We start from the raw sequence: 113859 nt of genomic DNA, 5'->3' as shown, positions 1-113859 counted from the left end.
GCGCTGCACGCGGTTCTTGTAGTGGATGATCATCGCGCCGTCGTTGCTGATGCCCAGTTCGCGCATGGCGGCGGGATCTTTTTCCGGATCGACGAAACGAAGCGTGAGGTCGCGTTTGGCGCGCTGGTAGCGCTCCATGAAGGCGCCGATATTTGCGCGCAGCTCACCAGAAGGGCTGGCATAGCTCACCACTTCCACAGGCCCCGGCAGGCGGTCGAGCACGGCCTGGCTTTCCGCCGCGATCGAGGCGCGGCCGCCGGTGCTCCAGTCGGCGCGCACCGCATACCGCGAAGTAAAGAAGCCGACGCAGGCAGCCGCCACCAGCAGGGCCAACGCAAAGATCCAGCTTTCAAGGCGGCGCATCAGCGGCGCCCCCGCTCGTCGGCCAGGCGCCGGCTGGCCAATGCCAGCGACACTACGATTACGATCCCGAACCAAGCGATGTCGTTCGTCCCCACCACGCCACGCGCCATGATCTGTAGATGAGTGCTCATAGCCAGCCAGTCGAGGAATCCACCCTCAACGCCGGCAGCGCGCGCACCTGAGTTCACCGTCCACAGCGCCAGCGCTATGATCAGTGCGGCCACGGCCGCCAGGGCGGCCTGCGAGGTAAAGGCCGAGCAGGCGATACCGATGGCAGCGAGCGTCGCCATCATCAGCGCGCAGCCCAGGGTGGCGGCGGCAAGCTTGCCCAGGTCCAGGTCCAGGTGCACCGAGCCTGCCAATGCCAGCGGCATCGCCAGCGCCAGCAACAGCCACAGCGCCAGCCAGCACAGAGCGGCCAGGTACTTGCCCAGTACGATATGCGAGGGCGGCTGGCCGGTGGAAAGCAGCAGGGGAAGCGTGCCCTGGCGGCGGTCACTGGCAATGAGCGTCATCGTCATCAACGGCACCACCACGAAGGACAACTGCAGCAACTCCGCCAGCAGCGGCACGGCGACGAGGTCCGTAAAGCCCGGACCATCGGCCATCGCCGCCAGCTTCACCTGCATCTTCATGAAGGTGTCCAGCAGGAACAGATACCGCCATGCCAGCCAGCCGAGGGTGAGGGCGGCCAGCAGCCAGGCCAGGGGGCGCACGCGCAGGCGACGCAGTTCAAGGTGGGCGACCGCGGCGATGCTCATGCAGCCTCCGCGCTGGTGGCGATGGTGAAGAACGTCTTGTCCAGGGCCTGGCGGTCGGCATCGCTGGTCAGTGGCCCGTCATGGCGCAGGCGACCCTGGTGCAAGATGGCCGCGCGCGTGCATACGGCCGTGACCTCGGCCAGCACGTGCGTGGAAAGGATGACCGCGCAACCGGCTGCGGCGCGCTCGGCGATGATGCTGCGAAGCTCGGCGGTCTGTACCGGATCCAGGGCATTGGCCGGTTCGTCCAGCACCAGCAGGGCCGGATCGTGCAGCAGCGCGCAGGCCAGGCCCAGGCGCTGGCGCTGGCCCTGGGACAGCACGCCCGCCACGCGTCGGGCCATCGGACCCAGGGCGAGCCGCTCGATCACGGCCTCGACCGGGGCCTTGCCGCGTAACCCACGCAAGCTGGCGGAGGCCTGCAGGTGTTCCCGGACCGTCAGTTCTGGCCACAGCGGGGCAGTTTCCGGCAGCCAACCCACCAGCTGCCGACCGATTTCAGGACGGTCGATGAAGTCCTGCCCATCCAGTTCGATGGTCCCGGCATCCGGGCGCAGGGCACCGGCCACCATGGCCAGGGTGGTCGATTTGCCGGCGCCGTTGACCCCGAGCAGGCCCAGCACCTCGCCCCGCGCCAAAGACAGGTTCAGGTCGTCCACGGCCACCCGACCCGCCCGGCGCCGCGCCACGCCTGCCATCCGCAGTAACACCCGGGTGGTCGTCATGCCGCGTCGTTCAGTTTGGCGGGGTCGGCATATAACCTGCATGCCTTGGATTTAGCGAGGAAAGGGCGCACGTTGGGATCAGTCATGGGCTGATTGTCACGTCGCCTCCGGATTCGTACAACCGGCGGCACTAAACTGTGTGCCTGTCGGTCAAACCGTGCTGGCGGGTATGGAAGCCTGTCCACTACACTCCTTCCTCACCTGACTTCGCGTGGTTTTCATCCATGTTCCAGTCGTTGCTCGACTTTCTCTCCAACGGACTGACCCAAGCGGGTTGGGTCACCAAGCTTGTCTACCTGCTGGTGGTCACGCAGCTGACGATCTTCACCGTCACGCTGTTCTACCACCGCAGCGCGACCCATCGCGGCGTGGATTTCCACCCCGTGCTGGTGCACTTCTTCCGTTTCTGGGGCTGGCTCACCACCGGTATGGTGGTTAAAGAGTGGGTGGCCATCCACCGCAAGCACCACGCCAAGGTCGAGACCGAGGAAGATCCGCATTCCCCGCAGATCTTCGGCATCAAGAAAGTCTTCTGGGATGGCGTGTCGCTTTACCGCGACGCCAGCGAAAACAAGCAAGACATGGAGAAGTACGGCAAGGGCACGCCGGACGACTGGCTCGAGCGCCGGTTCTACGGTGGCCATCCGTACTGGGGCCCCACCCTTATGCTCTTCATCGACCTGGCCCTGTTCGGCGCCATCGGTGTCGCCATGTGGGCCGTGCAGATGATCTGGATCCCGTTCTGGGCCGCCGGTTTCGTCAATGGCATCGGCCACTGGTGGGGCTACCGCAATTTCGAGAGCTCCGACACGGCCACGAATATCTCGCCTTGGGGCTTCTGGATCGGCGGTGAGGAACTGCACAACAACCACCACGCTTTCCCGAGCTCGGCGAAGTTTGCCCTGCGCAAGTGGGAGTTCGACATCGGCTGGGCGGCGATCTGCGCTTTCCGTGCCGTGGGCATGGCCAAGGTGCTGCGCGTGGCTCCCACGCTGAACCTGCGTCCGAACGTCAGCCTGCCCGATTCCGAGACACTCAAGGGCCTGCTCACCCATCGCTTCCACGCGATGACGGACTACTACCGCAATGTGATCCTGGCCACCCTGCGCGATGAAGTCGTGCACGCCGGCGACACCGTCAAGTCCGTGCCGCGCCGCCTGCGTCGTGCCATGGCCGATGGCGGCAAGTGGCTGGACACCGAAGGCCGCGAGCGCATGCAGGCTGTGATGGCCCGCCGCCCGACCCTGGCCACGGTATGCGATTTCCGCACCCGCCTGAACAACGTCATGGAAGAACGCGGTGCCGAAAACGCCCTGAAGAACCTCCAGGCATGGATCCACGAGGCCGAGCAGAGCGGCATTCGCTCCCTGCAGGAATTTGCCCAGCGGTTGAAGGGCTATTCGGCAGCTGGCGCCGCGTAAGCCGTCTAAAAAGAAAGCGAAAAAAGGCCGCGCATCGCGCGGCCTTTTTTTATCGGCGAGCGCATTGCCAGCGAGGTGCTCCCCCTCAAGGCCGCATGACCTCCGACATCATTGTTTCGCGGTTGGGGTACAGGCAATGTGGACGTCTCTTTCCTGGAGACTCTCCCATGACGACAGCAGCACTGCGCAAGTTGCACGAAGGTCCTTCCATCCTGTTGCTTCCCAACGCCTGGGATGCGGGGAGCGCCAGGTTGGTGGAGAGCCTGGGCGCCAAGGCGGTGGCGACCACCAGTGCCGGGCTTTGCTGGTCCAGGGGCTATGCCGATGCGGCGGCGTTGCCGCCCGAGCAGATCATCGGCGCGGCGCGGGATATCCGGCGGGTGGTGTCGGTGCCGCTGACCGTGGATATGGAGGCGGGGTATTCCGACGATCCGCAAGCCGTGGCGGAACTTGCTCTGCAGCTGGTGGAGGCCGGGGTCAACGGCGTGAATATCGAGGACGGCTCCGACGCCCCAGAGCTCCTTTGCCGCAAGCTCACGGCCATTCGTGCGGCACTGGCAAGCGCGGGCGCCGACCTCTTCCTCAATGTGCGCACCGACGTCTATTTGCGTGGACTTGCCGCCCCAGGCGATGCCGTGGCGGAGGTGGTGCGACGTGCGGCGCTATACCGCGAGGCAGGCTGCGATGGCCTGTTCACGCCAGGCGCGTCCGATGCGGGCCATATCCGCGACATCGCTTCCTCCATCGATGGTTTGCCGTTGAACATCATGCTGGTGCCTAACTTGCCGGATTTACCTACTTTGCAGCGCCTGGGCGTACGGCGACTGAGTGCAGGTTCGGCCATCGCCCAGGCGGGCTGGGGCCATGTGGGTCAGCTCGCCGCACGTTTCCTGGCAGGCGATATCGCTCAGGTGGCGGATGCGCCGGCGGCTGAATATGGCGCGATGAACAAGCTGTTTGCCGGTGCCGCCAGGTAGTTCGGATGACTTAAGGTTCCGGACGGGGCCTGGCACGGAAGTGATGCTTTCGGCACATGCAAGGCGCGGGGGTTCCGGGCGAGAGTGGAAGTTCTGACCCAACGCGGATCGCGCATGCGCACCTACCTCGCCGCAGCCCTCGGGCTGGCCTTGTCCGGACTGTCCCTCGCCCAGGCACCCGCAGCACAGCCATGGATTGCCCGCAGCAACGCCGATGCACAGCTGCTGCTGGTAGAAACAGCTACCTTCAGCCCGGAAACCGCTTCCAGCGTGGGCCTGGACGGATACGACGCCAAGGTTGCCGACCTTGGCAAGGACATCGATGTCCGCCAGCGCGCCGCGCTGGTGGATGTGGGCAAGAAGCTCGATGCGCGGCTGGCACAGGAGAAAGATCCCAACGTCCTGCAGGATCTGAAAATCCTCAAGAGCCAGGTAGACCACCAGATCGAAGGCATCGACCTCAACGGCAAGTACCTGTTGCCGTATACCGATGTCGGCCAGCTGATCTTCAACGGTGAGTTCGCCCTGCTGAAGGACGAAACCGATCCGGCGCGCCGCAACTTCGCATTGGCGCGCCTGCAGTGCTACGTCGGTATGGCGCCTGGCTGCACACCGATCGTCGACGAAGCCAAGGCGCGCTTCACCGAGCGTCTTGGCAACAAAGACCTGATCGGCCCGTTCAAGGGCGAGGTGGAACAGAACCTGGGTAACACCTCGCGTTATGTCGACGGCGTGCACAAGCTCTTCGCCAAGTACAAGATTGCCGGCGCCGATACTGCGCTTGCAAAGCTCGACGCGCAGATGACGCAATACGATGCGTTCACGCGCAGCACCGTGTTGCCTCATGCCCGTGCCGAGGCACGCCTGCCCGAACCGCTATACGCGTTTGGCCTGAAGCTGGTGGGCCTGGACATCGACCCGCGCGAATTGATCCGGCAGGCGCAACTTGAATTCATGGAAACGCGCTACGCCTTGCAGGCGCTGGCGCCCGAAGTGGCCAAGGCTGAAAATCTCCCCGCGGGGGATTACCAGTCGGTGCTCAAGGCGCTGAAGAAGAAGCAGCTGGCCAAGGATGCGGTGGAACCCACCTATCACGCGGTGCTTGAAAAGATCGAGGATGCCATCCGGCGCGAGCGCATCGTGGACCTGCCCAAGCGCAAGATGGCCATGCGCCTGGCATCGGAGGCGGAGAGCGCCGCCGTGCCCGCGCCGCACATGGATCCGCCGCCGTTCGTGGGCAACAAGGGCGAGCGCGGTACTTTCGTGCTTACCATGGGCAACCCGCCTGCCAACGGCAAGGCCAGCGATGCCTATGACGACTTCACCTTCGAGGCGGCGGCGTGGACGCTCACCGCCCACGAAGGCCGCCCGGGCCATGAGCTGCAGTTCGCGGCGATGGTGGAGCGGGGCGTGTCGCTCACCCGCAGCCTGTTCGCCTTCAATAGCGTAAACGTGGAAGGCTGGGCGCTCTACGCGGAAGCGGAGATGGTTCCTTATGAGCCGCCGGCAGGCCAGTTCATCGCGCTGCAATTCCGCATGTTGCGTGCGGCGCGCGCCTTCCTTGATCCGATGTTGAACCTGGGGCTCATCGACCGCGAGCGTGCGCATGAGATCCTGGTGAACGACGTGGGCATGTCCGAGGCGATGGCGCGCCAGGAACTGGACCGCTACACCTTCAACAGCCCCGGCCAGGCCACGGCGTACTTCTATGGGTACATGCGCCTGTTGCAGCTGCGCGCACAGACGGAAGTTGCCCTCGGCAAGAAATTCGACCGGCTGGCATTCAACAACTTCCTGGTGGACCAGGGCCTGTTGCCGCCGGATCAACTGGCCGAGGCGGTGCGTACGAAGTTCATCCCGGCACAGCTGAAGAAATAAACGGGTGGGGGCGGCTGGGCTGCCCCTACTTCGACGCTTCCGGACGGATCTGTGCGCTATGCGCGTCGGTATCGATGGCGCCCACCGTGACCGTGCCCATCAGGCCATCGAAATCTTTCTCGGCCTGGTCGTGCAGGCGCTTGACCACGGTCGTGGCCTGTTCCGGGAAAGGTCCGAAGCCGCTGATATAGGCGAAGCCGCCGCTTTGGGCGGCATCCTGCATCGGCTGGATCTCATGGTTGTAGCGCTGCACCGCGCGGGTGCCGGCGACCTTGTCGCTGTAGTCCTTCTTTAGCTTCAGGTAGATCTTCGAGGCCTGCTGCTTTTCCGCCGGGGTGCTGCGCACGACGGCATTGGCATAGGCGGTGACGTAGTCAGGGTTCTTGCGTTCAGCGGCCAGGGCCAGCCATGCCAGGCCCAGCGGGCGATTGGCCTGAATGTCGCCAACGTCACCGTTGAAGAAGGCAATGCCCAGCAGGTATTGCGCATTCTTGTTGGCCCAATAGGCGGCGTCGCGCAGCGATTCCCTGTAGCTGGACCAGTGTTCCCGCTGCAGGTGGTATAGCGCGCGACAACCGTAGTAGTCGGCTGGCAGGATGCGCTCCAGGCCATCGATGCAGTTGATGATCTTCTCACCGCCGGTGAAGTCCATGGCCTGCTGGTGCAGGTCCGGCGAGGTACTGGCCGAGGCGGGCCCCGCGTTGCCGGGTGGCTGGGTTGGTGCCGTGCCGGCCTGGAAGGCCTGGGTCATCGGGCTGGCGCACAGCGCGGCGATGGTCGCGACGACGCGCAGGGGCAGGGCAAGGGCGGGACGGTCCATGGGCATTCTTCCTGGCAGGAATACGTGGGGAAACTTACCCCATCCCTGACGCTTAACGCACCCGACGGTTTTCCGCCTACCTGATAAGAGAATGCCCGGGCAAAAAAAACCCGCCTTGCGGCGGGTTTTGGTATTACTTGATCTTGCCTTCCTTGTAATTCACATGCTTGCGTACGACCGGGTCGTACTTGAGCATTTCCATCTTTTCCGGGGTGTTCTTCTTGTTCTTGTCGGTCGTGTAGAAGTGACCGGTACCTGCAGAGGAAATCAGGCGAATTTTGTCACGCTTGCCAGCCATGTCTGGTTCTCCTTAGATTTTTTCGCCGCGGGTACGCAGGTCGGCGATCACGGCTTCGATGCCATTCTTGTCGATCGTGCGCAGGGCGTGGTTGCTGACGCGAAGCTTGATCCAACGCTTCTCGCTTTCGACCCAGAAGCGGCGCTCGTGCAGGTTGGGCAACCAGCGGCGACGGGTCCTGTTGTTTGCGTGCGAGACGTTGTTGCCGGTCTGCACACCCTTTCCGGTGACTTGGCATCTACGGGCCATGATGACCTCCGTAATTTGGTTAGACCGCCCCTTGGCCAGGACGGCATCGGCCCAGCCACGGTCCGATCGGGACCGTTACGCGCCTTTGGCTGGAGGTGGAACCCCTGTTTGCCATGGGCCCCGCGGCGTGCGGCGGGCTTCCCCGACGGATCGGGGTGGCACAGGTAAGCCGCGCATTGTCGCAGAAGCCTACATGGGCGCGCAAGTCGCGGGTGCGGATGCCAAGGATGTATGAAACAATTGGCCTCTTTGGCGCCCGCAGTGCGCCTTCAAACCGCATCTTAAGACCGCATTTACCGAGGGAATCCACATGTCCGACACCAACGTCAACGGCCAGGCGGCCGGCCCGCAGCTGGTCCTGCAGAAGATCTACGTGAAGGACGCCTCCTTCGAGGCACCCAACGCCCCGCAGGTATTCCAGGAAATCGGTGAAGGCGTCGACCAGCCCCAGGTCCAGCTGAACCTGGGCCACAAGGCCACCGACCTTGGCGAGGACATCTTCGAAGTGGTCCTTTCGCTCACCCTCACCTGCAGCCTGGGCGAGCGCACCGCGTACCTGGCCGAAGTACACCAGGCCGGCATCTTCGGCGTGGCCGGCTTCGCCGACAACGACCGCGACGGCATCCTGGGCAGCTACTGCCCGAACCTGCTGTTCCCGTATGCTCGCCAGATGGTCTCCTCGATGGTCCAGGAGGGCGGCTTCCCGCCGTTCCTGCTGCAGCCGATCAATTTCGACGCCCTATACGCCGAGCAGCAGCGCCGGCTGGTCAGTGGCGAGACGCAGACCCTCAATAGCTGATAACCGGCATGTCCCCTCCTGCCACGGTCGCCGTCCTCGGCGCCGGCTCCTGGGGCACGGCGCTGGCGGCGTTGCTGGCGCGTAACGGCGCGGACACGCGGTTGTGGGGCCGCGGCGCGGAAGCGCTGGCGGCCATGGCCACCAGCCGGCGCAACGCCCGTTACCTGCCGGAAGTCGAGCTCCCGGAAGAACTCCGCTACGAAAGCAACCTGGCCGCCGCCCTCGAGGGCGCGGACATCGTGCTTATCGTCGTGCCCAGCCACGCCTTCGCCGCCATGCTGGCCGAGATCGGCCCGTTGCTGGGGCCCAAGACCGCCGTGGCCTGGGCCACCAAGGGTTTCGAGCCCGGCACCGGACGCTTCCTGCATGAGCTGGTCGACGACGAATGGCCTGGTCGCCCGGCGGCGGTGATCACCGGTCCCTCGTTTGCCCGGGAAGTGGCGATGGGCCTGCCCAGCGCCGTCACCGTGCATTCGGATAACGAGCCATTCGCCACGCGCATGGCCACTTTGCTGCACGCGCCGAATCTTCGCGCCTACACCGGCAACGACATGCTGGGTGCGGAGCTGGGCGGTGCGATGAAGAACGTGCTGGCCGTAGCCACCGGCGTTGCCGATGGCATGGAGCTGGGCCTCAATGCCCGCGCGGGCCTCATCACCCGCGGCATGAACGAGATGCTGCGCCTGGGCGTGGCCCTAGGTGCGCGTGCGGAAACCCTGATGGGTCTGTCGGGCCTTGGCGATCTGGTCCTTACCTGTACGGGTGATCTTTCCCGCAATCGCCGACTGGGCCTGGCGCTCGGTCGTGGCGTGCCGATCGACGAAGCCATCCGGCAGATTGGCCAGGTCGTGGAAAGCGTGGTGACCGCCGATGAAGTGGCCCGGTTGGCGGAGTTCCACCAGCTGGATCTTCCCATTGCCAGCGGCGTACGCGCGGTCCTGCATGGCGAGGTCACCCCGGTGGAAGGCTTGCGCGCGTTGATGGCCCGTGAACGCAAGCCGGAGTACCCGCACGGCCTGTTTGGACAGGGCTGACCGCCCAGCATCGCGCAGCCCCGCTGAATCGTTCCGATACCCGGCCGGGGCATGCCCCAAAGGTCGTGGCAGTACTTTCATCCGCCCCTGCTAAGCTGGTTCTTTTGCGAATCGCGACCGGCGGCCGATGCAACAACCCAGCGGCAAACGAAGCCAGGGCCTGACCCACGCCAGTGGGCATGGCGAAGCCTTGCCCGTCGCCTGGAAGCGCATGCTCGATCCGGTACCCGCACCCGCCGCCGAACACGTGGTGCTGGGCTTCTTCCTGGAAATGGTCAACGACGAGAACGAGGCGGCCGGCCGGCTTGAGGCCGCTCCCGTGTTGCTTACCGTTCTTGCCCAGGGTCGTTACGCGCGCCCGACGCCGCTCGATGGCAAGCATCTGCCCACCGCGGCGCTCACCGTGGCTGAAATCCGCCTCGCCGCCACGGTGTTGGGCCTGGGCCAAACTGTGCGCAAGGGCCGCACGTATGCACGCTTGTCCGCCCACCTGGGCGACGCCCTGCTCGCTGAGATGCTCGACACGGCGCCATGTTTCTTTGGCGGCACGGCGGGCCTTCACCTTTCGCGCGGCAAGGCCCGCCCGCTGGGCTGGCGCTGGCTACTGGAGAAAGACGGCCGCCAGCGCCTGCTGCCGGTGCTTCCCACCAGCCAGCGTCTGCTGCGCATCGAGCACCTGTGGTACCTCGATGCCGAGCATGCCGAGATGGGCATCTTAGAAGGCGGCCTGGAAGAAACCGCGTGGCTCGACCTGCCGCCGCTGTCGCCGGAACATTCGCAGGCGATGCGCCACGCACTGGCCGAAGGCGGCCGTGAATCGCGCGTGCCGGCACCCCAGGTGTTCGACGGTGTGCGCCGCGCCTCCTTGCCGCCGCAGCCTGTAGTGGTCCTGCATGCGCTGACACGCCATGCGCGCCTTGCTGTCGGCACACCACCGTTGGCTTACGCACGCCTGGCCTTCGATTACGCCGGCGAGCGTCTGCCCGGTCGTGGCGGTGAGCCGTTGGTGCGTCGCGTTCGCTCCGGATCGCTGGTAGAAATCACCCGCCGCCGCGCGGAGGAGCTGGCCAGCATGGAGCACCTGGAAGCAGCGGGCCTGAACCCCGCCGTGGACACCGAGGGCCTGCCCTGGGACATGGCCGACACCCTGCCCGACGACGCGTGGCTGTTCCCCGGCAAGGGATATGCCGGCGCCCTGGAAGTGAACACGCCGGCGCGCTGGCTGGCCTTGCGTGCAAGGCTGGAAGCGGACGGCTTCCACATCGAATACGCGCCCAGCTTCCCATTCGAGGTGCTTGAAGGCCCCGTGCGCTGGTATGGCAAGGCGGCCGAAGACGACGCCGACCACGCCTTCGACCTGGAGATCGGCATCGAGGTGGAAGGCAAGCGGGTGAACCTGCTGCCGGCGGTGGCGCAGGCCTTGGCCGAACATCAGTTCTCACTGAGCCCCGGTGCCAGCGAGGCGGACGACGCTGTGTGGTATGCGCCCGTCGACGATCGTCGACGCGTGCCGGTGCGATTGAAGGACCTGCGCGGTCTGCTGGCACCGCTGGCCGAATACCTCGAACGCCCGAAGCAGTCGTTGCATTTGCCGCGTGTGCAGGCCGGACGCCTGGAAGAACTGGCGCTGGCGCTGCCTGCCGGCGGGTCGTTCGAGGCCCCTGAGCGCCTGCGTGGATTCACCCAACGCCTGCGCGATGCCGGCGAACGCGCCAGTGATGCCGTGCCCGAAGCCTTGCAGGCAGAGTTGCGCCCCTACCAGCGCGAAGGCCTGCGCTGGTTGAACGCGCTGGCCGAAGCGGAAGTGGGCGGCGTGCTGGCTGATGACATGGGCCTGGGTAAAACCCTGCAGCTGATCGCCCATCTGCTTAGCCTGAAGGAAAGCGGCTCGCTTACGTCGCCGGCCCTGATCGTGGTGCCGACCAGCCTGATCCCGAACTGGATCGCCGAGACCGCGCGTTTCGCACCTTCCTTGAGCTTGCTGGCATTGCACGGTCCGCAGCGCGCCGAAGGTTTCGCGCAGCTGGGCACCTTCGACATCGTCCTTACCAGTTATGCGCTGCTGCCGCGCGATGTGGCCGCGCTGAAGAAGCAGCCGTTCGCGTTGGTCGTGCTGGATGAAGCGCAGCAGGTGAAGAACCCGCGCACCCAGGCGCGTCGCGCGCTGCTGTCGCTGCAGGCGCCGCGCTGCCTGTGCCTCACCGGCACGCCGCTGGAAAACCACCTGGGCGAACTGTGGTCGCAGATCGACCTGGCCGTGCCGGGCCTGCTTGGCGACGAAGGTGCCTTCCGCCGCCACTACCGCGGACCGATCGAGAAACAGCACGACCTGGAAGTGCAGGAGCGCCTGAACCGTCGCATCGCGCCGTTCATCCTGCGCCGCACGAAGGCGCAGGTGGCGTCCGAGCTTCCGGCCAAGACCGAGATCACCCGTCGCGTGGTGTTCGAAGGCCGCCAGCGCGAGCTTTACGAAAGCCTGCGTCTTTCCCTGTCGGAAGAATTGCGTGACGTCATCGCCCAGCGCGGCATCGCCCACAGCGGCATCGTGGTACTCGATGCGCTGCTGAAGCTGCGCCAGGTATGTTGCGACCCGCGCCTGGTGAAACTGGAAGCGGCGCGCGGCGTGCGCGAATCGGCAAAGTTCGAACTGCTGATGGACATGTTGCCGAACCTGCTGGCCGAAGGCCGGCGCGTGCTGCTGTTCAGCCAGTTCACCGAAATGCTGAAGCTGATCGCCCACGAACTCGATCGCCGCCGCATCTCCTATGTCACCCTCACCGGTGAAACGCGCGACCGCGCCGAACCCGTGCAGCGTTTCCAGGCCGGCGAAGTGCCGCTGTTCCTGCTGTCGCTCAAAGCCGGCGGCGTGGGCTTGAACCTCACCGCCGCCGACACCGTGATCCACTACGACCCGTGGTGGAATCCCGCCGCCGAAGCCCAGGCCTCCGACCGCGCCCATCGCATCGGCCAGGACAAGCCCGTGTTCGTCTTCCGCCTGATCACCGCCAACACGGTGGAAGAGCGTATCGAGGAACTGAAGGCGCGCAAGGCGGAACTGGCGCATGCGGTGCTGGAGGGTGGCGGCAGCCGCGAGAAGCTCAGCTTCGACCAGAGTGATCTGGATGCGTTGTTGGCGCCTGCGGGGTAGCTGGCAACCATCACCAGGGTCATCCGCTAGACGGACTGTGCCTGGCCACGACGCGCGACCACTAGGCGATAGCTAGGGGTCAGAGTCAATGGATGACTCACTCGACGTGCTCTTTGCGGAAACTTCCGTTCGTTTTCCTGCGCACATTTGCGACCGTTCCGATAGAGATGCCGCGGCGACTTTGGCAACATCGGCGGGCCGCCTTGAGCGGCCAGGGTTCAAACCCCTGCATCGATGGAGTCGCACGCGCACGATGGTGCGCGTCGGCTTCTTATCGTCCATCTTTGCGGTGGGCGTGTCGGAAGGGTTCGTCCCTGGCCGTTCATCGATGCGGAGTTTGAACCGACACGCCCGCCACCTTTATCTGAAGGTGGCCTCGCCGGAGACCGCATGGACGCGTCATCAGATGCAGACTTTCAGATCTTTTTTCGCTCTTACGAAGAACTTGTCGAACTGATCGGTCGATGCGTCGGCGCGTGCATCGCGCCCGAATGCCATGCGGGTATGGAACTCATGCTCGAGCGCCTGGAGTTTCGTGATCGCCTGGGTTTCATCCTCGACTTCCTGAGCGCCACGATGGGCAAGCGTCATCCGCTGACGCAAGAGTTCAAGCAGTGGCGCCGCGACCTCACCGACGTAAACCAGCGGTGGCATTCCACCGTTCGCCTAGAACGCCGCATTGGCCTGGTCCGGAAGGACACGATCCGGCTCGAGATCCACAAGGAATTTGCTGCCGGGTGGGTGAAGCAACTACGGTCGATATCGCTGCGCGAGCCGTCGCTTGAGATGTTCCATAACATCCAGAAACAGAAGCGGGCCGCCCGGGTGGCGAATGGAACGGAAAGCGCGATTGCCCCGTTGCCCGACGTGCCTGATGACCATGCTTGTCCGAGCGCCGACGTGCAAGCGGAGTTCGCGGCCTTGAGTGCGCTACTCATTCGCTAGGGCGAAGCAGACTAGCGCCGTAGTGGCGCCAAGGCATCCCGGCGCAAGCAACCTGTGATCCTACATAAGTTCATCCATGGATGACTGCGCACGCGAGTGCGGCGGCGTAGTTTGGTTTCTGCTCGCATGGAATTTCGCGCGAGCCACACCTCGACTATTCATCAAGGAAGGAAGCCAATCATGTACAGCAAAATATTGCGAGCCGCGGTCGCCTTCGCGGCGCTGGTGGGCGCTGCTACAGTCCATGCCACGACAGACGTCACGGGCGATCTTGAACGTATTGCCCGGGACGCTTTCATCCAGAGCGACACAGCCTTTCCCTCATCGCTCGGTGCTCCCGCCGATGGCGACCTCCTCGTCGAAGTGCTGAAGCAGGATGCAACCTCGCAGTACGTGATGGGCAGCGTCACGAGAAAACTGCCACTGGACATCCACGGCACGCCGCCCACTGCGTTCTTCTTTGCCCAGCGTGCGGCGGACGGATGGAAGCTTGGCATGTCGGGCCAGGAAGCATTCCTCGAAGCATTGGACGCCATGCCTGACACATTGGTAAGTGTCGACGAGCGTCGGATCTGGGCCAATCAACACCTGGCGTCCACGACTGCACCACTTGCCACCGCCACCGGCATCGGCCTGCCGTGGCCTGTGAACCAGGGCTGGCAGATGACCGCCGGTATACACGGCCATGTCCCCAATCAGCGGCCGTTCAATTCCGTCGACCTATGGTCATTCAATGGCCGGGTACTCGCCCCGAAGGCGGGTATTTACTACACCACATGCAACCTCGGGGGCAGTGCGCTGGCGCACGTCGTCCACGACAACGGTTACACCACAACCTATTACCACATGGAAAACATGCCCAGCATCGCCGACGGCACGCGCATCGATGCGGGAACCTTTCTTGGATATGTCGGCAATGCGTTGCCTTGTGGTGGCTCAAGTTCGGGCGCTCACGTACATATGTCTTTGGAGTATGGCAATCGTGCAACGGCCTTGGACGGCAAGGTCCTCGGCGGCTGGACCTTTCATGAAGGCTGGTTCCCGTATCAGGGTTATCTAAGCCGCGGCAATCAGAGGATCCAGCCAGGTTCCCGTACGCTTGTAACCAACTACGGGGAAGACGATCCAGGGATGTAGATTCATCCTGACCAGAGCCGGCCCGCTCCATGCAGTCGGGCCGGCTCGATATTCGACAGTCAATCCGCCTTCCCGCATTCCGGACAAAACATCCTCTCGAACAGATGCGACCGTCCCATGTGTTTCAGTTGGACGAACTGTAGGCATTGCCACCGACATCCGCGCCTGGCGAGTCATCAGGATGGATCGTTAGGCACCAGGTAGCTCAAGGCTATGATCGGTCGGTTCCGGCGTGACGCCCAGCAACTTGAGGTGCGAGGAGCCTTCGAAGCGATGCCAGCAGTTCTGTGGCACCACCACAAGCTCTCCAGAGTTCAGGCTGACCCGATGTTCTTCACCGTCTACAAGGAGTACGACGGTTGTGCTCCCTTCGAGGGACATCACGATCTCATCCCCTCCCGGATGACGCTCCCACTCGCTGTCGCCGGAATAGTAACCAACAGAGATTGCTCCATTTCGGTACGGTGCAACCTCCGCGAACGCCAGATCCGTCCCTCCGTTGAATGCCATCTCTGGAGTTCGATCGGATAGGTACGTAACCCCCTTAAGAATGTCGGCTAACGACTTCTTCTCGATCACAGCGACTGTTCCTTATGATCAGGCGACGGCGGGGGCGGGACTTTCCGTGCGAGGCGGCGCTACCACCCAGACGACGACGGCCGAAACCAGGGCAAGAGCGGTGAACATCCACAATCGACCCGTTGAAAGATCCCCGGGTGCAGGGGCAATCGCCGCCACGCTGTAGGCGATGTTCGACGCGGTATGGAAGAGCATGTTGGACAAGATATTTCGGCCGCCGCGGTGATAGGCCCAGGAGAACAGAAAGCGCATGGCCACCGTGGCAATGAAGAAAATGTAGAACGGCGTATACCCTTGTATGGCGCCCTTGGTCATGATGAAGAACAGTGGCAGATGCCACAGTGCCCAGACGGCCCCGAGGATCGCGGTTGAAGTCTTGAGGGGTAGAAACGCGTCGAACTTATCTGACAGCAGTGTCCAGCCATACTCCTCTGCCAGCGTCCCGCCCAGCACGAACAGGAATAGATAGCTGAGCGGGAATTCCGCCAGGGTCATGGTGAAGTGCGGTGCCTGGCCCGTCAGTCGCGCATGCGTCAACTCGACAACGATCGCCACTATCGGCATCAGGAAGAAGGAAACCAGGAAGACACTCCACCCCATTCGCGGATCGAAGCCGCGACGGTAAAAGCCCGTCATTCCCCGGAAGCCACCCTCGCTGAAGGTCGTCACGCCCGCGCCTATGAACGGGCCGAACGAGCCGATGAACATCATCGGCACAAGCAGATTTGGAAGCGAAATGAGCTTCTTACTGATCAGCCAGGCGACCAGCCAGAATGCCCAGGCGAACCCAAAGGCAACGACCAGGTAGAGCGTGATGGATCGCGAGTTCCGCATCATTCTGGTGCCCCCCCCCAAATGAATAGCGGTCGAGGCTGAAGCGAATGTCGACCCATTGCAACATCTTTGGGATGAGCGGGCGCGAAGTGCTGATGAGCGGTCGACATCGATCATCCATGCATTGCGCAATCGCACGAAATGACATGCCGCGCAATATCTTGCGTTGCGTGGGCTTGTAGAGCTACATGACCGGCCAACTCGATGTTCGATACCGGATCGTTAAGTCACGCCGCCTTCCCGCACTCCGGACAGAACTTGCTCCCCGCCGGAAGCGGCGTCGAACATCCCGCGCAGTTCTTCGCGGTGTTCAGTGCATGCCCGCAGTTCGGACAGAACTTTGCCCCGTGCGTTTCCGTCTCGCATTCGGGACACACCAACTGTCTGTCGGTGGCGACGTCCACTTTGGCGGCGCGTCCAACGCCTACTTCGCGTGCGTTTTCACGCGCCTGGGCAAGCAGTCCGTCATGCCGCGCGGCGCTCACCTCCGCGGCAAGATCCGGGGCACAGCGATTGCAGAGCCCCGACTCGGTGCTGAAGCACTTGTCGCAGGCATAGTCGTGGCATTTCGCGCAACGGTGGAAATGGGTCTTGGCGCGTTCGATCGCCTGGCGGAAGGCTTCGTCGCGGGCGTTACCCCAACCAGCGCGCGCGTAACCGTCGGCCGCTTCGTCCAGCACATTGCCGGCGCTGCCAAGGAGGGAGCTGGCCACGCCGCCCATGCGCTGCAGCCATCCGGCGGCCTGGGCGCTGCGGTAGGGTTCGAAGGGGGAACGCCAGGTATCGCGGCAGCATTCGCAATAGAACTCGAACTGGAAGCCGGCACCGGTGCCGTATTGCTGGCTTACGTCCGTGTAGTTATTCGAAAAGCTCAATTCTTCAGCCATGTATCCCCAACCCTTGCCAATACTTCAGGCTTGGGAGGTTACCTGCAACGTTTGGCAATTTCCTGAATCGACGAATATGTAAAGGACGCTTGACACACCGAGTTTCCAGGCGGATGATCCGTGTCAAGCACACTTTACATGAGGAGGATTGCCATGCGTACCCCGCTTCGCCACTTGCTCGCCCTGTCCCTTGCCACCCTGGCCGTGCCAGCTACCGCCGCCGCGATGTTTGGCGCCGCCATCCCGGCTTACGCCGACCCGCTTGCAGCCGCCACCCCGGCCCCGGGCCAGCTTGGCCCCGAATACGCCGCCAAGCCCAAAGCCACCTTCGAGGTCGGCACGCTCCATGTGCAGGTCTACGGCGACCACGGCCGCCCAGTGATCCTGGTGCCCGGCCTGGCCGGCGGCGCCTGGGTGTGGAAGGACACCATCGATGAGCTGCGCAAGGATCATCAGGTCTACGCCGTCACCCTGGCCGGCTTCGACGGCACCCCGGCCCCCGCCGGCGACGAAAGCTACTTCGACCGCGCCGACGCCTCTTTGGCACAACTGATCGAATCGAAGAAGCTCCAGAAGCCGGTGATCATCGGCCATAGCCTGGGCGGCACGTTGGCCCTGCGCTTCGCAGGCGAACACAGCGACCTGGTCGCCGGCGCCGTGGCGGTGGACGGCCTGCCCGTGTTCCCGGGGCTTGATGCCATGCCTGCCGAGCAGCGCCAGGCCATCTCCGCCAACCTGGCGCAAAAGATGGGCTCGGCCTCCGATGAAGACTTCAAGGCCCAGCAGCTGGGCTACATGCAGAAGATCGGCGTGATCGATCCGGCACTGGCGACGCGTTACGCGCCCTTCAACGCACGCAGCGACAAACACACTGTTGCGCGCTACATGGCCGAAGATGCCTCGGGCGACTGGCGCCCGCAGCTGGCCAAAGCCACCGTGCCCGTGCTTGAAATCGTTCCCTACAACACGCCTGATGCGCAGATGGGCCCGATGAAGGCCACGCAGGAGCAGAAGGTCGCTTACTACAAGGGCCTGCTGGGAACGGTGCCGAAAGCCAACGTGGTCGCTATCGCTCCCTCGCGGCATTACGTCATGCTTGACCAGCCCGCCCAGTTCAAGAAAACGCTGGCAGATTTCCTCCACAGTCTGTAAATACCGGGCGGCAACCACCGGGGATGTATCACATGCGCCAGATCGACAAACGCTACCTACGCGAGTTCCTGCCAGCCATGGCCGCCTACGTGATCGTGATGCTGATGATCTGGCCGAAGGTCGACAGCGTGGACATCCCGGTGCTGAAAGTGGCGGCGGCACTGGCGCCGATGTTGCCCCTGGCGTTTGCAGCCTGGGCCTTCATCCGGCGCGTGGTGGCATCGGACGAACTGGAAAGGCAGATGCACCTGATGGCGCTGTCGATCGCGGTGTGTGTGGTGGGCATGGCCTGCATGGCGCTCGGTTTCCTGGCCAGCGCGAAGATCCTGTCCGTTCCGGGCGGGCTCTTCACCTGGGTGTTGCCGGCGCTGATCGGCGTGTATGGCGTGGCGATGTGGCTCACCTCGCGCCGCTATGGCAATCCAGGATTTCCGTGATCAACCACGTTCGCGAACTTCGTACCGAGCGCGGCTGGTCGCAAGCTGACCTCGCTGACCGACTGGACGTCTCGCGACAGACGGTGAACGCAATCGAGACCGGCAAGTACGATCCCAGCCTGCCGCTGGCCTTCAAGATCGCGCGCCTCTTCGCGCTGTCGATCGAAACCATTTTCGAACCGGGGGAATAAAGCCCGCATGAAAAGTCGCGCACGTATATCGCTCATCGTCGTGGTGGTGATCGCGATCCTGGCAAGCCAGCACTTCCGCCATAAGGACGCCTCGCCGCTTCACGAGGAACCCGCCAGCGCCAGCACGGCGGCGCTGGTGGCCCCGGTGAAACCCGCGCCTGAACGCACCTGGCAGGTGGGCTCGCTCACCTTGAAGCCTTGCTCGCTCGGCCAGCCCAACAGCGGTATGTCTACCGCCGCCTGGTGCGCCCCGCTGGACGTACCTGAAGACCGCGCCAACCCCAACGGGCGGCACATCAAGCTCAATCTGGCCTTGTTGCGCTCCAGCGCGCAGGCTCCCAAGAGCGATCCGGTGGTGATGCTGGCCGGTGGCCCCGGCCAGGCGGCCACCGAGAGCTATCCCGCCGTGGCCGCGGCCTTCGCGCCGCTGCTGGCGCATCGAAACGTGCTGTTGATCGACCAGCGTGGCACGGGGCATTCGCACCCGCTGCAATGCGGCGGGGAAGAAAAGGGCGCCGGCGGCATCGACGACAGCAGCTCCAGCTACGATGAAAAGGCCTTGCGCAAGGAAACCCAGGCTTGCCTGGACGAAGTCAGCAAGGGCGCCGATCCCCGCTTCTACACCACGACCGATGCCATTGCAGACCTCGAAGACGCCCGCAAGGCGCTGGGTTCCCCTCAATTCAACTTGATAGGAATTTCCTACGGCACGCGCGTGGCACAGCGTTATGCCGCCGAGCATCCGGAGGGCGTGCGCAGCCTCGTGCTCGATGGCGTGGCGCCCAATTCACTGGTGCTTGGCGAGGAGTTCGCGGTGAACCTGGACGCCGCGCTGAAAGCCCAGTTCGCCCGCTGCACCGCCGACAAGGCCTGCCACGACCGCTTCGGCGATACCTACCAGACGCTCTACCAACTGCGTGACGCATTGCGCGCCAATCCGCACCAGGTGAGCTTCCGCGATCCGCAAACCTATGAATCGGTCAAGCGCAACCTCAACGAATTCGCACTCGCCACGGTGGTGCGCATGTTTGCCTATGGCCCGGAAACCGCGGCGCTGCTGCCGCTGTCGATCGACGCCGCCGCGCACGGCGACGTGGGCCCGCTGCTGGGGCAGGCCAAGCTTCTCACCGGCGACCTTGGCGACACCATGGACGGCGGCATGCAGTATTCGGTGATCTGCTCCGAAGACGCGGACCTGCTGACCTCGCGACCGCAGGATGCCGACACCATCCTGGGCGACAAGATGATCGAGGCCTTCAAGACGGCCTGCTCGATCTGGCCGCATGGCACGCGCCCGGCGGGTTTCCACGATCCGCTCAAGAGCGACAAGCCCGCGCTGCTGCTGTCGGGCCAGTACGACCCGGTCACGCCGCCGCGCTACGGCGACGAAGTGCTCAAGGGCCTGTCCAACGCGCGTCACCTGGTGCTCAAGGGCCAGGGCCACAACGTAATCGGCCGCGGCTGCATGCCGCGCGTAGTGGACGACTTCATCGACAAGCTCTCGCCCAAAACGCTGGACACCGCCTGCCTTGAGCGGGTGGGGCCGATTCCCGTCTTCGTCGGATTCAACGGAGCCACGCCATGATCGAGGTCAAGTCCCTGCACAAGGCGTTCGGCACGGTGAAGGCCGTGGACGGCGTCAGCTTCACCGCCCGCGACGGGCAGATCACGGGCCTGTTGGGTCCCAATGGCGCGGGTAAGACCACCACCCTGCGCATGCTCTACACGCTGATGAATCCCGACCAGGGCCAGGTGCTGGTGGATGGCGTGGACGCCGCCCGTGATCCTCTGTCCGTGCGCCGCTCCCTTGGCGTATTGCCCGACGCCCGTGGCCTCTACAAACGCCTGACCGCGCGGGAGAACATCGACTACTTCGCCCGCCTGCATGGCGTGCCCGAGGCCGATCTTGACCGCCGCCGCGATGCCCTGGTCAAAGCGCTTGAGATGGAAGACATCGCCGACCGGCGTACCGAAGGGTTCTCGCAAGGCCAGCGGGTGAAGACGGCGATCGCGCGCGCACTGATCCACGATCCGCGCAACGTGATCCTGGACGAACCTACCAACGGCCTGGACGTGATGGCCACGCGCGCCATGCGCCGCTTCATGTTCCAGCTGCGCGACGAAGGACGTTGCGTGCTGTTCTCAAGCCACATCATGCAGGAGGTGGGTGCGTTGTGTGACCGTATCGTGGTGATCGCCAAGGGCCGCGTGGTGGCCGATGAAACGCCCGACGCCCTGCGCAAGCAAACCGGCCAGGCCAACCTCGAGGACGCCTTCGTCAGCATCATCGGTACCGACGAGGGCCTTGCCGCATGAGTCCCTGGATCACGGTATTCCTCAAAGAGGTACGCGAGAACCTGCGCGACCGCCGCACCATCACCAGCGCATTGATCACCGGCCCCCTGCTGGGCCCGGTGATGTTCATCATGCTGATGAACATCGTGGTGAACCGGGAACTGGAAAAGGCCGACAAGCCGATCGCCGTGCCGGTGGTAGGCGCGCAGTACGCACCGAACTTCGTGGCGGCGATGAAGGGCATCGGCATCGACGCCAAGGCGCCGGTGAGCGATCCGGAAGGTGCCGTGGTGGCCCAGGAGGCCGACTTGGTATTGCGCATCTCGCCTGACTACGCCAAATCGTGGAGCAAGGGCGAGGGCGTGCAGGTGGAAGTGATCTACGACTCCTCCCAGCGCGATGCCAATACGGCGGTGCAGCGGGTGAGGCAGGCCATCGAGCTCTACGCCAAGCGCGAGGGCGCCATGCGGCTGATTGCCCGCGGCCTGTCGCCGACCACGGCGTGGCCTGTGCAGGTGGCCGACCGCGACCAGGCGACGTCGCAATCCCGCGCGGCGCTGATGTTCTCGTTCCTGCCTTACTTCTTCGTGCTGACGGTGTTCCTGGGCGGCATGTACCTGGCCATCGACCTCACCGCGGGCGAGCGCGAACGCCAGTCGCTGGAGCCCCTCTTCGCCAACCCCGTGCCCAGGTCGCAAATTCTTGCGGGAAAGCTGCTGGCGATCTGCGCGTTTTCCATGGTCAGCCTGTTGCTCACCCTGGCCGCGTTCTCCACGGCGGGCCTGTTCATCCCCTTCGATCGCATCGGCATGGTGCTGGACCTGGGGTTCCACTTCGCAGGCACCGTCTTGTTGCTGATGTTGCCGCTGGTGGTACTGCTGGCGGCCCTGCAGTCGATGGTGGCCGCGTTCGCCAAAAGCTATCGCGAAGCGCAGACCTATCTGTCCATCCTGATGATCATCCCCGTACTGCCCAGCGCCATGCTGTCGGTGCTGCCGATCAAGGCCGTCACCTGGATGTATGCGGTGCCGCTGTTGGGGCAGAACCTTGGCATCATCAAGGTGTTGCGTGGGCAGATGGTGACCGGGCAGGAGCTGGGCCTGGTGCTCGCCAGCGGCTTCGCGGCGGCTGCAGTGGCCATCGGCTTGACGGCCTGGCTGTACCGTTCCGAAAGGCTGGCGATCTCCGGATGACCAGGCGCTTGACACCCTCCTGGCGCAGCGCAACAATGCGCGCGCCCACGGCGCCGCAAGCGCTCACCGGGCCTGTGTTCAACACACCAAGAGCTATGGACGACACCCCTAGTCGCTACGTCGGCAACCGCGTGCCTCGGATGCCGGCGTCGAACAACTTGAACGCCCTCGGCGACCGCTCCCGGTCGGCCGGCGCTTTCCGCGTCTAGGAAGGTCCGGCCCACTCCTGGCGGGTGCCTTGGGCACCTGCATAGAAAGAGGAGATGGGCCATGAAGCTCACCATCGATCTGTCCGGCGCCCGTATGTTCGGCCGCCGCCTCGCTTTCGCCCTGGCGCGCCGCCGCGCCACGGCCCGCCGTGTCCAGCAGCCCCGCACGATCACCGTGCCGCGTCCCCGTGGCGACACGCTCGCCTCGCCGCGATCTACCCACGCCTGATGAACCCCGTTTCTAGCCAGCGCGCCGGCCATGCAGGGCACGGCGCGCGCCGATTCATCGAAACGTCGCTTTTCGACCGGAAAATGTCGTCCCTATGACGACACCATCCCGGTGCGAAGCTAAAGCGGTGCACCAGGATGCGTAACCCATGAATGTGAAGACCACGACGGCTGCCGCGCCCGCCGGCCGCAGCGCCGCCACGCAGGAAGCCTTCCGTCCCAACGCCGAGCTGCTGCAGGCCCTCGATACCAGCTTGAAGGGCCTGGGCGAGGAAGACATCGCCGAGCGCCTGGATCGCGACGGTGCCAACCGTGTTTCCCACGAAAAGCCGCCGCACTGGGCGTTGCAGCTGCTGCGCGCGTTCAACAACCCGTTCATCATCGTGCTGCTGGTGCTGGCCTTCGTCCAGCTGTTCACCGAAGACGATCTCACCGGGCCGATCATCATCGGTGTGATGGTGAGCATCAGCGTGCTATTGAGCTTCACCCAGGAATTCCGCTCGTCGCAGGCGTCGGAAAAGTTGAAGGCGATGGTGCGCAATACCGCCACGGCCACCCGTCGGGCGGAAGACGGCCATTCCGAGCGCATCGAAGTGCCGGTGGAAGAACTGGTGGCCGGCGACATCGTGCATCTGGGCGCCGGCGACATGGTGCCTGCGGACCTGCGCCTGCTCACCGCGAAGGATCTCTTCATCAGCCAGGCGATCCTCACCGGTGAGTCGCTGCCGGTGGAGAAGATCGCCGCCGCCGGCGAAGGCGACACCGGCAATCCACTGGATCTGCCCACCGTCTGCTTCATGGGCACCAACGTGGTCAGCGGCACGGCCACGGCGGTGGTGGTGGCTACCGGCGAGCGCACGTACCTAGGTTCGCTGGCGCGCAGCCTGTCCGGCCAGCGCGTGCAGACCAGCTTCGATCGCGGCGTGAAGAGCGTCAGCTGGCTGCTGCTGCGCTTCATGGCGGTGATGGTGCCCGTCGTTTTCGTGATCAACGGACTGGACAAGCACGACTGGCTCAACGCCGCGATGTTCGCCCTGTCGGTGGCGGTGGGCCTTACCCCCGAAATGCTGCCCTTGATCGTCACCGCGAACCTGGGCAAGGGCGCGCTGGCCATGAGCCGCCGCAAGGTGGTGGTCAAGCGCCTAAATGCGATCCAGAACTTCGGCGCGATGGATGTGCTGTGCACCGACAAGACGGGCACGCTCACCCTGGACAAGATCGTGCTGGAGCGCCACCTGGACCTGGACGGCGAGGAATCGGACGAGGCGCTGGAATTCGGCTATCTCAACAGCCGCTTCCAGACGGGGCTGAAAAACCTGATGGACAAGGCGGTGCTTTCGCACCGTGACCTGGAGCCCATCGCCGAGCGCTACCACATCGTCGATGAGATCCCGTTCGACTTCCAGCGCCGGCGCATGTCGGTGGTGGTGTCGGGCAACGATGGCCAGCACCTCTTGGTCTGCAAGGGCGCGGTGGAGGAAATGCTTTCCATCTGCAGTCACGCGAGCATCGGCGGCGAGGTGACCGAGCTTACCGATGAGCGCCGCCGCGAGATCCGCGCGATGACGCGCGAGCTCAATGAAGACGGCCTGCGCGTGCTGGTGGTGGCGGTCGCCCACCACACTGCACACAACCGCCCCTACAGCGTGGCCGACGAAACCGGCCTCACCGCCGTGGGCTGCCTGGCTTTCCTGGATCCGCCGAAGGATTCGGCCGCCACCGCGATCAAGGCGCTCAACCATCACGGCGTGGCGGTCAAGGTGATCACCGGCGACAACGAGGCGGTGACGCGGAAAATCTGCGCGGAAGTGGGCCTGGACGTGGAGCATTCCGCGCTCGGCCGCGACATCGAGGCGCTGGACGACGCAGCGCTCGATGCCATGGTGGCCCGCACCACGGTGTTCGCCAAGATGTCCCCGCTGCAGAAGGCGCGCGTGGTGAAGTCGCTGCAGCGCCAGGGCCACACGGTGGGGTTCCTGGGCGACGGCATCAACGACGCGCCTGCGCTGCGCGAGGCGGACGTGGGCATCTCGGTGGATACCGCGACCGATATCGCCAAGGAGTCGGCCGACATCATTCTTCTTGAGAAGAATTTGATGGTGCTCGAAGAAGGCGTGATCGAAGGCAGGATCACCTTCGGCAACATCATGAAGTACATCAAGATGACGGCCAGCTCGAACTTCGGCAACGTGTTCAGCGTGCTGGTGGCCAGTGCGTTCCTGCCGTTCCTGCCGATGCTGCCCTTGCAGATCCTGGTGCAGAACCTGCTGTACGACCTGTCGCAGCTGGCCATCCCCTTCGACCGCATGGACGAGGAATACCTGCGCAAGCCGCGCAAGTGGGATGCCGGCGACATCGGCCGCTTCATGGTGTGGATCGGCCCGGTCAGCTCCATCTTCGACATCACCACGTTCTGGCTGATGTGGCACGTGTTCGGCGCCAATGGCCCGGAGCACCAGTCGCTGTTCCAGTCGGGCTGGTTCATCGAGGGCCTGCTGTCGCAGACCCTGGTGGTGCACATGATCCGCACGCGGCGCATTCCGTTCGTGCAGAGCATTGCCGCGGCGCCCGTGCTGGCGCTCACGGCTGCGATCATGGTGGTGGGCATGTACCTGCCGTTCTCGCTGTTGGGCGCGAAGATCGGGCTGGTGCCGCTGCCGGGCGTGTACTTCGGTTACCTGGCAGTGACGCTGCTGTGCTACTGCGTACTCACCCAACTGATGAAGGTGCTCTACATCCGCCGCTTCGGGCGCTGGCTGTAACGGTCAGATCGAGCGTGTCGCCTCCACGGGCGGCACGCGCGAGGCGCGCATGGCCGGTGCCAGCACGGCAAGCTGGCCCAGCACCAGCAGCACCGCCGCGCCCACGACCACATAACCCACGGCCAGGCGTGCCGTTTCGAAGGTGACCATCATCCAGCCGTTGAGAATGGCCGCCAGCACCACGCCGGCAACGATGCCGCCGATGGTGATCAAGGCGTTCTCGGTAAGGAAATAGGTAAGGATGTCGCGGCGGGTGGCGCCCAGCGCGCGGCGCACGCCGATCTGCTTGCGCCGCTGGCCTACCCAGAAGCTGGTGAGGCCGACGATGCCGGCCGCGGTCACGCCCAGCAGCACCAGGCAGATGCCACCCATCATCCAGGCCAGGCCACGGTCGCTGCTGTAGGCGCGTTCGCGCAGGTCCGTGAAGGTGGAGACGCCATCGGGCTCGGCGATGATCCGGCGGCGGCTGATTTCTTTCAGCGCTGCCGGTGCACTCTTGAGCAAAGTGTGCAATTCGCCCGGGCGTGCGCGGATCACGAACATGGCGCCCGACCAGGCCAGGTGCATAGGCACCATCACCACTTCGTTCCAGCTGCCGCTCTCATCGACCGATGTACCAGGCGATTGCAGGCGATCGATGACGCCGATGATGGTGCTCGGCTTCGCATCGACATTGCCCAGGTAAATGATCTTCCCGGTGGCCGGCTGGCCCGGAAATAACCGTTCGGCCAGGGCCCGGGTGATCATCACCGTGGGAGCGTCGGGGCTGCCGTTCTCATCGATTGAACCGATCTCGTCAGGGCGGAAATTCCTTCCCTCGGACAGGCGCACGCCAAGGGTGTTCAGGGCATGATCGTCGGCGAACATCACCGCCACACTGCCTAGGTAATCCGTGCCCGGCTTGATCCGCACGCCGCTCTGCCAGGCATCGCCCGACACGGGCATGGCATTGGTGGCGTAGGCATCGGCGACACCGGGCAGGCTGCGCAATGCGGCCAGATCCGCCGCCTGCCGCGCGGGAAATTCCGCGGGATCGCCCACCCAGCGGTTGAGCACATACATCAGTTCACTCTCCGCAACACCCGTGGGCCGCGAGATGCGCTCGATGCGCGAGGAGATGATGAAGAGCGCGTTGCATACCACCGCGAGGGTGAGCGCGATCTGCAGGCCGATAAGGATCGCGCCGGCCTTGTGCCGGCGCAGGGCGTGGATGATGGGTCGGATCTGCAGCATGGTCTTGGGATGTCCTTCAGGTCGACTTCAACTGCCATGCCGGTTGCACCTGGGCAGCGCGCCAGGTGGGATAGAACGCGGCGATCACGGTGCTCAGCAAGGCGACGGCCACCGTCAGCGCCAAAAGCGACAGGTCAAGATGGGCGAGCTTCGCGATCGCAGGCTCGAAGACCAGGCCGATGCCCAGCATGCCCACCCCGGTAAGCACCACACCCAGTACGCCACCGGCCAGGCCGACCGTTGCCGCTTCCATCAGGAATTGCAGGTAGATCTCGCGGCGCGATGCGCCAAGCGCCCGTCGCACGCCGATCTCCGGGGCGCGCCGCATGAACTTGGCCAGCAGGATGCCGATGGTGTTGACCAGGCAGATCACCAGGAAAGCCAGCGCGATCACCACGCTCATGCGTGCCTCCGGCGGCACCACGTGCCGGTACGCCAGCCACTGCATGACGTTGCGCAAGCGCACATTGGGTGCCCAGCCGAAACGGCCGGCGCTTTGTTGTCCCGCGGCGTAATCGCGGAGGAAATTCCGGTATCGGGAAACCGCCGCAGCATCGGGAAGCTCGGCCCAGAAGCTTACGAACACGCATTCGGACCGCACGAAGTTCTGGAAGCCCGGTTCCGATGGCCGGTTGCACACGTTGCCACCGGCGGGTTGGCGGCTGTCTTCGATGGCGCGGTTGAAGGGCATGTACAGATCACCCATGTCGCCGAAGCCGGAGCGGTTGTCCAGGTCGAAGAAGCGCGGCCGGGCCTGGAAGCGTTCGACCACGCCCACCACCCGGAAGCGCTTGCCGTCCAGGTCGATTTCGCGACCCACGCTGTTGGCACCGCCGAAGACGCGGTCGTTGACGTCGCGGCCGATCACCACCACGCGCGAGCGCGCTTCGTCGTCTTGCGCGCTCCAGGTACCGCCATAGACGAAGCGCATGTCGAACATGGCGAAGATGTCGGTGAAGACGGCATAGCCGCGCACCAGTTGCGCCAGCTGCGCCGGATCCTCGCTCTCGATGGAGACGGCAATGGGATAGAGCGCGCTCTGGCGCGGCGCCTGGTGGGCCTGTTGCAGGGCCATCGCGTCGCGCCAGGTGTTCCACTTGACCGGTTCACCCTCGTCGTTGCCGTGTGGCCCATAGTTGTCCACGTGCGCAATGAACAGCTGGGAGGATTTTCCCGGGATCGGATCGGCTGACGTTGCCCGGAACACGGCATAGGTGGTCATGGAGGCGGCCACGCCCACGCCGATCACCACCACCATTAGCAGGGTGAGGACGGGATTGCGCCGAAGGCTCATGACCCCGAGCTGGAAGTAGTAGGCAAGCATGGAACGTCCCGGTTTCCGCGAGGCCTCGCTCCATGAAGTCAGCAAGCGGCGTGCCACGTTTAAGGCACTGATGCGCCGGGAATTCCACGGCGATACGGCGTGTCCGCGGACACACCGTACGGACAGGCGGACGAGCGGGTCGGCAGCTATCCGATGGTGGCGGCCTGGCGGGGCGCAAGCATCGATTCGCCAATGCCGGCATCGGACAGGTTCGATGGCAGTGCGCGCCGGAGCACCAGGTGCGCGCAGGCCTCGCCCATCGCGGCCGATGTCTGGATGCCGTAGCCGCCCTGGGCCGCCAGCCAGAAGAAACCTTCCGCATGCGGGTCGAAGCCGCCCACCAGGTCGCCATCGGCCACGAACGAGCGCAGGCCCGCCCAACTGCGGCGGGGTCGATGGATGGTCATCGTAGTGGCTTGCTCGATGCGGTCGATGCCCACGGCGATGTCGAAATCTTCCGGTTGCACGTCATGCGGGTGCACGGGGTCGGTGTTGGCGGGCGAGCCCAGCAGCAGGCCGGCGTCGGGCTTGAAATAGAAGTCTTCGGCAGCGCCGGTGACGAACGGCCATGTCGCCGTGTCGACGCCCGGTGGCGGATCGAACAGGAAGGCCGTGCGGCGTTTGGGTTGAAGCCCGATGGGCGACACACCGGCCAGGCGCGCCACCTCGTCGGCCCAGGCACCCGCGGCGTTCACCAGGACAGGCGCGCGATAGACGGTATCGTTATCCCCCGTCACCAGCCAGTGGCCCCGGCTGCGCTCGAGATGGGTCGTGCACACGCCCATGCGAAGGCTGCCACCGCGCGACTTCATCCCTTGCAGGAAACCCTGGTGCAGTTCGTTCACGTCGATGTCGGCCGCACCCGGTTCGAACATGCCGACCACGGCGGCTTCCGGCCGCAGCACCGGTACCCTGGCGCGCGCGGCATCGCCGTCGATGAGCTCCACGCGGGTAAGTGGACGGTTCTCTTCATATTGGGCCAGCACGTCGTCGGACTGCTCCCGCGTTCCGATCACCAACGCACCGCGCGGGGTGAGGATCGGATGCGCGGCGAAGCCCGCCGGAGGGTGGTCCAGGAACGGCCGCGTGGCGCGGGTGAGTGCGCGCACCTGCGCCGACCCATAGGTTTCGCAGAACAGAGCCGCCGACCGGCCGGTTGAGTGCATGCCGGCATAGGCTTCGCGTTCGAGCACCAGCACGCGCGCATATGGCGCCAGGAACCAGGCCACCGAGGCTCCGGCCATGCCCGCACCCAGGACGATCACATCGGCGTCGATCGTGGTGCTCACGGTGCGGGAAGGCTCCATGCCATGCGCAGGCGTGTGTATTCTGCTTCCGGAAGCAACACGATCACCGGGTTGTCTTCGGGTTTGAGCCACGAGAGCAAACGGTCCATGGTGCCGTCGGCCATGGCCGTGCAGCCCACGGTGGGTGAGCTGGGGGTTTTCCATAGGTGGGCAAAGATGCAGCTGCCGGCGCCGATGCGGCCATCGGGATTGTGCTCGATGACGAAGCCCAGCCGGTAGGCGTGGTCACCGTTATTGTGGATGTCACGCCGCATGGCCTCGGTGGCTCCGGCCACGGCTTTCTCGCCAACCTGCCGTGCATCCACGATGCGGTTGTACAGCGGCGAGCCACTGACATCCACGCAATAGTCGGTAGCGCTTAGCGCCCTGTACGGCATCGCGGTGGCCGCCGTGCCTGCATAGCCGAATGCTTGGCCGATGCGGAACACGCCCGTCGGGCTGCGGCCATCGCCTTCGTGCTTGGTCGGTCCGCCGGGCTGCTGCTCGTTCAGGCCCACGCCCCAGGCCGCGCCCTTGCCGATCACCACCGCTGCCGCCGTGCCTATTTCACGCCAGTGGCCATCGTGTTGTTCGTACGTGCGTAGCTGGCCCTGCGTGCTGTCCCAGCCCGGCACCGTGACCACCACCATCTGCCGTGCATTGGCCCAGGGCAGGCGAGTGGCGGCGATCGCGGGCGCCAGTGTGGCAAGCAGGCCCGTAGCAAGAAACGCCGCTCGCTGGATCATCGATCGTGGCATGTGCGAAGGCCTCTTCCGGATCATGGTTCGAGCATCTGGCCGATGCGCTCAAGGTTGGCCACCAGCTGCGCATGGCGATCGTCGTCTTCCTCGCAAAGACGCATGAACAGGCCATCCAGGAGGTGTTGCAGCGACGACTGGTACACCAGCGACTGCACGTGCGGCTGCTCGTCGTGGGCCGACACGACCAGTGCGATGTCAGCTATCGTGCGCAGAGGGTTCAGGGTATGCCGGGTGACAGTCACCACCTGGCCACGCCGCTCATGGAAGAACCGGGCGATCTTGTACAGCGCCGGGTGCCGTCCGTGCTCGGAGAACACCAACAGCACATCGCCGGGTTTGGCGGCCGATACGTTGGACGCCATGCGCGAGGCGTCGAAACTGTGCACGGCCAGGATGCCCAGCAGCGAAAGCTTCAGGGCGAAACCCCGGGCGTAAAGGTCGTCCTCGCCCAGTCCGATGATGAAGACGCGTCCGTTGGCGCCCGCCCGGGCGAGCGCGGCCACGGTGGCATCCAGCGACTCGGGAGCGTTGATCAGGCGGGTGGCTTCTTCCGCTTCGGTCTTCCGCCGCCACAGCGTCGCCACAGCGCTGGATCCCTCGCTGGCAGGTATCGGCGCGGAGGGTGCCCCGCCATCGCCGTTCTCGCTGCGGGCAATGGTTTCCCCTACCGAGAATTTAAGGTCGGGGTAGCCGCGGAAGCCGAGCTTCTGGGTGAACTTCACCACGCTCGACTGGCTGATCCCCAGGGCGTTGGCCAGTTGCTGCGAGGAATAGTCGCGCAGCAACTGCGCGTTCTCCAGGATGAAGTCGGCAATACGCCGCTCCACCGCCGACATGCGGTCTCGTTCGGAACGGATCTTGACCAGGGGCGACATGGGGCGGCCTTCAGAGACACGGTTCCAATCCGCGGATTTCGCGGATGCCAAGGCCGGGTGCGTCGGTCACGGAAATTTCCGACTCGTTGAAGATCACCCCGCCGTCCACGGGGTTGTACTGGCAAAGCGACGGCCCGTCGAGATCCACCTTGGTGATCACGTTGGCATGGGCCACCGCCACGTGCACGGCCGCCGCCACGCTGATGCTGGTTTCGAGCATGCAGCCGATCATGCACTCCACGCCGAACATGCCGGCGATGTCGGCGATGCGGATGGCGTTGGAGATGCCACCGGTCTTCATCAGCTTGATATTGATGATGTCGGCTGCGCGCATGCGGATCAGCTCGATCACTTCCATCGGGCCGAACACGCTTTCATCGGCCATGATCGGCGTGTGCACGCGCTCGGTGACATAGCGCATGCCGGCAAGGTCGCGTGCCTTCACCGGTTGCTCCACCAGTTCCAGGCGGACGCCGGCGTCTTCGAGTGTGTTCAGGGCAAATACCGCTTCCTTGGCCGTCCAGCCCTGGTTGGCGTCAAGGCGCAGCAGGGCGCGGTTCTCGACCGCCGCGTAGATGGCGCGCACGCGCTCGATGTCCACGCCGATATCCTTGCCCACCTTGATCTTCAGCGACTCGAAGCCCCGGTCCACCGCGGCGATGGAGTCGGCCACCATCTTGTCGATGTAGTCCACGCTGATGGTGATGTCGGTGGTGATCGCCGGGTCGCCGCCGCCCAGTAGTTTGTACAGCGGCGCGCCGTAAAGCTGGCCCCAGAGGTCGTAGATGGCGATCTCCACCGCCGCCTTGGCGCTGGAGTTCTTTTCCATCGCACCCTGGATCAGCTGGGTGAGGTGGTTGAGGTCGGCCACGTCCTGGCCCATCAGGCGCGGCGCGATGTAATGGCGGATGGCGTCGATGATCGAACCATGGGTGTCACCGGTGATGACGGCCGTTGCCGGAGCCTCGCCGTAACCAACGTGGCCGGTATCGGTGTTCACCATGATCACGATGTCTTCGATGCTCTTGACCGTGCGCAGCGCCGTCTTGAACGGTGTCTTCAATGGCACACGAAGCATGCCGAACTGGATGTCGGTGATTTTCATGGGGACGTCTTCGTCTCGTTATTCTTGGAAGAGGGATTTTCGATCATGGCCGGATGCGCACGATGCTGGTCATGTGGTCGACGAAGGATTCCTTCGCATTGGCCATCATCGGCAACAGCGGCGTAACCGATACCGCGTTGAGCTTCACCCGCCGCATGCTGCCATCGGCTTGCACGTAGCTCATGCCCGATACGTCGTGGATCACGTACGGCTGGCCGTCGACCTTGCCGATCACCATCATCACGTGGCCGGGGATGTAGATCAGGTCGCCCACGTCCATGGCAAGCACCGCCTTCACCCGCGCGTCGTGCTTGTCTGCCGGGCCGAATACGGTGTGCTGAAGGCCGGGGCTGATGCTCTGGTCGCGCGTGTTGCGTGGCATCTGCACGCCCATGCTGCGGTATACGTCTGAAACAAAGCCGCTGCAGTCCCGGCCGTCAAAGGCATGTCCCCAGCCGTAGCGCTCACCGAGGAACTTGAAGGCCTGGCGAATGATGTTGGCGCGGGTAAGCAGCAGGTAATCGGCGCTGCTTTCCTGGTTCCGTTGCAACAGGGCAGGGGCGAAGGCAAGCGATCCGTCATCTTTGCGCACGGGCAAGCTGAGTACCCATGAGGTGTACGGTCCCTGGCCGTTTACCGCCTGGTCCGCAGGCAGCCTGGTATCCAGGGGAACGCGAGTTCCCATATCCAGTTGCAGCTCCGATACGGCCGGTGCTTCCGGCGTGAACACCGTGCGTGGCTTGGCACCGGTAATGATGCGATACGGTGTGGCATCGACATGGGTGAGGACGTCGTCGCGGGGACCTTCGGCGATGTCCTGCGCCCACGCCCAGGCCGCATACCGCGGGCTTACCACGAACAGCCAGTGGCCATCACCGCTGGTGTGGGTGATCACCACCGGATCGCCCGGGAAAAGCGCGCTCTCCTGGAAGCGGTCGATATCGGTGTCGTCGGCATGGCTGAATACGCGCATGTCCGTGGGCACGCCGCGTAGCGCGGTGCGGCGCACGGCCATGCCGAAACGCGTGGGCGCCTGGGCAGGAATGCTATCGAGCGCCCGGTTGGCGAATACGGCGTCGATGGAGGCCTTGGGCACTTCCTGGCCGTGGATGTCGTAGAGCGGACGGTCCGGCTGTTTGGCGAGCTTGACGATCCAGCCTTTGACCTGGTCGCCTGTCAGGTTCCCGCCAAGCGCACGGATGTCGTGCATCGACGGATCCTGCGCCAGCACCTTCTTGTTCAGTGCATCGATGGCCCCGGCATCCATCACCACGCGATCGGCATCAGCCAGGTGCGCGAGCCAGAAGTCAGGCGAAAGCTTGGTGTCGTCCATGCCCAGCACGCCCGATGGCGGTACGCTGAAAGGCGCCTGGGCATGAAGCGGTCCCGTGCCCAGGGCTAATGCCAGGACGCCGGCAATGAGGCAGGTTTTCAGCATTCGCATGAGCTTAAAGACTCCTCAAAAAGCCAGCCTGGACAACACCGACGCCACCAGCAGACCAAAGCCGGTACCGAGGATATAGCCCAGCAGCGCCAGCAGGACGCCCACCGGCACAAGCGACCGCGAGTAGGTGGCGGCCAACACCGGCGTGGCGGCCACGCCGCCGATGTGGGCCAGTGAGGCGATGCCGCACAGGTACAGGTCGAAGTGGAACATCCGGGCAAGCAGCGACAGCAACACCGCATGGATGGCAATGATCGACACCCCGCACAACAGATACACCGGTGCCGCCGCAATCCCGTCAAAGCTGCTTTGCGAAGCGAGCACGGCCACCACGCTGATCAATAGCGCGCTGGACAGCGTGCCGGCGCCGGGAAGCCGGGCCAACGGCGTATGTGCCGCTACCAGGCCCGCCACCGTGGCGATCAGGATGGTCCAGGTGGTGGACGACACCATGCTCGACAAAGGCAGGCGATCGCCAAGCCAGGCGGACGCTGCAGCCACCAGCAAGGCGCCGCCCAGCCACATCAATATGTCCGACCAGTGCGCTGGACCTCGTACGACCGTTTCGGCCACCGCCATGTCGGCGCTGGACGTGGCGCGCGTCCAGCGATTGAAGGCCGGCGCCAACCGCGCAACGGAAAACAGCACCACGACCCACATCGAGTAGCAAAGCGCATCGGTAAGCAAGGTGGTGGCAAGCGAGGTATCGGACATGCCTACGGCCTGCTTCACCGCGATCATGTTGGCCGTGCCGCCCATCCAGCTGCCGCTTAACGAGGCCAGCGGCTTCCACGCGTCGCCCGGCAGCCAGTGGCGGAACACCAGGAAGGTGGCGACGAAGGCGGCGAACAGGCACAGGGAGGTGGAGAAAAACACCGCCAACACGCGGGGACCCAGCGCGATGATGGCGCGCAGGTCGCAGTTGATCATCAACAGGAAGAGCAGCGCCGGCACCAGGCGCGACACCAGCATGCCTTGGGCTGCATGTATTTCGGCACTGGCCGACCAGAGCCCGGCCACGGAAAGTGCGGTGACCATGAGGTAGGTCAGCACGATCGGCGGCAGCACCTCGAAGATTTTCCAGCCGCTGCGCCGTTCCACGGCAGGCCAGAGGCCCGCGGCCAGCAGCATCACGGCAAGGTACGGCCACACCGACTGGATCATGAGTCCCCTTTCGGCCCGGCGCTACGCGGCGGACGGTGGTAGTTAGGAATATCTATTCCTATACAGTATGGCCGAAGCATAAATTATTGACCGCGGTTTGCAAGCATGTTACACAGCCTTTTCGGGAGGCGGCGCGCGGCGTCGGCTTGAAGAGGGATTCCATCGGTGAACATGACCAGGCCTGGGTGGTTTCACGCGGCGCGGGTTCGCAGCTTCCTGCGGGCCGGCGGCCTGTTCCTGCTGCTGGGTATAGCCGGAACCGCAGCCGCTGCGCAGGAAAACGCCGACGTCACCCGCGCCATCGCGCTGATCGACGCCGGGCATTTCCACCAGGCGCAGGCGCTGATCGACGGTGATCTGGCCAAGGGTCCACTGGATGCACCCACGCGCGACGCCCTGACATTCCAACGCGAGCGCATGCGGCGCATCCTGATCGATTTCACCCTTGATGCCGATGCGGTGAAGCAACGTGTCCGCAAGCAGATCCCGGACCTTACCGACGCCGAGTTCGCCCGGTTCGATGCCGCCCGCCTGTTCGAGAAACAGGTGATCGACGGCAACACGCTGTACTTCAAACGCTCGCCCGGCAACCTGTTTCGCTTGAGCCCGGAAGCCGTGGCCAGGCGAAAGGTACAGACGCCTATCGTCGACGGTCCCAACGAAGTACTCAACGACTACCACCGCAAGGTGCGTGCCGCAGCGCTCGCAAGCCATGCGACCAGCGTCCTTCCGCACCGTGTACGGGTAACGCACACGATCACGGTGGACGCCGATGCCGTGCCCGCCGGCCAAACAGTGCGCGCGTGGGTGCCGTTCCCGCGCGCCATTCCCGGCCAGCAGGAAAACGTCCAGCTGGTAGACAGCACGCCCGCCAGCGCGAAGCTCGCTCCCGAATCGGCCTTGCAGCGCACCGCGTATCTTGAAAAGCCGGCGCAAGCGGGCAAGCCCACGGTCTTTGCCGTGACCTACGAGGTCACGCTCTACGCGCGCTACAACAGCATCGATGCGGCCAGGGTGAAGCGCGAACACATCACGCCGGAACTTGCTCCTTTCATTGCCGAACGCGCGCCGCATATCGTGTTCACCCCGGACATGCGCGCGTTTTCCCGCCGCGTGGTGGGCGATGAGAAGAACCCCTACCGCATCGCGCAGAAGCTCTTTGCCGCCGTGGACAAGATCCCCTGGGCCGGCGCCCGCGAGTATTCCACCATCAGCAACATCAGCGATTACACCTTGCATGCCGGTCATGGCGACTGCGGGGAGCAGACCCTGCTGCTGATGACTTTGCTGCGCCTGAACGGCATCCCGACGCGCTGGCAGTCGGGCTGGATGTTCTCCGACGGTAGCTACAACAACATCCACGACTGGGCGCAGGTGTACTTCGCGCCTTATGGCTGGGTGCCGATGGACGTCACCTTCGGTCGCCTGATTCCGGGTGCCAATGCCAAACCCGGCGACGATGCACTGGAATGGTTCTACCTCGGTGGCCTGGATGCTTATCGCATCGCCTTCAACGACGACTACAGCCAGCCATTTGTTCCACCCAAGCAGCATTTCCGCTCCGAGACCGTGGACCTGCAACGCGGCGAAGTGGAGTGGTCGGGCGGCAATGTGTACTTCGACCAGTGGGACTACGACTTCAAGTGGCAGGAAGTGACGACCGCGCCGGGAGACGCGGATCGCAAGACCGCGAAGGATTGAATACTTAGACAACTTTGCCTGGGGAGTGGGGACGATGTGGGAGATGAAGCAAGGCAGGCAAGTCCTGCGCCGTGGCGTATTGTGTGTCGCCGTGGGCCTGTGCCTGGCCGCCTGGCAACCGGTACACGCGGCCAACACCGACGGTTCGGTGGTCGGCCGTACCCGTCCCGGTGCGGTGGTCACCGTTCGCGATCCAAGCACTGGCCTGACGCGCTCGGTCACGGCCGACAGCAACGGTAATTATCGGTTTTCCTATCTGCCAGTGGGCCACTACCAGTTGGAAAGCAGCAAGGATGGCCAGCCCGTGGGCTCGCCCGTCGGTGTGACGGTAAGCCTGGGCAATGCGACAACGGTCAATGTGGGTGAGAAGAACGAAGCGGTGGATCTTGCCGGTGTGCAGGTGACCGCGCCGAACGTGGTGTCGGCGATCGACGTGACCTCCACCGAATCGGCCACCAACATCAGCCGCGAGCAACTGGCACGGTTGCCGGTGGACCAGAACGTGCAGGCCGTGGCGCTGCTGGCGCCGGGCGTGAACAAGGGCAACGCCGGCTTCGGCGGCATTTCCTTCGGCGGCTCGTCGGTGGCGGAGAACTCCTTCTACGTCAACGGATTGAACGTCACCGATTTCTACAACCGCAACGGGTTCTCCGAGGCACCGTTTGCCTTCTACCAGGAATTCCAGGTCAAGACCGGCGGTTACTCGGTGGAGTTCGGCCGCACCACTGGCGGCGTGGTGAACGCGGTGACCCGGTCGGGCAGCAATGAGTTCAAGGCCGGCACCGAGATGACCTTCGAGCCAAGCGCTTGGCAGGCGCAGGCCAACAATCACTACGATTCGACCGGGCGATACATCACATCCAGCGAAGATCACTACTCGCGCACCAAGATGAACGTGTTCGCGTCCGGTCCGATCATCAAGGACAAGCTGTTCTTCTTCGCCATGTACGAAGCGCGCGGCTATACCCCGCAGAACACCAACGACCGCGGCACCCTGCTGACCACCAACGACACCGACAGCGGGTTCTGGGGCACCAAGATCGACTGGCACATCAACGACAAGAACCTGCTGGAGTTCATGGCGTTCTCCGACAAGGACAAGAACGTCGGCTCGGTCTACAACTACGATTTCGACGCCGATACCACCAGTCCCAAGAATGACGAGGTGTACAGCGACACCGGCGGCCGCAACTGGGCGCTTACCTACACCAGCTACCTGCTCAACAACCTGTCGATGAAGCTGATGTATGGCAAGAACGAGCGCGAGGCCTTCACCCGCGCTCAAAGCGACTTCGATTGCAACCCGGTACGCGCCGTATCAGCGATTCCCGACCCCGGTGTTCCGTTGGGTTGTAGCCCAAGCACCGCTGTGCAAAAGCGCAACGACGAGCGCAAGCAGACCCGGGCGGACTTTGAATGGACGCTCGGCGAGCACCTTGTGCGCTTCGGTTACGACCATGAAGTAGATACCTCGGACTTCCTGCAGCACTATCCCGGTCCCGGGCAGCTGTACTACAACATCTACACCACCACGCCAGGCTCCACCATCGAGAACGACGGCGTGGTGCCCCCGGGCTACTTCGCCTATGTCCGTGCGCGCCGCAACGAGCTCAGCGGCAACTTCGAAACCACCAACTCCGCCTATTACGTGGAGGACAACTGGTCGATTACGCCCAACTTCCTGCTCAATGTGGGCCTGCGTCGCGATGCCTTCGACAACAAGGATGCCGCGGGCCGCAGCTACATCAAGATGGACAACATGGTGGCGCCGCGGCTGGGTTTCTCGTGGGACCTGAAGGGCGATGGCACCACCAAGGTGTTCGGTAACCTCGGCCGCTACTACCTGCCTGTGGCCAACGTGATCAACATCAAGCAGGCCGGCGGCCTGCTGGACCAGCGTACCTACTACGGCTTCGACGGCTACCAGATCCTCGAGCGGAACGGCTCGCCCTATGCGGTACCGATTCTCGGTCCGCAGATTGGCGGCGTGGACGACTCGCAGGGCGACGGCACGGTGGGCGATCTGCGGTCCGAAGTGGACAAGAACATGGATTCGGTCTACCAGGACGAGGCAATCCTGGGCTTCCAGCAGGCCATCAGCGACAAGTGGTCGTGGGGCGTCAGCGGCACCTACCGCAAGCTGCACAACGCCATCGACGACATGGAGATCAGCGCCACGCGCCAGTGCGGCGGCGATGGGTACATCGGTTACGTGATGGCCAACCCTGGCAGCAAGGTCACGGTGTACGGCGATACCAACTGCGACGGCGTGCCCGACGGCTACCTGACGGTGGACACGTCCAAGGAAGGCTGGGCGATGTACGACGCGGAAGGCAACTACCTGGGCCAGCGCGGCTGGAAGAAGCCCAAGCGCAGCTTCGGCTCGCTGGAATTCCAGATCGACCGTGCCTGGGACGACAAGTGGGCCTTCAATGCTTCATATGTGCTGTCGTGGAGCCGAGGCAATGCCGAGGGGCCGGTCGATTCCGATACCAACTTCGACGACACCGGCCGTACCGAGAATTTCGACGACCCGTACGTGAATCTCAACAGCGGATACCTGCCCAACGATCATCGCCATCAGTTCAAGTTCCGCGGCACCTACGCCATTAGCCCGAACTGGCAACTGGGCGCGGACCTCGTGGTGCTTTCGGGCAGTCCCATCACCGGCTATGGCGTGGGTAACCCGTATGACGCGCAGGTGTACCACAGCTATTTCATCTGCGTGTCCGACTGCGACGATCCGCATTCGGAGAATCGCGTGTACCAGCTTTCGCCGCGCGGCAAGGACCGCACGCCCTGGACGTACGACCTTGGCGCCAGCCTGACCTACATCCTGCCGGTGACCGAGAAGAATTACCTGCGGGTGAAGTTCGCCGTGTACAACCTGTTCAACCAGCAGCGCACCCTGGGCGTGGACCAGGATCTGCAAACGTCGGTCGGCGGACTGAACTCCACCTTTCTCCAGCCCCAGCGCTTCCAGTCCCCGCGATTCGGTCAGTTGACCTTGTCGCTGGACTTCTGAGGAAGCGCCTTCCCCCCGCGACCCGCGGCTTGCGGGTCGCTTTTTTTTGCCCTTGCGGCGACGATGGACGCCGGACCGGAAAAGGTGGCCAGTTTCGATGAAGACCCTTCGCAATGTCCTATGGCTCTTCGCCGTCGCTGCAGGCGCGGCCACGGCGCAGACCACCGAGCCGCTGACCATCGACACCCACGTGGATATCCCCTTCGGGTATATGCGCGAATCCCGCTTCGACGTGGGTAAGGACACCCAGCTGAAGGTCGACCTGGGAAAGATGGAGCGCGGCGGCCTGGATGGCGCCTTCTTCGTGATCTATGTAGGGCAGGGACCGCTGACCACCGCCGGCTACGCCAAGGCCGTGGCGCAGGCGGCGAAGAAATACGATGCCATCGACCTGATGCTCAAACGCTATCCCGATCGCATCCGCATGGCACGCACGCCCGAAGAAGTACGCGCCAACCATGCCGCGGGCAAGCTCTCGGCGATGATCGGCATCGAGAACAGTTATTCGCTAGGCCATGACATCAAGCGCCTGGATGCCGCCTTCGCCCGGGGTGCGCGCTATCTGGGTCTGGTGCATGTGGGCAACAACGACCTGTGCGGCAGTTCGCTGCCCGACACCAAACTCGGCGACAAGGCCGACGACAACCTGGGCATCACCGACTTCGGCCGCCAGGTGGTGCGCCGGGCCAACCAGCTGGGGATGATGGTGGACATCTCGCACGCCTCCGACGCCTGCGTGCGCGACGTGCTGGCGCTGTCCACGGCGCCGATCATCGGCTCGCATTCCTCCTCGCGCGCCATCACCAACCACCCGCGCAATCTTCCAGACGACCTGCTCAAGGCCATCGCCGACAAGGGTGGTGTGGTTCAGGCCGTGGCCTACAAGGAATTCCTGAAGATCGATCCGGCCCGCGAGGCGGCCGAGAAGAAGATGCAGGCGGCAGTGGCCAAGGGTGCCGGCGACAAGGAATACGACAGCGAGAAGCACGACTACCTGCCCGCCTATGCCCAGGGCATGCGGCAGATCCAGAAGGACCACCCGCTGGCGACGCTCGATGATTACCTGGACCACATCCAGCACATGGTGAAAGTGGCCGGCGTCGACCACGTGGGCATCGCCTCGGACTTCGATGGCGGCGGCGAGATCACCGGCTGGATGGATGCATCCCAGACGCACAACGTCACCGCCGGGCTGCGCGCGCGCGGCTTCAGCGAGGCCGACATCGGGAAGATCTGGGGTGGCAACCTCCTCCGCGTCTGGGCCCAGGTGCAGCAGGTATCGCATCCCTACGACCGCTTGTTCGACGAGGCGGTGGCGCGTTTCCACATACCCGGGTTGGCGGTGGGCGTGATCGACCACGGCCAGGTGGTGTTTCGCCGTGCCGCGGGTGAGCGCGTGGTGGGCTCCGGGCAGGCGGTGGATACCGGCACGCTGTTCAAGATCGCCTCGAATTCCAAGGCCATGACCACCGCGATGCTGGCGCGGCTGGTGGCGGCGGGAAAGCTGCACTGGGACGATCCGGTGACGAAGTACCTGCCGCAGTTCAGGATGTACGACCCCTGGGTGACGCGCGAGATCCAGGTGCGCGACCTGCTGATCCACGACAGCGGCATGCGCGCAGGCGCAGGTGATCTCATGTTGTGGCCGGAGCCGAACGACTTCACCCGCAAGGACATCCTGGCGGGCCTCGCCTACCTGAAACCGGCCTACAGCTTTCGTTCGCGCTACGCCTACGACAACCTGCTGTACGTCGTTGCCGGCGAAGTGGCATCCGCTGCCGGCGGCGCACCTTACGAAACTCTGCTGCGGCGCGAGGTGTTCAAGCCCATGGGGATGGATCGTTGCCAGGTCGGCGCCTTCAGTCGCGATGGCGTAGGCAATGTGGCCCAGCCGCATATCCGCAAGGACGACGCCAACGTACTTATCCATGCCGATGGGCCTGAAGTGCCTGCGATCACGTCGGCCGCGGCGGGCGGCGTACGCTGCAGCCTGGACGACATGCTGCGCTGGGCCGATAACTGGCTTGATCCCACGCCAGCTGATTTGAAATGGCTCGATGCCGACCAGCGCCGACCCTTGTGGTCGGCGCAGATGCCGATGCCGATATCCGGGCACAAGCGTGCCTGGGACGACACCCATCTTTATGCCTACGGTTACGGCTGGCGCCTGGCCGATGTGGATGGTCGGTGGAGCGTGTCGCATACAGGCACGCTGGCGGGCATGTACTCCACGCTAAGCCTGCTGCCCGACGAGAAATCGGGATTCGTGATCCTGATGAACGGTGGCGGCGAGGATGCGCGCGATGCGCTGGCCGAGGCGCTGATGAAGCAGTTCACCGCCCCGGGAGAGCAGCGCACGGTCGGCTACTTTGCTGATCAGATGAAGCAGGCGGCCGCTGCGCCGGAAAAGGCCTCGCGTGCGCCGGATACGTCGTCCCGAAAACCTGTGTCGGTGGGTGATGCCTCAGCCTACATCGGCGTGTGGCAGGACCCATGGTTTGGCCAGGTTTCGATCTGTCCACTCGCCGACGGCAAGGTCGGCTTCGTCTCGGCACGGTCGCCCATGATGGAGGGTCATCTCGAACGCGTGGGCAAGCGCGACCTGGTGCAATGGCATCACCCGGAGGCTGATGTCGAGCCCTGGCTCGATGTCGGCAGTGATGGTGTGATGCACTTGACCAAGGTGGATCCCGATGGCGATTTCAGTAACGATTTCGAAGACCTGGCGTTCAAGCGTGTTGGTGATTGCGCGCGGCGTTGATGTTCCCGTGGCTTATACGGCCATGAGGGCCACGGCGGCGCGAAGGGTGTGCAGGCGAGTCATGCCTTTGCTGGTGTGCATGATCGTTGTCGCGCCCGCATGGGCGGCACCACCCCCGGCGCTTTCGCCGGCCATGACTGCCGCTGAAGCGGGCCTGGTGGATGTCCGCAGTCTCGTTCCGGACATGAGCGAAGCGATTCACTATGCAGGCTCCGACAACTTCACCGGAGTCGTGGTGGACGGCTACCGTGCACCGAAGTGTTTCCTGTTGCGGCCGGCGGCCGAGGCACTGGCACGCGTAGAGCATGCTTTGCGAAAGCAGGACATGCGCTTGCGGATCTTCGATTGCTACCGACCGGCGCGAGCCGTGGCCGCCTTTGTCCGCTGGGCCTCCAATCCTGATCAGTCCACGCGCGCGGTGCATTACCCGAAGGTGGCGAAGTCTGCCCTGCTGGGTGAGTACATCGCCCCGGTGTCCGGTCATAGCCGTGGTGCAACGGTGGATCTCACCCTGATGCAATGCCATGGTGGCAAGGACTGCGCGCCGTTGGACATGGGCACCGAGTTCGACTTCTTCGACCCGCTGGCGCATACCGATGCGTCGGGTGCCACGCCTGCCCAGCACGCCAACCGCCAGCGGTTGCTCAAGGCGATGGCGGCAGCAGGCTTCGAGAACTACGCGCCTGAGTGGTGGCATTACACGTTGAAGGACGACCGTACCCCGAACCTGATCTACGACGCGCCAGTGGAGTAAGCCATGCGCATGTCAGCCTGGTTAGTGTGTCTTGCCGCCGCGCTTGCGTGCGGCTGTACGAGCACGCCATCGCGCCAGATGGCGGCCGTAGATGCGTTGATGCAACGCTACCAGGGCAAGGTTCCGGGCGCCTCGCTGCTGGTGATCAAGGATGGCAAGGCGCTGGTGAATCGGGGCTATGGCCTGGCGGAGCTGGAAAGCGGCAGGCCGGCCGCGCCCGACACCAATTACCGCCTGGCTTCGGTGACCAAGCAATTCACCGCGGCCAGCATTTTGTTGCTGGTGCAGGACGGCAAGTTAAGCCTGGATGATCCCATCCATCGATGGCTGCCTTCGCTGCCGCCGACAGACGACGGCATCACCATCCGGCACCTGCTGACACACACCGGAGGGCTGATCGACTACGAGGACATCATGTCGCCCGATACCCAGGTGCCTCTGCGCGATGCCGACGTACTGAAGCTGCTGGAAGGTGAGCGCCGTACCTATTTCCCGCCAGGGACGAGCTATCGCTACAGCAACGGCGGCTATTCGTTGCTTTCGCTGGTGGTGGAGAAAGCCTCGGGCATGAGTTTCCAGGCTTTCCTGAAGCAGCGAATTTTCCTTCCCTTGGGAATGACCAATACGTTGGCCTATGTCCAAGGCGGACCGCCGGTGCCAAACCGTGCTTTCGGCTACAGCTTGATCGACGGCCATTGGACGCGCACCGACCAAAGCATGACTAGTGCGGTGCTTGGGGACGGCGGCATCTATTCCTCTATCGACGACATGGCCAAGTGGGACGCCGCGTTCTACGAGAATCGGCTACTGAGCGAAGAATCACGCCGGTTGGCCTTCCACCCATGGACGAAGACAGACGACCCGTCCATCGAGTATGGCTTTGGGTGGCGGATCACCGGCGAGACCGAATGGCATTCGGGAGAAACCATCGGTTTCCGCAACGTGATCGTGCGTTATCCGAAACGGCATTTCACGGTAGTCCTTCTGACCAACCGCAATGATCCGGAACCCTATCGCACGGCATTGGATATCGCCGACGTATTTCTAGGCGAAGGCAAGCGATAAGCGTCGATCCACGACCACTTTGATTGCTGCCGATATCCGGTACGGCAGGCACGATGCGAATGACAAGATGGCGGCTTCCCACCACGGAGCTCCACGATGCTTCTACCCGTATTTTCCGCGATGGTTCTGGCGGTCGCGACACCTGTTGGATCGCCAACCACGTCTCAAATCGCGCCTGTTTATGTCGATGCGACCGAGTACCGGGGCGGCGAGGGCTGGGATGCCTTCTACGATCTTGAGCGTCGCCTGGCCAGGGACTTCGACGACGTCTGTGGCGACACCTTTTGCGAAGGCGAGTACAGCAACATCCAGCACTTGCGCTACCGGTGTTCGGTGCGTGTGGCCGATGGGGTAATGGGCGAATGCATCTGGACCTTCGCCGGCAGCAACCAGGAGGTGGACCAGGCCTCGGGCAAGGTGGTGGTTGACGGTCGCATTTGGCAGTGCAAGTCGCCGATCGTGCCCGGTACCACGCTCGGGGAGTTCTACCAGGCGCTGGCTGGCCGCGATGCGATCGACGCGCCCTTGCCGCGTGGCGGAAGGTCGATATACGACGGGCTTACCGACTGTTTATAGGATCGACATAAGGGGATGCCGACCCTGCCGGTCGGCACCCTGCCATAGGTACGGGATGGCAAGTGAAGGCCTCTGGTGCATCCTGCCGCCACTTACCCTGATGGAATCGCCAGCATGCGCCGCGCCGTCATCTTCCTGTTGCTGGCCGTACCCTTCGCCTCGGCCTGGTCGGCGACCAGCCCAGAAGCGGAACTCAAGCGCCTTTCCCAGCAGTTCTCCGATGCCTCGGCCAGTGGCGATGCCGCCACCCTCGGCCGGCTGCTGGATGACCGCGTGGTCTTCATGAATGAGAGCGGTGAGCTTTCCAGCCGTGCCGACATCCTGGCCGGCACGCAGCCCCCGCCGGCCGGCCGGCACAACGAACTGCTGCAGACCGACTGGAATTTCGTGCTGCAGGGTGACACCGCGGTCACCAGCTTCACCGACAACGGTACGTTCACCATCGGCGACATCGTGACGCACGCAAGCTTCAAGTCGATCGAGACCTGGCAGCACAAGAAGGACGGCTGGAAGATGATCTCAAGCCAGACACTTGCCGTGCAGGACGATCCGGCCGCGGTCACCTTGCCCGCGGCCGATCTGGACCAGTACGTCGGCACTTACAAAGCTGGCACGGCGGTCACGGTGAAGATTACCCGTACGCCGCGCGGGCTTGAGAGCTCCACCAACGGTGGAGCGGCGAAGGAGCTGGACGCCGAGGTGCGCGACGTATTGTTCACCCCGGGCCAGCCACGCATGCGGCGGATCATCCAGCGCGATGCCGCCGGTCATGTCACCGGCTTCATCGCCCGCCGCGAAGGACATGACCTGGTCTACAAGAAGCAGGTGTCCTGAGCTCTACTGCTCCACCAGTTCCACGCGCCGGTTCTTCGCCTTGCCTGCGTCGGAGTGGTTGCTGGCTACCGGGGCATAGGACGCCAGTCCCTTGGCCGACAGGCGGTTCGCGGCGATGCCATAGGTGGTTGTCAGTGCCTTGACCACAGACTCGGCACGCTGCTGGCTGAGGGTAAGGTTGCGCGCCAATGCACCGGTATCGTCGGTGTGGCCGACGATGTACACCTTGAGGTTTGGCTGCTTGTGCAGCAGGTCGCTCATCTGCTTGAGCGTGGGGTCGGACGCCGCGGTCAACTTGGCGCTGTCGGTGTCGAAGGTGAGGCCGTAGAGGGCGATCTTGCCTTCGGCGGCGAGGCCTTTGGACATGGCGTCGGCGTCTACGGTGACCTGGCCCGTTGCCATCGCTCCACTCTCGACGATGGTCACCAGCACGCCGACACCGGCGTTGGTGCCTGCAACCATCAGCCCGACGTCAACCTGGCCTCCATTGCGCTTCAATGTCGCACCGAAGTAGCGCACATCTCCGTGCGTCGACTGCAGCAGGTCGAGCATGTCGCCCCGGTGTTCGGCATCGGCGTCCAATATGGCGCTTGAGTAGTCGCGCGAGAAATCGTAGCCACCGCAGTCCCGCGTTGCCGGCGAGCATTCAAAAAACGGACGGAATCCGGCGCCCTCGAGTGCCTGCGTGTAGTTCGCCATGATTTCCACGGGCGTCTTGCCGGTGGGCGATTCATACGCGATGCGCGTGACTTTGCCTTTGACGACTCGCCTCAAGCCTGCCGCGTCATCCTTGAAGGCTGCGGAAGGCAACGAAACTTCATCGAAGGCTTGCGTGGCATAGCCCACGATCTTCGAACCAGTAAACCGGGTAACCAGGGGATGGTCGCTGCTACCAGAGATGTCCGCGGCAGTAGCGGATGACATATAAAAAAGCAAGGAAATGGCGCACAGAGCAAAGGATTTGCCAAATATGTTCATGGTTTCACTTTTGTGAAATTGCGTTTATAGGGTGTTTAGTTTCAGATGAAATCTGACTAGGCCGCCTAGCCAATGTTGTGAATCGGCCATCCTGAACGTTTTTTCTTACTTGTTCAATACAGTTGATTTGATTGACAAATTTTGCCGCCTTAACGGCAAATTGCACACAATCTACACATATATCTGAATTTAAGCTGAATATTCCTGTTCAGTGAAATAAATCTGATACGTGATGCGACAAAATTTGTCGTAAGGTGACGCTGCTGGTCACGTTTCGTGTTCTATCCGATGAGGGGCGTCGACGACAGCAGCTAACTAGCTGATAACACGCCGTTTTTTGCGATTGGCAAAATGGAGCGGGCTAGGGGGCAAGTTCTCACACTCGTAGCAGTGTCCGACTTAGCAAAAGGGGTACAAACGCATGAAAACGACGATTCTTCGTAATGGCATCCGTGTCCGTCAGCGCGGCCAGGGCATGACCGAGTACATCATCATCACCGCGCTGATCGCCATCGCGGCCATCGCGGCCGTGGCTTACTTCGGCGGCACCGTTCGCGCCCAGGTGGGCGGCATGGCCCAGGAGCTTTCGGGCAAGAACGCTCAGTCGGCCATCGGTGATGCGGGTAAACAGTCCGCGGCCGCATCCAAGGAAGGCCAGGCCGACAAGGGTCTGAACAAGTACAACAACACGGTCGCGCACTAATCCTAGGACCGATGGTGTCCGGTTCCGGGCATCTCACTACGGCGGATCCACGTGGCCTTCTTCAAGAGGGCCGCGTGGAAACGTCGACCTTGGATTTGTAGAACCGCCGGACACCTGCCTGCCATGCAGGGCAGCAAGAAGGGGGCTAGATGATTACTCGACAAGGATCAAGACGGCAGGGTAGCGCCCGGCCGCCCAAGGTAACGTTTGCCCCTTCCCGGGCGCGTGGCCAGGCGCTCATCCTTTCGGTCATTTGCTTGTTGGTGTTCTGCGTCGGCCTGATTGTCCTGTTCAACACGGGGCAGGTCGTCAACAAGAAGCTTCAGCTCACCAACACCGCCGACGCTGCTGCGTACAGCGCTGCCGTGCAGGAAGCCCGCGCACTCAACCTCATCGCCTACCTCAATCGGGCCCAGGTGGCCAATGAGGTATCCGTGGCGCAGATGGTGAGCATGCACTCGTGGGTCAATTTCATGATCAACGGCACTGACAACATCAAGAGTGTCGTCGAGAAAATCGGGCTGATCGCGGACTTCACGATTGTCCTGGCTGAAGCCGGCGCCGCGCTGGAAGAGTTCGCGACGGCCCTGCAGGAAATAAAAACCGTGATGATCGAAGGGCGCGACTTGATGCAGACGGCATTCAGCGTCGCGACCGTGGCGCTGAGCGCCGCGAACGAAGCCTATTCAGGCGCATCTTTCCTGATTGCAGAATCACAGGTCGGCGACATCCCCAATGTCGTCACCAGCGTGGTGAAGGCCAATACAGCGCCCGTACCCGGGGGCACCGACAAGGAAGCATCCGTCAGTACGCTTGGCATGGGCGTCCTGGTAAGCCAGGCGGAGCTGGCCACGCGGCAATACATCAAGACCTACAGCGTTCCCAGCGGTAACGCCGTACACAACGCCGATGCCGATCGTCTGTTGAACGTGGTGATGGAAGCGCGCGACGGCTTCTCCAAGGATCGCAATACCGACTCGGCAAATCATGCCTTCGACATCAAGGTCAATATTCCCCTCGTGATCAACCTTTTCATGGGCAAGCGCGGCGGCACGGACCTTATCAACTACAACCACTGGGTGGGAATGGACTCGCTGTCCTTCAAGTTCTCCCTTGGTCCGTGCACATTCTTCGGCGCGTGCACAAAGGTCGACTTGCCGATGGCCTACGGCGGCGCCGCGGCCACGAAAAGCCCGGGCGCCAACTTCCGGAGCCTGGCCAACCCAGGTGTCAACAACGGCCAGGGCTGGACGTCGCCTTACGATCTGGACAACCACGTTCACATCGCCCGCTACAACGGCGCCATGGACAACAACAAGGCCGGCCAGAAAGCGCTGAGCAATCCGGCGCAGCCGAGCAACAGCAACGCGATCATCAGCGGCTACCTGGGGCTGCATTCGTACGAGGACATCGCCAAGAACAAGGCGACGGTGCCTTACGGAACAACCGGCGACGTCGGGCCGATCTTCAGCGTGGTCGTGGAGCAGAAGATGGCCGACGTACGCACCAGCAGCAACGTCGCGGGCATTGGTGGTCCGCCCGACTTCCAGGTGCCCGACAGTGCGCCGAATAATGCGATGACGGCCCTGGCATCTGGCCAAACTTATTTCGATCGACCGCGCACGTTGTTCCCGCGCGACGACAAGGAGCAGGAAATGGGCAACCTGTTTAGCCCCTATTGGCAGGCACGGTTGGTCGACACGCCCGAGGCGCTGAAAGCTTCGCTGTTCGGCGCAGGCGCCGTGGGTCTTTGAAGGAGGCAGTAGTAGTGCGAGCAGTATCGATCAAGCATGCACGGACGGTTGCAGCGGCGTTGGCGCTGGTGTCACTTGGCGCCTGTTCAAGCGGCGAGCCGGCGAGCGCCGCAGGCACAGACAGCAGCGCACCAGCGAAGGCTGGCGATTTCCCCAGCATGCACGTGGTGCAGACCGTGGTGATGCTTGCCGACGGGCAACCGCAAGAGCAGGTCGAATACCAGAAGGCTCTCGCGGTCTGCCAGAAGAGCGGCCTTCCCACGCGCGCCCTCGGCGCCGACGAAGTAACCAAGGTGGGGCAACGGCGCGTCGAGACATGGCTCTCGGGCGGTCAGGAAGCCCGCCATACCGAACAATGGCAGCAGACATTGACATCCCCATGCCAGTTCAAGCTGGTCCACGAGGACAAGCTCGACATCAGTCATGCCGACGGCAGTTCGTGGACGCTGGACATGGCCGAGCACAAGGGGCAGAAGCAGAACAATGGCGCGCCGACCGCGCCCACGCCCCTGGATTCCAGCGACGGCAAGCTCGACGACGCCGCGCGACAGGGCGGTTTCACCACGCCGGGCAAGGATGCGGTGGGTGGTCAATCCTGCCAGATCTGGCAGTCGTCCTCCGGTGACCAGGCCTGTGTATGGGACGGCGGTCGTCAGTGGGGGTTTTCGGCTGATGGCCGCGCACTGGCGGGTAGCGACGGCCGTCCCGGCAGTGACGATGTGGTCGTGCTCTGGACGAAACCTGCCAAGGGCACCGGCTGGCAACTGAAGACCGACGAGATGAGCGTGGGCGCGAGCACTGGCGATGCCCCGTTCAAAGTCCCGGCCAATGTGGCGGTGGATACCACGCAATAAATAACGGGATGCAGGGAGGGGGCTATGCAGACAAGCCGTTCGAACATGGCGCTGGGCGCGTTTCGCCGCGGTACGCGCACGTCCCAGCGTGGGCAGAGCCTCGCCGAGGTCGCCATCGCATGCATCGTGCTGGTGCCGATGTTCCTGATGATCGGGCTTCTTGGCCAGTACATGCATCTGCATGTGCAGACCCAACAGGCTGCCCGGACGGCTGCCTGGGACGCGGCCGTGCATCCGAACCTGGTGAAGAATGCCTTGCCAGCCACGGCGGGCGAGCAGAATCGCTTCCTGGCCTGGCAATACGGGACGACCGACGTTGCATTGAAGACCAATCCAGCCGCGACCACCAAGGTGGGCGACACGATGTTCACCACGTTCGCCGGACGCGACCTGGTGCTTGCCCGCAACGTCACGCTGACCAAGTACACCAACACGGAATCTCCCGCGGTGATGTCCAAGGCGCTGGACAAGATCGGCGCGATCACCAGCAAGATCGGGCTGGGAAGTTTTCCGCCCGACCGCGAAGGATTGATCTCGGCCGAAGTCCACGCCAAGCCCGAGCACATCACCGACACCAGTGGACAGGCGCTTCCGTTCCTCGATCCGCTCGATCACCTGGACTTGGACTTCTATGGTCGAACCGTGCTCCTGGCCGACGCATGGGATGCGAACGGACCGGGTGAGGCAGCCGATGGCTCGCCGCAGAACGATACGGCGCGAAAGGTGCGTGCTGCCATCCGACCGCTCACGCCTGCCAATTACCTGGGCGACAAGGCCGACGCGCTCGTCGATAAAGTCCGCGTGTTGCTTCAGCTGCCAGTGATCTCCGAGCTCGCCGGGTTCTTCATGGCGGGTATTCCGCCCGAGATCGGCAAGGCCGCCCCGGATGTCATTCCGTCAGACAAGTTGAAGCGCTATGGCAGCAAGTAGGCGCGCACCACGCATTCCGGTGGCTGCCGTCCTGGCGCTGGCGGTGAGCCCGGCCATGGCGGCATCGTGGCCTACGGCGAAGCTGCCCGAGGATACCGACAGTGCCACCGTCACCAAGCACATGATCTACAACGGCGTGGAGATGCGTACGCAGATCTTCCGTTCGCGCCAGACCACCGACCAGATGCTGACGTACTTCCGTAAGCAGTGGGGGCCAAAAGTGGTGGCCAACGACTTCGAAGGATGGAAGATCCTCGGGCATCGGGACGGTGATTACTACGTCACCGTGCAGGTTCGTCCGGAGGGCGAGGGCAGCCGGGGCGATATCGGCATGACCTTGATTCCGGAAAAGCGCCAGAAGATCGAACTCGGGCATGGAGTGCCGCGCCCGGACAACACGGTGGTGTTCAACGACATCGAGTACCCGGACGACGACACCGCCGCCCGAACCTTGGCCATGGTGAACAGGCTCTCGCCACAACAGAACTCCGCCTACTACATCTCGAAGATGCGGTCCGACGGGTGGACCAATGCCGGCGACAACACATGCGCCGCGGGTGTCGCTGGTTGCCTGCTGAACTACGAGCGCGGCAAGCAACGGATGACGGTCGCCATTACCCGGGGCGACAACCACAGCAACATCGTTGTCAACCTGACCGGTTCGTGAGCGGAATCCACCATGCCCAAGCCTACTTTCACTGGATTCACGCGCCGCCGCCAGAGGGGCACCGCCGCCACGGAGTACATCGTGGTGTCGTTGTTCCTGGTGCTGGTGTTGTTGACCGGCCCTAATGTGATCAAGCAGCTGATGGACGCGTTCAAGAGCGCCTATGCAGCATTCCTGTACACCCTTTCCGCGACGCTTTTCTGAAGGTAAGCCCTACATGCTGAAGGTCAATAGAAACCTCCTGTTCGTGGTGATCGCCCTCGTCCTTGGCGTGTTGGCGAGCATGCTTGCCGTTCGCTATGTCAACAGCGAGGTCGCCGCGCGCACGCCGATCGACAACACCAAGACCGTTCCGCTCGTGGTGCCGACCCATGCCGTTGAGAAGGGCGCCGTGCTTACTGCCGACGACGTCTCCGAACGCGACGTTCCCGATGGGTTTGTCCCGGCTGATGCGATCACGCCTGCCAACTACCAGCAGTACCTGGGCCAACCGCTGCGGGCACCGCTCGCCGAGGGCGTGCCGATCCCCGGCAGCGCCGTGGACCTGGTCACCGACCACTTCTCCAACATCATCAACAAGGGTGACGTCGCCTACACCATCCAGGTCGATGACAACAGCTCGATCTCGGGGTTGATCGTCCCTGGCGACCACGTCGATTTGCAGCTTCTTATTACCAGCGAAGAGAAATCCCGGATCGTGCCGTTGCTCGGCAGCGTGCTTGTGCTGGCTACCGGAAAGCATGCCAAGGGCGTGCAAACGGAAGGCAAGACCGACGTGAACTACTCGAACCTGACCCTGGAGCTGGCGCCGGGCGATGCGCAGCGCGTGGCTGTGGCAAGCAAGGCCGGCGATCTACGCGTGATGCTGCGTACCGCCGGCAACGTGGATCCCTTCGGGCTGAGCGTACTGAGCCAGGACGACCTGTTGCGCATGAACAAACCTGCGCGCAAAGGCGTATCGGGCGTGGAATTTATCATTGGGGGAAAGGGTTGATACATGGCATTTGACAGCCTAGCGCGGCAGGCACGCCGCGCCATCTTCATCACCGGTTGCGTACTCGCGCCGGCGATCATCGCGCCGGAACAAGCGCATGCCGCCTCACCGGTGCTACCGGAGCAGGTAGGCATGTATGCGGGGCAGGCGTCGGTCTATTCGGTTCCCGGGGCACTGAAGCGGATCGCCGTGGGTAACGGCAATCTCATTGAAGTGAAGGTCATCGGCAAGAACGAGTTGGTCATCATCGCCAACAAGCCTGGCGATACCAACGTGCAGCTATGGTTCGCCAATGGTCAGCAGCGCATGGTCAGCCTGCATATTGGTGAAGGTAACGGCGAGCAGATGGCCGACGTGGTCAAGCGCATGCTGGGCGACATCCAGGGCGTGGAGGTAACGCCAGTGGGCAGCAATGTAGTTGTCACGGGGAGCAATATTGGCTCGGGGGAAAGCAGCCGGATCGATGCGATCAAGAAGATCTACCCCCAGGTGATGAACTTCACCAGCACCAGTGCGGTGGAGATGCAGCCGATGGTGATGATGCAGGTGCGCATCATGGAATTCGACAAGAAGGCCATGAACCAGATCGGCATCCAGTGGGATACGTCGATCCAGGGTCCAGTGGGCGGCCTGCTGCATGACTTCGTCACCAATCCCTACTTTCGGGTGATTCCGCCCGATCCGGGACTTACCAATCTGGCCAACTATCCAACCCGCGTGCCGGGAACACAAAGTTACCTGGGGCTTGCCACGACCATTGGTTCGAGGATCAACCTTGCCATGCAGACGGGCAGTGCGTGGGAACTGGCTACCCCGCAGCTAAGTGCACGCAGCGGTGGCTCGGCCGACTTCCTGGTCGGTGGCCAGGTGCCGCTTCCGGTATCGAGTGGGTTTGGCGAAACCACGGTCGAGTACAAGGACTACGGCATCAAGCTGCATCTGGAGCCGGTTGTCAGTGCGGACGGTGACATCTCGGCCAAGATCGAGACTGAACTTAGCAAGATCGATCCCACCGTCGTGGTCGCCGGGTATCCCGGCTTCATCACCCGTCGCTCCAATGCCGAGGTGAACGTCCACGAGGGCGACACGATCGTCATCTCGGGCCTGGTCGATGCCAATGCCACCAAGGAGATGGACAAGATGCCCGGCCTGGGACAGATCCCGGTCCTTGGCGAGCTCTTCCGCTCAAGGAGTTTCCAGGCCAACCGCACGGATCTGGTGGTTTTCATCACGCCCTACGTGATCGGCGCAAAGACCAAGGAAAACCTCGACCTGATCGAGCACAGCAAGCAGATGGAATCGGACTTCCGAAAAAATGTCGGCAAAGACATCGTCGACTAAAGGTGCCCCATGTTTGACGTATTGATCGAGACACCCAACCGCGACAGCCGCCAGGTGCGGTGCTTGAACGACTCGTGCGGCATTGGTCGCAGCGAGGGCAACCTGGTCATCCTGCAGGGATGGAATATTGCAGGCGACCACGCCGCATTCCGCCTGCGCAACGGCGGGGTATTCATCGAACTGATGGGCGGAAAGGGCCAGGTTGCGGTCAACGGGCAGCGGGTGCGTGATGCGCACGGACCGCTTCATCGTGACGACGTGGTGACCATCGGAGCCTACCGCCTGCGTGTCCTCACCGACGAAGCGGACCCGACCTCGAAGATAGCGCCGCCCAAGCAGGCGGCCGCCAATTCCGATGCGGTTCCTCCCGCGGCGGCGGCAACGCAGTTGGTACCGGTTACCCCGACCGATCCGGGCATGCTGGAGTACCGTTTGCAGGTGCACGCCGCCCTGGTGCGCCAGATGGACCTGCGACGCGTCGACGTACACGGCATGTCCGATGTGGAGCTGCGGGCCAAGACATCGGAGTTGATCGACGAGATCATCGATCGCGAATTCCATGACCTACCGCGTACGATCAATCCGCGCCGCCTGGCCAAGGAGGTGCTCGACGAGGCCATTGGACTGGGTCCCCTGGAGGACCTGCTCGACGACGATAGCGTCACGGAAATCATGGTCAACCGGGCTGACCAGATCTTCATTGAGCGCGCGGGGCGGATTCAGGAATCACCAGTTGTATTCAGTAGCGACAAGGCCGTGCTCTCGGCCATCGAGCGCATCGTGTCGCCTCTTGGCCGGCGCATTGACGAAAGCTCGCCCATGGTGGACGCGCGCCTGAAGGATGGCTCGCGCGTCAATGCCGTGATTGGGCCGGTGGCCTTGCGTGGCCCGAGCATCAGCATTCGTAAGTTCGCCAAGCGAAAACTGATGGGCCAGGATCTGCTCAACTTCGGTTCGCTCAACGAGGAGATGCTCGAGTTCCTCATCATGGCGGTGCGCGAACGCCGTAACATCATCGTCACCGGTGGTACCGGTTCAGGTAAAACGACGCTTCTCAATGTGCTCTCCAATTTCATTCCCGATACCGAGCGCATCGTCACCATCGAGGACGCAGCGGAGCTGAAGCTCAACCAGCCGAACCTGGTGGGCATGGAGGCGAGGCCTGCCAACCTGGAAGGAAAGGGCCTGATCACCATTCGCGACCTTGTTCGCAACGCGCTGCGTATGCGTCCGGACCGGGTGATCGTGGGCGAGTGCCGCGGTGGCGAAGCGCTGGACATGCTCCAGGCGATGAATACCGGCCATGAGGGATCGATGACCACGGCCCATGCCAATTCGCCTCGCGATGCACTTTCGCGTCTTGAGGTGATGGTGCTGATGTCGAGCATGGACCTGCCGATGACGGTGGTGCGGGAACAGATCGCCTCGGCGCTTGACCTCATCATCCACCAGCGTCGTTTTCCTTGCGGCTCGCGCAAGATCACCTACATAAGCGAGATTACCGGCATCGAGAGCGGGACGATCCAGAGCCAGGACATCTTTACCTTCCGCGCCCGCGACCAGAATGGTCCGGAGGGGCGGGTGCGAGGTGAGTTCTCGCCGACAGGCGCCGTGCCTGAGTTCTACGAGGAGCTGGCCGAGCGTGGCGTACCCGTCGATCTTGGAATATTCCGCAAGCAAGGAGATTGAACAGGTGGATCCCCGCGTTATCGCCGTCATCGTATTCGCCAGCATCAGTTTGCTGGCCTATGTCGCTATCAGTAATTCTGGTGTTTTCTACGGACGTTACCGCGATACGTTTACCACGACGGCCACGTTCAACCTCTCGGACATGTTCATGTTCATGGACGCGCGCAAGCTGTTCATGGCAAACGTCGTCGCGCTGGTCATCCTACCGCTGTTCGTCTGGCTGGCCACCGGTAACCCGATCCTTGGCGTGGGCGTCCTTCTGCTGCTGGTATTCCTTCCCCGCAAGGCGTACGCGTGGATGCGCCAGCGACGCATCGACAAGATCCAGGCGCAGCTTCCCGACGGGCTGATGATGATCGCCAGCAGCATGCGCGCAGGCCTTGGTTTTGCTCCTGCACTGGAAAGCCTTGCCCGCGATCTTGACCCTCCCCTGTCGCAGGAATTTTCCCTGGTCCTTCGTGAGCAGCGCATGGGCATCAAGCCGGACGAGGCGCTGGAGAACTTCAACCAGCGCGTGCCGATCCCCGATGTAACACTGTTCGTTTCGGCTGTCGGCATCTCGCGCGATGTGGGCGGCAATCTGGCCGAGAGCATGGCATCGCTATCGGACACGCTCCGCCGGCGCCTGATCATGGAAGGAAAAGTCAAGGCGCTGACTGCGCAAGGCCGCCTGCAGGGCATCGTGATGGCCTTGCTGCCTGTCTCCATGGTGACGTTTCTCACCCTTGCCTATCCGGAGACGATGCAGCCCATGTTCCACACGGTCATTGGTTGGGGCGTGGTTGCCATTGCCGGTGTCATGGAATTCCTCGGCTACAAGATGTGCCAGAAAATCATGAGTATCGACGTATGAGTTTTTTGCTCATTGCCACCGTCGCCTGCGCGGCCATCGCTGCCTCCCTGGGTTTCTGGAGCATCTTCTCGTTCATGCGGGAGCAGCCGCAGCAGGATCGCAACTTCCAGGATCCACTGCCGTTCGGCCTTCGCGTGATATGGCCGCTGGTGAACCTTGCGACCAATCTCGTCGGACCACGCCTGTCGCCGAACCGGCTTGAACCGGCGCACAAGCAGCTGCAGGTGGCCGGGCAGGACTTCGTGCTTACGCCCGAACAACTCTATGGATTGCGGATAACCGCAGTGGTACTGGTGGCTGCATTTGCGTGGGTGCTGCTTGCCTTGCTCGACAAGCACGGCTTCACGCTTTACGCGTTCTGCATGCTGTTCGGTGGCGCGATCGGTTGGTTCTACCCCGACCTGTGGCTTGGCGAACGACGGAAGAAACGCCAACGCACGGTGATCAAGGACCTGCCGACCTTCCTGGACTTCATCGTGATGTCCGTCGAGGCGGGCCTGAACATTACCGGCGGTATCGAGCAGGCCACGACCAAAGGGCCGGACGGTCCGCTGTCGCAGGAATTTTCTCGATTGCTGCGCGACCTGCGTTCGGGCCTTCCGCGCGCTGAAGCGCTAAGGCGCATGTCCGATCGCATGGATATGGCGCAGATATCGAGCTTTACCGGCGCGCTGATCCAGGCCGATCGCATCGGCGCGAGCCTCGGCGGCACCTTGCGTGCCCAGGCGGGACAGCGTCGCGAAGAACGTTTCCTGCGTGCCGAGAAACTTGCGCTCGAGGCGCCGGTAAAAATGATGCTGCCACTGGTGATGTTCTTTTTCCCGCTGATCTTCCTGGTGTTGGCGTACTTCATCTTCCTGCGCATGAAACAGGAGGGCATCCTGTGAAGCTCGGTGCCATTTTCCGCGGCGACGAATGCCTTGTGCCTCGTGCCTGGCGGGCCGCCACGCCATGGACCCGCTTGCGCGGCCTGCTTGGACGGCCACGTCTTGCGGCCAGCGGTGCGGAAGCGTTGTTGTTGGAGCCTTGCCCTTCGGTGCATACCTTCGGCATGCGTTATGCGCTTGACCTGGTATTTCTCGATGCGCAGGACAGGGTGGTCGGTACGGCGGCGGAGGTAAGGCCATGGCGAACACGCGCGGCGCGCGGCGCGCGAAAGACATTGGAACTGGATGCGGGCAGCCTGGCTGTCCTGCGCGTGCAAGAAGGGGAGACGCTCTTATGGCGCGAACGATGAAGATGAAGCTGGCATGGCTGTGCTGCATGGCCCTTGCCGGATGTAGCTCCGCTCCCGCGCGTCACGCGGCGAAACTCGACTCGATCCTGCAAACGCAGCAGCAAGCCGACCAGGCCTACACTTCCGGCGACATGGCAGGTTCCATTGCCCTGTACCAGAAGCTGACCGAGGCTGTTCCCCAAGAGGCAGATTACTGGTACCGGTTGGGTAACGCCTACGCGCGACTGCAGCAGCCCGACCAGGCGGTCGATGCCTACCAGCAGGCGATCAAGCGCAACGGCGCGCATGCACGTGCATGGCATAACCTCGCTATCGTGCGCATGCGCCAGGCGCAGGCAGCACTCATTGTCAGCGTCAGCAGTGCCGCCAAGGACGACCCGATCCGCGCCCAGAGTGACCAGTTGCTCAAGGCATTGGAAAAGGCGGGCCCCGCTACTGCGGACGCCGACCGTCCTGGCAGTACAGCATCACCGGCGAGCGATGCGACCCAGGGTAGCATCGCGGTGACCGTACCCCTGCCCGATACCCGAAGCCGAGGGCCGGATCGGCTGACCGCAGCGGTCGATGCAAGACTTCCCCCTTTGGTTGGACGCTCGCCGATCGTGGTAAAGCAGCCGGAGGAACCGGTGACACCCGTGGAGGTTCCCGTGAACGCGACTGATTCGGTTCCTGTGGACGTACTTGACGGTAACGGCCACAAACTGGAAACACCGGCCGCGACGACGACGGCGGCTTCTCGTGTCACCACCACGCCGGCCAAGTCGCCATGAACCGGGGATGGAAGCGGCAGGGTGGTCAGTCGCTTACCGAATTCCTGGTAGCGATGTTCGGCTTCGGTTTCCTGTTGCTGGGGCTGCTGCAGGCCATCCTGTTTTACCGAGCGAAAGTATTGGTCGACTACGCCGCCCAGGAGGCTGCCAGGGCGGGGGCCACCAGTGGTGTTGACCACACGAAGATGGTCCACGGTTTTGCCCGTGGATTGGCGCCGCTCTACGCCACGGGCAACCCGGGTACCGCCGGGGCAGCTTTGGCGCTGGGCTCGGCCGAGCTTGCCCTGACGACCGGATCTGGCTCGATCACAGTCATAAGCCCCACGCGCGCGGCTTACAACGACTTCGCCGAACAGCAGTTCGACGGCAAGAAGGCACTGCCCAACGATAGCCTCTATTTCCGCCCTGATACGGTTGGCAGGTCCAGTGGGCTGAACGTGCAGGATGCCAATTTGCTGAAGATACAGGTGACGTATCGCTACCGCCTGATCGTGCCCGTCATCGACAAGCTGATTGGCACACAGGATGTCAGCGGTTCGATACTTGCCGGACACACCGTCTATTACCTTCCCATCGTTGGCGAGGCGATGGTGCGCATGCAATCGCCGATCTACAACTCAGGAAACCTGCCTTGAGGTTACGATGGCTGGCCTTGATATCGTTGGTCGTGCCGGTTATCGCGTCGGCCGACGAAGGCCCCGACGTCACGATGAAAGGTGTGCTCAGCGGCGATGGCGTCCGGTTCGGTCCAGCCACGGGCAGTGCCACGACCATTGCGCAGACCGTGCAGGTGAAGGGCGATCGCATCCGCATCGACTTTGCCGCCAACGGCCGCGAGGGTGCGGTCTTTCGGCAGGGCGAAAAGGCATGGCTTGTTAGCCTGGAGCAGCACGTGGCTTTTGCTTTGCCATTGTCCCCGGCTGGACGCATGTGGATGGTCAACCCACAAGAGCCTTGCCATGCGACGGGCTTTCCTTGTGCGGCGACTGGGCAGCTGAAGAGAATCGCGGGAGTACAGGCAAGGGAATTGCGCTTTCACGATGCCGGAGCGCAAGGCCCCGATGGAACCGACCGTGGTTCATTGTGGATCGACGCGGACTCCGGAGCCGTGCTGTCTTTCGATGCGCAGGATGTATCCCACCGGCAGCACGCATGGTTGGCGTCTTCGGTGTCGTACTCGCCATTGCCAGATACGACGTTCGTTATTCCCCAGGGCGTGCACGCGGTGCCGGGACGTAAACCCGACAAGCACTGATAAAAGAGAGTGCCTAGCTTATGACCGTCCGGACGAGGCCGGCGTGCGAGCGCGCGGTCGCGATGCGGAACAGGAACGATGCGGCAAGCGTGGCCAACACGCCAGTGACAATGGCCGGTATCGAGAACGCCACGACGTAGCACCAGCTGGCGAGCATGAGCGCAGCGCCCACTTTGGCAGCGCGGGTCTTCTCCGCGACCGTCGCCCCATAAACCACCCCAGCCATGCACCCCGAGCATTTCATCGCCCCCGGATGCAACGACGACCCACAACGATGGCAATGGTGTCCGCTCATGGGTCGCTCCTGTGGTGGTCTCGCCATGCTTATCGGCAGGTTCCCGGGGAACTGAAGCCTACCCCGATGGCGGGCGGTCAAGTACGGGCAGGATGCTCCACGGTTCCTAACCGTAACTATTTAATCTCCATAGCGTTTTCATCTCTTCTTGGCCCTTGACCTGCACTGCCGCCAGCAGCATCGTGTGCCCCGCCGCGGCCCCTGCCGCGGCATTGATGCACGGCAAGGAGCCAGAACGCATGCAGAAGAAAGTCCAGGTCATCGCACGCGATGCCATCGAGCCCCTGCACCGGGTGGATGTCGGAGGTACGGTGCACGAATTGGGGACGGTCAAATCCTTCGCCCGGGTGCCGGCGCTGGCGGAGTTCATTCCGTCGCATACGGGGGTGGCGATGAGTTGGGTGCACCTGGCCGGCGGCCAGGAATTGGGTGCGCACCGCCACGAGGAACGCGGGATGGTGCTGGTCTGCGAGGGTACGGGCGAGGTATTCGGCGACATCGAGCGGCCGCTGGCCGCGGGCGACGCTGTGTTGGTGACGCCCGGGTGCCTGCATGGCTTTCGTGGCATTGGCGACGGGTTCTGGGGCATCTCGATGCAGTTCAACGGCTCGACGTCTTACGACGGGCCCGAGGAGCCGCGGATCACTTTCGAATCGTCGCCGTCGCGGCCGATAGAACGCCTGCTGGCGCGTAACGACGCGCGGATCGCGGCTTTCTCGCGCAGCGAACTGGTGAAGCTGGTGGATGAGTCCGATGGGCTGGATGCCGCGGTGCGCGAGCGTCTGCTGCATGGCCTTCAGACGTGGTCGGATTTCTTCCAGCGCCTCATGCACCTGCGCGCAGCACTCACCGTCGACCACGACCAGCAGCGCGTGGCGGTAGAGCACCTGGCCGAGGAACTGGGCCATAACGACAACCTGCGAGAGCAACGCGGCGGCACGCACGTTGCCTGCACTGATTCGATCCTGCAGGCGGCGATGCACTGGTTCAAGCACGCGATGATGGTGGGGTCGGACCATGAACGCACCCTGTTGATGCATCTGGTGCTGGAGGCGAGCGGGGAGGTCTTCTTCAAACAGGCATCAACTGTCTTCGAAGACATGCCTTACTTCCATGAACATGCCCAAGACGATGGAGATCATGCCGCCTACGGCGTGGACCTGCTGCGTCGCGCGCCGGCGTCAACGATGCCCGCACTGGAGCAGACGCTAGAAGAAGGCTGGGACATGATGACCGTGCTGTGCGATCGCATGGCGCAACTGGCCAGGGCCTAGCCGCGGCGGAGTCGGAGTCGGGGTTCTATTCCGTCCCCGACTCCGTACAGTGGCGACGGCGGCGCAGATACCAGAACAGCAACAGCAGCGCCACGACCAACGCAATCCATAACCCCGTCTGGCCGCGCTTGATCCACATCGCCAGCCACTGGTGGTTATTGGCACCGAAGTAGCCCAGGTACACCCAGATCGGCACGCTGATCAGCGCGGCGCAGCCATCGAGCAGGAAAAAGCGCCAGAACGACACGCGATGGGTGGCGCCGGCGCTGATGTATACCGCCGTACGCATGCCCGGCAGGAAGCGCGCGAAGAACATCATGCGGTTACCGTAGCGGGCGAATTTTTCCTGCACCTTGGCATAGCGCTCGGGTGTCAGCAGGCGCGCGACGAAGCGCACCTTCAACACGCGCGTGCCGTACTTGCGTCCCAGCAGGAACATGGTGGAGTCGCCCAGCAACACGCCCACCATCGACACCACGAACATGGTGTGCACATTGCCGTAGCCCAATCCGGTGATCACGCCGCCGGCGACCAGGGTGATGTCTTCGGGCAGGGGAATTCCCGCGCCGCAAAGCAGCAGTGCGATGAAGACGGCCAAGTATCCGTTCTGGCCGAAAATGTCGATGAGGCGCTCGAGCAGGTCCATCAGGGCCCACGGTTCCTGTGCGGCCTTGGATGATCCCATGGAAGGGGGGCAGGCGTCATTCGTCCGTGAACGATTGGGGCGGGCGTATCGTAAACAGTTCTCGAAGCTCGGCTTTTTCCGAGTTATCCAGGCCCATCGAGCGCGATTTCTCCTGCAGGAGCGTTTTACGTTGCACCACGGCCTGGTGCTTCATCCGTTCCAGGGCGTGCAGGAATTCCACCTTCTGCATCTCCGGCTCGCCAACCACGTCCGCCCGGGCCAGCTTGTCGAGCGCTGCGTGTTCCTCGCGGCTGGCGAACTGTTCCACCAGCGTGGCGGGGTTGATGCCCGGCCGGCTTCGCGCGATATCGATCAACTCGGCCAGCAGGCCCACGCCGGGTTTGTCCAGCGCCAGGAAACCATAAGGCCGCTCGACGAGGTCGGCCAGGCCCGGTTGCGCAATCAACAGGGTGATGGCGGTGCGCACCAGGCTGCGCTGCACCGGTGCGTTGCGCTGGTGCGGCTGGCGGGAGTGGGCTTCGGGCTGGAAGGTTGCCTTCGCTCCCGTACGTCGCTCCAGCTCCGCACCCATGAGGTCGCGGAAGGCGCCATCGGGCAGCTTGGCGATCAACGGCCGGGCGCGTTCGGCCAGGCGGGCTCGCCCGTCAAGGCTACCCAGTTCCACGTCGCGGCCAAGTTCGGCAAAGAAATATTCCGAAAGCGGCGTGGCCTTGTGCATGCGCTTTTCGAAGCCTTCCTTGCCTTCCTTGCGCACCAGGGTATCGGGGTCTTCGCCGTCGGGAAGGAACAGGAAGAACGCCTGGCGTCCGTCGCGCATGCGCGGCAGCACCGATTCAAGCGCACGCCATGCCGCCTGCTTGCCGGCGCGGTCACCGTCGAAACAGAACACCACGTCGGGCGTGGCGCGGAACAACACTTCGGCATGGTCGGGCGTGGTTGCCGTGCCCAGCGTGGCCACGGCAATCGGCAGCCCCGCCTGGTGCAGGGCGATGACGTCCATATAGCCCTCGACCACCACGATGCGCTCAAGGGTTTTGTTGGCCTGCTTTACCTGCCACAGCGCGAAGAGCTCTTTTCCCTTATGGAAGAGGGGAGTTTCCGGTGAGTTGAGGTATTTCGGGCCCTGGTCGCCGGTGAGCACGCGTCCGCCGAAAGCGATCACGCGGCCGCGGCGATCGAGGATCGGGAACATCACCCGTTCGCGGAAACGGTCATAGCGGTTGCCGCGCTCGTTCGCGGCCACCATGCCCGCTTCATTCAGAAGCTTAAGGCGCGTCTCGGAATTGCCCAGCGCCTTGATCACGCCATCGAACCCGGCCGGTGCCCAGCCGATGCGGAAGGCCTTGATGGTCTGGGCATCCAGGCCGCGGCGCTTGACGTATTCCTTCGCCTCGGCGCTCTTGGGCAGTTGGTCTTCGTAGTATTGCGCCGCGCCATCGAGCAGGGCGTAGAGGTCGGTCTTGTCCTCGCGCGGGGCGGCGTCGCGGCCGCCTTCGTAAGGCACCTTCAGGCCCACCGACTGGGCGAGTTCTTCCACCGCGTCGACGAATTCCAGGCGCTCGTATTCCATAAGGAATTTGATCGCGCTGCCGTGCACGCCGCAGCCGAAGCAGTGGTAGAACTGCTTCTGCGGGCTCACGTAGAACGAGGGCGAGCGCTCGTTGTGGAAGGGGCAGCAGGCGGTCCATTCGCGCCCGGCCTTTTTAAGCGGCACGCGCCGCTCGATCGTGTCGACGATGTCGACACGGGCAAGCAGTTCGTCGATGAAGGAATCGGGGATACGACCGCGCATGGGGCATTGTAGCGGCCAGCGCGGCCCGGGGCTGGCCCGTCTAGAACGCCATGTGGAAGATGCCGACCACGGCCAGGATGGCGATGATGAAGAAGATCAGGAAGATCGCGAACAGGACCTTGGCGATGGTCCCTGCGGCACCGGAGATACCGGTAAAACCGAGGGCGCCGGTGATCAGCGACACGATGCCGAAGATGATGGCCCACTTGAGCATGGCAGGACTCCGCTAACTTTAAGTGGCGGTGATCTTGCGTGCCCGATCGTGCGGGAGGCGTGAAACGTGGCAGCTTACGCCAGGGCAGCCTTCACCTTCTGGGACACCACCGCCATGTCGGCGGTGCCGGCGGCCTTGTCCTTGACCCAGCCCACCACCTTGCCCATGTCCTTCATGCCGGTGGCGCCGGTTTCGGCCACGGCCTGGCGCACCAGGGCCTCGATGCCAGCCTCGTCGAGCTTGGCCGGAAGGTAGGCTTCGATGATGCCCATTTCGTAGCGCTCGATCTTGGCCAGATCCTCGCGGGCGGCGGCTTCGAACTGGGTCACTGAATCGCGCCGCTGCTTCATCATTTTTTCAAGCGTAGCCAGCACCTGGGTGTCGTCCAGCTCGATGCGCTCGTCCACTTCGCGCTGCTTCACGGCGGCCAGCATCAGGCGGATCACGCCGAGCTTGTCCTTCTCGCCGCCACGCATGGCGTTCTTCATGTCTTCGGTCAGTTGCTGCTTCAGGCTCACGGGAATTCCTTATTTGACTTCGAACACGAAAACCGGCGCCTCCCAGGGGGTGGCGCCGGTCCGTAACATGCGTAAGCGAGGTGGCGGCTGCGGGTTGGACGCGCCTGCCGGTTGCCTGCCCCTATGCCAGTGAAGGCGGGCAGGCAGGACACTCAGTACATGCGGGTCTTGCGGGAAACGTCACGCGACAGGCGGCGCAGGTGGCGCTTGACCGCAGCAGCACGCTTGCGCTTGCGTTCCTGGGTGGGCTTTTCGTAGAACTCGCGCTTGCGGGTCTCGGCCAGCACACCAGCCTTTTCACAGGTACGCTTGAAACGACGCAGGGCAAGCTCGAACGGCTCGTTCTCGCGGACTTTAACGGACGGCATGGAAACTCCACTTGGGTAAACTGGCCCGGCTGATCGGGCGAGCCGTGAATTATAGCGTGAGCATTCTGCAGATTTCAAAGCCTGTACTGGGTATCGAGACCTCCTGCGACGAAACAGGCGTCGCCCTGCTGCGCTGGGACCGGGAAAACCCGGGCCGGGGCCTGCTTTCCCATGAGCTTTTCAGCCAGGTCCGGCTACATGCCGAATATGGCGGGGTGGTGCCGGAGCTGGCCAGCCGGGACCATGTCAGGAAGCTTTTACCCTTGGTGCGCAAGGCCTTGGCCGATGCAGGGCTGGGTTTGTCCGACCTTGGCGGGGTGGCCTATACGGCCGGCCCCGGCCTGGTGGGTGCCCTTTTGGTGGGCGGGGCGGCGGCGCGGGCCATGGCCTGGGCGCTGGGGATCCCGGCCATCGGCGTTCACCATATGGAAGGTCATCTACTGGCCCCTTTGCTGGAAGACGACCCGCCCGAGCCGCCGTTCGTGGCCCTGCTGGTATCGGGCGGGCACTCCATGCTGGTCGAGGTCCAGGGCATCGGGAGCTACCGGATCCTGGGCGACACCCTGGACGACGCGGCCGGCGAGGCCTTCGACAAGACGGCCAAGATGATGGGCCTGCCGTATCCCGGCGGGCCGGCCTTGGCAAAACTGGCCGAACAGGGCCGGTCCGGCGTGTACAAGTTCACCCGGCCGATGACCGATCGCCCCGGCTTCGACTTCAGTTTCTCCGGGCTCAAGACCCAAGTGCTGATGGCCTGGAAGGCATCGGACGGTAGCGACCAGGCCCGGGCCGACATCGCCCGCGGCTTCGAGGAAGCCATCGTGGATACGCTCGCCATCAAGTGCCGCCGCGCGCTGGCCGCCACCGGGGCAGGGCGCCTGGTGATCGCCGGCGGTGTCGGCGCCAATCGCCGCCTTCGCGCCCAGTTGGCCGAAGCGGGCGCCGCCGATGGTTTCAGGGTGTACTTCCCCCGACTGGAATTCTGCACCGACAACGGCGCGATGATCGCGTTGGCCGGTGCCATCCGCCTGGCGGCCGGGCAGCACGACGATACCCTGGTGGTGCAGCCGCGCTGGAGCCTGGAAACCCTTACCGCGGCCTGATCGCGCCGTGATTGGCTAGAATCGTCCGATGGATATCGTATTTATCGAAGACCTCCGCATCGATGCCGTCATCGGCATCTATGACTGGGAGCGCAAGATCCGCCAGCCGCTCGCGTTCGACGTCGAGATGGCGTTCGACAACCGCAAGCCCGCGGCCACCGACGACATTGCCGACACGCTCGATTACAAGGCCGTCTCCAAGCGCCTGCAGTCGTTCGTGGGTGAATCATCGTTTGGCCTGGTGGAAACCCTGGCCGAGCGCTGCGCGGAAATCATCATGCAGGAATTTGGCGTGGCCTGGGTGCGCCTGAAGTGCGCCAAGCCCGGTGCCGTGCGTGGAGCGAAGTCGGTGGGCGTGGTGATCGAGCGCGGCAAGCGGCCGGCGTAGCGCGCATGGCTACGGCATGGCTAAGCCTCGGCTCCAACGTGGAACCGGAGCATCACCTGCGGGCGGCGTTGTCTGAACTGCGCTCGATGTTCGGCGACATCGTGGTGTCGCCGGCTTACAGCAGCAAGGCGGTGGGCTTCGACGGGCCGGCCTTCATCAACCTGGCCGTGGGCCTGACCACCAACCTTGCCCCGATCGCACTGAACGACGCATTGCACGCCATCGAGGATCGCCATGGCCGCCGTCGCGACGTGCCGCGCTTCTCCAGCCGCACGCTGGACATCGACATCGTGCTTTACGACGACCTCGTGCTCGACGGGCCCGGGCACCTGAAGATTCCCCGCGATGAACTTCGCCACGCCTTCGTGTTGCGACCGCTGGCCGACATCGCCGGTGAAGTGGTGCATCCGTTGACGGGGCTGACATTGTCCCAAATGCAGGCGCGAGCCGCCGATGATGGCGAGCTCGAGCCTGTCAGGTTGTAACGAGGCAAAACTTTCCGCGCTCTCTATGTGGACTTATCGGCCTTGGCCGCGATCTGCTGGCGGTATTCCGGCGTGGTCACGCCGCCGACACCCCAGTTCTCAAGCTCGACCTCTTCGATGATGACGTAAGTGGTGTGCGGTGCTTTGCCCATCACTTCGAACAGAAGGTCGCTAACGCCTTTGATCAGCGCCTTCTTCTGCTCCGGAGTCGTTGCCGTCTCGCCCGGCAATGTACCCTCGCGCGTCACCTTGATGTTTACGTATGGCATGGTTTCCTCCCAAAAACGGACGATAACAATACCGCGGCGGGCCACTTGTCCCGCCGCGAATGCACGCATCAGCGACCCGCGTGCTGGCCACCGTCGACATGAAGCGTCTCGCCGGTCACGAAGCCGGCGCGTTCCAGGTAAAGCACGGCATCGACGATCTCCTGTGCTTCGCCCATCCGACCGAGTGGATGCAGTTTTTCCAGGAAGTCATGGGTTTCCGCCGGATGCATGGGCGTCTTGATGATGCCAGGTGCTACCGCATTCACGCGTATGCCTTTCTGCGCGTATTCGATAGCCAGTGCACGCGTTATCGCATCCAGGCCGCCCTTGGTGAGTCCCGCCAGGCCCGCCGACACGCCAGAGATGGGTTGCTTCACCAGGGCAGTGGTGATCTGGACGATATGTCCGTTGTTTACACGAAGCATCTGGTCCAGCACCCTCTGCGTGATGTGGAAGAAGCCGCCAAGGTTCACATCGATCACACGATGGAAGTCTTCCACGGTGTATTCGGTAAATGGCTTGCCGATGAAGATGCCCGCGTTGTTGACGAGTGTATCCACGCGCCCGAAGCGATCGATGGCCGTCTGCACGACCTGGCTTGCAACTTCCGGCTCGGCAATGTTTCCCGGTACCGCGATCACGCCCTGGTCGGATCCCTGGGTGATGGATCGCGAATTGGCGATCACGACATAGCCTGCATCCCGATAGCCCTTGACGATGCCGGCGCCGATGCCTTGCGAGGCACCGGTGACAATGGCGACTTTCTGTTCGTTGCTCATGATGATTTTTTCCGTTGTAGGTAGTGGGGTAAAGGTTTCGCGACTGGGTGCTTAACCTGGAACAGGAATAACCAGGGCTTTGCCCTTCTCGAAAGGCACCAGGCGATCAGGCACGCGAAGCTGGGCGAACACATCGACCAGTTGCTCCTGGCTTTCGCTGAAGTGGCCCCAGCCTTCGTTGTGCGCGGCAACGATGGTCGCCTTCGGGAACGCATGCGCCGCTTCCAGCGCGCCTTCGCTACCCATGGTCATGTGGTAGCGCCCGCGCGGTTCGGCAGCACCGGCGAAAAGCAGCACGGCTTTTGGCGAGAAGCGCTGGGCAACCTCGGCCGTACCCTCGTACCAGACCGTGTCGCCGGTGACGTAGAGGAGGTCGCCGGGTCTGTCGACGCCCAGGGCAAACCCCACCACCTCGCCGGAGATCGGCTCGATGCCGATGGGCCCGTGCCGTGCCGGGGTGGCGGTCACCAGCAAGGTTTCACCGTTCGCACCTCGCAGCGTGCAGCTCTCCCATGGTGCAAGGCCGATGGCACTCCCGCCCAAACGAGACGCACCCGACGGCGTCGTGTAAGTCCTGCCCACGCTCGGCAGCATCGCCCGCCCGGCGCTATCAAGGTTGTCGATGTGCTGGTCATGGCTAAGCAGCACCGCATCCAGCTCGCCGATTTCTGCCAACGAAAGCGCCGGGCCCGATGTCTTTTCGAAACGGAGGGAATTGACCTGGTAGCGACCGGGAGGGTCGAACGTCGGGTCGGTCAGCAGGCGCATCGAGCCAAACTCGATCAGTACCGTCGGCCCCCCGACGAGGGTGAGTTTCAAGGGAGTAGAGGACATGGCGGCCAACCTTGGTTCCTGGTGTTGGGAGTAAGGCTAGGCCGGGTCCGCCCTGTTGAAAATCCGCTATCCTCGATCAATGGCTGATAAAAAACGCACAGAGGTGGACTGGCAGGACGTCCGCATCTTCCTGGCGCTGGGCCGCCACGGCAGCCTGTCGGCCGCGGCGCGCGCGCTCTCGGTCAACCACGCGACGATTTCGCGGCGGATCCAGTCGCTGGAAGCGAGCGTTGGCGAGAAACTGGTCGAGCGCCGGCCGGAAGGCTATGTGTTGACGCCGGCCGGAACCTTCGCGCTGGGGGTTGCCGGCGATATGGAAACAGCTGTCCAGACGCTTGGCCGCGGAGGCACGGACGATTCCCCCAAGGGCCTGGTCCGCATCAATGCGCCTCCGGGCCTAGCCCAGGGATTTTTGATCGGACGGCTGGCCGTGCTGCCCACCCTGTACCCGGGTCTGGATATCGATCTGGCCACCGACCTTCGGCCGATAAGCCTTGAACGCCATCAGGCGGATATCGCCGTCCGCCTCGGACGCCCCGACGACGGCGACTTCATTGCCAAGCCCGTGGGCAGCATGGCGTATGGCTTCTACGGCACGCCGTCGGTTTGCCAATGCGTCGAAGACGGCGAGGCGTTTGCCTTCATCAGCTTCGACGAGGAAAGCTCAACCGTGCCCGAGGCCCGTTGGCTGGCCCAGCACTACCCGCGGGCACGTGTTTCATTCCGGGCTGGCAACCAGGTGGCACAGGCAACGGCGGCCCGGTCTGGCGCGGGCCTGGCGCTGCTGCCGCATTACATCGGACGAACCACCCCGGACCTCCGGCCCTGCCATCTGCCAGCCGTGCCGCCGCCGCGCGAGATCTGGCTGCTCATGCGCCGGCAGGATCGAAAGGACCTGCCCATCAGGACGGTCATTGAGCACCTGACCCGGATCTTCGCCGACGAGCAGGCGTTGTTTGAATGACCCCCTCCACTGTTCCACGTGGCTTGCCTCTGCTACAAAATGCCCACTGCCAACCGGGGAAGGACATCGCGCCATGGGGAAGTTCGCACGCAGTTGGACCTTGATGAAGGCGAGCGCATCGGTATTGCGCTCGGACAAGGAATTGATGGTTTTCCCGTTGTTCTCGGCGATGGCCTCGCTGGTGGTGATCGCAAGTTTCGCGCTGCCGATCATCTTCGGCGCCATGCATGGCGAGCATTTCGACCGTCAGCGCCTGGAGCCCATCCAATACGTGCTGATGGGTGCGTTCTACCTCGTGCAGTACACCATCATCATCTTCTTCAACACCGCGCTGATCGGTGCGGCGATGATTCGCCTGGATGGCGGCAATCCCACAGTGGGCGATGGCTTTCGCATTGCCTGGTCGCGTATTGGCACGATCCTGGGCTACGCATTGATCGCCGCAACGGTCGGCGTATTCCTCCGGGCATTGCAGCAGCGCCTGGGCTTCATCGGCCGCATCATTGCCGGCTTCCTTGGCTTAGGCTGGACGGTGGCGACCTTCCTGGTGGTGCCGGTGCTGGCGCATGAAGGGCTGGGACCGTTCCAGTCGCTCAAGCGCAGCGTGCAGTTGCTGCGCAAGACCTGGGGCGAGAACCTGATCGGCAACGCCGGCCTTGGCGTGGTGTTCGGCCTGGGTACGTTCCTGGTCATGCTCTGCGGCGCGGGCCTGATCGTCGGCGCCGCTTTCACCGGTTCCGTTACGGTGATCATCGCCGCGATCGTGGTGCTGGTGATCGCCATGGTGCTGCTGGGCCTGGTGCAGGCAGCGCTGCATGGCATCTACTCGGCGGCGCTATATCGTTATTCCAATGGCGAGGAGCCGGGCACCGGTTTCGATCGCCAGATGCTGGAAAACGCCTTCCGTACTAAGTGACGGATCAGCGTACGTCGCCGTCCAGGTAAAACCACCGCCCATCCTCATGCACGAAGCGACTGAGCTCGTGCTGGCGGTGGGCGGGGCCGCCGCCGTGGCGCGAGCGCGCGACGAATTCCACCGTGGCTTGGTTGCCGTCGCCTGCGGCCTTCTTGATATCCAGGCCCAGCCAGCGAACGCCCGAATCCAGGTCAATCGTCGACGGTCGCGTGGACGCATGCCACGTCGCCAGCAGGTAGTCGGGCAATCCAAGGACGAACGCGCTGTAGCGCGATCGCATCAGCGATTCGGCGTCGGGTGCAAAAAGCCCACCGTGATAGCGGCCGCAGCAGGCGGAGTAGTCGGCTCTTCCGCAGGGGCAAGGGCTCATGGGGCGGTCCGGCGCCAGATGATGCATCGGTTATTGGCCGGCATGGCGCGGTCGTCGACCAGGTGAAATCCCGCCTCGGCGGCCAGTGCATCCACTGCTTCGAAATCACGGATCGCCATGTGGGCGCCGCGTGCTTGCAGCCAGTCGTTGAACGTAGCGTTGCTTGGGCTGGTGAATTGGCCGTCGTAGTTGAACGGTCCGTAGACCACGAGCGTGGCTCCAGGTGCGGTGATGCTTGGCAGGCTGGTGAAGAACGCGCGCACCTCTTCGAACGACATGATGTGCAGCGTGTTGGCGGTGAATACCCCGTCGTAGGCGGTGGTTGGCCACGCGCCATTGACGTCGAAGGCCAACGCGGGCGGTGTATTGGGAAGGCCCGCGTCGTCGAGCCACGCACTTATTCCATCGAGGTTTTCCTCGCGGTCCGACGTTTGCCAGGAAAGGTGGGGGAGGGCCCGCGCAAAAAACACCGCGTGCTGTCCCGTGCCGCTGCCTACTTCAAGCACCGATTTCGTGTGCGTAAATGCCTCGCCAAGCACATCCAGGATCGCATCGCGGTTGCGCGCGACCGACGGCGCATCGGGTTTTTCCATCGTCATGCGGCGCGCTCGATTGCACGCGCAAACGGGGGCAGTGCGCGAAGCATCTGTTCACCGTAACGCTTGGTGACCACCCGGCGGTCCAGCAGCACGATCCGGCCGGTATCGGTTTCGGTGCGGATCAGTCGGCCGCAGTACTGGATCAAGAGCCGCGTGGCATCGGGCACGCTCACTTCGATGAACGGGTTGCGTCCTCGCGACTCCAGCCATTCGGCGTAGGTCGCGCCGACGGGGTCCGTGGGCACGGCAAAGGGAAGCTGCGTTACCACTACGGTTTCGCAGAGCTTGCCCGGAAGATCCAGTCCCTCGCCGAACGAGGCCAGGCCAAACAAGGTACTGCCCTTGCCCGCTTCGATGTCCTCGCGGTGCTCGGTGATCAGCTGCGCCTTGGACAACGAACCCTGCGCACGCACCTTGCGCACGTACTCGATGGGCAGCACTTGCAACACGCGGTCGAGCTTGGCGCGCGAGGTGAACAGCACCAGGTTGCCGGCGTCCCAGTTGAGGTTCGCGCCCAGCCAGGCGGCCACTTCGCGCGCATGGCCTTCGCGGTCATCGGGCATGGCCTTGAAGGCGGGTACTTCCAGCGTGGCCTGGTTGGCCAAGTCGAAAGGCGAGGGCAGGCTTAGCGTGATCGCACCATCGGGCAGGCCAACCGCATCGGCGAAACCGCGGAACTGGCCGCCCACGCTGAGCGTCGCCGAGGTCATCACTACTGCCGCCGCGTTGTCCCACAGCACGTTGCGCAGCAGGCCACCCGCCGATACGGCCGAGGCGTGGCAGACGATCTGCTGGTCGGCGGTCAAGGTTACCCAGCGTGCCAGTGGCGGTGCGTTTTCGCGATCTTCGCTGGACCATGCATACCAGGTGCGCACTTGCCTATCCAGGCGCTCCAACGCCACGCCAAGCTCGCGGGAAATCGCTTCCTGGGTAGGGCCGCCGGCTTCCATCTCCACGACCGCACGGCGCACGCTGCGCACCCATTTGTGCACGTCGCCGGTGACCATGCGCAGCGCGGTGGCATGCACCACCCAGTTCTCCGGCAGCCGGCCGAGGGATGCGCGGTACATCGGCTCTGCTTCGCCGGGCGAAGGCATCCAGGTCATGCGGATCTCGCGCTCGATGTCTTCCAGTGAGGCGCTGAGCTCGGCGATCTTTTCCTCACCCGCTTCGAGAGTGAGATTGCCGATGCTTTCCTTGTCGGTGAGCGAATAGGCCGCATGGATCTGGTTCTGCATGCGGCCGAGCCGGCGCATGGCGACCGACAGGTGTACATCGGCCGCGCCGCGATCGATGGCCTTGGCCGGCACGTGGTGCGCTTCGTCGAAGATGTAGAGCGTTTCTTCCGGCTTGGGCAGGATCACGCCGCCGAAGGTGTCTTCATCGCGCGGCATGGTGAGGTCGGCCAGTACCAGGTCCTGGTTGGCCACCACGATCTCCGCCTCTCCCACGGCGCGGCGCGCCAGGAAAAAGGGGCAAACGGAAAAGGCGCCGCATTTGCGGCCGGTGCAGCCGCCAGCGCTGGTGGTAAGCATGCCGCGCACGAGGTCCGACACGGCTTCCGGGCTTGAGTCCATGTCGCCGTTCCACTCGCCGCTGCTGAAGGCTTCGGTGAGCTTGCCCACGGCCTGGGTATCGCGCGGTTGCGGTGGTTTGGCCCACAGGGCGAGCTCGGCGTCGAAGTCCAGACCGCCTTGCGCGGTTTCAGTGGCGGCCATGCGCAGGTTGCGCACGCACAGGTAGCGCTGGCGGCCCTTGGCCAGGGCGACCTTGGCTTCCACGCCGCAGAGCTTCAGGAACTGGGGAATATCGCGCTGGACCAACTGCTCCTGCAACGCCACGGTGGCCGTGGCGATCAGAAGCTTCTTCTTCGTCGCCCGCGCCACTTCCAGCCCGGCGATCAGGTAGGCCATCGATTTGCCGGTACCGGTGGGCGCCTCGATCACCGCGGCGCCCGCGGGCTCGGCCAACGCCTTGGCCACTTCGGCAATCATCTTCAGCTGCGCCGGCCGCCCTCGGAAGCCGGGCAAGCCTTCCTTGAGGCGCCCGTAGTCGGCGCGGATGGTGGCTTTGGTGTCGTCAAGGAGCATGGGCCGGCCATTGTCCCACACAGCTGGCGCAAGGCCACGCGCAAACGGGTTGAGCCCCTGGTATGACCATCAGCGCCGTCGAATAGCTCGACGGCGCTGGCGGGATGTTGCTTAGCGGTTGCCCAGGTAGTCGTTCTTGCCCAGTTCTGCGCCAGCTTCGCGCAGGATCGCGTAGGTGGTGGAGATGTGGAAGAACATGTTGGGCAGGGCGAAACCGAAGAGATAGTCCTGGCCGGTGAAGTTCAGTTCGCCGCTGCGCATCTTCAGCACGATCGCGCGGTCTTCGCTGCCGTCGATCTGGCTGGCCTGGAACGACTTGACGTAGTCGATCACCTTGTCGATGCGGGCCTGGAGTTCGTCGAAGGTCACTTCCACGTCGGGCACCGCGATCGGCTCGACGCCGGCCAGCCGTGCCACGCAGCCCTTGGCAGCGTCGGTTGCGATCTGCACCTGCTTGACCAGCGGCAGCATGTCGGCGATCAGCCGCGTCTGCAGCATCACTTCATCAGGAACGTTCTTGGCCTTGGCGTGGGCCTGGCCTTTCTGCAGCACGTGCTTGAGGTTGGACAGGCCGCGCACGAATACCGGCACGGAGGCCTGGGACATGGAAAGGGACATGGGGTTGCCTTTGCTCAGGTGGGAAAAGTGCGCGAACGATAGCGCATTGGCCCGGTCCAAACGACACGCAAAAAAAGGCCCCGAAGGCCAGGGGGGGACCTTCGGGGCTGGGGTGGCTGCGAAACCCAGGGGAGAGGTTCGCAGCCGTAGGTTCACTCAGGGAGGAGAGATCACCTTCGGAACACCGTTGCGTGTGTTCCGGAAGATTAGATGCGGGCAGGGCCAGAAAGTTCGCTGGTTTGGCGAAAAAATAGTCAGTTAATTTTCAGGGTTTGGAAACCTGGCGAAAAACAGGCAGTTAGTGCGCCTCGTGCCAGTTGGCGCCCACACCGACGTCCACGATCAGCGGTACGGCGAGCTCCGCCGCCCCGGACATGCGCTCGATCACCCCCTCGCGAACTGCTTCCACGGCGTCTTCGCGCACTTCGAAGACCAATTCATCGTGAACCTGCATCAGCATGTGCACGTCGTCGCGTGTCTCAATCCAGGCTGCGACGGCGATCATCGCCCGCTTGATGATGTCGGCGGCCGTGCCCTGCATCGGGGCGTTCACCGCCGCGCGCTCGGCGCCGGCCCGGCGTGCCTGGTTCCGCGAGGCCAGCTCTTCCAGGTAGAGCCGGCGGCCGAACAGGGTTTCCACGTAGCCGTCGCGATGCGCCTGGCTGCGGGTGGCTTCCATGAAGTCCCGCACGCCCGGGTACCGGGTGAAGTAGCGGGCCATGTAATCGGAGGCCTCGCCGCGGTCGATGTTCAGCTGGCGCGCCAAGCCGAAGGCGCTCATGCCATACATCAGGCCGAAGTTGATCGCCTTGGCTGCACTGCGCTGGTTGGCGGTGATCTCTTCAGGCGGGATGCCGAACACCTCGGCGGCGGTGGCCCGGTGCACGTCGCCGCCGTTGCCCAATGCCCGCAGCAGGCCTTCATCGCCAGACAGATGCGCCATGATGCGCAACTCGATCTGCGAATAGTCCGCCGCCATGATCTTCCAGCCCGGCGGCGCGATGAATGCCTGGCGAATGCGGCGGCCTTCTTCGGTGCGGATGGGGATGTTCTGCAGGTTCGGATCCGCCGATGACAAGCGCCCGGTGGCGGCCACGGCCTGGTGGTAGCTGGTGTGCACGCGGCCAGTGCGTTCGTTGACGGTGCCAGCGAGCTTGTCGGTATAGGTGGAGCGCAGTTTCGCCAGGCCGCGGTATTCCAGCAGCACGCGTGGGAGCTCGTGGGCGTCGGCGATCGCTTCGAGCGCTTCTTCGTTCGTCGATGGCTGGCCGGTGGGTGTCTTCACCCGCACCGGTAGGCCCAGTTCGTCGAACAACACGGCCTGCAGCTGCTTGGGCGAATCCATGTTGAACTCGTGGCCGGCGCTGGCGTAGGCCTGCTTCTGCAGTTCCACCATGCGCTTGCCCAGTTGCTGGCTCTGGCGGCGCAGTTCGTCGATGTCGATCAACACCCCGCGCTGTTCCATCTTCGCAAGGATCGGCACCAGGGGTATTTCGATCTCTTCGTAGACCTTCAGCAGGCGCGGCTCGGCCTGAAGCTGCGGATACAGCGCCTGGTGCAGGCGCAGGGTGACGTCGGCATCCTCCGCGGCGTAGCGCGTGGCCGTGTCGAGGTCGACCTGGCCGAAGGGAATCGACTTGGCGCCCTTGCCTGCGACTTCTTCATATTTGATGGTCGTATAGCCCAGATACCGCGTGGCCAGCGAATCCATGTCGTGGCGGGTGGCGGTGGCGTTGAACACGTAGCTTTCGAGCATCGAATCGAAGGCCACGCCGCGCACGTCGACGCCGTGCGTGGAGAGCACGTTGATGTCGTACTTGGCGTGCTGCCCAAGCTTGGCGATGGAGGCGTCTTCGAAGATCGGCTTGAGTGCGCCCAGGACTTCATCACGCGACAGCTGCGTCGGTGCACCGGGATAGTCGTGGGCCACGGGAACGTAGGCTGCCCTGCCCGCTTCCACGGCAAACGACACGCCGACGATCTGCGCGCGCATCGGATCGATGCTGGTGGTCTCGGTATCGAAGGCCAGCACGCTTGCCTCGCGCAGGCGAGGCAGCCATGCGTCGAGGGCTTCGCGGGTGGTGATGAGTTCATATTCCCCGGGGGCGGAGAATGCCTCGATCAACGCGGCTGGGGCCGCTGCCGCGGCCGGTGCTGCAGCTGGTGCGGCTCCGCCGGCTTCCAGTTCCTTCAGGGCGGCCTTGAAGTCGTAGCGACGGTAGAGCTCCAGCAGGGATTCGTTGTCGCTCTGGCGCTGGTGCAGGTCGGTCGGGCCCACTTCCAGCGGCGTGTTGATGCGAATGGTGACCAGATCCTTCGACAGCGGCAGCCTAGGCAGCGCCGTGCGCAGGTTCTCGCCGATCTTGCCGCTGACCTTGTCGGCCGAGGCGATCAGGGCCTCGAGCGTGCCGTATTCGGCGAGCCATTTGGCGGCTGTCTTCGGACCGCATTTCTCCACACCGGGAACATTGTCGACGCTGTCACCGGTGAGGGTGAGGAAATCGACGATCTGGTCGGGCCGCACGCCGAACTTGGCGAATACGCCATCCACGTCCAAGGTGGTGTTGGTCATGGTGTTGACCAGGGTGATGCGATCGTCCACCAGCTGGGCGAAATCCTTGTCGCCGGTGGATATCACCACGTCGATGCCCTGTTCGCGCGCCTGCACGGCCAACGTGCCGATCACGTCGTCGGCTTCGACCCCGGTCACGCGCAGGATCGGAAACCCCAGCGCGCCGACGATGCGCAGCATCGGTTCGACCTGGGACCGCAGGTCGTCCGGCATCGAGGGCCGATTGGCCTTGTACTGCGGGTACATCTCCTCGCGGAAAGTCGGGCCGGGTGCGTCGGCCACGAAGGCGAGGTACTCCGGAGCGGATTTCAGTGTGGAGCGCAGCATGTTCACCACGCCGAACAGCGCGCCGGTGGGCTCGCCCTGGGCGTTGGTCAGCGGCGGCAGCGCGTGGAAGGCGCGGTAAAGGTACGAGGACCCGTCGATCAGGATGAGCTTGGCCATCTTGGGATTCTCTCATGGCTTGAGTGTGCTTTCCGGGCCCGTTCACGCCGCAAGGGGTAAGGGCGCTGTTATGCTCGGCGTCTGCACGGAGACTTCGTCATGAAACCGAACATCCCGCTCCTCGCCGGCCTGGCCCTGATCGCCGCGGGCAGCCTCCACGCCCAGGACCTCAACCTCAAGCCTGCCCCGCCTCCGCCGGGCATTCACGACAAGGGCGCCACGCCGGTGGCCAATCCGCCGCCGGAAAAAAACCGCCCGGCCATCGACCTTCCGGCCATGCACGACAGCGGCACCGATGCCAACGGCAACCCGCCGCCGCAGGTTACCGTTCGTACCGAAGGCGAAGACACCGTCGAGGAATACCGCGAGGGCGGCCGCATCACCATGATCCGCATCACGCCCAAGCATGGGCCGCCGCGCGAGATCATGGCCGATGAAAGCGGCAAGCTCGAGCGTGATCCCAAGCTCGGCCCGGTGGCACCGGTGTACTACAAGGTGTACGAGTGGGGCGCAGCGCCCAAGACGGTGGATGAGCAGAAATCGCAGTAGGGTTTTAGCCGTCCAGTTCGGGATAGTGGCGGAAGACGCCGTTGGTGTTGAAGGCCAGTCGTCGCGGTGATGCCAGATACGCGGCGATGTTCGGCCGTTGCGCCACGCGGTCATGCACGGCGGTGAGCAGCGGCAGTTTCTTGCCGAGCCGGGCCATGGCCTTGGGATAGGCGTAGTTGAGCGCCGCCACCAGCTGGAACATCGAAAGATCAACGTACGAGTGCTCGCGCAACGCATGGCGGCCACCGCCGCGCTCGATGCAGTGCTCCAGATACCCCAGGTACTTGGGCATGCGCTCGTTGCGGAATTCCGCGGCACGCCGTTTCGCTTCGGGTTTCTGGTCTTCGTAGTAAAGCCCCATGCCCACCGGGTGGTGGCTGTCGTGGGCCTCGGCCACCAGGTCCGTGATGGTCAGTTCGATCTGGTGAGCCTGCGCCCGCCGCGATTCGCTGTCGGGCACAAGGTCCAGGCGCGGCCCCAGGTATTGCAGGATGTTGGCCACCTGGGCGATCACCAACCGCCCGCTCTTGAGGAATGGTGGCGCGAAGGGCACCGCGCCTTCGTGCTTGCCCTCAAGCCATGGGGTCATGACATCGTCGCCTTCTTCACGGGCCACGTCGATGTACTCGGCCCTGGCGTCTTCCAGTGCCAGGCGCACGAATTCGCCGCGACCCTGGATGCCCGTCCAGTAGTAGAGCTCGTATGGCATGTACCGGCCTCGCAGCGGGGTAAGGTGCACCAGTGTGTACTGGCACGGCTCTAGCGGGTGTGAGCGTGACGGCAAGTATTTGCGTGACCGGTCGCGCATTGCGCTGCAGCCCGCGCCAAGTTCCAATACATCGATGGATATTCGCCGCTTTCTTCCCGACGGATTCACCTCCGCCCTCGTCCTGACCGTCATCATCGCCAGCCTGCTGCCCTGCCGGGGCATCGCGGCGACGGTATTCGACTGGGTCACCGACTTAGCCATTGCCCTGCTGTTCTTCCTGCACGGGGCGAAGCTGCCGCGCCAGGCGGTGGTGGAGGGCGCACGCCACTGGAGGCTGCATGCGGTGGTACTGGCCAGCACCTTCGTGGTGATCCCGCTGTTGGGCCTGGCACTGAAGCCTTTGCTGGCGCCCCTGGTGACGCCGGAGCTTTACCTGGGCGTGCTGTTCCTGTGCACGCTGCCATCGACGGTGCAATCGTCCATCGCCTTTACCTCGATCGCCCGGGGCAATGTACCGGCGGCCATCGTTTCGGCCTCGGCATCGAGCCTGATCGGCATCCTGGTTACGCCGTTGCTGGTAGGTCTGATTATCAGCACGTCCGGCCATGGCGGCCTTTCGGTCGATGCCGTGGGCGCCATCGTGCTGCAACTGTTGCTGCCCTTTGTTGCAGGCCAGGTAGCCCAGCGCTGGATCGGCGAATGGGTGCAGAAGTACAAGGATTGGCTGGGTTTCGTCGACCGCGGCTCGATCCTGCTGGTGGTCTACACCGCTTTCAGTGCGGCGGTGCTGCAAGGCCTATGGAAGCAGATGCCCGCGCCGGTGCTGGCGGGCCTGCTCATTGTCGATGCGGTGATCCTGGCGCTGGCCCTGCTGATCACCCGCTACGGCGCCCGCGCGCTTGGTTTCAGCCGTGAGGACGAGATCACCATCGTGTTCTGCGGCTCGAAGAAGAGCCTGGCCAGCGGCGTGCCGATGGCCAAGGTGATCTTTGCCGGGCATCCACTGGGCAGCATCGTGCTGCCGGTGATGCTGTTTCATCAGATCCAGCTGATGGTATGCGCGGTACTGGCTCGCCGCTACGCGCGGCGGCCGGTCAATGGCGGAAGTGTCGAATCGAGGTAAACACCATCGCCATGCCGTGCTCGTCGGCGGCCGCGATCACTTCCTTGTCACGCATCGACCCGCCGGGCTGGATCACGGCCCGGATGCCCGCCGCAGCCGCGGCGTCGATGCCATCGCGGAAAGGGAAGAAGGCGTCCGAAGCCATGGCGCTACCCGGTACGGTGAGGCCCGCTTCCTCGGCCTTGAGACCTGCGATCTTCGCCGAAACCACGCGGCTCATCTGGCCGGCGCCCACGCCGATGGTGCGGCCGTCGCGGGCATACACGATGGCGTTGGATTTCACGTACTTGGCAACGGCCCAGGCGAAGTAGAGGTCGTCCAGTTCCTTCGCATCGGGCGCGCGCTTGCTTACCACCTTCAGTTCCGAGCGCTTGACGGTGTGGTTGTCCGCCGTCTGCACCAGCAGGCCGCCGCCGATGCGCTTGAAGTCGAAGTTATTGCGGCCGTCGCCGCTTGGGATTTCCAGTACGCGCACGTTGGCCTTGGCGGCCGTTGCGGCCAGGGCTTCGCTGGCGAACGACGGCGCGATAAGCACCTCGACGAACTGGCGGCCGACGATGGCTTGGGCGGTGGCATGGTCCACCGGCCGGTTGAAGGCGATGATGCCGCCGAAGGCCGAGGTAGGGTCGGTGGCGTACGCCAGCTCGTAAGCGGCCAGCGGATCGGCCGCCACGGCCACGCCACAGGGGTTGGCATGCTTGACGATCACGCAGGCGGGTACGTCGAACTGGCGCACGCATTCCCACGCAGCGTCGGCGTCGGCGATGTTGTTGTAGGACAGTTCCTTGCCCTGCAACTGATGGAACGTGGCGAGTGTCCCGGCGGCAGGCGTAGCGTCCTGGTAAAAAGCCGCCTGCTGGTGCGGATTCTCGCCATAGCGCAGGCCCATCACCTTGATGAAGGAGTGGTTGGCCTGTGCCGGGAAGGCATCGACACTGGACACGGCTGTCTGCGTGTCATTGAGCTGCACGGCGGAAAGATAGTTGCTGATGGCCGCGTCATAGGCAGCCACCCGGTTGAACGCCGCCACCGACAGTGCGAATCGGGTCGCCCGGTCGAGGCCGCCTTTAGTCTCGATCTGCGTGAGCGCGTTGTCATACTGTGCCGGATCGGTAAGCACGGCGACATCGTTCCAGTTCTTTGCCGCCGCGCGCAGCATGGCGGGGCCGCCGATGTCGATGTTCTCCACGGCGTCCTCGAGCGTGCAGCCCGGCGTGGCGATGGTCTTTTCGAACGGGTAGAGATTCAGCACCAGCAGGTCGATCGGCTCGATGCCGTGCGTTTGCATGACCTCGTCATCGACGCCGCGCCGGCCCAGCAGGCCGCCATGCACAGCCGGGTGCAGCGTTTTGACACGGCCGTCCATGATCTCGGGAAAACCGGTGACATCGCTGGCCTCGGTGACCGGGATGCCGGCATCGCGCAGGGCCTTGGCCGATCCGCCGGTGGAAAGCAGCTCCACACCCTTATCGGACAGGCGTTTGGCCAGGTCGATGAGTCCCAGCTTGTCGGAGACGCTCAGTAGGGCGCGGCGGACGGGGACGAGATCGGGCGTGGGCATGACCGGAATCCAGGCAGGAGACCGACCATTATAGCGCCCGTCAGATCAGGCCGTGGGCTGACAGCTTCTTGCGCAGCGTGGCGCGATTGATGCCCAGCGCGGCAGCCGCACGGCTCTGGTTGCCTTCGTGGAAGGCGAGCACTTCACGCAGCAACGGGCCTTCGACCTCGCGGATGACCAAGGCATGCAGGCCTTCATCGCAATGCGTGTCACCAATGTCCTTCAGATAGCGACGCACGGTACGGCTGACACATTCGCTGAGGGCGCTCTGCATGGACGGTTCATTCGCCACTTCAACGTCGGTCAGTCGGACAGCGTGCACGTCGATCCCCTCACGGAACAGCGCAGGGACAGCCATGGCCCTGCAGGATTTGCATGAATGTTACGACCGCGGCTTTGGGCTCGAATGGCCGACCGATCGATCGCGAAGGGATCGACTATACCCGTGTCCGCGGACGAATTTAAGGCTTGCGAAAAAGAAAAGTTCCTAGATCGGCCAGCCGGCGTTCACTCGAAGGCGAACTCGAAGTTCACCGCGTTCTGGCCCGGGTCTTGCACTTCGAACACCATGACCGAGTCCGACGCGGCCCTGAGCCCGCGTGCCACGGTGGTTGCGTCGCCGACATATTCTTCAGGACGGAAGCGGCGCATGGCCAGGCGCTTGCCGTCGGCATCACTCAACGTGATGTTTACTACTGGATACGGCTGCGCGAACGAGGCGTCGTTGCGTACATGCGCGGTGATCAGCAAGGCGCCGGGAATTTTCGGATGCGCGGTGACTTCGCGGGCCAATAGTTTCAGTTGCGTCGTGTCGCGCACCAGTGGCAACTGGCAGCCCAGGGTATGGCAGGCCGAGGCAAGCATCGGGCCGATGGTGGGATCGGCTACCAGGGTTTCGCGCTTGGCCCAGCCAAGTTGGCCGCCCAATCCCAACAGCAATACCGCACAGATCGCCGTCCATCCCCACCAGTGGCGCGGTGCGCGCGGTTTGCGTTTGTCACGTGCAAAGCGCGGCGCAAACGTCAGTTGGGAGAAATCTTCCTGGCCTGGCGCGCCCTCGGCCACGGACTGAACCGGTGGTCGGAACACCGCCTGGTCGAGCAGGGGCGGGGCTTGGTCAAGGGCGTGCTCGTCGAGCTTGCGGAAGGGTTCGGGGGGGAGAGTTTCCGACAGCGTGCCCAGTGCCTGGAAGACATTGTCGCAATGGGCGCAACGCACGCAGCCGCAGGCCGGGACAAGTGCCGCTGCCTGCAGCGCATAGACGGTGAGGCAGTCGGGGCACTGGGTGTACATGGCGGTAGTCTAGCTGCGACGCGTGCCGCTGATGCGGACCCAATCCTCGCGGATGGCGATGGCCAGGTCGTCGAACCATTCGCCGTAACGGGCAAGCAGCTCCTCGTGCTGGCCGGCCAGGATGCCCGACATGGCAAACGGCGAGCCGGGCTTGATACTGGCAGCGAACGCTGGCGCCAGTTCGTCGAGGGGGCCGGCCAGGATATTGGCCACCAGCACGTCGGCAGGCGCCACGTTGCCGGCGCCGGGCAAGTGCACTTCCAGTCGATCGGCTACGTCGTTGCGTTGGGCGTTGTCCAACGAGGCGGTCAGCGCCTGGGGATCGTTGTCGATGCCCACCGCGTGCTTGGCGCCGAGCTTCAGCGCCGCCAGCGCCAGCACGCCGGAACCGCAACCGTAATCAAGTACCGTCAGGCCATGCAGGTCCAGGCCATCGAGCCACTCCAGGCATAGCGCCGTGGTCGGATGGGTACCGGTACCGAAGGCAAGGCCTGGATCAAGGCGCACCACCACTTCATCGCCGCCCGCGGGCGGTTCGATGTTCCACGGGTAGATCCACAAGCGCCGGCCGAACTGCATGGGCTTGAACTGGTCCATCCAGGCTCGTTCCCAGTCCTGGTCCTCGACTACGCGGAAATCGAGTGTGTCGGTGTCAAGCCACGGCAGGCGATCGGCCAGCGCGGCCAGAAGGCCGCGACGATCAACATCCGCTTCGAACAGCGCAAGCAGGGTGATCGTCGCCCACAGCGGCAACTCGCCCACGCCCGGCTCGAAAATGGCCTGCTCGTCGGGTGTTTCGGCGTCGGCGTCCTGCAGCGTCACCGAAAGCGCCCCGACATCTTCGAGCGCTTCCTCGGTGGCTGGCTGCTGGGCCTGTGTGATGGTGAGGGAAAGCTCAAGCCACGGCATTATTGCGTTCCCGCCGCCGCCTCTTTCTGCTCCGCCATCCGCTTCTCGAGGTAGTGAATGTTCTGCCCGCCGGCCTGGAAGCCCTTGTCGGCCATGATGCGCTGCTGCAGCGGTACGTTGCACTTGACGCCTTCGATCACCGTCTCCAGCAGCGCGATGCGCATGCGGGCGATGGCGGTCTCACGGTCGGGGCCATGCACGATGAGCTTGCCGATCATCGAGTCGTAGTTGGGCGGGATGCGATAGCCGTCATACAGGTGCGTGTCCACGCGCACGCCGGGGCCGCCTGGCGCCTCGAAGCGCTTCACCGTGCCCGGCGAGGGCATGAAGGTGTCGGGATCTTCGGCGTTGATGCGGCACTCGATGGCATGGCCCTTGATCACCACGTCTTCCTGGCGGATCGAAAGCTTTTCGCCACCGGCGATCAGCAACTGCTCGCGCACCAGATCGATGCCGGTGATCATCTCGGTGACCGGATGCTCCACCTGGATGCGCGTGTTCATCTCGATGAAGTAGAACTTGCCGCCTTCGTAGAGGAACTCGAAGGTGCCAGCGCCGCGATAACCGATGCGGACGCAGGCGTCGGTGCAGACCTTGCCGATGCGGGCGCGCTCCTCGGGCGTGATGCCCGGCGCGGGGGCTTCTTCCACCACCTTCTGGTGGCGGCGCTGCATGGAGCAGTCGCGCTCGCCCAGGTGGATGGCATTGCCCTGGCCGTCGGCCATCACCTGGATCTCCACGTGTCGCGGATTCTCCAGGAATTTCTCCATGTACACCTGTTCGTTGCCGAACGCGGCCTTGGCTTCGGCCTTGGTCATGGTGACCGCATTGGCCAGGTGTGCTTCGGTGCGCACCACGCGCATGCCGCGTCCGCCACCGCCGCCGGAAGCCTTGATGATCACGGGATAGCCGATCTCGCGGGCGATCTTGACGTTGGCGGCAGGGTCCGTACCCAGTGGGCCACCGGAGCCGGGTACGCAGGGGACGCCAGCGTCCTTCATGGCGCGGATGGCTTCCACCTTGTCGCCCATCATGCGGATGACGTTGGCGGTGGGACCGATGAAGACGAAGCCGGACTCTTCCACCTGCTCGGCGAAGTCGGCGCGCTCGGACAGGAAACCATAGCCGGGATGGATGGCATCGGCGTCGGTGATTTCCGCGGCGGCGATGATGCGCGGGATATTGAGGTAGCTGTCCACCGACGGCGCGGGGCCGATGCACACCGATTCATCGGCCATGCCCACGTGCTTCAGGCTGCGGTCGGCGGTGGAGTGCACGGCGACCGTCTTGATCCCCAGGCTATGGCATGCGCGCAGGATGCGAAGCGCGATTTCGCCGCGATTGGCGATGACGACCTTGTTCAACATGGCTGTTCCTTAGCCGATCACGAACATGGGTTCGTCGAATTCCACAGGCTGGCCGTTCTCGACCAGGATCGCCACGATCGTGCCGGCGACATCGGCCTCGATCTGGTTGAACATTTTCATCGCCTCGATGATGCCGATGGTCTCGCCGGCCTTGACCTGCTGGCCGATCTTGGCGAACGCCGGGGCGCCCGGGGTGGAGGCGGCATAGAAAGTGCCAACCATGGGGGCCTTGACGGTGTGGCCGGCCGGGAGGTCGGACGCAGCCGGTGCGGTGTCGGCAGCCGGGGCGCTGGCGGCGACTGGCGCGGCAGCGGGTGCAGCGGCGACCGGGGCGGGTGCGGCCTGCGCATACATCGGCTGCATCTGCACGCTGCCCTTGGGCACGCGGGACAAGCGCACCACTTCCTCGCCTTCCTTGATTTCGAGTTCAGCCAGGTTCGACTCTTCGAGCAGGTCGATCAGCTTCTTGATCTTGCGCAGGTCCATGGGACAAACCTTTTTCTGGAAAGGGGATGAAATATTCAGGCGTCGCCGACGCGGCGCAGGGCGGCGTCGAGGGCGAGTTGGTAGCCGTGTGCACCCAGTCCGCAGATCACGCCGACAGCCACGTCCGATAGGTACGAGGTGTGGCGGAAGGGTTCACGGGCATGGGGGTTGGACAGGTGGACCTCGATGAACGGGATGGCCACGCCGGTCAGGGCGTCGCGCAGCGAGATGCTGGTATGGGTGAAGGCGCCCGGGTTGATCACGATGAAGGCCACGCCTTCGTCGCGGGCCTGGTGGATGCGCCCCACCAGCTCGTGCTCGGCGTTGGACTGGAAGTAGGCCACGCTATGGCCTGCTTCGCCGGCGCGGGTAGTCAGCCTGGTGTTGATATCCGCCAGGGTGTCGCGCCCGTAGATATCAGGCTCGCGGACACCCAGGAGGTTGAGATTGGGACCGTGCAGGACCAGGATCTTTGCCATGCGCCTCTCACGGGCAAGCCGAAGGCGCGGAGTTTGCGCGCCCTGGGGTCAATTGTCCAGTTCGGCGCAGTTAGCGGAAGATCGCCGCTGTTTGTTGCAATACCGCACGCTTGCGTATGGTTTACCAGCGGATGTAAGCGTCCAACGACTCTTGGCCGCGCTAGCGTTGCAGCCATTGCGCAAGCCGGGCGTCGTCCAGCTTTCCCAGGTGGCTGGCCAGCACGCGGCCCTGGTCGTCCAGCAACACACTATAGGGAAGCAGGTTGCGGGCATTACCGGCCTGGGCGGAAGTGGCCTGGTCGGCCGAGGCCAGCAGCCAGGGGTAGGCCGGGGCGGCCTCGCGGGCCTGTTTCCTGACGCTGTCGGGGTCGTCCTGCGCCACGCCGATGACTTGCACCCCATGGGCCGCGTATTTGGCCTGTGCGGCGGCCAGGGCGGGCATTTCCTCCCGGCAGGGGCCGCACCAGGTGGCCCAGAAGTTCACCAGCCGTTTCTTGCCCTTCCAGTGGTCCAGCGATGCCGGCCGGCCATCCAGATCAGTGAGCTTGAGCGCCGGGAAGGGGGCTCCCACGGCAAGATCGCCGCTGACGTCGACCTGTGGAGCGCGGCGATCAACGTACAGACCCACGCCGGCGGCGATCAAGGCCAGTAACAGGATCGCTGCCGTGGGACCACGCAGGAAGTTCACGGCGCCGCGGCTTCGCGCAGCGCCGCGGCTACCGCGTCCTGGGTGAGCACCGTGGAGAGCTTCTTGCCTTCCGCGCCGTTACCCGGGTAAACCACGTACAAGGGCACGCCCGGCGAATGGTGTTGTTCCAGGAACGCGGCGATGGTGGGATTGACGTCGGTCCAGTCGCCGTACATGTAGGTGGCGCCGGTTTCCTTCATCACCGCGTGGAAGGCATCGGTGTCGAGCACGGCGTGCTCGTTGGCCTTGCAGGTGACGCACCAGTCGGCGCCGATGTCCACGAACACCGGCTTGCCGCTCTTGCGCAGCTCCGCCAGTTTTTCGGGCGAGAACGACACCTTGCCGCTTGAAGCGGCCGCCGCCTGCGGCCTCTCCAGGCCATTGACCACCACAAGTGGGTAGAGAGCGCCAAGGGCAAGGACCGCCACGAACACCTTCGACAGCGGCTTGCCGCCACGGCTGCGCTCGAACCACCACAGCGCTGCGGCCAGCAATACCGCGCCGGCCAGCACGGCCCCGACGGCATTGGCACCGCGCTGGTTGGCAAGCACCCACACCAGCCATACCGCGGTGAGGTACATGGGGAAGGCCAGGACCTGCTTGAAGGTTTCCATCCAGCGGCCGGGACGCGGCAACAGGCGCGCTAGTGCCGGGATATAGCCGATGGCCAGGAACGGCAGGGCCAGGCCCAGGCCCAGGAGCAGGAACACCAGCAAGGCCACCAGCGGTGAGGCGGCAAAGGCGAAGGCGAGCGCCGGACCCATGAACGGTGCCGTGCACGGGCTTGCCACGACCACGGCCAACACGCCGGTGAAGAAATCGCCCGTAGGACCGCTGCGTGAGGCCAGGCCGCTGCCGGTATTGCCCAGCGAGGTGCCGAACTGCACCACGCCCGACATCGACAGGCCCACGGCCAGCATGATGTAGATCAATACGCCCACCGCCACCGGCTGCTGCAGCTGGAAGCCCCAACCCAGGGCATGTCCGGCAGCGCGCAGGCCGATCACGGCCAGGCCAATGACGGCGAAGGACACCAGTACACCGGCGGTGTAGTACAGGGCGTGCCTGCGCGCGCCGCCGTCGTGGCTGGAGCCTTCGACCACCGACACGACCTTCAGCGACAGCACCGGCAATACGCAGGGCATCAGGTTGAGAATCAGACCGCCCAGGAGCGCCAGGCCGAGCACGGCGAGAAGGCCAGGCGAGTCGCCAACGCCCGGCGGAGGCATCTGCGGAGCGACTTCCTGCGGCGCGCCGGCGGGCGTGGCGCTTTCGGTCGCCGCAGGCGTGACATCAGTGCCCGTGCCGCCAGCAAGGTCCAGCTTCACCTGGCGCGTCATCACCGGATAACAGATGCCGTTTTCAAGGCAACCCTGGAAGGTGGCCTGCACGACTACATCGCCCTTGCCCGGGCCGTCCTTCAGGGCGACAGGCAGTTCCACCTGGTCGTAATAGACAATGGCATCGCCGTTGTACTTGTCGTTGTGCGCGATGCCGCTGGGCCATTCTGGTTCGCCAAGGCTGGCGCCCTTGGGCGAGATCACTTCCAGCGCGGTCTTGTCGCGATAGAGGTAGTAATCCTTGGGCATCGTCCAGCGAAGCAGGAGTTTGTCGGGGGCGGTGGCGATGGCCTCGAAGCGGAAGGCTTTTTCGGCGGGGAGGGGGGCGCCGTCGGTCGACGTCGCGGCGCCTTTGCCGCCCAACAGCGCCAGGCCTGAATTCGATGCCGTGGCGGCAGTGGTCGGCGTCGCCGTCCCCGCGGCCGAACCAGCACCCGTTGCCGGGCTCGTTTCCACCGGCGGAGCACCGATGGTGAGGTTGAGCTTCTCGGTATTGGGCGGATAGCAGATCTTCGGCTCCACTTCGTGGCAGCCCTGGTAGCGCACGGTCAGCGCGATCGTCTTGGCCGATGCGTCAGTGAGCGTATACGGCACCGTGGCATCCATGGCGCCGTGGTAAGTCTCCACGTCGCCCAGGAACTCATCGTGGTGCTTCACGCCATCGGGCAGCTGCGGCTCGCCAAGTTTCAGCGCTGCATCGTCCGTGGCCTTGATCTTCAGCTGGCCGCGATAGAGGTAATAGTTCGGGGCAATCGTCCAGTGAAGTTTCACCACGCCGGCCTTGGAGGCATCGGCGGTCAGGTGGAAGGCTTGCGTGACGGGCAGCAAGCCGTCGTCCTGGGCGAAAGCCGGCAAGCTGATCAGGGCGGCCAGGGACAACAGCCAGGCACGCGGGGATGGGAACTTCATGGCAACTCCGGAAAGCCGATACATCGCGGGTCCACGCCCGTGTAGTGCCGAAGCAGACCCGGGGAAGCCCCGCAAGCTTACATCGGGTCGCTGGAGGGGGGCTTCGATTCGGCCGCAACCCATGCCAGGTAGGCGGGCAGGCCGTCGGTCACGTCCAGGACGATGAGTTCGGGCGTGTCATAAGGATGGAATTCCTCAATGTAGGCCTTGAGCGCGGGGACGCATTCACGCGTGGTCTTGATGAGCAGCGTGGATTCCGTCTCGCTGACAATGCGGCTTTCCCACCGGTATACCGATGCCACGGCGGGAAGAATGTTCACGCAGGCGGCCAGACGACGCTCGACAGCCCCGTTGGCCAGGGCGTTGGCGGTGTCCGCCGTGGGGCAGTTGCAAAACGCTATGACGATGGCCATGGCTTGTTTCGTCCCGACATGCGTTCATGGTGCCTTGTGGGTCAGTTAGCGTCGAGTACCAGCACGGCTTCGCCCTCGTACAGGGTTCCGGCCCGGAGTGCGCCTTGTGTGGCCGCATGCAAAACAGACACCTGGGAACGGAGCGGCGTCCCGGAGGGGATGATCGTGAGGGCCTGCGCCTCACCAATGGGCAGTGAGGTTCTTGCCATGGCTTGCTCGCCGGCGGCAGTGACTGCACCGGGGATGGAGGCGCTGATGGCAAGAGTCACGGTGTCGCCCGCGGCAGACCGCATGGTGCATCGCGCAGTGTCCTGGCAGCGCAGGTACATCCGCGTCGGCCCGCTTAAGGATAGTTGGAACGGCACGTCGGCCTGCACACTGGCGGGAACACGGCCACGGGGCCATGCACTCCAGCCGCCCGCAGGCACCAGCTCCACTTCGATGGGAGCGCCACCGGGCCCGTGGCCAAAGTCAACGCGAAGCTCGTGCGTCACGCCAAGATTCAGGCGGAACACAACCTCCGACTCACTGGTGGTACCACCGGCGAAGTCGAGGTCTTGTCCCATGCCGACGGCGTAGCGTACCTCGCCCGTATAAACGCCTGAGGGAATCTTCAGCGGCGAAGGCAGACCCAATTGGTAGGCCAGCGATACCTGCTGGCGCACATCGACGGCGACGCCCGCCTTGACGGTGGCATGGCACATCGTGCGTTCGCCAGTAGCTGCCCAAACGCCGGTTAGCGTGCCGCTGGTAGGTGTTACCGAGGCGTGGCAATCGCCACGTGGACGTGCCATGCCGTCGTCGATGAAGATCTCGCGGGTGACCCCGCTGCCCGCCAAGGCGAAGCCCTGCGCCGTAATGCGGAAGTAGACGTCGAAGCTGTTTCGTCCATCGCTGACGGTGACGCGTTTTTGGGTAGCGGGAATGGACATGCCCAATGACGCCTGGCTATCGGTTGCATCGCCACCCAGGTGCTGGTTGACGATCACGCCAGTATCGACGAGGCGTACCCGAGGGTCGGCACAGGCGCCGCCAAAACAAGGCAGCGCCGGGGTCGTGTCGACGAACGCGGCTGAACTTTGCGCGCTGTTGAAATTCGCCGTGACCTCGATCACCGTGCTGGCACCCGGCTCGGCGCATGCCATGCCAACGATGATTGCCATGGTCTGGCGGAAGCGATGTTTCATGGATGTATCCCCATGGTTGACGGCTTGCAGACCACATCACCCAGCATGGCCAGGTCATCATCACCGGACAGGTTCAGGCGAAGATTGTCGACTGTGCAAAGATCCTGTTCGTCGCGGCTTGCGGTAAGCGTGGACTGACCTTTCGCGATCGCGAGGGAAAATACGCCGCTGGCCTCAGTCACTGTCCGATCCACGCTCGTCGTCACGACCGCGCCGGCTAGCGGGCGGCCCGCTGCATCCATCAATCGTCCCAGCGCGGTGACGGTTTGGGTCATCGATACCTTCGCATGCAGTACATCACCGGCATTGGCGCGGAAGTCGACGGCGCGACGATCGAGTTGCGTCGTCGACGCCGTGGATCCTTCCACATCGAAGTTCACGCGATTGGCGACAAACGGTTGGACCGCAACCAAATTGCGACCCGGTCGTAAAAGAACGCTTTCCCCGTCGCGGACAATGGCGCGAACGCGTGAACCGGGTGATTCACCGTCGACGTCGATGGCCATCATCGATTGCGCGAAGCGCAGGCCCGGCGCACCGCCGATACTCGTGTGGCCGGCACCCAGCGCCAACGTCGTGTCCATGTTCAAGCCGCCTGCCCACTGGCCGTCGAGAGAGGAACGTGCGGCGAAAACGTCGCCCCGTAGGTAGCGATTGAGGAACTGCACGCCACCCGCCGCGCCTACCCCATGGCGATCGGCGCTGATGTCGCCGTTGACGAGGGGAATCGAGCCCTCCGCGTTGCGCCGGTAATCCACCCGCGCGTATGTCTCGTTGCGACGATCAACGTCGCGATGTTGTCCCACGGTTGCAGACCAGGCACGCACAGGCGCGGAAAGTGCGAGCGTGGCATTGAGCTCGAAGCCGCGGTTGCGCCTGGGCCGCTTGTCCAACAGCAATGGACGGTCGAAAACCGAAGCGCGAACGATCGTGGAACCATTCTTCGCGGCGAAAAGCCGCTCCAGGGCAAGGTCGTACGAAACCCCGCGATCGGGCTTGCGCCCGGCAAGCCGCAGGTTCAGCGTCGTGGCCTGGTTGGGGCGCAACGAGCCAGCGAACGACCATGTGCGCCGGCGCATGGCGGAGAAGCGAACATTGGATGGCGTGACAATCCATGTGTCGCCGTATGACAGGCCAAGGTTCGCGCGCGTCGTGTTTATGTTGAACTGGATGTCGCCGCCGTGCCCGGTTCTTGACGCGCGATAGATATTGGCGTGCAGCATCGACCTTTCCGTTGGCTGGGCGGTGAACGACGCCGCGGCTGCGTGGCCATCAGCCTGCCCGGTGGCAGAAACCCCGAGGATGAAGCGCGGATGCAGCAACACGTTGGCGGCCGCGCCGTAGGCCGGTCCGTCGCGGCGGAAATCGCCGTCCCCGGGAGCGCCGCGCAGCTGGCGTCCGGCGAAAGCGTTGTAGCGCCAGCGACGCTGCGTATTGGTCCACAGCGTGGGTTTGTATACCCACTGATGGGTGCTTGACGTTACCGTGCCATCTTCAACCACGCGCAGTTCAACGGCATAGATACCGCCCGGCAAGGGCGCCGTGTCGACCGGCTGCAAGCCGGCCTTGACCGGCTGGGTATGTACCAACGTACCGTTGCGATAGATCTCGACCAGCCCCGGCCGGGTCGCCGTGACGAACATCGGTTGCGCGCTTGGAGTACCGATTGTGTCGTCCAGAACGTCAGAACTGCCGAGCATGATGCCTAGTACATTCTGGGCACGGGCGCCGATCAAGAGGGGTTGTTGGTAAAGGCCGATAGTATCGGGATAGAACGCACCCACGCGCACGAAGTGCCGTTTCACCTGCCGCTCCACGTAGGCATGCTGTAGGCGGGTAGTCCCTGCGACAGGACGATTCGTGCCGTTCGTGGCCACTCGTTGGTGTTGTGCCGCGATGGTGGTCGTCCAGCCATGTTTGCTGGTGAGGACGTCGATCCAGTAACGGCCGGATGCATCCCCATGCCCGTCATGCGCCGCGTTGATGCGTTGATTGACGATCACCCCGCTTCCGGAAGTAGGGACCTCGGCGTGCCGTTCTTCAGCCCGCGCCGCCATCGCGTCGACGGTGACAATGTCCAGCGTGGACGAACTCCGGTCGAACGTCAGCCGGCGCCAAGGTGTGGGACATCGAGCCTGGATGCATGTTCCCAGCGGTTGTGCACTGTGCAGCATGCCAAGGATTCGCGTGCGCACAGAATCCGGCCAGGGACTTTCATTGCTGTCGGTGAAACGCAGCAGTGTGACGGTATCGCGCGCGCTCAGAACAGCCATGGCATCGCCGAGGTACTCACCCTGCACGGTTACGCGCACGGCGAGCGGAACGTTGAAAAAGTGTCCGATGAAATCGTTGGGCAGGTCTGCCGCCTGTTGTTCAAGGGCGATATGTGGCGATGGAGCGGCGGCCGCGAACGCTTCGGGTGCGCCGAGCGAGAGGGCTATCGCCGCGCATAGCTTTTTGGCGCATTTCATTGCCTACATCCATGTAGAGAATCCAGGGGCGCGTGCTAGCGCGACTGTGGCGTCTGAAAGAAAACCTGGCCCGTCCGCGTCAGGCGCCAGCCAAAGAAAAATGCCAGGCCTATCTAAATCGACCCGGGGCCGTTTAAACGCCGTCGAAGATCAACACAATGTCGCCCGTATAAGTGCCGGCCTTTGGTGTGCCTGTTGGTGTCGGGACGATATCCAGCTCGTAGGTTTCCGCATTCGGACCCTTGGAGTGGATTAGCTTTGGCGTCGGGGACAGCGGCTTCCCCGCCACCGACACAGATAGCCATATTTTGTTTGTCCCGTCCGAGAGTGCGCCAAAGGATTCAATCTTCGCCGTGACGTCATGCCCCAAACTGGTAATAGTGAGGGAGTTTGTATAACGGGTGAATTGGTTTCTGACTTTGTCATATTTGAATTCCGTGACCACGCCGGCCGCCGGCCACGGCGTGCCCGGTTCGATCTTGAACTCATCCGCAGGTACCGCCGCACGAAACTTCAATGTCTGCTCGACTGGAGTAGACGCGGCGTTGGTGATCGGCACCATGCCAAGACAAATGGCGAGGGCCATGTGATTGATCTTCACGGGTGATTCCTTTCATTCTGATGATCCGCAAAAAACATCAGATCGATTTATTCGACCTGATGCATGGTTTTAGACGCCGTCGAATATCAGTACGACCTCACCTGTGTAGGTGCCGGCGACGTGACCCTTTCCCGTGGGAATAATGTTAAGCGGGTACTTGACCTCGGCGGCGCCTTTGGGATGTATCTGCTGCGCTGTCGTCGTAAGCACCTTGCCGCCCAATTTCACCTCCACCGGGATACTGTTGGGGCCGGCTACCAGAGCGGCAGTGTTTTCCAGCCTGGCCGTAACGTTCTGTGTGGCGCTGGTGATGCCCACTTGGTTCGTATAGGCAGTGAACGTATCCTTGGTCTTGTCATAGGCAAGATCGGTGGTGGCTGTTGCCGCTGGCCACGCGGTGGTCGGAGCGATCTTGAAGTCATCCGCGGGCAGCACGGTCTTGAACTTCAGGAGTTGCTCGACCGGTGCGGCCGCGGCAGCAGCGATCGGTGCCAAGCCAAGGCAAAGAGCGAGGGCGATAGGGTTGATTTTCATGAGTGAATCCTTTCGTCAATGTTGTTTAAGTTGCTTCTGGCGGCCCCGTCTTCAATCGACGGGACCATGGTTTTGAGGGTGCGGGAAACTCCTTTCTGAGGGTCAAGCTTCAGCTTCATGGGGCTTCGTGTTGGGACGTCTCAAACGTTGTTTCGGACGGCTCTACCGTCAGTCGTTGTCGCCGATGGTCTTTGGAATTGCGGCTGCTCCTTCCTTTAGATCGAACGAGCGATAGCGCCCTGGTTCGTTGGCCAGCAGAAGACTGCCAAGGGGATCGACTCGCTCGACAGGTTGTTCCGTGCAGTCATGCGATCCACGGCGGCATGAACGATGGCCCGCGAGATAGATCGTGCTGTCGCCGTCGTTGTGGATCACGTGGCCGCCCTCGACGGGCACAATGCGCGTAGCGAACTTGGGTGAGCGCGGAGCAACGACCACTCGCGCGCCGTAGCCCACCTGGATGTTCAACTGGGCATGGATGGCCTTGGAGGCCTCGCTTTCATCTTCGTCCGATATGGCGAAACCATCGGCTTTTTTTGGTGCCACGGGAACGAAACGCACACGAAAATACCGTTCATGATCGCGCTCACCCAGGGCGATCAGGCGCACGACCTGGCGGCCGCCCGCTGGCACGATCAGGCGGTTGGGACTCGCCAGCATGGCTTTTTCCGCTTCGCCGGGTACCGCGCCCAATTCGTCGCCCTTGACCGTCATTTCGATCACGTCGACCCGGACATAGGCAGTGATCGGGCTCATGTTGTAGACGGTGAGCTCGCCGGTACTGCGGTTGGGCGCCAGGTAGGCATGCATGCTGTCCAGGGTGATGCCTGCACGGGCCGTACCTGCAAGGAGGCAGCCGAAGATGATGAACATCAACTGCAGGGACGGGAAACAGGGAGCGGGAACCAATCGCATGGCTTCTTCCACAAGGGGCATGGATTGACATGCTAGGAAGCGTGGCGTGCCCTTCCTATTCGAATCGCCGCAAAACTGTCCGACACGGGCTGCCAGTGAAGGCCACTAAGACGCGCCCGCCATGCCCGATCAGGGGCTCCTCCCAGGACGTCATCTCGTCCGCCTGCGACGGGGTCGCCGTGAAGAATCGGTCGTCTTTGGGCCATGCACCCCTTGAACCACGCCCACGCGCCGCCATTAGCTACCCGCGCCCCGCTTCTTCCGCCATGGACGAACTGCGGCTAAACTTCTAGCACTCGCCCATGGCAAGTGCTAACAGGCGACACCATTTTCTTTCACCATCAACCACTTAGTGGAGTGAACCATGAGCAAGCTGCGTCCGTTGCACGACCGCGTCATCGTCAAGCGCCTCGAAGAAGAGCGCATGTCCGCTGGCGGCATCGTCATTCCTGACAACGCCACCGAGAAGCCCACCCGCGGCAAGGTCATCGCCGCCGGCACCGGTCGCATCCTGGAAGACGGCAACGTCCGCCCGATGTCGGTGAAGGAAGGCGAAACCGTGCTGTTCGGCAAGTACGCCGGCCAGGAAATCAAGATCGACGGTGAAGAGCTCGTTTTCCTTAAGGAAGACGACATCGTTGCGGTGATCGAAGGCTGAATCCCGCCTCTCCCGCACTCCGTAAAAACCTAACCTAAGTTCAAGGAATTCAAAGTCATGGCAGCTAAAGAAGTACGCTTCGGCGAAGACGCCCGCTCGCGCATCCTCAAGGGTGTGAACACCCTGGCCAACGCGGTCAAGGTCACCCTCGGTCCCAAGGGCCGCAACGTCGTGCTCGAGAAGAGCTTCGGCGCCCCCACGATCACCAAGGACGGCGTGTCCGTGGCCAAGGAGATCGAACTGGCCGACAAGTACGAGAACCTCGGCGCCCAGATCGTCAAGGAAGCCGCCTCCAAGACCTCCGACGTCGCCGGTGACGGCACCACCACCGCCACGGTGCTGGCCCAGGCGTTCATCCAGGAAGGCCTGAAGGCAGTCGCCGCCGGCATCAACCCGATGGACCTCAAGCGCGGCATCGACAAGGCCGTCATCGCCGCCGTGGGTGAGCTGAAGAGGCTCTCCAAGCCCACCGTTGACGACAAGGAAATCGCCCAGGTCGGTACGATCTCGGCCAACTCCGACGCCAACATCGGCGACATCATCGCCACCGCGATGAAGAAGGTCGGCAAGGAAGGCGTGATCACGGTTGAAGAAGGTTCGGGCCTGGAGAACGAACTCGACGTCGTCGAAGGCATGCAGTTCGATCGCGGCTACCTGTCGCCGTACTTCATCAACAACCAGGCCTCCCAGCAGGTTGAGCTGGACGACCCGTACATCCTGATCCACGACAAGAAAGTGTCGAACGTGCGCGAGCTGCTGCCCGTGCTCGAAGCCGTCGCCAAGGCTGGCAAGCCGCTCTTGATCGTGGCCGAGGAAGTCGAGGGCGAGGCCCTGGCAACGCTCGTGGTCAACACCATCCGTGGCATCGTCAAGGTCGCCGCCGTCAAGGCGCCGGGCTTCGGTGACCGCCGCAAGGCCATCCTGGAAGACATCGCGATCCTGACCAACGGCCAGGTGATCTCCGAGGAAGTGGGCCTGCAGCTTGAGAAGGCCACCATCAACGACCTGGGCCGCGCCAAGCGCGTGGTGATCACCAAGGAAAACACCACCATCATCGACGGTGCCGGCGAAGCTGAGCGCATCCAGTCGCGCATCAGCCAGGTCAAGGCGCAGATCGAGGAAACCTCCTCCGACTACGACCGCGAGAAGCTGCAGGAGCGCGTGGCCAAGCTGGCCGGCGGTGTTGCGGTGATCAAGGTCGGTGCCGGTACCGAGATCGAAATGAAGGAAAAGAAGGCCCGCGTCGAAGACGCCCTGCACGCCACGCGCGCAGCGGTGGAAGAAGGCGTTGTTGCCGGCGGTGGCGTTGCGCTGATCCGCGCGCTGAAGGCTGTTGAAAACCTGAAGGGTGACAACACCGACCAGGACCTGGGCATTGCCATCACCCGCCGCGCCCTCGAAGCGCCACTGCGCGCGATCGTCGCCAACGCGGGCGAAGAGCCCTCGGTGATCGTCGCCAAGGTCAAGGAAGGCACGGGTAACTTCGGCTACAACGCCGCCAACGGCGAGTTCGGCGACATGCTGGTGATGGGCATCCTGGACCCGACCAAGGTCACCCGCACGGCCCTGCAGCACGCTGCATCGGTGGCGGGCCTCGCCATCACCACCGAGGCGATCGTTGCCGAAGTGCCGAAGAAGGACGACGGCGGTGGCCACGGTGGCGGTCACGGCGGTGGCATGGGCGGCATGGGCGGTATGGATTTCTGATCCCGCCCTTCCGCTGAAAACAAAACCCCCGCTTCGGCGGGGGTTTTTTTTATGCCCGTACTGTGGCGATGACTTACTGGCGTGCGCCTGCTGCCGCGGCTTCATCCGCTGCTGTCTTCTGTCGGGCCAAGGCGGCCGCATCCATCGGCGAAGCGAACTGCGCCATCAGTTTGTCCAGCTTGCCGCGCAGGCGCAGCTGCGCCACGTTGCCCATGCCGTTGTCGTCGTCCTTCTGCACGGCGTCCTCATCCGGCGGCGGTGCGTCAGGGGCGCGGGTAAGCGCCGCCAGTACCGGCGCCACCACCTGGGTGAGCGCGAAGTACGGATCATCGTGGATGCCGGCCCGGTCAAGCACCATGCCCGGCAACGCCCATGCGGCCATGTCCTGCTTCACGTTCTTGTCCACTCGCGTATCGAAGAGAATCCACGGTACCGGCTGGGTAAGCATCGGTTGGCCGTTGATGAAGCCTGCGGTGTTGTAGGTGTCGATCAGCGCCGGCAAGTGGTCGCCGTAGAACAGCAATAGGGCGGGGCGCTCGCGCTTGGACAGAAGATCCGCCAGGCGGCCGAGCTCGGCGTCGGCATGGCGCATGTGATAGATGTAGTTCTGCAGGTCGAGCTTGGCCTTGCCATCCACGCCATCAGGTACCGGAATGGCATCGCGTTCGGCCACATCGATATTGGGATTGGTGTCGTACGGCCCGTGCGCTTCCATGCTGATGGCGAACACCAGCCGTGGCGGCCCGGAGTCTTTCAGCTGCGACATGATTTCATCCGTCATCGCGCTGTCGGCCATGTAGTTGCCATCGACCTTGAAGCCGCGCGGGAACTGCGGCTGCGTGATGAACCTGTCGAAGCCCAGCGCCTTGAAGGCTGTATTGCGATTCCAGAAGCTGCCATCGTTGCCGTGCACAGCGATGGTTTCGTAGCCATGCGAGCGCAAGGTACGCACCATCCCCGGGATCACCTTGGTGTTGAGTTGCAGGTAGGGGAACTGCATGTCGGCGAAGTAACGCAGCGACAGGCCGGTGAGCACTTCGAACTCGGTGCGGATGGTGCCGCCGCCGAAGGTAGGTACATGCAGCGAGCCTGAGGCGGAGCGCTCGGCCAGGCTGTGCAGGTTGGGTGCGAAGTTGTTGGCCTCCAGCCCCTTGATCACGGACGGGTCGAAAAACGACTCGCTCTGCACGATCACGATGTCGGGCGTTTGGCCGTCGTACGTCGCGCTCTGCGCGATGTGCTCACGCAAGCGCGTGTCGCTTGCGGCAATGAAGCGCTCGGCGACGTCCGGATCGGCTTTGTGTTTCTGGCCGGCGTACTGCAGGCGGAACTGCATCAGCATGGTCACCAGGCCGTTGTGTCCCGCGGTGGCCGACGCCGACCAGGGCTCCATGCCAAGCCGGTCGCGGTCGTACACGTGGGCCCAGGCGGGCAGGCCGGCGAACAGCGTGCCCAGCAGCGCCAACAGGGCAAAGCCCGCGGTCAGGCGCTTGCCGTGCGTGCGACGGGCGAACATGGGTGGCTCGTAGCGGGCCAATGCCCAGACGATGGCGATGGCTGTGATGATGGCCAGGTACGGCCAGGGACTTGCGGGCAGGTAACCGCCCAGAAGATGCGCGCCGCCCCCCTTGAGCTGGCCAACCATGCGGAAATCGGCGGGCACCAGGGGCGAGCCGAGGTTGCGCACCTTGATCGCATTCACGCCATAGACGATACCCAGCCCCAGGCAGGTTAGTCCGAAGGAAAGGAAAATCCTGCGCGTGAGCACCACCAGGAGCATCGCCACCATCAGCCCCGGCAGGGCATTGGCGAACAGGTGCAGCGGGCGCTGATACCAGACACCGGGGCTGACGCCCGGGTTTCCATCGATCAGCGAGGTAAGGAATACCAACGCCACGACCAGTGCCAGCGGCACCCCGATGCGCAGAACGCGCCAGCGCCATAACCTTGATTTTACGACAGGAATTTGCGACATGACGGAAGTTGTCACGCTAACGGGTAGACACTGTAACCCACGGGTCATGAACTGCATGTGCCTGTCGACTGACTGTCCGCTGACCGCCTATCGACGGCACAATGGACGGCCATGCCCCAGCCCAGTCCTTCTCCCGAACTCCGCGCCCTCGTCGATGGCCGCCTGGCCGACCTGATGGCGCGCTGCCGCGCCATGGGCGTGGCGGTTCACGATGATGCGGGCGTCACCGAACGCCTGCGCCAACTGCTGCTGGCCAGCGACTACGCCTTCGACGTCCTGCGGCGACATCCCGAATGGCTGGCGCCGGCGGGCATCGAACGCCTTCGCTCCGGCGCCGATGCTTCCGCGCGAATCGAGGCTTTGCAGCTCCCCGACGACGAAACCCAGGCACTGGCCAACCTGCGCCGCTTCCGCCATGCCGAGGCGCTTCGCCTGGTCTTCCGCGACGTCAATGGCTTGGACGACGTGGGCGAAACCCTCGCAGCCACCAGCCAGCTTTACGAAGCCTTGTTGGGGGTGAGCCTGGCCTGGAGCGAGCGCGCCATGGCCCGGCGCTACGGCAAGGCGCGCGATGCTTCGGGAGAGGAACAGCGGCTTGTGGTGGTGGGCTTCGGCAAGCTCGGCGGGTCGGAGCTGAACTTCTCCTCCGACATCGACCTGGTGCTGGCCTATCCCAACGGCGGCCAGAGTGATGGCCCCCGTCCGCTCGACAACAACGAATATTTCGTCCGTCTCGGCCGCCAGCTGGTGCGCCTGCTGGCCGAACCCACCAGCGACGGTATCTGCGCGCGCGTGGATTTGCGCCTGCGCCCCTTCGGCAACGCCGGCCGCCTGGCGTTGCCCTTTGCCGCCATGGAGCAGTACTACCAGCGCGAAGGCCGCGACTGGGAGCGCTATGCATGGATCAAGGCGCGTCCCGTGGCAGGCGACCGCACGGCGGGCCGGCAACTGCAGGACATGCTGCGACCCTTCGTGTATCGCCGCTATCTCGATTACACGGCCTTCGCCGGGCTGCGCGAGATGAAGGCGTTGATCGACGCGGAGGTGGTGCGCAAGGACCTTGCCGGCAACCTGAAGCTGGGGCCGGGCGGTATCCGCGAAATCGAATTCATCGTGCAGCTGACGCAAATGATCCGCGGCGGCCGCGATCCGGCCTTGCGCGTACGTGGCCTGTTGCCCGCGCTCACTGCCTGCGAAGCGCGCGGGCATATTCCCGCCGGACGCGCCAAGCCGTTGCGCGAGGCCTACCTGTTCCTGCGCCGGCTGGAAAACCGCGTGCAGATGTTGCGCGACGCGCAGACCCACGACGTCCCCGACGACGATCTTTCCCGTGAACGGATCGCGCTGGGACTGGGCTATGCCGACTGGCCTTCGCTGGAAGTGGAACTCACCGCCCACCGCGAGCTGGTGTCGGCCGAGTTTGCCGCCGTGCTGGTGCCCCAGGGTGGCAGTGCCGCCGTGGTGCCAGCGATCGATGCGGACCTCTGGCGCAAGGCGCGGGCCGGCGAACTGGAAGCGGCCAACCTCGCAGAGGCAGGGTTCCCACCCACGCCTGAAGCGGTGGACGTACTGCTGAGCCTTCCGCGCGGAGCGGCGGTGCGTTCGATGTCTACCCGTTCGAGCGAGCGGCTGGACCGCCTGATGCCGCAGCTGATCGCCGCAGCGCGTGAGTCGTCGGAACCGGCGACGGTGCTTTCGCGGCTTTGCCGGCTGGTGCAAGCCGTGGCGCGACGGTCGTCCTACTTGGCCTTGCTCGAAGAACAGCCGGCCGCGCGACGGCGGCTGGTCGCGGTGTTCGCGCGCAGCGCGTTCCTGGCCGAAAAGATCATCGGCCAGCCGCTGTTGCTGGACGACGTACTGGATCCGCGCATCGACCAGTTGCCGCTCAAGCGCACCGACGTCGCGGCAGAGATCGGCCGTGCGCTGTCGGCACTGGACGAGCGCGACGCCGAAGGCGAGCTGGATCGACTGAACGAACTGCAGTCGAGCATCGGCTTCCGATTAGGGCTTGCCTTCAGCGATGATCGCGCCGACGCCGCAGCCACGTCGCGGCGCCTTGCCGCGCTCGCCGAGGCGGTGGTCGCTGCCGTGCTGTCGATGGCCGAGCGTGAACTGAAGGCGCAGCACGGCAGCCTGCCCGGCGAAGGTACCGGCTTTGCCGTGCTCGGCTACGGCAGCCTCGGCGGCGCGGAGCTGGGCTTCGCCTCCGACCTTGACCTGGTGTTCGTCTATGACGGTGCGCGAGCCACCGCACGCAGCGACGGTGCGCGTCCGTTGGACGGCGCGCAGTGGTACCAGCGCCTGGCCCAGCGCATCGTGCACTGGTTGGGTGCGCTTACCCGCGGCGGCAAGTTGTACGAGATCGATACCCGGCTGCGTCCGGACGGGGCGAAGGGCCTGCTGGTGACAAGCGTCGATGCCTTTGCCGGCTACCAGAACGAGCGCGCATGGACGTGGGAGCACCAGGCGCTGGTGCGCGCGCGCGGTATCGCCGGCGATGCAACCCTGCATGCCCCGTTCGACGCCCTGCGCGAGGCCATCTTGCGGCGCCCGCGCGATGGCGCCACCGTGCGCACCGAAGTGGCCGCCATGCGTTCGCGCTGGCGCCAGGAACGCGACCGTTCGGACACCACGCGCCTGGATCTGAAGCAGGGTGCCGGAACCCTGCTCGATATCGAATTCCTGTCGCAAGGGCTGGTGCTTGCTCATGCAGCCACCAGCGCCACGGTCCAGGCGATACCCAGCAGCACTCCAGCGTTGCTCACCTGGCTGGTCGATGCCGGTGCGCTGGCAGCGACCGATGCCGGCCTGCTCGAACGCGCACACGGGCTGTTCCTGTCGCGAGCACTGGCCTGCACGCTTGATGGACGCCCCCGGCTTGCCCCCCGTGAGGCGGCGCTGGATGAAGCGGCGGCGCAGGTGCTGGCGGTTGCCGCCAGCGCCGGGTTCGTCTTCAGCTAGCGACCGGACCCACGTATTCAAGCATGCGCCGGCGCAGTTCCAGGCCGACGCGCTGGGTTTCCCGAAGCGGCGTGAAACTCGAGGGCAGGCGGTCGTCCAGGTCGCCCAGCAGGTTGCGCGAGCGCAAGGTGGCATGCAGGCGGGCCAGTTTTGCCGGCAAAGGCGCGGTGACCAGCGTGCGCACCGGGCGACCGGTGGCACAGGCTTCGGAAAGCATGTTCACCGAATCGGGCGTTACCACCAGCGAGTCGGCCCAACCCAGGTATCCGGCATAGGGATTGCCGGCGTCATCGCCGCCCGTCCACACATGGCCGGGGAAATCGGCGAGGCCTGAGACGACGGCATCGCGAAAGGCCGCTGGCGTGCGCCGGGAACTTGAGATCATGAAGCTGCCGCCTTCGCGGGCGGCCATGGCGCGCAGGCTCTCCACCAACTGCCTGGCGTAGGGCGCGCCAAGCTCGATGCCGCGGCGTTCGCCCCCCAGCAGGATCGTCCGCCGCGGTTTGGGAAGGTCGCCCAGGGTAGGACATGCTTCCCGTCCCTCGGCCAGCCAGGTGTCGTCGATGGGATTGAGCGAGCCGGTCATCTGAATCACGTTGGCGGCTTTCAGCTCGTCGTGCACCGGCGCCACCACGAGATTCCAGTAGCGGGTGTCCAGCCGCGGATCGAGGATCTGCACGGTGTAGGTGCGCCGGTCGCTCAGCTGCCCGACCAGGCGGGTGAGCATCGCCGAGGCACGTCCGCAGCCGATCACCACGCGTGGCCAGGGCGGGCGGAACTGCGCACGCTGCACTGGAGCCAAGGCCAGCAGCGAGGCCGGCAACAGACGGGGCGCCGCCCAGGCCCAAGGACGGCGAAGTTGCACGCGGAAGGGCCGGATGATGAGTCCCGTCGTCTGGGCAAGGGCCATGGCCTGACGCTCGTTGCCCGCGGCCCCGTCGGTGATGACCCAGCATTCGCCGCCGTGGCTTGTCTTCATCGTGACCGATTGTAGCGTGTGGGACGACAGTACGTTCATCCAGGGCGGTCGCCGCCGGACACCGTTCGCGCATAAACTGGGAATTCGCCCAGAGGACCGGGCCAGATGACAAGCAACCGAAGGATGCCCATGACGACCCCGCTTACCGCTGCCGCCCTCGACCAGCTTTTCCGCCAGGCGCGCACCTACAACGCATGGACGGACCGCCCCGTCGACGACGGGCTTCTCCACCAGCTCTATGACCTCGTCAAATTCGGACCGACCAGCGCGAACACCTCGCCGATGCGCCTGGTGTTCGTGAAGTCTCCCGAGGCCAAGGCGAAGCTTTCGCCTTTCCTGTCGGAGGCCAACCGCGCCAAGACCATGGAGGCGCCGGTCACCGCCATCGTGGCCGCCGATCACGAATTCTACGAACACCTTCCCCGGCTCTTCCCGCACGCCGATGCGCGCAGCTGGTTCGTCGGAAGCCAGGCAATGATCGACCAGACGGCCTTCCGCAACAGCACGCTGCAAGGCGCCTACCTGATCCTGGCCGCCCGTGCGCTGGGCCTGGACACCGGTCCCATGTCGGGCTTCGACAATGCCGGCGTGGATGCTGCGTTCTTCGCCGGCACCACGGTAAAGTCCAATTTCCTGGTGAACTTAGGTTACGGCGACGGCAGCCGCAACCTGTTCCCACGCAGCCCCCGGCTCGATTTCGACGAAGCCGCCCGCATCGCCTGATCGTTACAGTTTGCCCTTTCCACGGAGATAACCCATGCGCAAGATCGTTTTCCTGGCCCTAGCTGGCCTGCTCGCCACCGGTACCGCCGTCCAGGCGGCCCCGGTTACCTACACGCTCGACCCGGGCCACACCATGGTCCTGTTCACCTGGAACCACTTCGGCTTCTCCAACCCCACCGCCAACCTGGGCCTGTCGCAGGGCACCCTGGTGTACGACCCGGCCGCCCCGACCAAGGCTACGGTCGAGGTCACCCTGCCGCTCTCGGCGCTGGACACCCACGTGCCGGCCCTGGATGAACACCTGAAGAAGCCGGATTTCTTCGACGCGGAGAAGTACCCCACGGTCACCTTCAAGAGCACCAAGGTCGCCGCAGCGGGCAAGGACAAGTTGAAGGTTACCGGTGATCTCACCGTCCACGGCGTGACCAAGCCGGTCACCCTGGATGTCACGGTGAACAAGGTTGGCGATCAGCCGATGCTCAAGGCCCCGGCCGCCGGCTTCAATGCCACGGCCGTGATCAAGCGCTCCGATTTCGGTGTTGGCGCCTACGTCCCCGCCGTCAGCGACGAAATCAAGATTTCCATTACGACCGAAGGCCTGGAGGCTGCGGCGTACAAGGAAAAGTTCGGCGGCAAGTAAGCATCAGGGCAGTCTGGACTGGAAAGGACCCGCGCTCGTCGCGGGTCTTTTTTTGCGTGTGGGGCACCTCCCCCCTGCTACCATCGCCTTTTGCATCATTAGCCGGAATCGCCCATGGCCAGCCTTATTCCCGCCAACGCCGAAAACCTCTACGAAGTGACCCGCGCGGACCTCCCGCTGTCCTGTCCCATGCCCGGGATGGAGTTGTGGAACTCGCACCCTCGCGTCTACCTGCCGATCGTCGACGATGGCGGCCAGTCCAAGTGCTCCTATTGCGGCGCCGTCTACGTGCTGAAGGACTAAACCGGCCCTGGCGGCACGATCCGTGCTTGCCTTTCCGGACCCTAATCGACCCTTCCCGACGTGCCTAATACCCCGCCCGAACGCAAACTCACCGTTATCCAGCTGATCCCGGCCCTGCATGCCGGCGGCGCGGAGCGATCGGTGCTGGAAGTGGGCCGGGCCCTGGTGGCCGCGGGGCACCGGTCGGTGGTGATTTCCGGTGGGGGGCGACTGGTACCGCAGCTGGAGCAGGAGGGCAGCGAACACGTCACCTTGCCGATCGGCAGGAAGTCGGTGTTTTCGTTGCTGCAGGTACCCGCCCTGCGGCGCATCCTTACGGCGTTGGCCCCCGACATTGTCCACGCGCGCTCGCGCGTGCCGGCGTGGCTTGCCTGGTGGGCGATGCGTGGCATGGCCAAACGGCCCCATTTCATCACTACGGTGCACGGGCTCAATTCACCTGGCCGCTATAGCGCCATCCTTACCCGTGGCGAGCGGGTGATCGTGGTCTCGCAGACCTTGCGCGACTATGTCATGCGCCATTACGCGGGGCTCGATCCTTCGAGTATCGCGGTGATCCCGCGCGGCATCGACACCGACGCCTTCCCCTACGGCTACCGCCCGGAAGAAGCCTGGCGCGAGCACTTCTTCGGCGAATACCCGGAACTGGCCGGCGCGCCGTTGCTCACCTTGCCAGGCCGCGGCACGCGCCTGAAGGGCCACGCCGATGCCATCGAACTCTTGGCCGAACTTGCCACCCGTGGGATCGACGCTCGCTTGCTGTTGCTGGGCGTGATCGAGCCTGGTCGTGAAGCCTACGTGCGTGAACTGCAAGCGTTGGCCGAGCGCCGTGGCGTGGCGAACAAGGTGGTGATGTCGGGTACGCGCGCTGACATCCGCGACATCTACGCCAGTTCTGCCCTGATCCTCCAGCTTTCCAACAAGCCTGAGTCGTTCGGCCGTACGGTGGTTGAAGCGCTCTCGTTGTGCCGGCCCGTGGTGGGCTATGCCCACGGTGGCGTAGGCGAGCTGCTGGCCGAGCTTTACCCCGCCGGACGCGTACCGGTGGGTGATCGCGAGCGCCTGGTCGAGCGCGTGGCTGAACTGCTTCGACTTGCCCCGGCCATCGCGCCGCTGAAGAGCTATCGGCTCGACGACATGCAGGCAGCCACCCTGGCGCTTTACCAGGAAGTCGCTGCCGACTGAACATCCCCGGGTCGGTCGGAACTACAATCTGGCGCTTGTTCCCCCACCGCGGCCCATGATGAACAAGCTGTCGATCAAGGCCGGCCTGACCTCACCCCTGTTGCCGCTATGGTTGCTGCCGGCTTTGCTGCCGCTGGGTCGAAGCGCGGAGCTTTGTACGGCACTGTGCCTGATCGGCAGCATCATGTTGCTGGTGCGCGAGCCTCGCGCGCTGGGTGAGCACGCCGGGGCGAAATTGTTCCTGGCGTTGATGGCCGCCTACATTGGTGCCGCGCTGTTCTCCGCGGTCGATGCAGTGGCGCCGGGCAAGGCCTGGGGCACCGTGGCGGCGGTGTTGCGTTACCTGCCCATCGGCATCTACGCGTGTTTCGCCATGCGGCGTCCGTCGCGGCTCTTTACGTTGTACCGCGCCACCGCGGTGGTGATCGTGGTGTGGGTGCTCGATGCCTGGGTACAGGCCGCCACCGGCTGGAGCCTCGGCGGCCACGCGGAAGCGGAGCGGGTATCGGGCATTTTCGGCGCGGACAACCTCAAGCTTGGGCCCACGCTTGCCGTGCTGTCGCCCTTCCTGTTGTGGGCGGCGCGCGAACGCTGGGGCTGGCGCGGACTGCTGGCAGCCGCGCTGGCGATGCTGGGGCCGATCCTGTTGGCCGGATCACGTGCCGCGTGGCTTTGCTACGGCGTGGTGGTGCTCGCCTTTGCATGGGCCCAGTGCGGTGGCTGGCGGCGCTTCCTTCCTGCGTGCCTCGCCATCGCGGTGGTCGCCGGTGCCGGTGCCGGTATCGCGTGGAAAGTGTCGGCACCGTTCCATGCGCGGATGGAGCGCACCCTGGAGGCGTTCCGCGGCCACGACGCCAACGTGGACGAGGCCCTTACCGGCCGCTTGTCGATCTGGCGCGCCAGCCTGCACATGGCGGCGGCGCATCCGGTCAATGGCGTGGGCGTGCGCAGCTTCCGTTATGCGTATCCCTCCTACGCGCCGGCCAACGACCATTTCGTTACCGACGAATCATGCGGCGCGGGCGAGGGTGCCTGCCACGCCCACCAGTTGTTGCTGGAGATCCTCACCGAGACCGGCGCACTGGGCCTGGTGCTGTGGTTTGCTGCGACCTGCGTTGCCATCCGCCATTGGTGGACATGTTCACCAGCAGCACGCATCCGGGCGTTTCCCGTGACCGTGGCGCTCTCGGCGATGCTGTTTCCGATCAACACGCACCTGGCCTTCTATTCCGCATGGTGGGGGTTGCTGTTTGCCTGGCTGCTGGCGCTGTGGTGCGCGGCGCTGTATGCGGACATCCCGGAGACGGACGACAAGGCGGTGCCATGACGCGCGAACCGCTCTCTGTGGTTCTGATCACCTACAACAACGCCGACACGCTCGATCGCGTACTGGCGGAGGTGTCCTGGGCCGAGGAAATCGTCGTGCTGGACTCGGGCTCCACCGATGCCACGGTGGAGATCGCGCGCAGGCACGGCGCCCGCGTCGAGGTACACCCCTTCGACGACTATGGTCCGCAGAAACAGCGCGCCTACGCCTTGGCGCGTCACGACTGGATCTTGAACCTCGATGCCGACGAGGTGTTGTCACCCGGCACGCGCCAGGTGATCGAACAGGCACTGCAGGCGCCGCGCCACGCCGGCTTTCGCCTGCCGCGACGCGAACGCATGTTCTGGACGGTGCAGCATCGGTGGTCGTGGCGGAACCCGCACCTGCGATTGTTCGACCGGCGCCGCGGCCGCATGAACGACGTGGAAGTGCACTCGGCTGTCGAGGTGGACGGTCCGGTGCGCAACCTGTGGCGTGCGGACTTCGTCAACGATGGCGACGGCGACATCGCCACGCGGGTGGAGAAGATCAACCGCTATACCACCGGCATGGTGGCGCACAAGCTGCGCAAGCAGCAACGCTTCACCGGCTTGCGCATGGTGTTCTACCCGCCGTTGTTCTTCCTGCGGCAGTACCTGCTCAAGCGCTATTTCCTCAATGGCTGGGCCGGCTTCATTGCCAGTGTCACCGGCGCATTCTATGCGTTCTTGAAGTACGCCAAGCTGCATGAAGCGCGGCGACAAGGTCGTCGCTAGCCGCTTTCATCAGGCAGCGGCGCGGTTGTCGAGCGGATGGTGGTCCATGCCCGGTTGCGACACATGGCCTGGATCCAGCGCCCTGGCCAGCATGTCCATCGCTTCGGCCCGCAATGCCTCGCGGCGGCGAAAAGCCGAGCGATGCTTGCTCTCGACATCGGCGATGTTGCGCACCGCCTCGCGCGCGGGAAGGTCGAACATGCCATCGGTGGCGAGCACGCCGCCAGCTTCGCGCCAGAACCCGTTGTAGTCCGATTTGATCTTGTCGTGCTTATGGGCAAACGGATGCACGGCCTGGCCCACGCCGCGCACCTCGTCGCTGCCGTAGATCCCCGCTACCGCATACACCAGGGACAGCAGCAGGTTCTTCGGCCGCAGGCCATGGCATTGGCGGGTGAGGTCGCGCACCGCTTCCTTGCCTTCACTGGCCTTGGCGCCCTGGACGCATCCAACGAGCAAGGTCCGGCCCTCATCGGCGATGGTCAGGATCACCGAAGAAAGATGAATGCCGTCGGTGTCGCACAGGTAAATACCTAGTTCACCCTCCAGCCCTTTGACTGGAGGGGCCTTCAACACGATATCCACCTGGCTGCCGTCGCGCAGGGTGAGCTGGCCGATGCGATGCTCCCGATCCACGTACACCGCCTTCACCAGCGCCGCCGGCCAGTGGCGGATGATGAAATCGTAGTGACCGTGCACCAGGGCGAGCCGGGTGGCCGGATCGAAGGTAAGGTTGATGTAGCGATGCTGGTAGCGCTCGAACAGCCGGGGATCGCGGGCGACCACGGCGGGCATCGGCGACGTATCGCGGATGAAACCAAGCCAGGCGCGGTGGCGTGCTTTCACCTGCAGCGAGCGGACCAGGTATTTGGCGGCGCAGGCGACACGCTTGAGCGCATGGCCGTGCCAATCGGTGCGGGCGCGAAGCGAGGAAGCAATAAGCGAATCGTGCATGGGGACGTGTCGCCATCCAATGGAGAATGGGCGACGTTTTACGCACGCGTGCTTTCCAGTTTCTTACGAAAACTTTCTAAATCTTTCGCCGTGATCGCGCTTTCTTTCGCGTCGCTTCCAGCTTCTTTCCATCGCCTTTCGCGTTCGCGAAAAGCCCCTTCAGTAAATGCGGGGTTCGCCCGGCGGGCGTGTTTTGAAACGTTTATGAACCCAGAGATACTGCTCGGGTGCTTCGCGCACCATGCGCTCGACTTCCTCGTTGACGCGCACGGTGTCGGCAGCGGCATCCTTGCTGGGAAAGTCGGGCATCGGCGGAGCAAGGCGCAGCACATAACCGCCGCCCTCGGGCAGCCGCCGGTGGAAGAACGGTATGACCACGGCACCGGACATCCGCGCCAGATGATGCGTGGCGGTGATGGTGGCCGCGGGCACGCCGAAGAACGGCGCGAAGACGTTGTCCTTGCTGCGCATGTCCTGGTCGGGGGCATACCAGAGGGTGCCGCCGGCGCGCAGGTACTTCACCGTGCCGCGCAGGTCGTCCTTGTCGAACATGGCATCGGCATAGTGCAGGCGCGAGCGCAGCACCACCCATTCGAATACCTCTGAATCCATCCGCCGGTACATGCCGGCGATGCGGATGCGGCTGGATACCAGGCGAGCGGCCAATTCAAGGTGGGAGAAATGCCCGCCCACCAGAAGCACCCCGCGCCCGGCATCACGTGCCGCCTGCAGGTGCTCCAGGCCTTCGATGCGCAAGGGCACGCGGGCGATGGCGCGATCGCTGCCCATCCAGCCCAGCGCGAATTCCACCAGCATCATGCCGACATCGCGCAGATTTGCCCGGACCAGCGCACGCTGGGCATCGGCATCGAGTTCGGGAAAACACAGCGCGATATTGGTGGCGGCGATCTGGCGGCGTTCCTTGTTCAGTATCAGCGCCAGGTTGCCGATGAAACGGCCCAGTCCCTCCAGTACGCGCCATGGCAGGTGGGCCACCAGCCAGATCACGCCCACGCCGATCCAGGCCGGCCAGTGGCGCGGGCCAAGCAAGCGGCGGGGAAGGGGAGGCAGGACGGCACCGGGCATCGGCCCATTCTACCGGGCGGGCCCCGGCGGGGCACGGGTATACTGGTGCGCTAAGCCAAGAGAAGGGATGGTCTTCGTTGCGCTTCCTGTACACCCTGGCCATGTACCTGGTGACGCCGATCATCGTGATGCGGCTGCTTGCGCGCGGTGTCCGCTATCGTGGCTACCACCGCCGCTGGCGCGAACGCTTCGGCATATTCCCCGCGCCCGGGATCAACGGCAGCCTGTGGGTGCACGCGGTGTCGGTGGGTGAGGTCAATGCCGCCGAGCCGCTGGTGAAGGCCCTGATGCTGGCCTATCCCGATGCGCCACTGGTGGTGACCACGGTCACGCCCACGGGCTCCGAACGCGTGCTGCAACTGTTCGGTGAAAGCGTACACAGCGTGTACCTGCCGTACGACCTTCCCTTTGCCGTGCGCAGCTTCCTGCGCAAGATCCGGCCACGCCTGGCGGTGATCGTGGAGACGGAAATCTGGCCGAACCTCTATTTCGGCTGCCGCCGCCGCGGCATTCCCCTGTTGATCGCCAATGCACGTTTGTCGGAGCGCTCATTGCGTGGCTACGCCCCGCTCAAGGGCCTGGTGCGCGCGGCGCTTCGTTGCGTCAGCCACATTGCCGCGCAGTCGCGCACCGATGCCGCGCGCTATCGTCTGCTGGGGGCGGAGCCCACCCAGCTATCGGTGGTGGGCAACCTCAAGTTCGACATGCCGCTTTCCGCTACCACCAAGGGTGGCGGCCAGGGATTCCGGGATGCCTGGGGTACCTCGCGCCCGGTGTGGATCGCCGCCAGCACCCACGAGGGCGAGGAAATGCCCGTGCTCGAGGCGCACCTGAAGGTGCTCGAGCGCCTGCCTGACGCCCTGCTCTTGATCGCTCCGCGCCACCCCGAACGCTTCCGCCAGGTGGAAGGCGCGGTGCGCAACCTTGGTTTCACCGCGGCGGTGCGCAGCGTCGATGGCCTGCCCGGGCACGCCACGCAGTGCTTCGTGATCGACACCATGGGCGAGCTGATGCCCTTCTACGCCTCGGCCGACGTTGCCTTCGTCGGTGGCAGCCTGGTGCCCATCGGCGGCCACAACGTGCTGGAACCCGCAGCCGTGTCCACGCCCGTGGTGGTGGGTCCGCACACCTTCAATTTCGAGGAAATCACCAACACGCTGGTGCAGGAAGGCGGCGGCATACGCCTGCACGAGGCGTCGCAGCTCGGTGATGCGGTGCGCGCCCTGTTGCGCGACGGCAACGAGCGTCGGCAGATGGGCGATTGCGCCCGGCATGTGTTCGAAAGCGAACGGGGCGCCGTAGAGCGCGTGATGCGCTTGGTGGATCGCTTGCTGGAGGAATAACTGCGGAAGGCGGGGGTCAGAGTTTTAACTCTGACCCCGGCTTGCTTGCTACTGCTGTTTACTGAAGCAGCGCGTTTACTGCTTCCAAATCCTTGATGTCCACTTCGCCGGCAGTCTGCTTCAAGAGCAGCTTGTTCAGCACAAACTGGTGGCGGGACTGTGAGTAGTTCGACAATGCCTGGGTCAGATTCTGCTGGGCAATCAGCACGTCGACGATTGTACGAGTACCCACTTCGAAACCGGCTTGCGTGGCATCGCGGGCGCTCTGCGAGGAGGTCACCGCCGCCTTGGTGGCTTCCACCTGGCTGATGCCGGCCACCACCGAACGGTAGAAGTTCAGCGTGTCGCGGGTGACCTGGCGGCGCGTGATTTCGAGCACGTCCTGCGAGGCATCGCGGTTAAAGATGGCCTGGCGGACGCGCGACTGCGTCGCGCCACCGGAGAAGATGGGGATGGACAGCGTCACACCGACCGTGGTGGCCGGATGGTTGTTGGTGCCGCCCGTGGAGCTGTTGAGGTCGGTGCCGCCGTTCTGCGCCCACTGGCTGGTTCGTCCCCAGCCGGCGGTAGCGTTGATAGTCGGCAAGTGACCCGCACGCGCGGCGTTGATCGAGGCTTCGGACGATTCCACCTGGAACTGCGCCGATGCCACCGTCGGGCTGTAATGCATGGCGGTGTCCACCCAGGTTTTCGGATCGTTCGGCGCGGGTGGCGTCATAGGCAGGTCTTCGCGCAACTTCTTCAGCTCACCTACCGGCTGGCCGGTGATCTGTGTCAGCGCTTCGCGCGAATCAGCAAGCGTGTTGTCGGCCACGATGACAGAGGCCACCGAGGTATCGTGCTGGGCCTTGGCATCCTGCACGTCGGTGATCGCCGACAGGCCAACATCGAAGCGCTGCTGCGCCTGCTCCAGCTGACGGGCCAGGGCCTGCTCGTTGGCCTTGGAGAAGGCCAGCGCGTCCATGTTGGTCAGCACCTGGAAGTAGGCAGTGGCCGTGCGCGTGGCCAACTGCTGCAGGGATGCCTGGTAGCTGGCTTCCTGCGCGGCATCGAGCGAGCGCGATGCCTTGAGGTTGGCGTACAGGCTGAAGTCCATTACCGACTGGCTGACATTCAGCGACTGGTTGCGTGACCGCAGCCAGCCGGTGTTCGGGGCGACGACTTGAGCGCCCGCGCCATCGAGCACTGGCGTGCCGTCGTTGTTGAATTCAGGCGTACCCCGATTACCCGCACCCTGCGTCTGGTTCAGCGACAGGCTTGCATCCACCTGCGGCAGCAGCAGTGCGCGGTTCTGCACCACGGTTTCGTGCTGGCCAAGACGCTGGGCGTCGGCCTGGGCAAGGGTGGGATCGTTCGCGCGGGCCTGCCGATACGCGTCGAGCAGATCCTCGGAATGGCTGGTCAGCGGTGCCGCGGCCAGGGCCATCGCCAGGGTCAGGAGCTTCAAACGCATGGTGTGCCTCTTCGGGTGATATTTAAAAGGTATTTGAAAACGGGCGGCTCAAAGCACGAACTGACGTGACGGCGCGGCATGCGCCAGGTACGGCAAATCGGTTTCGAACAGCGATTCGCTGCGTTGGAGCCCTTCGCCCTCGTGCGTCACCAGCACCGCGCTCTGCGCGGGCGACTGACCGAGGATGGCGAAAATACGGCCGCCGGGCTTGACCCAGTGGATGAAACGGGAAGGAAGTTCGGCCGTGGCACCGGTGATCACAACCGCGTCGAATACGCCGCCCGGCTGCCAGGCGAGCACGGCCTCGGCGGTTTCCAGGGTGACATTGGTGATGCCGGCGCGGGCCAGCCGTTCGGCGGCGCGGCTGGTGAAGTCCGGATGGATGTCCACCGAGGTGACATGGGCCGACAGGCGGGCCATGCACGCGGTCAAGAAGCCCGCGCCGGTACCGATCTCAAGCACCCGGTGCTCCGGCTGGAGCTCCAGCGCCTGCAGCACGCGGCCTTCCACCACCGGCTTCATCATCACCTCGCCATGGCCCAGGGGCAGCTCCAGATCGGCAAAAGCCAGATTGCGGTGGGCCGGATCGACGAAATCCTCGCGCTGAACGCTGGAAAGCACGTCCAGGACGCGCATGTCCAGCACTTCCCAGGGGCGCACCTGGTTTTCCACCATGTTGGTGCGGGCCTGTTCGAAATTCATCGCCATGGGAGTGTCCTGATGCGCGGTAAAAAGGTCTGAAAGCATAAGCGCTTAGCGCCGAGGCGACAATCGCAAGCATTATTGTTCGGGGTTCGTGACCGAAGTGCCGGAAGTCACCGGACGCCCCTGACTTGCGTCACATGTCCCACCCGCAGCTTAACCGCCGGCCCGCAGGCACTTGCCCCCGGGGCTGGGCGCCAGAACATACGAAACCATCGTAAGGCTGATCGCTTTCGGCCCCACCTGCAAAATACTGAACCGCCGCGTATAATAAACTTGAGACGTCTGCTTGTGAAGGTGCACCCATGAACGCCAGCCTTAAACCCAAGCCCCAGGGCCCCGGCCGCCCCAAGGACATGGAGAAGCGTGCGCTCATTTTGGACGCCGCCCGTAACCTTTTCGCCCAGTCCAGCTTCAACGGCACCTCGATGGATGCCGTGGCGGCGGCTGCCGGCGTGTCCAAGCTCACTGTCTACAGCCATTTCGGCGACAAGGACAACCTCTTCCGTGAAGTGATCCGCGCCCACGTGCAGGACAAACTGCCCGCCGAGCTCTTCACCAAGCGGCCGGAAGTGGGCATTCGCGACATCCTCACCGAGATCGCCCAGCGCCACGCGCTGGCTGAAACCAACGCCGATACCGTGGGCGCCTTCCGCGCCATCATGTCCGATTGCCAGCAGGGCAACCCCCGCTTCGGCCGTCTGGTATGGGAAGAGGGCCCGGCGCGGATGCAGAAGCTGGTGGCCGAGCTCCTGCAACGTGCCGTCGACGACGGCGAGCT

The 113859-nt window shown here is 63.9% G+C and carries 111 protein-coding genes (2 of these 111 running past the window's edge); 57 read left to right on the top strand and 54 right to left on the bottom strand.

Features of this window, described 5'->3' with window-relative positions; genetic code table 11:
• The 3 genes in view from NDK18_RS08920 to NDK18_RS08910 are tightly spaced (each overlapping or abutting the next) and all read right to left on the bottom strand, a layout consistent with a single transcriptional unit that may run on beyond the window.
• Positions 1-363 carry the 5' portion of a GldG family protein gene (locus tag NDK18_RS08920; RefSeq protein WP_250624640.1) on the bottom strand. It extends 984 nt beyond the left edge of the window, so only the first 363 of its 1347 coding nucleotides appear in the window; its start codon is at positions 361-363; its stop codon lies beyond the left edge, outside the window.
• Positions 363-1124: an ABC transporter permease gene (locus NDK18_RS08915; RefSeq protein ID WP_250627559.1), complete on the bottom strand. Its 762-nt coding sequence runs from the start codon at positions 1122-1124 to the stop codon at positions 363-365. The genes NDK18_RS08920 and NDK18_RS08915 overlap by 1 nt, the downstream gene beginning before the upstream one ends.
• Entirely contained in the window at positions 1121-1849 is a 729-nt protein-coding gene (locus NDK18_RS08910; protein ID WP_250624642.1) for an ABC transporter ATP-binding protein, read from the bottom strand. The genes NDK18_RS08915 and NDK18_RS08910 overlap by 4 nt, the downstream gene beginning before the upstream one ends.
• 224 nt (positions 1850-2073) lie before the next feature.
• Between NDK18_RS08910 and NDK18_RS08905 the strand changes: the two genes are divergently transcribed.
• The 3 genes from NDK18_RS08905 (at position 2074) to NDK18_RS08895 (ending at position 6125) form a co-directional block, all read left to right on the top strand.
• Positions 2074-3270 (top strand): DesA family fatty acid desaturase, encoded by a 1197-nt coding sequence (locus tag NDK18_RS08905; RefSeq protein ID WP_250624643.1) that lies wholly within the window; start codon positions 2074-2076, stop codon positions 3268-3270.
• Positions 3271-3437: 167 nt separating this feature from the next.
• Complete coding sequence (locus NDK18_RS08900; protein ID WP_250627558.1) at positions 3438-4247, top strand: isocitrate lyase/PEP mutase family protein; 810 nt, start codon at positions 3438-3440, stop codon at positions 4245-4247.
• A 114-nt stretch (positions 4248-4361) separates the two neighbouring features.
• Positions 4362-6125: a DUF885 domain-containing protein gene (locus NDK18_RS08895; RefSeq protein WP_250627557.1), complete on the top strand. Its 1764-nt coding sequence runs from the start codon at positions 4362-4364 to the stop codon at positions 6123-6125.
• A 25-nt stretch (positions 6126-6150) separates the two neighbouring features.
• On the opposite strand, the gene NDK18_RS08890 is transcribed toward NDK18_RS08895, so the two are convergent.
• The 3 genes from NDK18_RS08890 to rpmB form a co-directional block, all read right to left on the bottom strand.
• The gene (locus tag NDK18_RS08890) at positions 6151-6945 is read right to left on the bottom strand and encodes a hypothetical protein (RefSeq protein ID WP_250624646.1); all 795 of its coding nucleotides are present in this window, start codon (positions 6943-6945) and stop codon (positions 6151-6153) included.
• A gap of 133 nt (positions 6946-7078) precedes the next feature.
• Complete coding sequence (gene rpmG, locus NDK18_RS08885) at positions 7079-7243, bottom strand: 50S ribosomal protein L33 (protein ID WP_250624647.1); 165 nt, start codon at positions 7241-7243, stop codon at positions 7079-7081.
• Positions 7244-7255: 12 nt separating this feature from the next.
• The gene (gene rpmB, locus NDK18_RS08880; RefSeq protein ID WP_250624648.1) at positions 7256-7492 is read right to left on the bottom strand and encodes a 50S ribosomal protein L28; all 237 of its coding nucleotides are present in this window, start codon (positions 7490-7492) and stop codon (positions 7256-7258) included.
• Between the two features lie 310 nt (positions 7493-7802).
• Here rpmB and secB point away from each other — a divergent pair, with 310 nt between their 5' ends.
• From secB to NDK18_RS08855, 5 genes are all read left to right on the top strand, one after another.
• Positions 7803-8291, top strand: coding sequence for a protein-export chaperone SecB (secB, locus tag NDK18_RS08875; protein WP_250624649.1), 489 nt, complete (start codon positions 7803-7805; stop codon positions 8289-8291).
• 8 nt (positions 8292-8299) lie between these two features.
• Positions 8300-9325, top strand: coding sequence for an NAD(P)H-dependent glycerol-3-phosphate dehydrogenase (locus NDK18_RS08870; RefSeq protein WP_250624650.1), 1026 nt, complete (start codon positions 8300-8302; stop codon positions 9323-9325).
• A 127-nt stretch (positions 9326-9452) separates the two neighbouring features.
• Entirely contained in the window at positions 9453-12473 is a 3021-nt protein-coding gene (locus NDK18_RS08865) for a DEAD/DEAH box helicase (protein ID WP_250627556.1), read from the top strand.
• Positions 12474-12863: 390 nt separating this feature from the next.
• Positions 12864-13418 carry a hypothetical protein gene (locus NDK18_RS08860; RefSeq protein ID WP_250627555.1) on the top strand — a complete coding sequence of 185 codons (555 nt, stop codon included), beginning with the start codon at positions 12864-12866 and terminating at the stop codon, positions 13416-13418.
• 126 nt (positions 13419-13544) lie between these two features.
• Positions 13545-14555, top strand: a complete 1011-nt coding sequence (locus NDK18_RS08855; protein WP_250627554.1) for a M23 family metallopeptidase — start codon at positions 13545-13547, stop codon at positions 14553-14555.
• Between the two features lie 189 nt (positions 14556-14744).
• Here the strand turns inward: NDK18_RS08855 and NDK18_RS08850 are convergent, their stop codons facing one another.
• The 3 genes from NDK18_RS08850 to NDK18_RS08840 all read right to left on the bottom strand — a co-directional run bounded on the left by NDK18_RS08850 (position 14745) and on the right by NDK18_RS08840 (position 16855).
• Positions 14745-15134 carry a cupin domain-containing protein gene (locus NDK18_RS08850; RefSeq protein WP_250627553.1) on the bottom strand — a complete coding sequence of 130 codons (390 nt, stop codon included), beginning with the start codon at positions 15132-15134 and terminating at the stop codon, positions 14745-14747.
• Between the two features lie 18 nt (positions 15135-15152).
• A complete protein-coding gene (locus NDK18_RS08845) occupies positions 15153-15971 on the bottom strand; it encodes a hypothetical protein (RefSeq protein ID WP_250627552.1) in 819 nt (272 codons plus the stop codon).
• Positions 15972-16195: 224 nt separating this feature from the next.
• Positions 16196-16855 (bottom strand): zinc ribbon domain-containing protein, encoded by a 660-nt coding sequence (locus NDK18_RS08840; protein ID WP_250624656.1) that lies wholly within the window; start codon positions 16853-16855, stop codon positions 16196-16198.
• 153 nt (positions 16856-17008) lie between these two features.
• On the opposite strand from NDK18_RS08840, the gene NDK18_RS08835 reads away from it, so the two are divergent.
• The 8 genes from NDK18_RS08835 to mgtA all read left to right on the top strand — a co-directional run bounded on the left by NDK18_RS08835 (position 17009) and on the right by mgtA (position 25322).
• Positions 17009-18007 (top strand): alpha/beta fold hydrolase, encoded by a 999-nt coding sequence (locus NDK18_RS08835; protein ID WP_250627551.1) that lies wholly within the window; start codon positions 17009-17011, stop codon positions 18005-18007.
• 32 nt (positions 18008-18039) lie between these two features.
• Complete coding sequence (locus NDK18_RS08830; RefSeq protein ID WP_250624658.1) at positions 18040-18444, top strand: hypothetical protein; 405 nt, start codon at positions 18040-18042, stop codon at positions 18442-18444.
• The gene (locus tag NDK18_RS08825; protein WP_250624659.1) at positions 18441-18635 is read left to right on the top strand and encodes a helix-turn-helix transcriptional regulator; all 195 of its coding nucleotides are present in this window, start codon (positions 18441-18443) and stop codon (positions 18633-18635) included. The genes NDK18_RS08830 and NDK18_RS08825 overlap by 4 nt, the downstream gene beginning before the upstream one ends.
• 7 nt (positions 18636-18642) lie before the next feature.
• Positions 18643-20220: an alpha/beta fold hydrolase gene (locus NDK18_RS08820; RefSeq protein ID WP_250627550.1), complete on the top strand. Its 1578-nt coding sequence runs from the start codon at positions 18643-18645 to the stop codon at positions 20218-20220.
• A complete protein-coding gene (locus tag NDK18_RS08815; RefSeq protein ID WP_250624661.1) occupies positions 20217-20951 on the top strand; it encodes an ABC transporter ATP-binding protein in 735 nt (244 codons plus the stop codon). The genes NDK18_RS08820 and NDK18_RS08815 overlap by 4 nt, the downstream gene beginning before the upstream one ends.
• Positions 20948-22123 (top strand): ABC transporter permease, encoded by a 1176-nt coding sequence (locus NDK18_RS08810; RefSeq protein WP_250624662.1) that lies wholly within the window; start codon positions 20948-20950, stop codon positions 22121-22123. The genes NDK18_RS08815 and NDK18_RS08810 overlap by 4 nt, the downstream gene beginning before the upstream one ends.
• A gap of 270 nt (positions 22124-22393) precedes the next feature.
• Positions 22394-22561 carry a hypothetical protein gene (locus NDK18_RS08805; protein WP_250624663.1) on the top strand — a complete coding sequence of 56 codons (168 nt, stop codon included), beginning with the start codon at positions 22394-22396 and terminating at the stop codon, positions 22559-22561.
• Positions 22562-22709: 148 nt separating this feature from the next.
• Positions 22710-25322, top strand: a complete 2613-nt coding sequence (gene mgtA / locus NDK18_RS08800) for a magnesium-translocating P-type ATPase (RefSeq protein ID WP_250624664.1) — start codon at positions 22710-22712, stop codon at positions 25320-25322.
• A 3-nt stretch (positions 25323-25325) separates the two neighbouring features.
• On the opposite strand, the gene NDK18_RS08795 is transcribed toward mgtA, so the two are convergent.
• From NDK18_RS08795 to NDK18_RS08760, 8 genes are all read right to left on the bottom strand, one after another.
• The gene (locus NDK18_RS08795; RefSeq protein ID WP_250627549.1) at positions 25326-26555 is read right to left on the bottom strand and encodes an ABC transporter permease; all 1230 of its coding nucleotides are present in this window, start codon (positions 26553-26555) and stop codon (positions 25326-25328) included.
• A gap of 16 nt (positions 26556-26571) precedes the next feature.
• Positions 26572-27879 (bottom strand): ABC transporter permease, encoded by a 1308-nt coding sequence (locus NDK18_RS08790; protein WP_250627548.1) that lies wholly within the window; start codon positions 27877-27879, stop codon positions 26572-26574.
• A gap of 146 nt (positions 27880-28025) precedes the next feature.
• Positions 28026-29168, bottom strand: a complete 1143-nt coding sequence (locus NDK18_RS08785) for an NAD(P)/FAD-dependent oxidoreductase (RefSeq protein ID WP_250627547.1) — start codon at positions 29166-29168, stop codon at positions 28026-28028.
• Positions 29165-29923 carry a L,D-transpeptidase family protein gene (locus NDK18_RS08780; RefSeq protein ID WP_250627546.1) on the bottom strand — a complete coding sequence of 253 codons (759 nt, stop codon included), beginning with the start codon at positions 29921-29923 and terminating at the stop codon, positions 29165-29167. Before NDK18_RS08780 ends, NDK18_RS08785 begins: the two co-directional genes overlap by 4 nt.
• 20 nt (positions 29924-29943) lie before the next feature.
• Complete coding sequence (locus tag NDK18_RS08775) at positions 29944-30801, bottom strand: MurR/RpiR family transcriptional regulator (protein ID WP_250624669.1); 858 nt, start codon at positions 30799-30801, stop codon at positions 29944-29946.
• 10 nt (positions 30802-30811) lie between these two features.
• On the bottom strand, positions 30812-31906 hold the full coding sequence (locus NDK18_RS08770) for a dipeptide epimerase (protein ID WP_250624670.1): 1095 nt from the start codon (positions 31904-31906) through the stop codon (positions 30812-30814).
• 43 nt (positions 31907-31949) lie between these two features.
• The gene (locus tag NDK18_RS08765; RefSeq protein WP_345777075.1) at positions 31950-33350 is read right to left on the bottom strand and encodes a C40 family peptidase; all 1401 of its coding nucleotides are present in this window, start codon (positions 33348-33350) and stop codon (positions 31950-31952) included.
• 15 nt (positions 33351-33365) lie between these two features.
• Positions 33366-34514: a DUF819 family protein gene (locus tag NDK18_RS08760; protein ID WP_250624671.1), complete on the bottom strand. Its 1149-nt coding sequence runs from the start codon at positions 34512-34514 to the stop codon at positions 33366-33368.
• 171 nt (positions 34515-34685) lie between these two features.
• On the opposite strand from NDK18_RS08760, the gene NDK18_RS08755 reads away from it, so the two are divergent.
• From NDK18_RS08755 to NDK18_RS08720, 7 genes are all read left to right on the top strand, one after another.
• Positions 34686-36215 carry a transglutaminase-like domain-containing protein gene (locus NDK18_RS08755; protein WP_250627545.1) on the top strand — a complete coding sequence of 510 codons (1530 nt, stop codon included), beginning with the start codon at positions 34686-34688 and terminating at the stop codon, positions 36213-36215.
• A gap of 43 nt (positions 36216-36258) precedes the next feature.
• On the top strand, positions 36259-39240 hold the full coding sequence (locus NDK18_RS08750; RefSeq protein ID WP_250627544.1) for a TonB-dependent receptor: 2982 nt from the start codon (positions 36259-36261) through the stop codon (positions 39238-39240).
• Positions 39241-39337: 97 nt separating this feature from the next.
• Positions 39338-42001, top strand: coding sequence for a membrane dipeptidase (locus tag NDK18_RS19410; protein WP_345777074.1), 2664 nt, complete (start codon positions 39338-39340; stop codon positions 41999-42001).
• Positions 42002-42062: 61 nt separating this feature from the next.
• A complete protein-coding gene (locus tag NDK18_RS08735) occupies positions 42063-42755 on the top strand; it encodes a M15 family metallopeptidase (RefSeq protein ID WP_425600629.1) in 693 nt (230 codons plus the stop codon).
• A gap of 9 nt (positions 42756-42764) precedes the next feature.
• A complete protein-coding gene (locus tag NDK18_RS08730; RefSeq protein WP_486644315.1) occupies positions 42765-43820 on the top strand; it encodes a serine hydrolase domain-containing protein in 1056 nt (351 codons plus the stop codon).
• A gap of 96 nt (positions 43821-43916) precedes the next feature.
• Positions 43917-44396, top strand: coding sequence for a hypothetical protein (locus NDK18_RS08725; RefSeq protein ID WP_250624675.1), 480 nt, complete (start codon positions 43917-43919; stop codon positions 44394-44396).
• Positions 44397-44510: 114 nt separating this feature from the next.
• Entirely contained in the window at positions 44511-45230 is a 720-nt protein-coding gene (locus tag NDK18_RS08720) for a nuclear transport factor 2 family protein (RefSeq protein WP_250627543.1), read from the top strand.
• Between the two features lie 3 nt (positions 45231-45233).
• Here the strand turns inward: NDK18_RS08720 and NDK18_RS08715 are convergent, their stop codons facing one another.
• Complete coding sequence (locus NDK18_RS08715) at positions 45234-46154, bottom strand: OmpA family protein (protein WP_250624677.1); 921 nt, start codon at positions 46152-46154, stop codon at positions 45234-45236.
• 475 nt (positions 46155-46629) lie between these two features.
• Between NDK18_RS08715 and NDK18_RS08710 the strand changes: the two genes are divergently transcribed.
• The 15 genes from NDK18_RS08710 to NDK18_RS08640 all read left to right on the top strand — a co-directional run bounded on the left by NDK18_RS08710 (position 46630) and on the right by NDK18_RS08640 (position 59255).
• A complete protein-coding gene (locus NDK18_RS08710; RefSeq protein WP_250624678.1) occupies positions 46630-46911 on the top strand; it encodes a pilus assembly protein in 282 nt (93 codons plus the stop codon).
• 149 nt (positions 46912-47060) lie between these two features.
• Positions 47061-48665 (top strand): pilus assembly protein TadG-related protein, encoded by a 1605-nt coding sequence (locus tag NDK18_RS08705; protein WP_250624679.1) that lies wholly within the window; start codon positions 47061-47063, stop codon positions 48663-48665.
• A gap of 14 nt (positions 48666-48679) precedes the next feature.
• Complete coding sequence (locus NDK18_RS08700) at positions 48680-49519, top strand: hypothetical protein (protein WP_250624680.1); 840 nt, start codon at positions 48680-48682, stop codon at positions 49517-49519.
• A gap of 24 nt (positions 49520-49543) precedes the next feature.
• Positions 49544-50449 carry a TadE/TadG family type IV pilus assembly protein gene (locus NDK18_RS08695; RefSeq protein ID WP_250624681.1) on the top strand — a complete coding sequence of 302 codons (906 nt, stop codon included), beginning with the start codon at positions 49544-49546 and terminating at the stop codon, positions 50447-50449.
• The gene (locus NDK18_RS08690) at positions 50436-51116 is read left to right on the top strand and encodes a hypothetical protein (RefSeq protein WP_250624682.1); all 681 of its coding nucleotides are present in this window, start codon (positions 50436-50438) and stop codon (positions 51114-51116) included. The genes NDK18_RS08695 and NDK18_RS08690 overlap by 14 nt, the downstream gene beginning before the upstream one ends.
• Positions 51117-51128: 12 nt before the next feature.
• Complete coding sequence (locus tag NDK18_RS08685) at positions 51129-51320, top strand: hypothetical protein (protein WP_250624683.1); 192 nt, start codon at positions 51129-51131, stop codon at positions 51318-51320.
• Positions 51321-51333: 13 nt separating this feature from the next.
• Positions 51334-52110, top strand: coding sequence for a Flp pilus assembly protein CpaB (cpaB, locus tag NDK18_RS08680; protein ID WP_250624684.1), 777 nt, complete (start codon positions 51334-51336; stop codon positions 52108-52110).
• Between the two features lie 3 nt (positions 52111-52113).
• Positions 52114-53451, top strand: a complete 1338-nt coding sequence (locus NDK18_RS08675) for a type II and III secretion system protein family protein (RefSeq protein ID WP_250627542.1) — start codon at positions 52114-52116, stop codon at positions 53449-53451.
• A 9-nt stretch (positions 53452-53460) separates the two neighbouring features.
• A complete protein-coding gene (locus tag NDK18_RS08670; protein WP_250624686.1) occupies positions 53461-55140 on the top strand; it encodes a TadA family conjugal transfer-associated ATPase in 1680 nt (559 codons plus the stop codon).
• Between the two features lie 4 nt (positions 55141-55144).
• Complete coding sequence (locus NDK18_RS08665; protein ID WP_250624687.1) at positions 55145-55993, top strand: type II secretion system F family protein; 849 nt, start codon at positions 55145-55147, stop codon at positions 55991-55993.
• On the top strand, positions 55990-56880 hold the full coding sequence (locus NDK18_RS08660) for a type II secretion system F family protein (RefSeq protein ID WP_250624688.1): 891 nt from the start codon (positions 55990-55992) through the stop codon (positions 56878-56880). Before NDK18_RS08665 ends, NDK18_RS08660 begins: the two co-directional genes overlap by 4 nt.
• The gene (locus NDK18_RS08655; protein ID WP_250627541.1) at positions 56877-57230 is read left to right on the top strand and encodes a DUF192 domain-containing protein; all 354 of its coding nucleotides are present in this window, start codon (positions 56877-56879) and stop codon (positions 57228-57230) included. The genes NDK18_RS08660 and NDK18_RS08655 overlap by 4 nt, the downstream gene beginning before the upstream one ends.
• Positions 57227-58000, top strand: a complete 774-nt coding sequence (locus tag NDK18_RS08650) for a tetratricopeptide repeat protein (protein WP_250627540.1) — start codon at positions 57227-57229, stop codon at positions 57998-58000. Before NDK18_RS08655 ends, NDK18_RS08650 begins: the two co-directional genes overlap by 4 nt.
• The gene (locus tag NDK18_RS08645; RefSeq protein ID WP_250624691.1) at positions 57997-58635 is read left to right on the top strand and encodes a pilus assembly protein; all 639 of its coding nucleotides are present in this window, start codon (positions 57997-57999) and stop codon (positions 58633-58635) included. Before NDK18_RS08650 ends, NDK18_RS08645 begins: the two co-directional genes overlap by 4 nt.
• On the top strand, positions 58632-59255 hold the full coding sequence (locus tag NDK18_RS08640; RefSeq protein WP_250624692.1) for a hypothetical protein: 624 nt from the start codon (positions 58632-58634) through the stop codon (positions 59253-59255). The genes NDK18_RS08645 and NDK18_RS08640 overlap by 4 nt, the downstream gene beginning before the upstream one ends.
• Positions 59256-59268: 13 nt before the next feature.
• Here the strand turns inward: NDK18_RS08640 and NDK18_RS08635 are convergent, their stop codons facing one another.
• Positions 59269-59481: a hypothetical protein gene (locus NDK18_RS08635; RefSeq protein WP_250624693.1), complete on the bottom strand. Its 213-nt coding sequence runs from the start codon at positions 59479-59481 to the stop codon at positions 59269-59271.
• 308 nt (positions 59482-59789) lie between these two features.
• Here NDK18_RS08635 and NDK18_RS08630 point away from each other — a divergent pair, with 308 nt between their 5' ends.
• Positions 59790-60824 carry a cupin domain-containing protein gene (locus tag NDK18_RS08630; RefSeq protein WP_250627539.1) on the top strand — a complete coding sequence of 345 codons (1035 nt, stop codon included), beginning with the start codon at positions 59790-59792 and terminating at the stop codon, positions 60822-60824.
• A gap of 25 nt (positions 60825-60849) precedes the next feature.
• Here NDK18_RS08630 and NDK18_RS08625 read toward each other — a convergent pair whose 3' ends face one another.
• From NDK18_RS08625 to rpsU, 5 genes are all read right to left on the bottom strand, one after another.
• Positions 60850-61470, bottom strand: coding sequence for a DedA family protein (locus NDK18_RS08625; RefSeq protein ID WP_250624695.1), 621 nt, complete (start codon positions 61468-61470; stop codon positions 60850-60852).
• A 55-nt stretch (positions 61471-61525) separates the two neighbouring features.
• Positions 61526-63262: a DNA primase gene (gene dnaG, locus NDK18_RS08620; protein ID WP_250624696.1), complete on the bottom strand. Its 1737-nt coding sequence runs from the start codon at positions 63260-63262 to the stop codon at positions 61526-61528.
• Positions 63263-63302: 40 nt separating this feature from the next.
• Positions 63303-63476: a DUF1328 domain-containing protein gene (locus NDK18_RS08615; protein ID WP_250624697.1), complete on the bottom strand. Its 174-nt coding sequence runs from the start codon at positions 63474-63476 to the stop codon at positions 63303-63305.
• A 74-nt stretch (positions 63477-63550) separates the two neighbouring features.
• A complete protein-coding gene (locus tag NDK18_RS08610; RefSeq protein WP_250624698.1) occupies positions 63551-63994 on the bottom strand; it encodes a GatB/YqeY domain-containing protein in 444 nt (147 codons plus the stop codon).
• A 152-nt stretch (positions 63995-64146) separates the two neighbouring features.
• Positions 64147-64362: a 30S ribosomal protein S21 gene (gene rpsU / locus NDK18_RS08605; protein WP_055999514.1), complete on the bottom strand. Its 216-nt coding sequence runs from the start codon at positions 64360-64362 to the stop codon at positions 64147-64149.
• A gap of 56 nt (positions 64363-64418) precedes the next feature.
• Between rpsU and tsaD the strand changes: the two genes are divergently transcribed.
• From tsaD to folK, 3 genes are read left to right on the top strand one after another with little or no spacing between them, the layout of a single operon-like run.
• Positions 64419-65465 (top strand): tRNA (adenosine(37)-N6)-threonylcarbamoyltransferase complex transferase subunit TsaD, encoded by a 1047-nt coding sequence (tsaD, locus tag NDK18_RS08600; RefSeq protein WP_250627538.1) that lies wholly within the window; start codon positions 64419-64421, stop codon positions 65463-65465.
• Between the two features lie 28 nt (positions 65466-65493).
• Entirely contained in the window at positions 65494-65853 is a 360-nt protein-coding gene (gene folB, locus NDK18_RS08595) for a dihydroneopterin aldolase (protein WP_250624700.1), read from the top strand.
• Positions 65854-65858: 5 nt separating this feature from the next.
• On the top strand, positions 65859-66338 hold the full coding sequence (gene folK / locus NDK18_RS08590) for a 2-amino-4-hydroxy-6-hydroxymethyldihydropteridine diphosphokinase (protein WP_250624701.1): 480 nt from the start codon (positions 65859-65861) through the stop codon (positions 66336-66338).
• A gap of 23 nt (positions 66339-66361) precedes the next feature.
• Here the strand turns inward: folK and NDK18_RS08585 are convergent, their stop codons facing one another.
• The 3 genes from NDK18_RS08585 to NDK18_RS08575 form a co-directional block, all read right to left on the bottom strand.
• The gene (locus NDK18_RS08585; protein ID WP_250624702.1) at positions 66362-66607 is read right to left on the bottom strand and encodes a tautomerase family protein; all 246 of its coding nucleotides are present in this window, start codon (positions 66605-66607) and stop codon (positions 66362-66364) included.
• A 68-nt stretch (positions 66608-66675) separates the two neighbouring features.
• A complete protein-coding gene (locus NDK18_RS08580; RefSeq protein ID WP_250627537.1) occupies positions 66676-67386 on the bottom strand; it encodes an SDR family NAD(P)-dependent oxidoreductase in 711 nt (236 codons plus the stop codon).
• A 51-nt stretch (positions 67387-67437) separates the two neighbouring features.
• A complete protein-coding gene (locus NDK18_RS08575; RefSeq protein WP_250627536.1) occupies positions 67438-68220 on the bottom strand; it encodes an MBL fold metallo-hydrolase in 783 nt (260 codons plus the stop codon).
• 55 nt (positions 68221-68275) lie between these two features.
• Here NDK18_RS08575 and NDK18_RS08570 point away from each other — a divergent pair, with 55 nt between their 5' ends.
• Together NDK18_RS08570 and NDK18_RS08565 are read left to right on the top strand one after the other, a co-directional pair.
• Positions 68276-69184: a LysR family transcriptional regulator gene (locus NDK18_RS08570; RefSeq protein WP_250624705.1), complete on the top strand. Its 909-nt coding sequence runs from the start codon at positions 68276-68278 to the stop codon at positions 69182-69184.
• A 73-nt stretch (positions 69185-69257) separates the two neighbouring features.
• On the top strand, positions 69258-70100 hold the full coding sequence (locus tag NDK18_RS08565) for a DUF6159 family protein (protein WP_250624706.1): 843 nt from the start codon (positions 69258-69260) through the stop codon (positions 70098-70100).
• A gap of 4 nt (positions 70101-70104) precedes the next feature.
• Here the strand turns inward: NDK18_RS08565 and NDK18_RS08560 are convergent, their stop codons facing one another.
• The 5 genes from NDK18_RS08560 to polA all read right to left on the bottom strand — a co-directional run bounded on the left by NDK18_RS08560 (position 70105) and on the right by polA (position 76793).
• Positions 70105-70488, bottom strand: a complete 384-nt coding sequence (locus NDK18_RS08560) for a YchJ family protein (protein ID WP_250625872.1) — start codon at positions 70486-70488, stop codon at positions 70105-70107.
• Positions 70467-71063, bottom strand: coding sequence for a DUF938 domain-containing protein (locus NDK18_RS08555; RefSeq protein WP_250627664.1), 597 nt, complete (start codon positions 71061-71063; stop codon positions 70467-70469). Before NDK18_RS08555 ends, NDK18_RS08560 begins: the two co-directional genes overlap by 22 nt.
• A gap of 2 nt (positions 71064-71065) precedes the next feature.
• A complete protein-coding gene (dinG, locus tag NDK18_RS08550; protein ID WP_250627535.1) occupies positions 71066-73159 on the bottom strand; it encodes an ATP-dependent DNA helicase DinG in 2094 nt (697 codons plus the stop codon).
• 111 nt (positions 73160-73270) lie between these two features.
• Positions 73271-73777 carry a DUF1993 domain-containing protein gene (locus NDK18_RS08545; RefSeq protein ID WP_250624709.1) on the bottom strand — a complete coding sequence of 169 codons (507 nt, stop codon included), beginning with the start codon at positions 73775-73777 and terminating at the stop codon, positions 73271-73273.
• Between the two features lie 298 nt (positions 73778-74075).
• Complete coding sequence (gene polA / locus NDK18_RS08540; RefSeq protein ID WP_250627534.1) at positions 74076-76793, bottom strand: DNA polymerase I; 2718 nt, start codon at positions 76791-76793, stop codon at positions 74076-74078.
• Positions 76794-76892: 99 nt separating this feature from the next.
• On the opposite strand from polA, the gene NDK18_RS08535 reads away from it, so the two are divergent.
• On the top strand, positions 76893-77342 hold the full coding sequence (locus tag NDK18_RS08535; protein ID WP_250624711.1) for a DUF2782 domain-containing protein: 450 nt from the start codon (positions 76893-76895) through the stop codon (positions 77340-77342).
• Positions 77343-77346: 4 nt separating this feature from the next.
• On the opposite strand, the gene NDK18_RS08530 is transcribed toward NDK18_RS08535, so the two are convergent.
• Positions 77347-78051, bottom strand: a complete 705-nt coding sequence (locus NDK18_RS08530) for a glutathione S-transferase (RefSeq protein WP_250627533.1) — start codon at positions 78049-78051, stop codon at positions 77347-77349.
• 133 nt (positions 78052-78184) lie between these two features.
• Between NDK18_RS08530 and NDK18_RS08525 the strand changes: the two genes are divergently transcribed.
• Positions 78185-79174 (top strand): bile acid:sodium symporter family protein, encoded by a 990-nt coding sequence (locus tag NDK18_RS08525; protein ID WP_250627663.1) that lies wholly within the window; start codon positions 78185-78187, stop codon positions 79172-79174.
• On the opposite strand, the gene purH is transcribed toward NDK18_RS08525, so the two are convergent.
• The 15 genes from purH to NDK18_RS08450 all read right to left on the bottom strand — a co-directional run bounded on the left by purH (position 79146) and on the right by NDK18_RS08450 (position 94327).
• Positions 79146-80735 (bottom strand): bifunctional phosphoribosylaminoimidazolecarboxamide formyltransferase/IMP cyclohydrolase, encoded by a 1590-nt coding sequence (gene purH / locus NDK18_RS08520; RefSeq protein ID WP_250627532.1) that lies wholly within the window; start codon positions 80733-80735, stop codon positions 79146-79148. The two genes, NDK18_RS08525 and purH, sit on opposite strands and share 29 nt — an antisense overlap.
• A gap of 40 nt (positions 80736-80775) precedes the next feature.
• On the bottom strand, positions 80776-81009 hold the full coding sequence (locus tag NDK18_RS08515) for a helix-turn-helix domain-containing protein (protein ID WP_250624715.1): 234 nt from the start codon (positions 81007-81009) through the stop codon (positions 80776-80778).
• A gap of 233 nt (positions 81010-81242) precedes the next feature.
• On the bottom strand, positions 81243-82028 hold the full coding sequence (locus NDK18_RS08510) for a zinc-ribbon and DUF3426 domain-containing protein (protein WP_250624716.1): 786 nt from the start codon (positions 82026-82028) through the stop codon (positions 81243-81245).
• Between the two features lie 9 nt (positions 82029-82037).
• The gene (gene prmA / locus NDK18_RS08505; RefSeq protein WP_250624717.1) at positions 82038-82937 is read right to left on the bottom strand and encodes a 50S ribosomal protein L11 methyltransferase; all 900 of its coding nucleotides are present in this window, start codon (positions 82935-82937) and stop codon (positions 82038-82040) included.
• Complete coding sequence (gene accC, locus NDK18_RS08500; protein ID WP_250624718.1) at positions 82937-84304, bottom strand: acetyl-CoA carboxylase biotin carboxylase subunit; 1368 nt, start codon at positions 84302-84304, stop codon at positions 82937-82939. Before accC ends, prmA begins: the two co-directional genes overlap by 1 nt.
• Positions 84305-84313: 9 nt before the next feature.
• Positions 84314-84790 carry an acetyl-CoA carboxylase biotin carboxyl carrier protein gene (gene accB, locus NDK18_RS08495; RefSeq protein ID WP_250624719.1) on the bottom strand — a complete coding sequence of 159 codons (477 nt, stop codon included), beginning with the start codon at positions 84788-84790 and terminating at the stop codon, positions 84314-84316.
• A 35-nt stretch (positions 84791-84825) separates the two neighbouring features.
• Positions 84826-85269, bottom strand: coding sequence for a type II 3-dehydroquinate dehydratase (aroQ, locus tag NDK18_RS08490; RefSeq protein ID WP_250624720.1), 444 nt, complete (start codon positions 85267-85269; stop codon positions 84826-84828).
• 160 nt (positions 85270-85429) lie between these two features.
• Positions 85430-85957, bottom strand: a complete 528-nt coding sequence (locus NDK18_RS08485) for a TlpA family protein disulfide reductase (RefSeq protein WP_250624721.1) — start codon at positions 85955-85957, stop codon at positions 85430-85432.
• Positions 85954-88206, bottom strand: a complete 2253-nt coding sequence (locus NDK18_RS08480; protein ID WP_250627531.1) for a protein-disulfide reductase DsbD family protein — start codon at positions 88204-88206, stop codon at positions 85954-85956. Before NDK18_RS08480 ends, NDK18_RS08485 begins: the two co-directional genes overlap by 4 nt.
• A 77-nt stretch (positions 88207-88283) precedes the next feature.
• A complete protein-coding gene (gene cutA, locus NDK18_RS08475) occupies positions 88284-88619 on the bottom strand; it encodes a divalent-cation tolerance protein CutA (RefSeq protein WP_250627530.1) in 336 nt (111 codons plus the stop codon).
• 41 nt (positions 88620-88660) lie between these two features.
• Positions 88661-89806, bottom strand: a complete 1146-nt coding sequence (locus NDK18_RS08470; protein WP_250627529.1) for a hypothetical protein — start codon at positions 89804-89806, stop codon at positions 88661-88663.
• The gene (locus NDK18_RS08465) at positions 89803-92277 is read right to left on the bottom strand and encodes a TcfC E-set like domain-containing protein (RefSeq protein WP_250627528.1); all 2475 of its coding nucleotides are present in this window, start codon (positions 92275-92277) and stop codon (positions 89803-89805) included. Before NDK18_RS08465 ends, NDK18_RS08470 begins: the two co-directional genes overlap by 4 nt.
• 133 nt (positions 92278-92410) lie before the next feature.
• Positions 92411-92878 (bottom strand): hypothetical protein, encoded by a 468-nt coding sequence (locus NDK18_RS08460; RefSeq protein ID WP_250627527.1) that lies wholly within the window; start codon positions 92876-92878, stop codon positions 92411-92413.
• Positions 92879-92947: 69 nt separating this feature from the next.
• The gene (locus NDK18_RS08455) at positions 92948-93412 is read right to left on the bottom strand and encodes a CS1 type fimbrial major subunit (RefSeq protein WP_250627526.1); all 465 of its coding nucleotides are present in this window, start codon (positions 93410-93412) and stop codon (positions 92948-92950) included.
• Positions 93413-93580: 168 nt separating this feature from the next.
• Positions 93581-94327: a hypothetical protein gene (locus NDK18_RS08450; protein WP_250627525.1), complete on the bottom strand. Its 747-nt coding sequence runs from the start codon at positions 94325-94327 to the stop codon at positions 93581-93583.
• 364 nt (positions 94328-94691) lie between these two features.
• On the opposite strand from NDK18_RS08450, the gene groES reads away from it, so the two are divergent.
• Together groES and groL are read left to right on the top strand one after the other, a co-directional pair.
• Positions 94692-94985, top strand: coding sequence for a co-chaperone GroES (gene groES, locus NDK18_RS08445; protein WP_250627524.1), 294 nt, complete (start codon positions 94692-94694; stop codon positions 94983-94985).
• 57 nt (positions 94986-95042) lie between these two features.
• Positions 95043-96692, top strand: coding sequence for a chaperonin GroEL (gene groL / locus NDK18_RS08440; protein ID WP_250627523.1), 1650 nt, complete (start codon positions 95043-95045; stop codon positions 96690-96692).
• Positions 96693-96765: 73 nt separating this feature from the next.
• Here the strand turns inward: groL and NDK18_RS08435 are convergent, their stop codons facing one another.
• Positions 96766-98667 carry an LTA synthase family protein gene (locus tag NDK18_RS08435; protein WP_250627522.1) on the bottom strand — a complete coding sequence of 634 codons (1902 nt, stop codon included), beginning with the start codon at positions 98665-98667 and terminating at the stop codon, positions 96766-96768.
• Positions 98668-98778: 111 nt separating this feature from the next.
• On the opposite strand from NDK18_RS08435, the gene glnE reads away from it, so the two are divergent.
• Positions 98779-101628 carry a bifunctional [glutamate--ammonia ligase]-adenylyl-L-tyrosine phosphorylase/[glutamate--ammonia-ligase] adenylyltransferase gene (gene glnE, locus NDK18_RS08430; protein WP_250627521.1) on the top strand — a complete coding sequence of 950 codons (2850 nt, stop codon included), beginning with the start codon at positions 98779-98781 and terminating at the stop codon, positions 101626-101628.
• On the opposite strand, the gene NDK18_RS08425 is transcribed toward glnE, so the two are convergent.
• A complete protein-coding gene (locus tag NDK18_RS08425; protein WP_250624731.1) occupies positions 101621-102607 on the bottom strand; it encodes a mitochondrial fission ELM1 family protein in 987 nt (328 codons plus the stop codon). The two genes, glnE and NDK18_RS08425, sit on opposite strands and share 8 nt — an antisense overlap.
• Positions 102608-102736: 129 nt before the next feature.
• Between NDK18_RS08425 and NDK18_RS08420 the strand changes: the two genes are divergently transcribed.
• From NDK18_RS08420 to NDK18_RS08395, 6 genes are all read left to right on the top strand, one after another.
• On the top strand, positions 102737-103330 hold the full coding sequence (locus NDK18_RS08420; RefSeq protein WP_250624732.1) for a malonic semialdehyde reductase: 594 nt from the start codon (positions 102737-102739) through the stop codon (positions 103328-103330).
• A gap of 34 nt (positions 103331-103364) precedes the next feature.
• On the top strand, positions 103365-103970 hold the full coding sequence (locus tag NDK18_RS08415; protein ID WP_250624733.1) for a YceI family protein: 606 nt from the start codon (positions 103365-103367) through the stop codon (positions 103968-103970).
• Between the two features lie 114 nt (positions 103971-104084).
• Entirely contained in the window at positions 104085-104273 is a 189-nt protein-coding gene (locus tag NDK18_RS08410; RefSeq protein WP_250624734.1) for a zinc-finger domain-containing protein, read from the top strand.
• A gap of 60 nt (positions 104274-104333) precedes the next feature.
• Positions 104334-105458, top strand: coding sequence for a glycosyltransferase (locus NDK18_RS08405; RefSeq protein WP_250624735.1), 1125 nt, complete (start codon positions 104334-104336; stop codon positions 105456-105458).
• Positions 105459-105516: 58 nt separating this feature from the next.
• Complete coding sequence (locus NDK18_RS08400) at positions 105517-106785, top strand: O-antigen ligase family protein (RefSeq protein ID WP_250625874.1); 1269 nt, start codon at positions 105517-105519, stop codon at positions 106783-106785.
• Positions 106782-107540 carry a glycosyltransferase family 2 protein gene (locus tag NDK18_RS08395; protein WP_250624736.1) on the top strand — a complete coding sequence of 253 codons (759 nt, stop codon included), beginning with the start codon at positions 106782-106784 and terminating at the stop codon, positions 107538-107540. Before NDK18_RS08400 ends, NDK18_RS08395 begins: the two co-directional genes overlap by 4 nt.
• 9 nt (positions 107541-107549) lie before the next feature.
• On the opposite strand, the gene NDK18_RS08390 is transcribed toward NDK18_RS08395, so the two are convergent.
• Both NDK18_RS08390 and lpxL read right to left on the bottom strand, forming a co-directional pair.
• Positions 107550-108494, bottom strand: a complete 945-nt coding sequence (locus tag NDK18_RS08390; protein ID WP_250627520.1) for a VirK/YbjX family protein — start codon at positions 108492-108494, stop codon at positions 107550-107552.
• Between the two features lie 159 nt (positions 108495-108653).
• On the bottom strand, positions 108654-109580 hold the full coding sequence (gene lpxL / locus NDK18_RS08385) for an LpxL/LpxP family Kdo(2)-lipid IV(A) lauroyl/palmitoleoyl acyltransferase (protein ID WP_250624738.1): 927 nt from the start codon (positions 109578-109580) through the stop codon (positions 108654-108656).
• A gap of 77 nt (positions 109581-109657) precedes the next feature.
• Between lpxL and waaA the strand changes: the two genes are divergently transcribed.
• Positions 109658-110923 carry a lipid IV(A) 3-deoxy-D-manno-octulosonic acid transferase gene (gene waaA / locus NDK18_RS08380; RefSeq protein ID WP_250624739.1) on the top strand — a complete coding sequence of 422 codons (1266 nt, stop codon included), beginning with the start codon at positions 109658-109660 and terminating at the stop codon, positions 110921-110923.
• A 58-nt stretch (positions 110924-110981) separates the two neighbouring features.
• Here waaA and NDK18_RS08375 read toward each other — a convergent pair whose 3' ends face one another.
• Positions 110982-112376 carry a TolC family outer membrane protein gene (locus NDK18_RS08375; protein ID WP_250624740.1) on the bottom strand — a complete coding sequence of 465 codons (1395 nt, stop codon included), beginning with the start codon at positions 112374-112376 and terminating at the stop codon, positions 110982-110984.
• A 48-nt stretch (positions 112377-112424) separates the two neighbouring features.
• On the bottom strand, positions 112425-113084 hold the full coding sequence (locus NDK18_RS08370; RefSeq protein WP_250627519.1) for a protein-L-isoaspartate O-methyltransferase family protein: 660 nt from the start codon (positions 113082-113084) through the stop codon (positions 112425-112427).
• A 299-nt stretch (positions 113085-113383) separates the two neighbouring features.
• Here NDK18_RS08370 and NDK18_RS08365 point away from each other — a divergent pair, with 299 nt between their 5' ends.
• Positions 113384-113859 carry the 5' portion of a TetR/AcrR family transcriptional regulator gene (locus NDK18_RS08365; RefSeq protein ID WP_250624742.1) on the top strand. 175 nt of this gene lie beyond the right edge of the window, so only the first 476 of its 651 coding nucleotides appear in the window; its start codon is at positions 113384-113386; its stop codon lies off the right edge, out of view.

It is taken from the genome of Pinirhizobacter soli (assembly GCF_015905305.1).
Taxonomy (GTDB): Bacteria; Pseudomonadota; Gammaproteobacteria; order Xanthomonadales; family Rhodanobacteraceae; genus Pinirhizobacter; species Pinirhizobacter soli.
This window is presented reverse-complemented; position numbering and strand designations above follow the sequence as displayed.

Coding starts and splice junctions, on each gene's coding strand:
- NDK18_RS08915 (WP_250627559.1), bottom strand. CDS start 1,124: ATGAGCATCGCCGCGGTCGCCCACCTTGAACTGCGTCGCCTGCGCGTG.
- NDK18_RS08910 (WP_250624642.1), bottom strand. CDS start 1,849: ATGACGACCACCCGGGTGTTACTGCGGATGGCAGGCGTGGCGCGGCGC.
- NDK18_RS08905 (WP_250624643.1), top strand. CDS start 2,074: ATGTTCCAGTCGTTGCTCGACTTTCTCTCCAACGGACTGACCCAAGCG.
- NDK18_RS08900 (WP_250627558.1), top strand. CDS start 3,438: ATGACGACAGCAGCACTGCGCAAGTTGCACGAAGGTCCTTCCATCCTG.
- NDK18_RS08895 (WP_250627557.1), top strand. CDS start 4,362: ATGCGCACCTACCTCGCCGCAGCCCTCGGGCTGGCCTTGTCCGGACTG.
- NDK18_RS08890 (WP_250624646.1), bottom strand. CDS start 6,945: ATGGACCGTCCCGCCCTTGCCCTGCCCCTGCGCGTCGTCGCGACCATC.
- rpmG (WP_250624647.1), bottom strand. CDS start 7,243: ATGGCTGGCAAGCGTGACAAAATTCGCCTGATTTCCTCTGCAGGTACC.
- rpmB (WP_250624648.1), bottom strand. CDS start 7,492: ATGGCCCGTAGATGCCAAGTCACCGGAAAGGGTGTGCAGACCGGCAAC.
- secB (WP_250624649.1), top strand. CDS start 7,803: ATGTCCGACACCAACGTCAACGGCCAGGCGGCCGGCCCGCAGCTGGTC.
- NDK18_RS08870 (WP_250624650.1), top strand. CDS start 8,300: ATGTCCCCTCCTGCCACGGTCGCCGTCCTCGGCGCCGGCTCCTGGGGC.
- NDK18_RS08865 (WP_250627556.1), top strand. CDS start 9,453: ATGCAACAACCCAGCGGCAAACGAAGCCAGGGCCTGACCCACGCCAGT.
- NDK18_RS08860 (WP_250627555.1), top strand. CDS start 12,864: ATGGACGCGTCATCAGATGCAGACTTTCAGATCTTTTTTCGCTCTTAC.
- NDK18_RS08855 (WP_250627554.1), top strand. CDS start 13,545: ATGGAATTTCGCGCGAGCCACACCTCGACTATTCATCAAGGAAGGAAG.
- NDK18_RS08845 (WP_250627552.1), bottom strand. CDS start 15,971: ATGATGCGGAACTCGCGATCCATCACGCTCTACCTGGTCGTTGCCTTT.
- NDK18_RS08840 (WP_250624656.1), bottom strand. CDS start 16,855: ATGGCTGAAGAATTGAGCTTTTCGAATAACTACACGGACGTAAGCCAG.
- NDK18_RS08835 (WP_250627551.1), top strand. CDS start 17,009: ATGCGTACCCCGCTTCGCCACTTGCTCGCCCTGTCCCTTGCCACCCTG.
- NDK18_RS08830 (WP_250624658.1), top strand. CDS start 18,040: ATGCGCCAGATCGACAAACGCTACCTACGCGAGTTCCTGCCAGCCATG.
- NDK18_RS08820 (WP_250627550.1), top strand. CDS start 18,643: ATGAAAAGTCGCGCACGTATATCGCTCATCGTCGTGGTGGTGATCGCG.
- NDK18_RS08815 (WP_250624661.1), top strand. CDS start 20,217: ATGATCGAGGTCAAGTCCCTGCACAAGGCGTTCGGCACGGTGAAGGCC.
- NDK18_RS08810 (WP_250624662.1), top strand. CDS start 20,948: ATGAGTCCCTGGATCACGGTATTCCTCAAAGAGGTACGCGAGAACCTG.
- NDK18_RS08805 (WP_250624663.1), top strand. CDS start 22,394: ATGAAGCTCACCATCGATCTGTCCGGCGCCCGTATGTTCGGCCGCCGC.
- mgtA (WP_250624664.1), top strand. CDS start 22,710: ATGAATGTGAAGACCACGACGGCTGCCGCGCCCGCCGGCCGCAGCGCC.
- NDK18_RS08795 (WP_250627549.1), bottom strand. CDS start 26,555: ATGCTGCAGATCCGACCCATCATCCACGCCCTGCGCCGGCACAAGGCC.
- NDK18_RS08790 (WP_250627548.1), bottom strand. CDS start 27,879: ATGCTTGCCTACTACTTCCAGCTCGGGGTCATGAGCCTTCGGCGCAAT.
- NDK18_RS08780 (WP_250627546.1), bottom strand. CDS start 29,923: ATGCCACGATCGATGATCCAGCGAGCGGCGTTTCTTGCTACGGGCCTG.
- NDK18_RS08775 (WP_250624669.1), bottom strand. CDS start 30,801: ATGTCGCCCCTGGTCAAGATCCGTTCCGAACGAGACCGCATGTCGGCG.
- NDK18_RS08770 (WP_250624670.1), bottom strand. CDS start 31,906: ATGAAAATCACCGACATCCAGTTCGGCATGCTTCGTGTGCCATTGAAG.
- NDK18_RS08765 (WP_345777075.1), bottom strand. CDS start 33,350: ATGCGAATGCTGAAAACCTGCCTCATTGCCGGCGTCCTGGCATTAGCC.
- NDK18_RS08760 (WP_250624671.1), bottom strand. CDS start 34,514: ATGATCCAGTCGGTGTGGCCGTACCTTGCCGTGATGCTGCTGGCCGCG.
- NDK18_RS08755 (WP_250627545.1), top strand. CDS start 34,686: ATGACCAGGCCTGGGTGGTTTCACGCGGCGCGGGTTCGCAGCTTCCTG.
- NDK18_RS08750 (WP_250627544.1), top strand. CDS start 36,259: ATGAAGCAAGGCAGGCAAGTCCTGCGCCGTGGCGTATTGTGTGTCGCC.
- NDK18_RS19410 (WP_345777074.1), top strand. CDS start 39,338: ATGAAGACCCTTCGCAATGTCCTATGGCTCTTCGCCGTCGCTGCAGGC.
- NDK18_RS08735 (WP_425600629.1), top strand. CDS start 42,063: ATGCCTTTGCTGGTGTGCATGATCGTTGTCGCGCCCGCATGGGCGGCA.
- NDK18_RS08730 (WP_486644315.1), top strand. CDS start 42,765: ATGTCAGCCTGGTTAGTGTGTCTTGCCGCCGCGCTTGCGTGCGGCTGT.
- NDK18_RS08725 (WP_250624675.1), top strand. CDS start 43,917: ATGCTTCTACCCGTATTTTCCGCGATGGTTCTGGCGGTCGCGACACCT.
- NDK18_RS08720 (WP_250627543.1), top strand. CDS start 44,511: ATGCGCCGCGCCGTCATCTTCCTGTTGCTGGCCGTACCCTTCGCCTCG.
- NDK18_RS08715 (WP_250624677.1), bottom strand. CDS start 46,154: ATGTCATCCGCTACTGCCGCGGACATCTCTGGTAGCAGCGACCATCCC.
- NDK18_RS08710 (WP_250624678.1), top strand. CDS start 46,630: ATGAAAACGACGATTCTTCGTAATGGCATCCGTGTCCGTCAGCGCGGC.
- NDK18_RS08705 (WP_250624679.1), top strand. CDS start 47,061: ATGATTACTCGACAAGGATCAAGACGGCAGGGTAGCGCCCGGCCGCCC.
- NDK18_RS08695 (WP_250624681.1), top strand. CDS start 49,544: ATGCAGACAAGCCGTTCGAACATGGCGCTGGGCGCGTTTCGCCGCGGT.
- NDK18_RS08690 (WP_250624682.1), top strand. CDS start 50,436: ATGGCAGCAAGTAGGCGCGCACCACGCATTCCGGTGGCTGCCGTCCTG.
- NDK18_RS08685 (WP_250624683.1), top strand. CDS start 51,129: ATGCCCAAGCCTACTTTCACTGGATTCACGCGCCGCCGCCAGAGGGGC.
- cpaB (WP_250624684.1), top strand. CDS start 51,334: ATGCTGAAGGTCAATAGAAACCTCCTGTTCGTGGTGATCGCCCTCGTC.
- NDK18_RS08675 (WP_250627542.1), top strand. CDS start 52,114: ATGGCATTTGACAGCCTAGCGCGGCAGGCACGCCGCGCCATCTTCATC.
- NDK18_RS08670 (WP_250624686.1), top strand. CDS start 53,461: ATGTTTGACGTATTGATCGAGACACCCAACCGCGACAGCCGCCAGGTG.
- NDK18_RS08660 (WP_250624688.1), top strand. CDS start 55,990: ATGAGTTTTTTGCTCATTGCCACCGTCGCCTGCGCGGCCATCGCTGCC.
- NDK18_RS08650 (WP_250627540.1), top strand. CDS start 57,227: ATGAAGATGAAGCTGGCATGGCTGTGCTGCATGGCCCTTGCCGGATGT.
- NDK18_RS08645 (WP_250624691.1), top strand. CDS start 57,997: ATGAACCGGGGATGGAAGCGGCAGGGTGGTCAGTCGCTTACCGAATTC.
- NDK18_RS08635 (WP_250624693.1), bottom strand. CDS start 59,481: ATGGCTGGGGTGGTTTATGGGGCGACGGTCGCGGAGAAGACCCGCGCT.
- NDK18_RS08630 (WP_250627539.1), top strand. CDS start 59,790: ATGCAGAAGAAAGTCCAGGTCATCGCACGCGATGCCATCGAGCCCCTG.
- NDK18_RS08625 (WP_250624695.1), bottom strand. CDS start 61,470: ATGGACCTGCTCGAGCGCCTCATCGACATTTTCGGCCAGAACGGATAC.
- dnaG (WP_250624696.1), bottom strand. CDS start 63,262: ATGCGCGGTCGTATCCCCGATTCCTTCATCGACGAACTGCTTGCCCGT.
- NDK18_RS08615 (WP_250624697.1), bottom strand. CDS start 63,476: ATGCTCAAGTGGGCCATCATCTTCGGCATCGTGTCGCTGATCACCGGC.
- rpsU (WP_055999514.1), bottom strand. CDS start 64,362: ATGCCGTCCGTTAAAGTCCGCGAGAACGAGCCGTTCGAGCTTGCCCTG.
- folB (WP_250624700.1), top strand. CDS start 65,494: ATGGATATCGTATTTATCGAAGACCTCCGCATCGATGCCGTCATCGGC.
- folK (WP_250624701.1), top strand. CDS start 65,859: ATGGCTACGGCATGGCTAAGCCTCGGCTCCAACGTGGAACCGGAGCAT.
- NDK18_RS08585 (WP_250624702.1), bottom strand. CDS start 66,607: ATGCCATACGTAAACATCAAGGTGACGCGCGAGGGTACATTGCCGGGC.
- NDK18_RS08580 (WP_250627537.1), bottom strand. CDS start 67,386: ATGAGCAACGAACAGAAAGTCGCCATTGTCACCGGTGCCTCGCAAGGC.
- NDK18_RS08575 (WP_250627536.1), bottom strand. CDS start 68,220: ATGTCCTCTACTCCCTTGAAACTCACCCTCGTCGGGGGGCCGACGGTA.
- NDK18_RS08565 (WP_250624706.1), top strand. CDS start 69,258: ATGGGGAAGTTCGCACGCAGTTGGACCTTGATGAAGGCGAGCGCATCG.
- NDK18_RS08555 (WP_250627664.1), bottom strand. CDS start 71,063: ATGGAAAAACCCGATGCGCCGTCGGTCGCGCGCAACCGCGATGCGATC.
- dinG (WP_250627535.1), bottom strand. CDS start 73,159: ATGCTCCTTGACGACACCAAAGCCACCATCCGCGCCGACTACGGGCGC.
- NDK18_RS08545 (WP_250624709.1), bottom strand. CDS start 73,777: ATGTCCCTTTCCATGTCCCAGGCCTCCGTGCCGGTATTCGTGCGCGGC.
- polA (WP_250627534.1), bottom strand. CDS start 76,793: ATGGCCAAGCTCATCCTGATCGACGGGTCCTCGTACCTTTACCGCGCC.
- NDK18_RS08535 (WP_250624711.1), top strand. CDS start 76,893: ATGAAACCGAACATCCCGCTCCTCGCCGGCCTGGCCCTGATCGCCGCG.
- NDK18_RS08530 (WP_250627533.1), bottom strand. CDS start 78,051: ATGCCATACGAGCTCTACTACTGGACGGGCATCCAGGGTCGCGGCGAA.
- NDK18_RS08525 (WP_250627663.1), top strand. CDS start 78,185: ATGGATATTCGCCGCTTTCTTCCCGACGGATTCACCTCCGCCCTCGTC.
- purH (WP_250627532.1), bottom strand. CDS start 80,735: ATGCCCACGCCCGATCTCGTCCCCGTCCGCCGCGCCCTACTGAGCGTC.
- NDK18_RS08515 (WP_250624715.1), bottom strand. CDS start 81,009: ATGCAGAGCGCCCTCAGCGAATGTGTCAGCCGTACCGTGCGTCGCTAT.
- NDK18_RS08510 (WP_250624716.1), bottom strand. CDS start 82,028: ATGTACACCCAGTGCCCCGACTGCCTCACCGTCTATGCGCTGCAGGCA.
- prmA (WP_250624717.1), bottom strand. CDS start 82,937: ATGCCGTGGCTTGAGCTTTCCCTCACCATCACACAGGCCCAGCAGCCA.
- accC (WP_250624718.1), bottom strand. CDS start 84,304: ATGTTGAACAAGGTCGTCATCGCCAATCGCGGCGAAATCGCGCTTCGC.
- accB (WP_250624719.1), bottom strand. CDS start 84,790: ATGGACCTGCGCAAGATCAAGAAGCTGATCGACCTGCTCGAAGAGTCG.
- aroQ (WP_250624720.1), bottom strand. CDS start 85,269: ATGGCAAAGATCCTGGTCCTGCACGGTCCCAATCTCAACCTCCTGGGT.
- NDK18_RS08480 (WP_250627531.1), bottom strand. CDS start 88,206: ATGAAGTTCCCATCCCCGCGTGCCTGGCTGTTGTCCCTGGCCGCCCTG.
- cutA (WP_250627530.1), bottom strand. CDS start 88,619: ATGGCCATCGTCATAGCGTTTTGCAACTGCCCCACGGCGGACACCGCC.
- NDK18_RS08470 (WP_250627529.1), bottom strand. CDS start 89,806: ATGAAACATCGCTTCCGCCAGACCATGGCAATCATCGTTGGCATGGCA.
- NDK18_RS08465 (WP_250627528.1), bottom strand. CDS start 92,277: ATGAAATGCGCCAAAAAGCTATGCGCGGCGATAGCCCTCTCGCTCGGC.
- NDK18_RS08455 (WP_250627526.1), bottom strand. CDS start 93,412: ATGAAAATCAACCCTATCGCCCTCGCTCTTTGCCTTGGCTTGGCACCG.
- NDK18_RS08450 (WP_250627525.1), bottom strand. CDS start 94,327: ATGCGATTGGTTCCCGCTCCCTGTTTCCCGTCCCTGCAGTTGATGTTC.
- groES (WP_250627524.1), top strand. CDS start 94,692: ATGAGCAAGCTGCGTCCGTTGCACGACCGCGTCATCGTCAAGCGCCTC.
- groL (WP_250627523.1), top strand. CDS start 95,043: ATGGCAGCTAAAGAAGTACGCTTCGGCGAAGACGCCCGCTCGCGCATC.
- NDK18_RS08435 (WP_250627522.1), bottom strand. CDS start 98,667: ATGTCGCAAATTCCTGTCGTAAAATCAAGGTTATGGCGCTGGCGCGTT.
- glnE (WP_250627521.1), top strand. CDS start 98,779: ATGCCCCAGCCCAGTCCTTCTCCCGAACTCCGCGCCCTCGTCGATGGC.
- NDK18_RS08425 (WP_250624731.1), bottom strand. CDS start 102,607: ATGAAGACAAGCCACGGCGGCGAATGCTGGGTCATCACCGACGGGGCC.
- NDK18_RS08420 (WP_250624732.1), top strand. CDS start 102,737: ATGACGACCCCGCTTACCGCTGCCGCCCTCGACCAGCTTTTCCGCCAG.
- NDK18_RS08415 (WP_250624733.1), top strand. CDS start 103,365: ATGCGCAAGATCGTTTTCCTGGCCCTAGCTGGCCTGCTCGCCACCGGT.
- NDK18_RS08410 (WP_250624734.1), top strand. CDS start 104,085: ATGGCCAGCCTTATTCCCGCCAACGCCGAAAACCTCTACGAAGTGACC.
- NDK18_RS08400 (WP_250625874.1), top strand. CDS start 105,517: ATGAACAAGCTGTCGATCAAGGCCGGCCTGACCTCACCCCTGTTGCCG.
- NDK18_RS08395 (WP_250624736.1), top strand. CDS start 106,782: ATGACGCGCGAACCGCTCTCTGTGGTTCTGATCACCTACAACAACGCC.
- NDK18_RS08390 (WP_250627520.1), bottom strand. CDS start 108,494: ATGCACGATTCGCTTATTGCTTCCTCGCTTCGCGCCCGCACCGATTGG.
- lpxL (WP_250624738.1), bottom strand. CDS start 109,580: ATGCCCGGTGCCGTCCTGCCTCCCCTTCCCCGCCGCTTGCTTGGCCCG.
- NDK18_RS08375 (WP_250624740.1), bottom strand. CDS start 112,376: ATGCGTTTGAAGCTCCTGACCCTGGCGATGGCCCTGGCCGCGGCACCG.
- NDK18_RS08370 (WP_250627519.1), bottom strand. CDS start 113,084: ATGGCGATGAATTTCGAACAGGCCCGCACCAACATGGTGGAAAACCAG.